Annotated in this window: 94 protein-coding genes, 1 tRNA gene, 1 pseudogene and 2 riboswitches (2 of these 98 running past the window's edge); of the genes and pseudogenes, 63 read left to right on the plus strand and 33 right to left on the minus strand. The window is 74.5% G+C overall.

All coding sequences use genetic code 11. The annotated features are described in order from the left end of the window. Window positions 1–136: the 3' end of a succinate--CoA ligase subunit alpha gene (gene sucD / locus NFS20_RS17550; RefSeq protein WP_251153100.1), read on the plus strand. 743 nt of this gene lie to the left of the window's left edge; 136 of the gene's 879 nt are visible here — the last part of the coding sequence; its start codon lies beyond the left edge, outside the window; it ends in the stop codon at window positions 134–136. A gap of 205 nt (window positions 137–341) precedes the next feature. Further along, entirely contained in the window at window positions 342–1,619 is a 1,278-nt protein-coding gene (locus NFS20_RS17555; protein ID WP_251153101.1) for a cell division protein PerM, read from the plus strand. Between the two features lie 26 nt (window positions 1,620–1,645). Here the strand turns inward: NFS20_RS17555 and NFS20_RS17560 are convergent, their stop codons facing one another. Continuing rightward, a complete protein-coding gene (locus tag NFS20_RS17560) occupies window positions 1,646–2,212 on the minus strand; it encodes a hypothetical protein (protein ID WP_251153102.1) in 567 nt (188 codons plus the stop codon). 99 nt (window positions 2,213–2,311) lie between these two features. Between NFS20_RS17560 and purN the strand changes: the two genes are divergently transcribed. Next, a complete protein-coding gene (gene purN / locus NFS20_RS17565) occupies window positions 2,312–2,953 on the plus strand; it encodes a phosphoribosylglycinamide formyltransferase (RefSeq protein ID WP_251153103.1) in 642 nt (213 codons plus the stop codon). On the opposite strand, the gene NFS20_RS17570 is transcribed toward purN, so the two are convergent. After that, on the minus strand, window positions 2,918–3,493 hold the full coding sequence (locus NFS20_RS17570) for an ArsR/SmtB family transcription factor (protein ID WP_251153104.1): 576 nt from the start codon (window positions 3,491–3,493) through the stop codon (window positions 2,918–2,920). The two genes, purN and NFS20_RS17570, sit on opposite strands and share 36 nt — an antisense overlap. A 103-nt stretch (window positions 3,494–3,596) precedes the next feature. On the opposite strand from NFS20_RS17570, the gene NFS20_RS17575 reads away from it, so the two are divergent. The 4 genes from NFS20_RS17575 (at window position 3,597) to NFS20_RS17590 (ending at window position 9,412) form a co-directional block, all read left to right on the plus strand. Next, on the plus strand, window positions 3,597–4,937 hold the full coding sequence (locus NFS20_RS17575; RefSeq protein ID WP_251153105.1) for an MFS transporter: 1,341 nt from the start codon (window positions 3,597–3,599) through the stop codon (window positions 4,935–4,937). A 4-nt stretch (window positions 4,938–4,941) separates the two neighbouring features. Continuing rightward, window positions 4,942–5,030, plus strand: a riboswitch (ZMP/ZTP riboswitch). Window positions 5,031–5,102: 72 nt separating this feature from the next. Then, window positions 5,103–6,773 (plus strand): bifunctional phosphoribosylaminoimidazolecarboxamide formyltransferase/IMP cyclohydrolase, encoded by a 1,671-nt coding sequence (gene purH, locus NFS20_RS17580; protein ID WP_251153106.1) that lies wholly within the window; start codon window positions 5,103–5,105, stop codon window positions 6,771–6,773. Between the two features lie 159 nt (window positions 6,774–6,932). Beyond that, window positions 6,933–7,844 carry an ABC transporter ATP-binding protein gene (locus NFS20_RS17585; RefSeq protein ID WP_251153107.1) on the plus strand — a complete coding sequence of 304 codons (912 nt, stop codon included), beginning with the start codon at window positions 6,933–6,935 and terminating at the stop codon, window positions 7,842–7,844. Beyond that, window positions 7,841–9,412, plus strand: a complete 1,572-nt coding sequence (locus tag NFS20_RS17590) for an ABC transporter permease (RefSeq protein WP_251153108.1) — start codon at window positions 7,841–7,843, stop codon at window positions 9,410–9,412. The genes NFS20_RS17585 and NFS20_RS17590 overlap by 4 nt, the downstream gene beginning before the upstream one ends. A gap of 5 nt (window positions 9,413–9,417) precedes the next feature. Here the strand turns inward: NFS20_RS17590 and NFS20_RS17595 are convergent, their stop codons facing one another. Next, window positions 9,418–10,785, minus strand: a complete 1,368-nt coding sequence (locus tag NFS20_RS17595; protein WP_251153109.1) for an NAD(P)/FAD-dependent oxidoreductase — start codon at window positions 10,783–10,785, stop codon at window positions 9,418–9,420. Window positions 10,786–10,839: 54 nt separating this feature from the next. On the opposite strand from NFS20_RS17595, the gene NFS20_RS17600 reads away from it, so the two are divergent. Further along, window positions 10,840–11,274 carry a DUF3017 domain-containing protein gene (locus tag NFS20_RS17600; protein ID WP_251153110.1) on the plus strand — a complete coding sequence of 145 codons (435 nt, stop codon included), beginning with the start codon at window positions 10,840–10,842 and terminating at the stop codon, window positions 11,272–11,274. 75 nt (window positions 11,275–11,349) lie between these two features. On the opposite strand, the gene NFS20_RS17605 is transcribed toward NFS20_RS17600, so the two are convergent. Next, complete coding sequence (locus NFS20_RS17605; protein ID WP_251153111.1) at window positions 11,350–12,498, minus strand: aquaporin; 1,149 nt, start codon at window positions 12,496–12,498, stop codon at window positions 11,350–11,352. 331 nt (window positions 12,499–12,829) lie between these two features. On the opposite strand from NFS20_RS17605, the gene NFS20_RS17610 reads away from it, so the two are divergent. The 6 genes from NFS20_RS17610 to pulA all read left to right on the plus strand — a co-directional run bounded on the left by NFS20_RS17610 (window position 12,830) and on the right by pulA (window position 27,209). Further along, a complete protein-coding gene (locus NFS20_RS17610) occupies window positions 12,830–13,399 on the plus strand; it encodes a class I SAM-dependent methyltransferase (RefSeq protein WP_251153112.1) in 570 nt (189 codons plus the stop codon). A gap of 293 nt (window positions 13,400–13,692) precedes the next feature. After that, a complete protein-coding gene (locus tag NFS20_RS17615) occupies window positions 13,693–14,310 on the plus strand; it encodes a hypothetical protein (RefSeq protein ID WP_251153113.1) in 618 nt (205 codons plus the stop codon). Window positions 14,311–14,450: 140 nt separating this feature from the next. Beyond that, window positions 14,451–15,668, plus strand: coding sequence for an NADP-dependent isocitrate dehydrogenase (locus NFS20_RS17620; protein WP_251153114.1), 1,218 nt, complete (start codon window positions 14,451–14,453; stop codon window positions 15,666–15,668). A 234-nt stretch (window positions 15,669–15,902) separates the two neighbouring features. Beyond that, complete coding sequence (locus NFS20_RS17625; protein ID WP_251153115.1) at window positions 15,903–16,889, plus strand: malate dehydrogenase; 987 nt, start codon at window positions 15,903–15,905, stop codon at window positions 16,887–16,889. Between the two features lie 96 nt (window positions 16,890–16,985). After that, window positions 16,986–20,582 carry an ATP-binding cassette domain-containing protein gene (locus NFS20_RS17630; RefSeq protein ID WP_251153116.1) on the plus strand — a complete coding sequence of 1,199 codons (3,597 nt, stop codon included), beginning with the start codon at window positions 16,986–16,988 and terminating at the stop codon, window positions 20,580–20,582. A gap of 453 nt (window positions 20,583–21,035) precedes the next feature. Continuing rightward, entirely contained in the window at window positions 21,036–27,209 is a 6,174-nt protein-coding gene (gene pulA, locus NFS20_RS17635; RefSeq protein WP_251153117.1) for a pullulanase-type alpha-1,6-glucosidase, read from the plus strand. Window positions 27,210–27,299: 90 nt separating this feature from the next. Here pulA and purU read toward each other — a convergent pair whose 3' ends face one another. Further along, window positions 27,300–28,178, minus strand: coding sequence for a formyltetrahydrofolate deformylase (purU, locus tag NFS20_RS17640; RefSeq protein WP_251153118.1), 879 nt, complete (start codon window positions 28,176–28,178; stop codon window positions 27,300–27,302). A 120-nt stretch (window positions 28,179–28,298) separates the two neighbouring features. On the opposite strand from purU, the gene NFS20_RS17645 reads away from it, so the two are divergent. Next, on the plus strand, window positions 28,299–28,820 hold the full coding sequence (locus NFS20_RS17645; protein ID WP_251153119.1) for a GNAT family N-acetyltransferase: 522 nt from the start codon (window positions 28,299–28,301) through the stop codon (window positions 28,818–28,820). Between the two features lie 19 nt (window positions 28,821–28,839). Here the strand turns inward: NFS20_RS17645 and NFS20_RS17650 are convergent, their stop codons facing one another. Together NFS20_RS17650 and NFS20_RS17655 are read right to left on the minus strand one after the other, a co-directional pair. Continuing rightward, the gene (locus tag NFS20_RS17650; protein WP_251153120.1) at window positions 28,840–29,631 is read right to left on the minus strand and encodes an ATP-binding cassette domain-containing protein; all 792 of its coding nucleotides are present in this window, start codon (window positions 29,629–29,631) and stop codon (window positions 28,840–28,842) included. After that, window positions 29,628–30,842 carry an ROK family transcriptional regulator gene (locus NFS20_RS17655; protein WP_285821149.1) on the minus strand — a complete coding sequence of 405 codons (1,215 nt, stop codon included), beginning with the start codon at window positions 30,840–30,842 and terminating at the stop codon, window positions 29,628–29,630. Before NFS20_RS17655 ends, NFS20_RS17650 begins: the two co-directional genes overlap by 4 nt. Before the next feature lie 259 nt (window positions 30,843–31,101). On the opposite strand from NFS20_RS17655, the gene chvE reads away from it, so the two are divergent. From chvE to NFS20_RS17690, 7 genes are all read left to right on the plus strand, one after another. Next, the gene (gene chvE, locus NFS20_RS17660; protein WP_251153122.1) at window positions 31,102–32,226 is read left to right on the plus strand and encodes a multiple monosaccharide ABC transporter substrate-binding protein; all 1,125 of its coding nucleotides are present in this window, start codon (window positions 31,102–31,104) and stop codon (window positions 32,224–32,226) included. A 98-nt stretch (window positions 32,227–32,324) separates the two neighbouring features. Next, window positions 32,325–33,890 carry a multiple monosaccharide ABC transporter ATP-binding protein gene (gene mmsA / locus NFS20_RS17665; protein ID WP_251153123.1) on the plus strand — a complete coding sequence of 522 codons (1,566 nt, stop codon included), beginning with the start codon at window positions 32,325–32,327 and terminating at the stop codon, window positions 33,888–33,890. Then, window positions 33,887–35,059, plus strand: coding sequence for a multiple monosaccharide ABC transporter permease (gene mmsB / locus NFS20_RS17670; protein WP_251153124.1), 1,173 nt, complete (start codon window positions 33,887–33,889; stop codon window positions 35,057–35,059). The genes mmsA and mmsB overlap by 4 nt, the downstream gene beginning before the upstream one ends. A gap of 101 nt (window positions 35,060–35,160) precedes the next feature. Beyond that, a riboswitch (ZMP/ZTP riboswitch) is annotated at window positions 35,161–35,267 on the plus strand. 97 nt (window positions 35,268–35,364) lie between these two features. Then, a complete protein-coding gene (glyA, locus tag NFS20_RS17675; RefSeq protein WP_251153125.1) occupies window positions 35,365–36,666 on the plus strand; it encodes a serine hydroxymethyltransferase in 1,302 nt (433 codons plus the stop codon). Between the two features lie 146 nt (window positions 36,667–36,812). Then, window positions 36,813–37,694 (plus strand): bifunctional methylenetetrahydrofolate dehydrogenase/methenyltetrahydrofolate cyclohydrolase, encoded by an 882-nt coding sequence (locus tag NFS20_RS17680; RefSeq protein WP_251153126.1) that lies wholly within the window; start codon window positions 36,813–36,815, stop codon window positions 37,692–37,694. A 22-nt stretch (window positions 37,695–37,716) separates the two neighbouring features. After that, window positions 37,717–39,033: an MFS transporter gene (locus tag NFS20_RS17685; RefSeq protein WP_251153127.1), complete on the plus strand. Its 1,317-nt coding sequence runs from the start codon at window positions 37,717–37,719 to the stop codon at window positions 39,031–39,033. Between the two features lie 89 nt (window positions 39,034–39,122). Further along, window positions 39,123–39,926, plus strand: coding sequence for an exodeoxyribonuclease III (locus NFS20_RS17690; protein WP_251153128.1), 804 nt, complete (start codon window positions 39,123–39,125; stop codon window positions 39,924–39,926). Between the two features lie 123 nt (window positions 39,927–40,049). On the opposite strand, the gene galK is transcribed toward NFS20_RS17690, so the two are convergent. The 7 genes and pseudogenes from galK to NFS20_RS17725 all read right to left on the minus strand — a co-directional run bounded on the left by galK (window position 40,050) and on the right by NFS20_RS17725 (window position 48,128). Further along, window positions 40,050–41,279: a galactokinase gene (gene galK, locus NFS20_RS17695; protein ID WP_251153348.1), complete on the minus strand. Its 1,230-nt coding sequence runs from the start codon at window positions 41,277–41,279 to the stop codon at window positions 40,050–40,052. 69 nt (window positions 41,280–41,348) lie between these two features. Further along, window positions 41,349–42,551, minus strand: a pseudogene (gene galT, locus NFS20_RS17700) (galactose-1-phosphate uridylyltransferase); the annotation flags it as partial. 59 nt (window positions 42,552–42,610) lie between these two features. Further along, window positions 42,611–43,384: a DeoR/GlpR family DNA-binding transcription regulator gene (locus NFS20_RS17705; RefSeq protein WP_251153129.1), complete on the minus strand. Its 774-nt coding sequence runs from the start codon at window positions 43,382–43,384 to the stop codon at window positions 42,611–42,613. 85 nt (window positions 43,385–43,469) lie between these two features. Next, on the minus strand, window positions 43,470–44,672 hold the full coding sequence (locus NFS20_RS17710) for an ABC transporter permease (protein WP_251153130.1): 1,203 nt from the start codon (window positions 44,670–44,672) through the stop codon (window positions 43,470–43,472). Continuing rightward, window positions 44,669–45,556 (minus strand): ABC transporter ATP-binding protein, encoded by an 888-nt coding sequence (locus NFS20_RS17715; protein ID WP_251153131.1) that lies wholly within the window; start codon window positions 45,554–45,556, stop codon window positions 44,669–44,671. The genes NFS20_RS17710 and NFS20_RS17715 overlap by 4 nt, the downstream gene beginning before the upstream one ends. Next, a complete protein-coding gene (locus NFS20_RS17720; protein WP_251153132.1) occupies window positions 45,553–46,572 on the minus strand; it encodes a permuted SH3 domain-containing protein in 1,020 nt (339 codons plus the stop codon). The genes NFS20_RS17715 and NFS20_RS17720 overlap by 4 nt, the downstream gene beginning before the upstream one ends. Before the next feature lie 404 nt (window positions 46,573–46,976). Then, entirely contained in the window at window positions 46,977–48,128 is a 1,152-nt protein-coding gene (locus NFS20_RS17725; RefSeq protein ID WP_251153133.1) for an Mrp/NBP35 family ATP-binding protein, read from the minus strand. Window positions 48,129–48,250: 122 nt separating this feature from the next. Here NFS20_RS17725 and NFS20_RS17730 point away from each other — a divergent pair, with 122 nt between their 5' ends. Continuing rightward, the gene (locus NFS20_RS17730) at window positions 48,251–49,048 is read left to right on the plus strand and encodes a maleylpyruvate isomerase N-terminal domain-containing protein (protein ID WP_251153134.1); all 798 of its coding nucleotides are present in this window, start codon (window positions 48,251–48,253) and stop codon (window positions 49,046–49,048) included. A 25-nt stretch (window positions 49,049–49,073) separates the two neighbouring features. On the opposite strand, the gene NFS20_RS17735 is transcribed toward NFS20_RS17730, so the two are convergent. Together NFS20_RS17735 and NFS20_RS17740 are read right to left on the minus strand one after the other, a co-directional pair. After that, the gene (locus tag NFS20_RS17735) at window positions 49,074–49,589 is read right to left on the minus strand and encodes a DUF1003 domain-containing protein (RefSeq protein ID WP_251153135.1); all 516 of its coding nucleotides are present in this window, start codon (window positions 49,587–49,589) and stop codon (window positions 49,074–49,076) included. Continuing rightward, window positions 49,582–50,907, minus strand: a complete 1,326-nt coding sequence (locus tag NFS20_RS17740) for a magnesium transporter MgtE N-terminal domain-containing protein (RefSeq protein ID WP_251153136.1) — start codon at window positions 50,905–50,907, stop codon at window positions 49,582–49,584. Before NFS20_RS17740 ends, NFS20_RS17735 begins: the two co-directional genes overlap by 8 nt. 121 nt (window positions 50,908–51,028) lie before the next feature. Here NFS20_RS17740 and NFS20_RS17745 point away from each other — a divergent pair, with 121 nt between their 5' ends. Then, complete coding sequence (locus NFS20_RS17745) at window positions 51,029–51,832, plus strand: general stress protein (RefSeq protein ID WP_251153137.1); 804 nt, start codon at window positions 51,029–51,031, stop codon at window positions 51,830–51,832. Window positions 51,833–51,865: 33 nt separating this feature from the next. On the opposite strand, the gene NFS20_RS17750 is transcribed toward NFS20_RS17745, so the two are convergent. Beyond that, window positions 51,866–53,530: an aminopeptidase P family protein gene (locus tag NFS20_RS17750; RefSeq protein ID WP_251153138.1), complete on the minus strand. Its 1,665-nt coding sequence runs from the start codon at window positions 53,528–53,530 to the stop codon at window positions 51,866–51,868. Further along, complete coding sequence (locus NFS20_RS17755; RefSeq protein WP_251153139.1) at window positions 53,502–54,407, minus strand: alpha/beta fold hydrolase; 906 nt, start codon at window positions 54,405–54,407, stop codon at window positions 53,502–53,504. Before NFS20_RS17755 ends, NFS20_RS17750 begins: the two co-directional genes overlap by 29 nt. Before the next feature lie 140 nt (window positions 54,408–54,547). Here NFS20_RS17755 and NFS20_RS17760 point away from each other — a divergent pair, with 140 nt between their 5' ends. From NFS20_RS17760 to NFS20_RS17775, 4 genes are all read left to right on the plus strand, one after another. After that, window positions 54,548–55,387 carry a PHP domain-containing protein gene (locus NFS20_RS17760; protein ID WP_251153140.1) on the plus strand — a complete coding sequence of 280 codons (840 nt, stop codon included), beginning with the start codon at window positions 54,548–54,550 and terminating at the stop codon, window positions 55,385–55,387. Between the two features lie 43 nt (window positions 55,388–55,430). Next, window positions 55,431–56,063, plus strand: a complete 633-nt coding sequence (locus NFS20_RS17765) for a MarC family protein (RefSeq protein ID WP_251153141.1) — start codon at window positions 55,431–55,433, stop codon at window positions 56,061–56,063. Window positions 56,064–56,150: 87 nt separating this feature from the next. Beyond that, window positions 56,151–56,852 (plus strand): FadR/GntR family transcriptional regulator, encoded by a 702-nt coding sequence (locus tag NFS20_RS17770; protein WP_251153142.1) that lies wholly within the window; start codon window positions 56,151–56,153, stop codon window positions 56,850–56,852. Beyond that, window positions 56,849–58,039 (plus strand): CynX/NimT family MFS transporter, encoded by a 1,191-nt coding sequence (locus tag NFS20_RS17775; protein WP_251153143.1) that lies wholly within the window; start codon window positions 56,849–56,851, stop codon window positions 58,037–58,039. The genes NFS20_RS17770 and NFS20_RS17775 overlap by 4 nt, the downstream gene beginning before the upstream one ends. A gap of 153 nt (window positions 58,040–58,192) precedes the next feature. Here the strand turns inward: NFS20_RS17775 and NFS20_RS17780 are convergent, their stop codons facing one another. Then, window positions 58,193–59,896 carry a DEAD/DEAH box helicase gene (locus tag NFS20_RS17780; RefSeq protein WP_502800832.1) on the minus strand — a complete coding sequence of 568 codons (1,704 nt, stop codon included), beginning with the start codon at window positions 59,894–59,896 and terminating at the stop codon, window positions 58,193–58,195. 315 nt (window positions 59,897–60,211) lie between these two features. On the opposite strand from NFS20_RS17780, the gene NFS20_RS17785 reads away from it, so the two are divergent. Next, on the plus strand, window positions 60,212–60,910 hold the full coding sequence (locus NFS20_RS17785; RefSeq protein ID WP_251153144.1) for a ferritin-like fold-containing protein: 699 nt from the start codon (window positions 60,212–60,214) through the stop codon (window positions 60,908–60,910). Between the two features lie 96 nt (window positions 60,911–61,006). On the opposite strand, the gene NFS20_RS17790 is transcribed toward NFS20_RS17785, so the two are convergent. Continuing rightward, complete coding sequence (locus NFS20_RS17790; RefSeq protein WP_251153145.1) at window positions 61,007–61,231, minus strand: DUF3107 domain-containing protein; 225 nt, start codon at window positions 61,229–61,231, stop codon at window positions 61,007–61,009. Window positions 61,232–61,321: 90 nt separating this feature from the next. Further along, window positions 61,322–62,020: a TetR/AcrR family transcriptional regulator gene (locus tag NFS20_RS17795; RefSeq protein ID WP_251153146.1), complete on the minus strand. Its 699-nt coding sequence runs from the start codon at window positions 62,018–62,020 to the stop codon at window positions 61,322–61,324. A gap of 67 nt (window positions 62,021–62,087) precedes the next feature. Between NFS20_RS17795 and NFS20_RS17800 the strand changes: the two genes are divergently transcribed. The 3 genes from NFS20_RS17800 to NFS20_RS17810 all read left to right on the plus strand — a co-directional run bounded on the left by NFS20_RS17800 (window position 62,088) and on the right by NFS20_RS17810 (window position 70,237). After that, entirely contained in the window at window positions 62,088–63,167 is a 1,080-nt protein-coding gene (locus NFS20_RS17800) for a DUF3152 domain-containing protein (protein ID WP_251153147.1), read from the plus strand. A 72-nt stretch (window positions 63,168–63,239) separates the two neighbouring features. After that, window positions 63,240–66,644, plus strand: coding sequence for an ATP-dependent helicase (locus NFS20_RS17805; protein WP_251153148.1), 3,405 nt, complete (start codon window positions 63,240–63,242; stop codon window positions 66,642–66,644). Then, window positions 66,641–70,237, plus strand: coding sequence for an ATP-dependent helicase (locus NFS20_RS17810; protein WP_251153149.1), 3,597 nt, complete (start codon window positions 66,641–66,643; stop codon window positions 70,235–70,237). Before NFS20_RS17805 ends, NFS20_RS17810 begins: the two co-directional genes overlap by 4 nt. 44 nt (window positions 70,238–70,281) lie before the next feature. Here the strand turns inward: NFS20_RS17810 and NFS20_RS17815 are convergent, their stop codons facing one another. Continuing rightward, complete coding sequence (locus NFS20_RS17815) at window positions 70,282–71,205, minus strand: phosphotransferase (RefSeq protein WP_251153150.1); 924 nt, start codon at window positions 71,203–71,205, stop codon at window positions 70,282–70,284. 110 nt (window positions 71,206–71,315) lie between these two features. Here NFS20_RS17815 and NFS20_RS17820 point away from each other — a divergent pair, with 110 nt between their 5' ends. Then, on the plus strand, window positions 71,316–72,395 hold the full coding sequence (locus NFS20_RS17820) for an NAD(+) diphosphatase (protein WP_251153151.1): 1,080 nt from the start codon (window positions 71,316–71,318) through the stop codon (window positions 72,393–72,395). 264 nt (window positions 72,396–72,659) lie between these two features. Here the strand turns inward: NFS20_RS17820 and NFS20_RS17825 are convergent, their stop codons facing one another. Beyond that, entirely contained in the window at window positions 72,660–72,926 is a 267-nt protein-coding gene (locus NFS20_RS17825; protein ID WP_251153152.1) for a mycoredoxin, read from the minus strand. A 196-nt stretch (window positions 72,927–73,122) separates the two neighbouring features. On the opposite strand from NFS20_RS17825, the gene NFS20_RS17830 reads away from it, so the two are divergent. The 3 genes from NFS20_RS17830 (at window position 73,123) to NFS20_RS17840 (ending at window position 76,133) form a co-directional block, all read left to right on the plus strand. Then, a complete protein-coding gene (locus NFS20_RS17830) occupies window positions 73,123–75,192 on the plus strand; it encodes an ATP-dependent helicase (protein ID WP_285821150.1) in 2,070 nt (689 codons plus the stop codon). Between the two features lie 190 nt (window positions 75,193–75,382). Further along, complete coding sequence (locus NFS20_RS17835; RefSeq protein WP_251153153.1) at window positions 75,383–75,535, plus strand: hypothetical protein; 153 nt, start codon at window positions 75,383–75,385, stop codon at window positions 75,533–75,535. A gap of 178 nt (window positions 75,536–75,713) precedes the next feature. Further along, window positions 75,714–76,133: a WhiB family transcriptional regulator gene (locus tag NFS20_RS17840; RefSeq protein ID WP_285821151.1), complete on the plus strand. Its 420-nt coding sequence runs from the start codon at window positions 75,714–75,716 to the stop codon at window positions 76,131–76,133. Here the strand turns inward: NFS20_RS17840 and NFS20_RS17845 are convergent. After that, window positions 76,113–77,207, minus strand: a complete 1,095-nt coding sequence (locus NFS20_RS17845; RefSeq protein ID WP_251153154.1) for a ThiF family adenylyltransferase — start codon at window positions 77,205–77,207, stop codon at window positions 76,113–76,115. The two genes, NFS20_RS17840 and NFS20_RS17845, sit on opposite strands and share 21 nt — an antisense overlap. A 277-nt stretch (window positions 77,208–77,484) precedes the next feature. Between NFS20_RS17845 and NFS20_RS17850 the strand changes: the two genes are divergently transcribed. Continuing rightward, on the plus strand, window positions 77,485–78,060 hold the full coding sequence (locus NFS20_RS17850) for a YgjP-like metallopeptidase domain-containing protein (RefSeq protein WP_251153155.1): 576 nt from the start codon (window positions 77,485–77,487) through the stop codon (window positions 78,058–78,060). A gap of 126 nt (window positions 78,061–78,186) precedes the next feature. Next, window positions 78,187–79,182 (plus strand): IS481 family transposase, encoded by a 996-nt coding sequence (locus tag NFS20_RS17855; RefSeq protein WP_251151265.1) that lies wholly within the window; start codon window positions 78,187–78,189, stop codon window positions 79,180–79,182. Here the strand turns inward: NFS20_RS17855 and NFS20_RS17860 are convergent. Then, window positions 79,179–80,714: a zinc-dependent metalloprotease gene (locus NFS20_RS17860; protein WP_251153156.1), complete on the minus strand. Its 1,536-nt coding sequence runs from the start codon at window positions 80,712–80,714 to the stop codon at window positions 79,179–79,181. The two genes, NFS20_RS17855 and NFS20_RS17860, sit on opposite strands and share 4 nt — an antisense overlap. Before the next feature lie 69 nt (window positions 80,715–80,783). Between NFS20_RS17860 and NFS20_RS17865 the strand changes: the two genes are divergently transcribed. Both NFS20_RS17865 and NFS20_RS17870 read left to right on the plus strand, forming a co-directional pair. Further along, window positions 80,784–81,854 (plus strand): Rossmann-fold NAD(P)-binding domain-containing protein, encoded by a 1,071-nt coding sequence (locus NFS20_RS17865; protein ID WP_251153157.1) that lies wholly within the window; start codon window positions 80,784–80,786, stop codon window positions 81,852–81,854. A gap of 97 nt (window positions 81,855–81,951) precedes the next feature. Then, window positions 81,952–83,058 carry a YlbL family protein gene (locus NFS20_RS17870; protein ID WP_251153158.1) on the plus strand — a complete coding sequence of 369 codons (1,107 nt, stop codon included), beginning with the start codon at window positions 81,952–81,954 and terminating at the stop codon, window positions 83,056–83,058. Window positions 83,059–83,103: 45 nt separating this feature from the next. On the opposite strand, the gene NFS20_RS17875 is transcribed toward NFS20_RS17870, so the two are convergent. Further along, on the minus strand, window positions 83,104–83,679 hold the full coding sequence (locus tag NFS20_RS17875; protein WP_251153159.1) for a PPA1309 family protein: 576 nt from the start codon (window positions 83,677–83,679) through the stop codon (window positions 83,104–83,106). 135 nt (window positions 83,680–83,814) lie between these two features. On the opposite strand from NFS20_RS17875, the gene NFS20_RS17880 reads away from it, so the two are divergent. The 12 genes from NFS20_RS17880 to NFS20_RS17935 all read left to right on the plus strand — a co-directional run bounded on the left by NFS20_RS17880 (window position 83,815) and on the right by NFS20_RS17935 (window position 96,678). Then, on the plus strand, window positions 83,815–86,868 hold the full coding sequence (locus NFS20_RS17880) for a UPF0182 family membrane protein (protein ID WP_251153160.1): 3,054 nt from the start codon (window positions 83,815–83,817) through the stop codon (window positions 86,866–86,868). 85 nt (window positions 86,869–86,953) lie between these two features. Then, the gene (locus tag NFS20_RS17885; RefSeq protein WP_251153161.1) at window positions 86,954–88,030 is read left to right on the plus strand and encodes an aldose 1-epimerase; all 1,077 of its coding nucleotides are present in this window, start codon (window positions 86,954–86,956) and stop codon (window positions 88,028–88,030) included. A 63-nt stretch (window positions 88,031–88,093) separates the two neighbouring features. Further along, a tRNA-Met gene (locus NFS20_RS17890) sits at window positions 88,094–88,167 on the plus strand. Between the two features lie 267 nt (window positions 88,168–88,434). Beyond that, window positions 88,435–89,325 carry an ABC transporter substrate-binding protein gene (locus NFS20_RS17895; protein ID WP_251153162.1) on the plus strand — a complete coding sequence of 297 codons (891 nt, stop codon included), beginning with the start codon at window positions 88,435–88,437 and terminating at the stop codon, window positions 89,323–89,325. Between the two features lie 7 nt (window positions 89,326–89,332). After that, the gene (locus tag NFS20_RS17900) at window positions 89,333–90,292 is read left to right on the plus strand and encodes an amino acid ABC transporter permease (RefSeq protein ID WP_251153163.1); all 960 of its coding nucleotides are present in this window, start codon (window positions 89,333–89,335) and stop codon (window positions 90,290–90,292) included. Then, entirely contained in the window at window positions 90,289–91,077 is a 789-nt protein-coding gene (locus NFS20_RS17905) for an amino acid ABC transporter ATP-binding protein (protein ID WP_251153164.1), read from the plus strand. The genes NFS20_RS17900 and NFS20_RS17905 overlap by 4 nt, the downstream gene beginning before the upstream one ends. Before the next feature lie 277 nt (window positions 91,078–91,354). Then, entirely contained in the window at window positions 91,355–91,897 is a 543-nt protein-coding gene (locus tag NFS20_RS17910; RefSeq protein ID WP_251153165.1) for a hemerythrin domain-containing protein, read from the plus strand. 114 nt (window positions 91,898–92,011) lie between these two features. Continuing rightward, on the plus strand, window positions 92,012–93,976 hold the full coding sequence (locus tag NFS20_RS17915) for a thioredoxin domain-containing protein (RefSeq protein ID WP_251153166.1): 1,965 nt from the start codon (window positions 92,012–92,014) through the stop codon (window positions 93,974–93,976). 149 nt (window positions 93,977–94,125) lie between these two features. After that, window positions 94,126–94,605, plus strand: coding sequence for a dsRBD fold-containing protein (locus NFS20_RS17920; RefSeq protein WP_251153167.1), 480 nt, complete (start codon window positions 94,126–94,128; stop codon window positions 94,603–94,605). Beyond that, window positions 94,602–94,871, plus strand: a complete 270-nt coding sequence (locus NFS20_RS17925) for an acylphosphatase (RefSeq protein WP_251153168.1) — start codon at window positions 94,602–94,604, stop codon at window positions 94,869–94,871. The genes NFS20_RS17920 and NFS20_RS17925 overlap by 4 nt, the downstream gene beginning before the upstream one ends. Before the next feature lie 83 nt (window positions 94,872–94,954). Continuing rightward, window positions 94,955–96,085, plus strand: coding sequence for a T6SS phospholipase effector Tle1-like catalytic domain-containing protein (locus NFS20_RS17930; RefSeq protein ID WP_251153169.1), 1,131 nt, complete (start codon window positions 94,955–94,957; stop codon window positions 96,083–96,085). A gap of 47 nt (window positions 96,086–96,132) precedes the next feature. Continuing rightward, window positions 96,133–96,678, plus strand: a complete 546-nt coding sequence (locus NFS20_RS17935) for a DsbA family protein (protein WP_251153170.1) — start codon at window positions 96,133–96,135, stop codon at window positions 96,676–96,678. Between the two features lie 307 nt (window positions 96,679–96,985). Here the strand turns inward: NFS20_RS17935 and nhaA are convergent, their stop codons facing one another. Then, window positions 96,986–98,404 carry a Na+/H+ antiporter NhaA gene (gene nhaA / locus NFS20_RS17940; RefSeq protein WP_251153171.1) on the minus strand — a complete coding sequence of 473 codons (1,419 nt, stop codon included), beginning with the start codon at window positions 98,402–98,404 and terminating at the stop codon, window positions 96,986–96,988. A gap of 505 nt (window positions 98,405–98,909) precedes the next feature. On the opposite strand from nhaA, the gene NFS20_RS17945 reads away from it, so the two are divergent. The 4 genes from NFS20_RS17945 to NFS20_RS17960 all read left to right on the plus strand — a co-directional run bounded on the left by NFS20_RS17945 (window position 98,910) and on the right by NFS20_RS17960 (window position 102,727). Next, on the plus strand, window positions 98,910–99,335 hold the full coding sequence (locus tag NFS20_RS17945; protein ID WP_463106371.1) for a nucleoside deaminase: 426 nt from the start codon (window positions 98,910–98,912) through the stop codon (window positions 99,333–99,335). Between the two features lie 100 nt (window positions 99,336–99,435). Further along, window positions 99,436–100,881: an NCS2 family permease gene (locus NFS20_RS17950; protein ID WP_251153352.1), complete on the plus strand. Its 1,446-nt coding sequence runs from the start codon at window positions 99,436–99,438 to the stop codon at window positions 100,879–100,881. Between the two features lie 80 nt (window positions 100,882–100,961). After that, a complete protein-coding gene (locus tag NFS20_RS17955) occupies window positions 100,962–102,266 on the plus strand; it encodes a molybdopterin molybdotransferase MoeA (protein WP_251153173.1) in 1,305 nt (434 codons plus the stop codon). Beyond that, on the plus strand, window positions 102,263–102,727 hold the full coding sequence (locus NFS20_RS17960; RefSeq protein ID WP_251153174.1) for a molybdenum cofactor biosynthesis protein MoaE: 465 nt from the start codon (window positions 102,263–102,265) through the stop codon (window positions 102,725–102,727). The genes NFS20_RS17955 and NFS20_RS17960 overlap by 4 nt, the downstream gene beginning before the upstream one ends. Window positions 102,728–102,739: 12 nt before the next feature. Here NFS20_RS17960 and NFS20_RS17965 read toward each other — a convergent pair whose 3' ends face one another. Together NFS20_RS17965 and moaA are read right to left on the minus strand one after the other, a co-directional pair. Next, window positions 102,740–102,988 (minus strand): hypothetical protein, encoded by a 249-nt coding sequence (locus NFS20_RS17965; RefSeq protein ID WP_251153175.1) that lies wholly within the window; start codon window positions 102,986–102,988, stop codon window positions 102,740–102,742. 107 nt (window positions 102,989–103,095) lie between these two features. Beyond that, entirely contained in the window at window positions 103,096–104,208 is a 1,113-nt protein-coding gene (gene moaA, locus NFS20_RS17970; protein ID WP_251153176.1) for a GTP 3',8-cyclase MoaA, read from the minus strand. A 225-nt stretch (window positions 104,209–104,433) separates the two neighbouring features. Here moaA and NFS20_RS17975 point away from each other — a divergent pair, with 225 nt between their 5' ends. From NFS20_RS17975 to NFS20_RS17985, 3 genes are read left to right on the plus strand one after another with little or no spacing between them, the layout of a single operon-like run. Further along, complete coding sequence (locus NFS20_RS17975; protein ID WP_251153177.1) at window positions 104,434–105,798, plus strand: XdhC family protein; 1,365 nt, start codon at window positions 104,434–104,436, stop codon at window positions 105,796–105,798. Beyond that, window positions 105,798–106,727, plus strand: a complete 930-nt coding sequence (locus tag NFS20_RS17980) for an FAD binding domain-containing protein (protein ID WP_251153178.1) — start codon at window positions 105,798–105,800, stop codon at window positions 106,725–106,727. Before NFS20_RS17975 ends, NFS20_RS17980 begins: the two co-directional genes overlap by 1 nt. After that, window positions 106,724–109,681 carry a molybdopterin-dependent oxidoreductase gene (locus NFS20_RS17985; protein WP_251153179.1) on the plus strand — a complete coding sequence of 986 codons (2,958 nt, stop codon included), beginning with the start codon at window positions 106,724–106,726 and terminating at the stop codon, window positions 109,679–109,681. Before NFS20_RS17980 ends, NFS20_RS17985 begins: the two co-directional genes overlap by 4 nt. 22 nt (window positions 109,682–109,703) lie before the next feature. Here the strand turns inward: NFS20_RS17985 and NFS20_RS17990 are convergent, their stop codons facing one another. Then, entirely contained in the window at window positions 109,704–110,375 is a 672-nt protein-coding gene (locus NFS20_RS17990; RefSeq protein ID WP_251153180.1) for a nucleotidyltransferase family protein, read from the minus strand. Further along, a complete protein-coding gene (locus tag NFS20_RS17995) occupies window positions 110,372–110,788 on the minus strand; it encodes a winged helix-turn-helix transcriptional regulator (protein ID WP_251153181.1) in 417 nt (138 codons plus the stop codon). Before NFS20_RS17995 ends, NFS20_RS17990 begins: the two co-directional genes overlap by 4 nt. A gap of 171 nt (window positions 110,789–110,959) precedes the next feature. On the opposite strand from NFS20_RS17995, the gene NFS20_RS18000 reads away from it, so the two are divergent. After that, the gene (locus NFS20_RS18000; RefSeq protein ID WP_251153182.1) at window positions 110,960–111,844 is read left to right on the plus strand and encodes an NAD(P)H-binding protein; all 885 of its coding nucleotides are present in this window, start codon (window positions 110,960–110,962) and stop codon (window positions 111,842–111,844) included. Between the two features lie 88 nt (window positions 111,845–111,932). Beyond that, window positions 111,933–112,943 (plus strand): VOC family protein, encoded by a 1,011-nt coding sequence (locus NFS20_RS18005; RefSeq protein ID WP_502800833.1) that lies wholly within the window; start codon window positions 111,933–111,935, stop codon window positions 112,941–112,943. Window positions 112,944–112,950: 7 nt separating this feature from the next. Here the strand turns inward: NFS20_RS18005 and NFS20_RS18010 are convergent, their stop codons facing one another. Continuing rightward, entirely contained in the window at window positions 112,951–113,334 is a 384-nt protein-coding gene (locus NFS20_RS18010) for a universal stress protein (RefSeq protein WP_251153183.1), read from the minus strand. Between the two features lie 45 nt (window positions 113,335–113,379). After that, window positions 113,380–114,234 carry an IclR family transcriptional regulator gene (locus NFS20_RS18015; protein WP_251153184.1) on the minus strand — a complete coding sequence of 285 codons (855 nt, stop codon included), beginning with the start codon at window positions 114,232–114,234 and terminating at the stop codon, window positions 113,380–113,382. 70 nt (window positions 114,235–114,304) lie between these two features. Between NFS20_RS18015 and eda the strand changes: the two genes are divergently transcribed. Together eda and NFS20_RS18025 are read left to right on the plus strand one after the other, a co-directional pair. After that, window positions 114,305–114,967 (plus strand): bifunctional 4-hydroxy-2-oxoglutarate aldolase/2-dehydro-3-deoxy-phosphogluconate aldolase, encoded by a 663-nt coding sequence (gene eda / locus NFS20_RS18020; protein WP_251153185.1) that lies wholly within the window; start codon window positions 114,305–114,307, stop codon window positions 114,965–114,967. A 2-nt stretch (window positions 114,968–114,969) separates the two neighbouring features. After that, a protein-coding gene (locus tag NFS20_RS18025; RefSeq protein WP_251153186.1) for a sugar kinase crosses the window boundary here: on the plus strand, window positions 114,970–115,343 show its 5' end (the start). It continues 772 nt past the right edge of the window; only the first 374 of its 1,146 coding nucleotides appear in the window; the start codon lies at window positions 114,970–114,972; its stop codon lies off the right edge, out of view.

The raw sequence follows: 115,343 nt of genomic DNA on the forward strand, positions 1-115,343 counted from the left end.
GGGCCACGCGGGCGCCATCGTGTCCGGCTCGTCCGGCACCGCGCAGGCGAAGAAGGAGGCCCTCGAGGCCGCCGGCGTCAAGGTCGGCAAGACGCCGTCCGAGACCGCCGCGCTCATGCGCGAGATCCTCTCCTGACCCGCGGGGCGCGCTGCGCCCCGACGGTCCACGACGCCCCGCCTCCGCTCGCCGGAGGCGGGGCGTCGTCGTGCCGGGCTCGACCTGCGTGCGGCGTGGGTGCTCCCGCGCTCGAGCAGCGCGGGGGGCCGACGACCCGGCGGGTACGCTGGCGCGCCGGGCCGGTTCACCCGATGCACGCGCCCGATCGACGACGATGAGGACCATGAGCACCACCAGCACGACCGGGAGCCGCCCGCGCACCGTGGAGGGCACCGCGCCCCCCGTGCCGGTCGCTCCGCGCCGCGCGGCCTCCGGGGTCGTCGCGGCGCTCCAGGCCCTCGTCCTGTCGCTCCTCGTGGTCGTCCTTCCCGGGCTGGCAGCCTTCGTCGCCGCGTCGACCGGGACGCCGTCGGACGGCTGGGGCCAGTCCGTGACCGTCGCCGCGGGCCTGTGGCTGCTCGGGCACGGCGTGCCGCTCGTCGCGAGCGGAGCGACCGTCACCCTCGTCCCGCTGGGGATCACCGCGCTCGCGCTCTTCTGCTGCTTCGCCTCGGCCCGACGCTCCGCGCACACGACCCTCTCCGCGTGGGTCGCGGGAACGGTGACCTACGGGGTCGCGACGCTCGGCGTCGCGCTGATCGCCGGGACCACCCCGGTGTGGGGCCTGCCCGTGGCGCTCGTCGGGGGCGCGCTCGTCGGAGGCGTCGGTCTGGGGGCCGGGATGCTCGTGCGCCCCGACGCCCCGTTCGTCGCAGACCTCGCACACCGGGCCGACGCGTGGCTCCCGCCGACGGTCCGGCTCGGGCTGCGCGGAGGGCTGCTCGGGGTGAGCCTCCTCGTCGGGGTCTCGGCGATCGTCGTCGGCGCCTGGGTGGTCGCCGGTCGGGCGACGTCGGGCGACATCGTCACGGGGCTCGCCCCGGGCCCGGTCGGTGGCGTCGTCCTGGCGGTGGCGCAGCTCGCGGTGCTCCCGAACCTCGTGCTGTGGGCGGCCGCCTGGCTCGTCGGGCCGGGCTTCGAGGTGGGGGAGGGCAGCACCTTCGCGGCGTCCGGTTCGGAACCGGGTGCGCTTCCCGCGATCCCGCTGCTCGGCGCGCTGCCCGGGGACGACTGGACCAATGCGCTGACGGCCTGGCTCCCCGCGGTGGTCGTCGTGCTCGGGGTCGTGGCCGGCGTCTTCGTCGCGAGCCGCCTGCCGGAGGTCGCGGGCGACCGGGACGGTGAGGTCCGCTGGTCGGACGTCGCGCTCGCGGCCGGCGGCGTCGCGGCGGCGGCCGGTCTGCTGCTCGGGGTCGCGGCCTGGCTGGGCAGCGGCGCGGTCGGGCCGGGGCGGTTCGCCGTTGTCGGGACGGACGGCCTCCTCGTGGGCCTGCTCGCCGCGGCCGAGATCGGCGGGGGTGCGGCGCTCGCGCTCGTGTGGGCGCGCCTCGACCCGCTCGGGCGTCGTCACGCGGAGCGGGACGAGGACGCCGAGGACGCGGTGCTCGGCTCCGGCGCCTGAGCCCGCGGCCCGCGCCGGGGCGCGCGTCAGGGTTGCGGGACGAGCCCGTTCACCTGGCTCTGGATCCCCTGGATCCGGGCCGTCTCGCACCGCTCCTCCGCCGCGACCGTGATCGCCCCGTCGAGGCACCGCTGGTGCTCCATCGCCACGTCCCACGTCACGAGGACCGCGAGGAGCTGGAACGTCAGAAGGACCGCGAGCCCGACGCCGATCGCCAGCGCGGGCACGAGCGCACCCCGCACGCGGGCCCGCCACGCGGCGACGAGGGCTCGCACGCCGCCGACGACCGCCGCGACGGCGACCGCGAGGCTGGCCATCTGCCAGGGGAAGGGCAGCGCGCTCAGGACGATGACCAGCAGGAGGAGCAGCCCGAAGTGCAGGACGCGTCGTGTGGCGAGGCGCGCGGTCTCGGGGTCGACGGGTTCCGGCTCGGGCGTCGGCCGTGGCGGGGGTGTCGGTCCCTGTGGCGGCAGGGGCGGCGGGGTCTCGCGGTCGGGCCGCGGCGGGCCCGATCCGGGAGCCGATGGCGGCGGGTCGCCGGGTCCGGGACGCGGCGGGGCGTCCGGGCGGGGCGGGGCGTACGGGTTGCCCAAGGCGACTCCTCGGTTGCGTGCGTGCTCGGGGTACATTCTCTCCCATCGGGCGGGCGGGTCGCGGACCCTTCGCGCCCGGCCGCCGACCCAGGGAGCACAGTGCAGACGCCGTCCGGCCACCTCGTCGAGTCCTCGTCCGCGGCGCGCGTCGTCGTCCTCGTCTCGGGGGCGGGCAGCAACCTCGCCGCGATCCTCGCGGCCCACGAGGACCCCGCCTACGGCGCGCGCGTCGTCGGCGTCGTCTCGGACAAGCCCGCCGCGGGTGGTCTCGACCTCGCGCGCGACGCCGGGGTCGCGGCAGTCGTGGTCGAGCCGGGCGACTTCCCGGACCGTGCCGCGTGGGACGAGGGCGTCGTGCAGGCGGTCGACGTGTTCCGCCCGGACCTCGTCGTGCTGGCCGGCTTCATGCGCATCCTCGGCCCCGCGTTCGTCGGTCGTTTCGCCGGCCGCACGGTCAACACCCACCCGGCGCTGCTGCCGTCCTTCCCGGGCGCGCACGGCGTGCGCGACGCGCTGGCCTACGGCGTGAAGGTCACGGGGTGCACCGTGCACGTCGTCGACGACGGCGTGGACACCGGGCCGATCATCGCCCAGGTGGCCGTCCCGGTGGAGGACGACGACGACGAGGCGAGCCTGCACGAGCGCATCAAGATCGCCGAGCGCGCGCTCCTCGTGGAGACCGTGGGCCGCGTGGCGCGCGAGGGCCTACGGGTCGACGGCCGCCGCGTCGTCCTCGGCTAGCGCCTGCGGCGCGAGGACCGCGAGCAGCTGGTACGTCTCGCGCCGGGCTCGCGGCGCGGCGCGCGCCGCCTCGAGCGACCGTTCCGACCAGCGCTCGAGCACGTCCTGGAGCTCGGTGACCAACGCGGCCGCCTGCTCGTCGTCGAGCAGGAACGTGCTCAGGGCCAGGATCCGGTCGTCGCGCGACTCGCCGGAGGCGTTCGCCCGGCGGAACGTCTCCTCGGCCCACCGGAGGGCGGGGACCACGACGTCGCGCATCGCCGCCGGCGTACCGGGCTCGACCGCGTAGCTCTTCGCGACGTTGGTCCAGACCCGGTCCCGACGGTCGCGCGCGTGCTCCGGCGCCTCGACGATCATCCCGGCCTTCGCCAGGACGCGGAGGTGGAAGCTCACCGCGTTGGCGGGCTCGTCCGTCGCGCGGGCGAGGTCGGCGGCACGGGCGTGGCCGAGTGCGGCGAGCTCGATGAGGATCCGCTGCCGCAAGGGGTGGGCGATCGCCCGCAGCGCGGCGGGGTCCTGGACGCGGAAGGTCTCGAGCACACGACGAGGCTAGCAATGCTCCTCCCGAGGGCAACCGTCGGTGCGCAAGAGCAAGCGCGCAAGAGTCATTGCGCAATAAGCGCTGCGCACCTACTGTCCTGCCATGACCACGAGCCAGGACCCGGGCCTCCGGGAGACACTTCCCCTGCCGACCGACCGCGCCGACGCCGCGCCCGTCGCCGACGCCCCCTCGCCCGCGCGCCTGCTCCGCAACCGGTCGTACATGCTCCTCATGACGGGGCTCACCGCCGAGACGCTCGGGGCGGGGGTCGCGCTGTTCGCCGTGCCGCTCGTCGCGTACGGGCTCACGGGCTCGGTGGTCCAGGCGGGCGTGGTCGCCGCCGTCGGGCAGGTCGGCGCGCTCCTCGCGACCCTGCCCGCCGGCGTGGTCGCCGACCGGGTGGATCGCCGTCGGCTCGTGGTCGCGGCGGCAGGCGTGGGGACGCTGCTGTGGACGACGGTGGCGGTCGCGGCCGGGCTCGGTGCGCTCACCACCTGGCACCTCGCGGCCGCCCTCTTCGGGGCGTCCGTGGTCGGCGCGCTCGTCGACCCGGCGACGAGCGGTGCGTTCCGCTCGGTCGTCCCCGTTCCCCAGCTGCCGACCGCGCTCGCCGCGGCGCAGGGGAGGGACGCCGCGGCGGGCCTCCTCGCCGGCCCGCTCGGCGGCGTGCTCTACGCGGTGTCGCACGCGATCCCGCTCGCCGCGGCAGCCGTGGGGCACCTCGCCACCGCCGTGTGCACGTGGCTCGTGCGCGAACCGCTGAACGGTGACGTCGCCGAGGCGCGCGCGACCCGTCCGGTGGCGGCGCTGCGCGAAGGGCTGCTCTTCGTCTGGTCGGTGCCGCTCTTCCGCGCCCTGCTCGGTCTGTTCGTCGTCGTCAACGTCGCGTTCGGCGGTCTCATGATCGGCATCAACCTCGAGCTCGTGCGCACGGGCACGACGCCGGTCCTCATCGGTCTCGTCGACCTCGCCGTCGGGCTCGGGGTGCTCGTCGGCGCCGTGCTGGCCCCGCGCCTCGTGGGGCGGTTCCGCGCGGGAGCGCTCGTCGTCGTCGCGCTCGGGGTGCTCGCGACCGGTGCCGTGGCGATGGCCCTGCTGCAGTCGTACGTCGCCTATCTCGTCGTCCTCCCGCCCGCGGTCCTGCTCGTCCCCGCCGTGAACGCGGGTCTGTCCGGCTACGCCGCGGCGATCACGCCGGCCCAGATGCAGGGCCGCCTCGCGTCCGTCCTGGGCCTCACCGGCCTCGCAGCAGGCCCGCTCGTCCCGCTCGTCGGGAGCGGGCTGCTCGCGCGGTACGGGATCGGGACGGCGCTCGCGGTGCTCGCCGGTCTCCTCGTCGTGACCGTCGCCGGCCTCAGCACCTCGCGCTCGCTGTGGCGCGTGGGCACACCCGACACGTGGGCGGACGACGCCCGCGCGCTCGCCGAGGCGGCGCCCCGGTAGACTCGGCGGCGGCCGCGACTGGCGAGGGTGGGAACGACCACCGGGGAGCGGCCGGAACTACCTGCTGGTGCGTCGACCGCCTGGGCGCCTGGGTTCTGCCACTCGGCACCGGTACCGCACCCGCGGGACCGACGCACCGACCGCGACCCAGAGGAGCCCCTCGTCATGTCCGCACCCTCGGCCCCCGACGTCCAGCTCGCCGACGACGCACAGCGCCCCGTGCGCCGCGCGCTCCTGAGCGTCTACGACAAGACCGGGCTCGCCGAGCTCGCCACCGCGCTGCACGCCGCGGGCGTCGAGCTCGTCTCCACCGGCTCGACCGCCGCCACGATCGCCGCGGAGGGCATCCCCGTCACGCGGGTCGAGGACCTCACCGGCTTCCCCGAGTGCCTCGAGGGGCGCGTCAAGACGCTGCACCCGCGCGTGCACGCCGGCATCCTCGCCGACTCGCGCAAGCAGGACCACATGCAACAGCTTGCCCAGCTCGACATCTCCCCGTTCGAGCTCGTCGTCGTCAACCTCTACCCGTTCGCCGCGACCGTCGCGTCGGGCGCAGGCCCGGACGAGGTCGTCGAGCAGATCGACATCGGCGGACCGTCCATGGTCCGCGCCGCGGCGAAGAACCACCCGAGCGTCGCCGTCGTCGTCGAGCCGGCCGCCTACGACGCCGTGATCGACGCCGTCCGCGCCGGCGGCTTCACCTACGCGCAGCGCAAGGCGCTCGCGGCCGCCGCCTTCGTGCACACGGCGACCTACGACGTCGCCGTCGCGTCCTGGATGGGCAACGTCGTCGCGCCCACCGACGAGCTCGTGCAGGCGGACGGTGCGACGGTCTCCAGCGGCTTCCCGGCCTGGATCGGCGGGACGTGGGACCGGTCCGACGTGCTGCGCTACGGCGAGAACCCGCACCAGCGCGCGGCGCTCTACACGACCGGGCACGGCCCGGCCGGGCTCGCGCAGGCGACGCAGCTCCACGGCAAGGCCATGAGCTACAACAACTACGTCGACGCCGACGCCGCCTGGCGCGCGGCGCACGACCACGCCGAGCCGGCCGTCGCGATCATCAAGCACGCGAACCCGTGCGGCATCGCGGTGGGCACCGACGTCGCGGACGCGCACGCCAAGGCGCACGCGACCGACCCCGTGTCGGCGTACGGGGGCGTCGTCGCGGCCAACCGCGTCGTGACCCGCGCCGCGGCGGAGCAGATCGCCCCGGTGTTCACCGAGGTCGTCGTCGCGCCCGGCTTCGAGCCCGACGCGCTCGAGGTGCTGCAGGCGAAGAAGAACCTCCGGCTCCTCGTGGTCGACGGCGCGCCCTCCGCCACGGTCGAGACGCGCCCGATCAGCGGTGGTCTCCTCGTGCAGGGCGTCGACCGCGTCGACGCGGTCGTCACCGACGCCGACGGCACGGTCACCGGCGGTGACGACCCGCAGCACTGGACCCTCGTCACCGGCGCCGCCGCGGACGAGGCGACGCTCGCCGACCTCGCCTTCGCGTGGCGCGCGGTGCGCGCCGCGAAGTCCAACGCGATCCTCCTCGCCGCCGACGGCGCCGCCGTGGGCGTCGGGATGGGGCAGGTCAACCGCGTGGACTCGTGCCGCCTCGCGGTCGAGCGGGCCAACACCCTCGCGGACGGTCAGGAGCGGGCGCGCGGTGCCGTCGCGGCGTCGGACGCGTTCTTCCCGTTCGCTGATGGCCTGCAGATCCTGCTCGACGCCGGGGTCCGCGCCGTCGTCGCGCCCGGAGGCTCGATCCGCGACGCCGAGGTGATCGAGGCCGCGACCGCGGCCGGCGCGACGGTGTACTTCACGGGCACGCGCCACTTCGCGCACTGAGCCGCGTCGAACCGACCCCTCCCGGCTGCGCGTGGTGCGCCGTCGGGACGGGGCGGTCGACCGGCGTCGGCCGTCGCGAGCCGACAGGACAGCGCCCTCCGGATGGCGGAGACTGCGGTGCATCTGCCACCCGGCTGCCGGTCGACCGCAGGAGGAGCGATGGAGGACCGTGTCGTCGACGTCCGAGGGCTCGAGAAGACGTTCGGGAGGTTCCGCGCGCTCGACGGGCTCGACCTGACGCTCGAGCGTGGCGAGGTGCGAGGGTTCCTCGGTCCGAACGGGGCGGGGAAGTCCACGACGATCCGCATCCTGCTCGGCATGGTCCGGCGCAGCGGGGGCCACGTCGAGCTCTTCGGCCGTGACCCGTGGCGCGACGCGGTGCCGCTGCACCGTCGCCTGACGTACGTGCCCGGCGACGTCGCGCTCTGGCCGGGACTGACCGGCGGCCAGTGCGTCGACGTCCTCGGCGCCTCGGGCGCCCCGCTCGACGAGGCGCGACGTGCGGAGCTCGTCGAGCGGTTCGACCTCGACCCGTCGAAGCGCGTGCGCGACTACTCGAAGGGCAACCGCCAGAAGGTCGCCCTCGTCGCCGCGTTCGCCGCCCGCGCCGACCTCCTCGTGCTCGACGAGCCGACGTCGGGCCTCGACCCGCTCATGGAGGAGGTCTTCCGCGAGTGCGTCGCCGAGCGTGCCGCCGACGGGGCGACGGTCCTGCTGTCGAGCCACATCCTCAGCGAGGTCGAGGCGCTGTGCCGCACGGTGACGATCATCCGGCACGGACGCACCGTGCGGGCCGGCACCGTCGCGGAGCTGCGCCGGCTCGCGCGGACCACCGTGCACGCCGTCACCCGGGGCGCGGCACCCGATCTCGCCGGCGTGGACGTCGCCGACCTCGTCGTCACCCCGGCCGGTGACGGCCTCGCCGGTGACGACGTTCGGTTCACGGTCGACCCCGACGTGCTCGACGCGGCGCTGCGCCCGCTCGTCGGGCACGGGCTGGCGTCGCTCACCGTTCGGCCCCCGAGCCTGGACGAGCTCTTCCTCAGCGAGTACGACGGGCAGAGCGCGTGAACCGCTCCGGCGTCACCACGATGCTGCGCCTGCAGCTGCGCACCGGCCGGGTGGCCCTCGTCGCGTGGGTCCTCGGTCTCCTGGCCACCTACGTCGCCACGGTCGCCGCGATCGACGCCACCTACGGCACGCCGGAACAGCTCGCGACGTACGGCGCGACCGTCGGGGCCGACCCGACGATGGCCGCGATCAACGGCACCCCGTACGGCGCCGACACGCTCGGCGGGGTCGTCGCGAACGAGTTCGGCTTCGTCGCCGCGATCGCCGTGCCGCTCATGGGGCTGATGCTCGTCGCGCGCTCCACGCGCCGCGAGGAGGAGGTCGGTCGCCTCGAGCTCGTCCGGTCGCGCGCCGTGGGCGCCCGCGCGCCGTGGGCGGCAGCGCTCGTCGTCGCGGGCGCGGCCCTCGTCCTGGTCGGCGCCGGAGTGACGCTGACGCTCGTCGCCCACGACGTCGACCTGGCCGACGCCGCGCTCTACGGCGCGTCCCTGACGGGCCTCGGACTGGTCTTCGCGGGCGTGGCCACGCTCGCCGGCCAGCTCCTGCGCCGGTCCGCCGGCGTCCTCGGGGCGGGCATCGGCGTGCTTGGCGCCGCCTACGTGCTGCGGGCGGTGGGGGACGTCGAGGGGAACGGGTGGAAGTGGCTGTCGCCGCTCGCGTGGCAGCAGGAGACGCGCCCCTTCGCCGACTCGCGCGTGTGGCCGCTCGCGCTCGCCCTGGGCGTCGCGGTCGCGCTCGCGGGAGCGGGGCTCGCCCTCGTCGGACGGCGCGACCTCGGCAGCGCGGTCGTCGCGAGCCGGCCCGGTCCCGCTCGCGCGAGCGCGTCCGGTCGCGGCCAGCTCGGCATGTCCGTGCGCCTGCACGGCCCGAGCCTGGCCGCCTGGGCCGTCGGTGCCGCCGGTGTGGGCGCGGTCTTCGGCGCGTTCACCGACGACGTGGACGACGTGATCGCGAGCAACCCCGACCTGGAGGTGCTCCTCGGGGGGTCCGGCACCGACCCGACGTCCTGGTACGTCGCCTACTGCCTCGTCCTGACCCTCGTCATGGCGATGGGCGCCGGGGCGCAGGTGGTCGGCCGAGCCCGGGGCGAGGAGACGGCGGGCCGGCTCGAGCCGCTGCTGGCCCGTGCGGTCCGGCGCGGCCGCTGGCTCGGCGCGCACGCGGCGTCGGCACTCCTCGGGGCGGGGCTCGTCGCGCTCGCCGGCGGGCTCGGCCTCGCCCTGACCGCGTCAGGCGCGAGCGGCGACGCCGGGGGCACGATGACGGCGACGGTCACCTACCTCCCGGCGGTGCTCGCCGTCCCCGCTCTCGGCCTCGCGCTGGTCGGGATCGCGCCCCGGGCCACCGCCGCGCTCTGGGCGGCGCTCGCGTACGTCGCCGTCGTCGAGATGCTCGGCGAGACGCTCCGCCTGCCGGACTGGGCGCTGGACCTCTCGCCGCTGCACGCGATCGGCCGCCTGCCCACCGAGGCCGCGTCCGGTCGGGCGGTCGCCGTGGTCGCGGGCGTCGTGGTGCTGCTGCTGGTGATCGCCGTCGCGGGCTTCCGCCGTCGTGACGTCCCGCGCTGAACCGGTCAGGGCGCTGCGGGGACGAGGTCCCGCCACCGTACGGTCGGGTCCACGGCCTGCTCGATCACGAGCTCCGGCCGCGGCGTGCGCGTGAAGAGGCGGCGGACCGCGCCGACGTCGCGCGGCGAGTCGACGAGCAGCACGGCGCGGACCCGTCGCACGGCTCGTCCCGCTCGACGGGTCCCGTCGTCCGTCCGGTGGGTCGTCGTGCTGTCGCCCGGCTCGACGTAGACGGCGGCCCACGCCCCCCTGCCCGTCGCCCCGCCGGTCGGGTCTCCGCGCAGGACGACCTCGTCCGTCGGGGAAGGGTTCCCGAAGAGCGCCAGGTCGTGACCGAGCTGCTGGGAGAAGACGTAGGGCGGGTGCGGCGGCGCACCGTCCGGGTCCAGACCCAAGATCGCGCGAGCCGTGGGCTCCGGGTCGTGGAGCGCAGCGGACCAGTGACCGCCAGGCACCGGCCCGAGGACGGGGTGGTCGCGCGTCGCGCAGTCGCCGAGCGCCCACAGCCCCGGCACGTCGTGGACGGCGCCCGTCGCGTCGACGGGGACCGCGCCGCGCGCGTCCAGCGGGACGACGCCGTCGAGCCACGCCGTCGCGGGGCGCGCACCGACGGCGGCGAGGACGACGTCCGCCGCCACGTGCGCGCCGTCGGCGAGCCGGACGCCGTCGGGACCGACCTCGACGACCGGCAGCCCCGTCACGAGGCGCGCACCCGCGGGGGCGTACCAGCGCGCGAGGTGCGCACCGACGGTGGGACCGAGCTGCCGCTCGAGCGGCGTGGAGCCGGCCTCGACGACCGTCACGTCGGCGCCCGCCCCGGCGGCCACCCCGGCGATCTCGGCACCGATCCAGCCGGCGCCGACGATCGCCAGCCGCAGCCCGGGTGCGACGCGCTCGCGGAGCGCCGCCGCGTCGGCCGCGGTGTGCAGCACGCTGGCGGCCTCCCAGCCGAGCGGCCGGACCGGCGCGGCACCGACCGCGAGCACCACCGCGTCGGCGCGCACGACGTCGCCCGACCGGGTGGTGACCGCGAAGGCGCGATCGCCGCCGTCGGGCGGTGCCAGGCGGACCGCGGGGTCGGCGAGCCGCAGGTCGTCCACCAGGGCTCCGACGTCGATCCCCAGGTCATCGCTCAACCAGGCGGGCGCGGGACGGGTCAGGAGCTCCTTGGACAACGGCGGCCGGTCGTACGGCGGCACGCCCTCGGCGCCGAGCAGGGTGAGCGCGCCGTCGATACCCAGCTCCCGGAGCGCAGCGACCGTGCGGGCCCCGGCCAGCCCGGCACCGACCACGACGACGGACGACGGGACGGACGTCGCGGCACCCCGGGGCGCGGGCGACGTCGAGGGGGCAGGGCGCGCGGGGGACGGCATGAACGCCACGCTAGGCCACGGCGGTAGGCTTCCGGACGTGGAACGGGCACGAGCGTGAGCGACGTCACCGCGCGCGGCGCGGCGACCCACCGTCCCCGCGCGACCATCGTCCCGTCGTGGCACCACGTGCACGACGACGGGCAGCCGTCCGCCGACGGACCGACGCCCGATCGGGGCCGGGACGAGGCGTCCACGGGGGACACCGTTCCGGAGCCGCCCGCGAGCCTCGCGCCGTCGCGGCAGCCCGCGATGTGGCTCGTGCTCCTCGGAGTCGGTCTCGCCACCGCCGTCGCCCTGCTCGTCGACGCGCGGGTCGCGAGCCTGGTCCTGTCCGGCGTCCTCGCCGTCGCCGGGGTGTGCAGGGCGGTCATCCCCGGCCCGGGCCCCGTGGGGATCACGGTCCGGTCGCGCGGTCTCGACACGTTCTTCTTCCTCGCACCCGCGGTGGTCATCGCGTTCCTCGCGTTCGCCCCGGGCGTGAAGCCCTGACGGAGGCATGACCCCCGACGCACGCGGGGCCCGGTCCGTCGGAACGGACCGGGCCCCGCGTCGTCGTGCCGTGGTTCAGACCTTCGGTGCCTGCGTGTCGTCGTCGCCTTCGGCAGCGGGACGGTCGGTCCGCGGGGCCTCGACGACCTCGGAGGACTCGACCGGCTCGGGTGCGACTGCCGCAGGTGCGGCGGTCACCGGCTCGGAGGAGGTCGGGACGGTCGTCGCCGCGTCGTCGGCGGTGGCCGTCGCGGTGGCGCCGGTCGTCGCCGCGGCACCGGCCGTCGGTCCGGTGGAGACGGCGACGGGCTCCTCGACGTCGAGCTCCTCGGTCGTCACGAGCTGGTCCTCGCCGAGGAGGTCGTCCTGCGCCGGCGCGAACGCGAAGGCGCGGTAGAACAGGCCGGCGATCGCCGCGCCGAGGAGCGGGGCGACCCAGAACAGCCAGAGCTGGCTCAGCGCCCAGTCGCCGCCGAACACGGCCGAGACGGTCGAGCGAGCAGGGTTGAGCGAGGCGTTGGTGAACGGCGCCGCGACGAGGAGGAGCGCCGCGAGGGCGAGCCCGATAGCGATCGGGGCGATCGTGCTGCGCGTGCGGTTGTCCGTGACGCCGAGGATGACGCCGACCAGCACGGCCGTCGCGACGACCTCCACGAGCAGGGCGGCCGCGAGGCCGACCGTCACCTCGACGCCGGCCGCCGCGAACGTGGACGTCAGCGGGGAGTGCGCGTCGAAGCCGTTGGCGGTCGTGCGGAACAGGGCCGCCGTCGTCGCCTCGTCGATCAGGGTGTTCTGCTGCAGCACGTCGAGCGACGACCGCGGGATCGTCGCGAGGAGCACGAGCCCGGCGAGCACGGCACCGACGACCTGGGCGAGCCAGTAGGGGAGCACGTCGCGCCACGCGGTCCGGCCGCCGATCGCGGCGCCGAGCGTCACGGCCGGGTTGAAGTGCCCGCCCGAGACGTGACCGACCGCGGCGATCGCGGCGAGCAGCGCGACGCCGCCCGCGAACGCGACGGAGAGCACGAGGTTGCCGTTGAAGAACCGGGCCCACATCGCCACGCCGACGATCGCGAGGACGAGGAAGAACGTGCCGAAGACCTCGGCGCCGAGGCGCGCGAGGAGACCGGGCTGGACGACCGCGACGGACTCGGTCCGCTCGACGGTGACGTCCTCGACGACGGGTCCGCCCGTTGAGCCGGGAGCGGTGGTGTCCTGGGACATGATGTTCCTGTCTGTGTTCGGAGTCGGGATGACGGCACGATGCCGCGCAGATCCGGGCATCTGTGCGCATCCTGCCACCGTTCTCAGGACATCGGGTGGAGATCGGCCGTGTAGACCCTGGGAATGACGCCGCGTCTCATCACCCGGGACGATCGGTTCCGGAATCGCGTACCGCATCGACCCCGGCGGATGCACCCGGGCGACCCCGGTCAAGGATCGCTACGACGCGCCGTCGTCGCCCGGCGGGGAGCGTCGCGTCGACGACCCTGCGGGTGAGCGTCCACGTGAGCGCCAGGGCGCACGCGGGCCGCGCATGGGATTGACTTCGCTCATGAGAGCCCGGCCGCTGGAGATCACCGACCTTCTGTGGTCCTTCGACCCGAGTGGTGGGCGACGGGGCGTGGATCGATCGGTGGCTGAGGCGGATCTGCGCGACCGCGGCCAGCGGCGTGCCGCGCGGCTCGTCCGTCGGATGCCGGCGACCGGGTCACGGCTCGACCCGGTGGCGGTGGACGCGCTCGGTCTTCGTGTCCACTACGAGCTGGCGCGTCTGGGGGAGGAGCTGCAGCTGGGGCGGCGTGTGGCGGCGCTGGTCGGCTCGCTGCTCGCCGAGATCGGCCACGACTGCGGACAGCCGGTCCGAGTCGTCGACATCGGCTGCGGACTCGGCCATGTGCTCCGGTCCATCGCCATGCGCGGTGATTTGCCACGATCCGTCGAGCTGGTCGGGGTGGATCTGAACCCAGTCCTCGTCATGGAGGCCGAGCGCCTGGCACGGGCGGAAGGACTTCCGGTCCGGTTCGTGAACGGAGACGCGTTCACACCGGGCGTCGCGATCGACGACGGCGCCCGGACGGTCGTCGTGTCGACAGGCTTGCTCCACCACTTGACCTCCGACTAGCTCGCGGGCTTCTTCGCGGTCCAGGCGCGGTTGCAGGTGCTCGCCTTCGCTCACTGGGACATCGCGCCGTGCTTCTGGTCGACTCTTGGGGCGTGGGTCTTCCACCAGGCGCGGATGCGTGAACCCGTCTCGCGCCACGACGGTGTGCTGTCCGCTCGGCGTTCTCACCCTTCGGGGGCTCTGCTCACCGCCGTCCGGGCCAGTGCGCCCGGGTACCGCGTCGAGGTGCGTGAGGGTTCGCGTTGGCATCCGCGGGCGCTGGATGTGCTCAGACCGATCGTCGGGGTCAGAGCATGACCGGTGCAGTGATCGCCGCGCTCGTGTGCCTCGCGCTGCTCGACGGGGCGTTCAGCGGGTTCCGGGCCTCGCTGGGCCGCACGGGCCTGGTAGAGCATGCCGAGGAGAGTCGGAGAGGACTGCTCCGCGGAGCTGTGCTGATGGCGCTGCTCGCAGCGCCGGCGATCGCCTCGATGTTGACCGACGTGGTCCTGGGCGCCGCAACCATGGCCACGTACCGGGCGGCAGGCCTGGCGGCCATGGCCGTGCTCGGACCGTACGCGCTCATCGTTCTTCTCGCGCTGGGCGTGTACGGCGCGCTCCGGTGGGAGCTCAAGTACCTCGCCTCAGCACTCGTTCTCGGACCGTTCACCCTGATCCGGCCCGCTGTCGTGCTGGCTGCGGCGATCGTCGCGATCGTCCGCACGCACGAGATCGCCGCGACGGTCTCGATCACTCTCGCGGCAGCAGCCGTCGTGCTCGTAGAACCGATCCTCAACCGTCGCCATGAGAGGCGGAGTCGTGCTGCCGGCCGTCTCTCTGGCTCGTGGAAGAGGCTCCAGCGACGTCAGAGTCACGCGCCCGTCGCCCAGGCAGTCGGGCGCCCGCGAGGAGCGGCTGACAAAGTATCTTGACGTCGAGAAGTCGAGTACGCTGGACGGCGGTCAGCAAACGCCCTCGCGTGCGACGGACAACCGACCGACGGCCCGACAGGCCCGTCAGGTGGCCGTCCGGTCCGGGGGCACCAGTCCCCGACAGTTGGAGCGATCTGCGCATGGGCAAGATCAAGGTCGTCAACCCGGTCGTCGAGCTCGACGGCGACGAGATGACGCGCATCATCTGGCAGTTCATCAAGGACCGCCTCATCCACCCCTACCTCGACGTCGACCTCAAGTACTTCGACCTGTCGATCCAGAACCGCGACGCCACCGACGACCAGGTGACGATCGACGCGGCGAACGCGATCAAGCAGTACAACGTCGGCGTCAAGTGCGCGACCATCACGCCCGACGAGGCGCGCGTCGAGGAGTTCGGCCTCAAGAAGATGTGGGTCTCCCCGAACGGGACCATCCGCAACATCCTCGGCGGCGTCGTCTTCCGCGAGCCGATCATCATCTCCAACATCCCGCGCCTCGTGCCGGGCTGGAACAAGCCGATCATCATCGGCCGTCACGCCCACGGCGACCAGTACAAGTCGACGAACTTCAAGGTCCCGGGCCCCGGCAAGATCACGATGACGTTCGAGCCGGCCGACGGCTCCGAGCCGCAGAAGTTCGACGTCGTGACCATGCCCGAGGAGGGCGGCGTCGCGATGGGCATGTACAACTTCAACGAGTCGATCCGCGACTTCGCGCGCGCCTCGTTCGCGTACGGCCTCCAGCGCAACTACCCCGTGTACCTCTCCACGAAGAACACGATCCTCAAGGCCTACGACGGCCAGTTCAAGGACCTGTTCCAGGAGGTCTTCGACGCCGAGTTCGCCGAGCAGTTCGCCGCGGCCGGGCTCACCTACGAGCACCGCCTCATCGACGACATGGTCGCCTCGGCCATGAAGTGGGAGGGCGGCTACGTCTGGGCCTGCAAGAACTACGACGGCGACGTCCAGTCCGACACCGTCGCGCAGGGCTTCGGCTCGCTCGGCCTCATGACCTCCGTCCTCATGACCCCCGACGGCCAGACCGTCGAGGCCGAGGCCGCGCACGGCACGGTGACGCGTCACTACCGCCAGCACCAGCAGGGCAAGCCGACGTCGACCAACCCGATCGCGTCGATCTTCGCCTGGACCCGCGGCCTCATGCACCGCGGCAAGCTCGACGGCACCCCCGAGGTCACCGAGTTCGCGCAGACCCTCGAGGACGTCGTCGTCAAGACGGTCGAGTCCGGCCAGATGACGAAGGACCTCGCGCTCCTCGTCGGCCCGGACCAGGCGTGGCTCACCACCGAGGACTTCCTCGCCGCGCTCGACGAGAACCTCAAGGCGCGCCTGGGCTGACCCGCCCTGCACGCGTCTCGACGGCGACGCTCCCTTCCGGGGAGCGTCGCCGTTCGTCGTCCTGGTCGCCTTTCGCGGGGCCCTCCTTCTCTCCGGCCCCGCTCCCGGTCCCGTCACCTCGCCCGGACCACGGTGGGGCCCCGGCCTCCCAGGTCGACCCGGCGCCGTCGACCGACGCCCAGGGCGACGACGCGTGCGGCGACCTGCGCACGGGCGTTGTGGGAGAGTGAGCGCATGACTTCCCCCGTGAACGTGACGGTGACCGGCGCGGCCGGTCAGATCGGTTACGCGCTGCTGTTCCGCATCGCGTCGGGCCAGTTGCTCGGCCCCGACACCCCCGTGCGCCTGCGTCTCCTGGAGATCCCGCAGGGGGTCAAGGCGGCCGAGGGCACCGCGATGGAGCTCGACGACTGCGCGTTCCCGCTGCTCGCCGGGATCGACATCTTCGACGACCCGACGGCGGCCTTCGAGGGCACGAACGTGGCGCTGCTCGTGGGTGCGCGCCCGCGCGGGCCGGGCATGGAGCGCGGCGACCTGCTCGAGGCGAACGGCGGGATCTTCAAGCCGCAGGGCCAGGCGATCAACGCGGGCGCGGCGGACGACGTGCGCGTGCTCGTCGTCGGGAACCCGGCGAACACCAACGCGCTCATCGCGGCGTCGAACGCGCCCGACGTGCCGAAGGACCGCTTCACCGCGATGACGCGGCTCGACCACAACCGCGCGCTGACGCAGGTCGCGAAGAAGGCGGGCGTGCCCGTCTCGGAGGTCCGCAAGGTCACCATCTGGGGCAACCACTCCGCGACGCAGTACCCGGACCTGTTCCACGCCGACGTCGCAGGGACGCCCGGTGGGGAGCTCGCCACGGACCAGGGCTGGCTCGAGCAGGAGTTCATCCCGACGGTCGCCAAGCGCGGTGCGGCGATCATCGACGCGCGCGGTGCGTCGTCGGCCGCGTCGGCGGCGAACGCGGCGATCGACCACGTCCACGACTGGGTGCTCGGCACGCCCGAGGGCGACTGGACGAGCGCCGGCGTGGTCTCGGACGGCTCGTACGGCGTCCCGACCGGTCTGATCTCGTCCTTCCCCGTGGTCTCGCGCGGCGGGGCGTGGGAGATCGTGCAGGGCCTGGAGATCTCCGACTTCTCGCGGGGTCGCATCGACGCGTCGGTCGCGGAGCTCGAGGAGGAGCGGCAGGCCGTCTCGGAGCTCGGGCTGGTCTGACACGCGGAGCGTCCCGCGACGCCGGGGGTCCACGCGGCCCCCGGCGGCGTAATTCCCTGCGCCGGTGTCGTACCCGCACCGTAGGGTCGACGGGCCATGATCGACGCACCCGCCCCCACCGGCCACCCGACGGACCCCGGCGAGAGCGCGACGCCGCCTCGCGAGACGCTCGACCCTGCCCGGGTGCTGGGCTGGCGGCGGCTGCGCGGGCCCCAGGCCGTCGTCGCGCTGGTCGCGCTCGCCCTGGGTGCGGTCGGGGCCGCTCTGGGCACCGTCGTGGCGGGGTGGATCGCCGAGGACCCGGCCACCGCGACGCTGCAGCTGCTCGCGGCGTGCATCGTCGGTGCCGCCCTGCTCGACACGGCCGGACAGGTCGTGTGGGCCGGCGTCGTCGACCGTGCGGAGGGGACGCTGCGGGGGGACCTGCTCACCGCGGCGCTGCACCAGCCGCTGGACACCCTCACCGAGCAGGCCGTGGGCGAGGTGCTGGACCGGGTCGACGACGACACGCACGCCGTCGGGACACTGGTGCGACGGCAGCTCTGGGGCGCCGGTCGCACGCTCGTCGGCGTGGTCCCCATGTGGGTCGTCGCCGGCCTGACCTGGTGGCCCGCCTGGCTCCTCTTCCCACTGCTCGGGCTGCTCGCCTGGCTGCTCGTGCGGCCGATGCTGGGAGAGATCTCCCGCCGCAAGGTGATCGAGGAGGCCGCCTGGACGGACCAGGCCGCGGCGTTCGAGGAGGCCGTCGCCGCGCGCGACGACCTGCGGACCAGCCTGGGCCAGTCGTTCGCGGTCCGCCGGCTCGCCGGGCTCTCCGCCGCCGTGCACCGGACGTTCGAGGCCGTGCTGTCGGTCGAGTCGCGCATGGTCCGCCGCGCCGGACTCGTGCTGGCGTCGTTGCTGGCCGGGACCGCCGTGGCCGGCGCGGCGCTCGCCGTGGACGGCGACCTGGCCGTCGACCAGCTGGTCACCCTGTTCCTCGTCACGGCGATGTTCGTCGGGCAGACGGACAACCTCGTGCACCACCTCCCGGACATCCAGGAAGGTCTCGGGGCGCTCACGCGGATCCGGCAGATGCTCGCGGTCCCGCCGGAGCCGACGGGCGGACGCGACGTGCCCGAGGGGCCGGTCGGCATCGAGCTGCGCGACCTGCACTTCTCCTACGCCGAGGGCACGTTCGCGCTCGACGGCGTGAGCGTGCGTGTTCCGGCCGGGGAGACGGTCGCGCTGGTCGGCCGCACGGGGTCGGGCAAGTCGACGCTCGCGTCGCTCCTCTCCCGGGCCGTCGAGCCGCCGCGCGGCTCCGTGCTCGTCGGTGGCGCGGACGTCCGCGACCTCGACCTGCAGGCGCTGCGCGCCGCGGTCGGCGTGGTCACCCAGCGCACCGAGATCCTCGCGGGCACGCTCGCGGAGAACATCGCGCTCTTCGCGGACGTGCCGCGCGACGACGTCGAGGCCGCGGTGCGCGAGCTCCGGCTCGACGACTGGGTCGCCGGTCTGCCCGACGGGCTCGACACGCTGCTGGGACCGGGCGGCACGTCGCTCTCCGCGGGGGAGGAGCAGCTCGTCGCCTTCGCCCGGCTCCTGGTGCGCGACGTGCAGGTGGTCGTGCTCGACGAGGCGACGGCGCGCATGGACCCGCTGACCGAGGCGCGGGTCGTCGCCGCGTCCGAGCGCCTGCTCGCCGCGCGCACGGGCGTCCTCGTCGCGCACCGGCTGTCCACCATCGAGCGTGCGGGGCTCGTCGTGGTGCTCGACCACGGCCGCGTCGTCCAGCAGGGCACGCGGGCCGAGCTCGCGCAGGTCCGGGGCCCGTACCGCACCCTGCTGGAGGCGAGCGTCGCCCAGGCGGGGCCCGGTGAGCACCCCCTCGACGGCGTGCCTGGCGAGCAGGTCGTGGCGGCCGACGCGTCGACGACGAGCGGTCCCGGGGCGGGTGGGGCGGCGGCGCCGTCGGAGTCCGTCGGCGGACGGCGACGTCGCGGGACGCCCCCCGAGCTCCGCGATCCCGGGGACGGACCGAGCCTCGCGCGCGGCATCCTCCACGCCCTGTTCGTCCGGCCGGCGTGGGGTGTGGTCGGTGCGGTGCTGTTCCTCGTGGCGAGCCTCTTCTCGGCACAGGGCGCGATCACGGGATTCCTCTGGGGACGTGCGGTCCAGGGGCTCGACGACGGCTTCCCCGTCGCGCTGCTCGTGCCGTTCGCGGTCCTCCTCGTCGTCGCCCCGCTGTGCCTCGCGCGGGCCGTGTACGTCTACCCGCGCTGGTGGATCGAGGTGCTGCTCCGGGTGCGCCTGGCCGTCATGTCCGGCCAGACGCGACAGCACCGGCTCCCGGCGTCCCCGCCGGGCGAGGTCGTCGCGCGCGCGATGGACGCCGACCGCTTCGCCCGGTACGCCGACCGGTGGGTGGATCTCGTCAACGGCCTCCTCATCGCGGGCGTCACCGCGCTCCTCAGCGGCTCGTGGCTCGCCGGCGCGGTCCTCCTGGCCGTGATGGTCGTGTCGGCGACGGCCTCGGCGCTCGGGCGGCCGATCGCCGGCCGGTCGGCGACGCGGTCGTCGGCCGCGCGCGCCCGGTTCGGGCGGGCGCTGGTCTCCGCGCTCGACTCGGCGCGCACCGTCAAGCTCGCCGCCCGCACGCCGCAGGTGCACGCCCACCTGCGCGACGTCGACGCGGGCCGGGTCCGTGCCGCGGTCTTCGAGCACCGGGTCCAGGCGGCGCTCGACGGCGTGCCCCTGGTCATGATCCAGCTCGGTGTCGTCGCGGCGTGGGGAGGGCTCCTCACGGGCACGTGGGACCTCGCCACTGCTCTGCTGGTCGCCAACGCCGTCAACGGGTTCGGCTGGTTCGGCGTCGTCGCCGGCGCCGTCGTGACCGAGGCCCCGGGGACGCGCTCGTGGCAGCAGGTGACGAGCCGGTTCGCGGCGGGGGCCGACCTCATGGACCTGCCGCCGGGCGTCGACCTGCTCACCGGCGCCGCACCCTCGCCCGCGCCGGGGCCCCGGCAGGCGCTGCAGCGGCTCGACCTCGCCGGCATGACGGCCCTGCACGACGACGGCACGATCGGCGTCCAGGACGTCGACCTGTCGGTGCGCCGCGGTGAGCTGGTGCTGCTCCTGGGCCAGGTCGGGTCCGGCAAGTCGAGCCTGCTCTCCTCCCTCGCCGGGCTCATGGAGCACACCGGCGCGATCCGGTGGAACGGCACCGACGTCGTCGACGCCCAGACCTTCCTGCGTCCCGGCCAGGTCGCGCACGTCGCGCAGGTGCCGCGCGTGCTCTCGGGGACGTTCGCCGACAACGTCCGGCTCGGTCACGAGCGCGACGTGCACGGGCCTGTCGCCGCAGCACGCCTGGAGCAGGACGTCGTGGAGGCCGGCGGCCACGAGGCGCTCGTGGGGCACCGCGGCGTCCGGCTGTCGGGCGGGCAGGTGCAGCGCCTCGCGCTCGCACGTGCGCTCGCCACGGAGACCGAGCTCCTCCTCGCGGACGACGTCTCGAGCGCGCTCGACGCCGCGACGGAGATCGAGCTGTGGACGTCGCTGCGCGAGCGCGGCACCACGGTGATCGGTGCGACGTCCAAGCGGGCAGCGCTCGCGCGGGCGGACCGTGTCGTGGTGCTCGAGGACGGCGTGGTCGCCGACGTCGGACCGTGGAGCGACCTCGCGGCGCGGTGGGGGCACCTCGCGGGCTGACGCTCTCGAGCGTCGACGAGTTCGCGGGGGTGGGCGAGTCCGCGGAGGGTGGGGCGAGTCGTCGCGGGTCTACCATCCGCCGCTCGTCCCTCGCGGCTCCCGCCAGACCCGCCACGACCCGCGACGACTCGCCCCACCCTCCGCTCCAGGGCGGCCGCGGCTCTTCGCCAGACCCGCCACGACCCGCGACGACTCACCCCACCCTCCGCTCCAGGGCGGCCGCGGCTCTTCGCCAGACCCGCCACGACCCGCGACGACTCACCCCACCCTCCGCTCGTGCTGCGGTCGGTGGCGTGCAGACTCTTGCTGCAACTTTCTGCAAGCAGTACAGTCGGGCCAGCCGTACGCTGAGAAGCGCCTGGCCCGGCCGACGTCGTCCGCTGCTGGTCCCGTCGTCCGTCCGTGCTCCTCGCGTGGCTTCCGCACGAATCTCTTCGGACGAGGGAGTCCTCCATGACCTCCACGCCGCGTCGGCGCTCAGCGTCGTCGACCGCGTCATCCCACCACTCCCGGTCTCGCGCGTCCCGCGCGACGGCGTCGGTCACCGCGCTCGCGCTGGCCACCTCGACGTTCGCCGGGCTCACCGTCGCCGCGCTGGCCGCTCCTGCGGCCGGCGCCGACCGCACTGCCGCCCTCGTGGGCGACCTCCAGTCCGAGCTCGGCTGCGCGGCCGACTGGGATCCCGCGTGCGCCGCGACCGAGCTCTCCCCGACCGAGACGCCCGGCGTCTGGTCGGCCGAGTTCGACGTCCCCGCCGGTACGTGGCAGTACAAGGTCGCCATGAACGACGCCTGGGACGAGGCCTACGGGCGCGACGGTGGCCAGGACGACGCCCCGCTCGTGCTCGGGGGCGACACGCGCGTGCGCGTGACGTTCGACGACGCGACCCAGCGCATCGCGCTCACACCCCTCGGTCTCGCGGGGGAGTACGACGACGCGCAGGACGCCGCGCTCGTGGTCCCGCCGGTGCGCCAGCCCGGGTCCGACGAGCGCTTCTACTTCGTCATGACCGACCGGTTCGCCAACGGCGACCCGTCGAACGACACCGCGGGACTCGGCGACGACCCGCTGACGTCCGGGTTCGACCCCACCGACAAGGGCTTCTACCAGGGCGGCGACATCGCGGGTCTGCGACAGAACCTGGACTACGTCGAGGGGCTCGGCACGACGGCGATCTGGCTCACGCCGTCGTTCAAGAACCAGCCCGTCCAGGGCACCGGGGCCGACGCGTCGGCCGGGTACCACGGCTACTGGATCACCGACTTCACGCAGATCGACCCGCACCTCGGCACCAACGCCGAGCTCGAGGCGCTCATCGACGAGGCGCACGACCGCGGGATCAAGGTCTACTTCGACATCATCACCAACCACACCGCCGACGTCGTCGACTACGAGGAGAAGCAGTACTCGTACGTCGACCAGGCGACGTCGCCGTATCGCGACGCGTCGGGGACGGTGTTCGACCCGGCGACGTACGCGGGCACCGACGGCTTCCCGGAGCTCGACCCGGCGACGTCGTTCCCGTACACGCCGTTCGTGCCCACGGGCAAGGAGGAGCTCAAGGTCCCGTCGTGGCTCAACGACCCGACGCTCTACCACAACCGCGGGAACTCGACGTGGACGGGGGAGTCGGTCACGTACGGCGACTTCGACGGCCTGGACGACCTCATGACCGAGCACCCGACGGTCGTCGACGGCTTCGTCGACGTCTACCAGGACTGGGTCGACCTCGGTATCGACGGATTCCGCATCGACACCGTCAAGCACGTGAACTTCGAGTTCTGGGAGACGTGGACCACCGAGGTCCTCGACTACGCGCACGCGCAGGGCAAGGACGACTTCTTCATGTTCGGCGAGGTGTACGACGCCGACGCGGCGAAGCTGTCGCCGTACGTGCGGCGCACCGACATGAGCTCGACCCTCGACTTCACGTTCCAGTCCGCGGCGACGAGCTTCGCGAGCGGCAACAGCGCCAAGGGTCTCGCGTCGCTGTTCGCGAGCGACGACATGTACACGACGCCCGACTCGTCGGCGAGCGCGCTCCCGACGTTCCTCGGCAACCACGACATGGGCCGTGTCGGGTACATGCTCGCGTCGACGGACGACCCGCTCGCGCGCGACGAGCTCGCGCACGAGCTCATGTACCTCACGCGCGGCCAGCCGGTCGTGTACTACGGCGACGAGCAGGGCTTCGCGGGCACGGGCGGCGACAAGGACGCACGCCAGACCCTCTTCGCGACCCAGGTCGCCGAGTACGCCGACCAGCCGCTCGTCACGGGCGAGCAGGCGGGCAGCGTCGACCGCTACGGCACCGACGCGCCGCTCTACGAGCACATCGCGTCGCTCGCCGCGCTGCGCGAGAGCCACCCGGCGCTCGCGACGGGTGCCCAGGTCGAGCGCCACGTCACGAACGGCGCGGGGGTCTACGCCTTCAGCCGTGTCGACCGCGAGGAGAAGATCGAGCACCTCGTCGCGCTGAACAACGCGTCGGACGAGCGCGAGGCGACGTTCACGACCCTCACGCCGGGCGCCTCGTACGAGGTGCTGCACGGCGACGGCGAGCCAGTCACCGCGGACGCCGAGGGCACGGTGACGCTCGCCGTCCCGGCGACGTCCGCCGTCGTGCTCGTGGCCGACCGCCAGGTCGGCGCCGACTCGTCCGGCGAGATCGCCGTGACGGTCCCGGCGGCGGGAGCCGCGCTGAGCGGCGTGGCACCGGTCGGCGCGACCGTGGACGCCGACGCGTGGTCCGAGACGTCGTTCGCGTGGCGTGAGGTCGGAACCCAGGAGTGGACACCGCTCGGGACGGCCGAGGACACGACGCCGCGCGTCTTCCACGACGTGACCGACCTGCCCGACGGCACGCTCGTCGAGTACCGCGCCGTGACGTCCGACGCCGACGGCGACCGTGCCGCCGCGTCGACGTTCGCGAGCGTCGGCGTGGACGTGAGCGGGACGGTCTCCGAGGAGCCCGAGCCCGAGATCGACCTCGTGACCGTCCCCGGGAGCCACAACTCCGAGATGGGCTGCGCCGGCGACTGGGCGCCGGGCTGCGAGGCCGCGCAGCTCACGAAGCGTCCCGACGGCGTGTACGCGGGCACGTTCGACGTCCCTGCGGGCACCTACGAGTACAAGGTCGCGATCAACGGGTCGTGGACCGTGAACTACGGGGTCGGCGGCGTGGCGGGCGGCGGCAACGCGACGTACACGACCGAGGGCGGACCGGTGACGTTCTACTGGGACCCGGTGAGCAAGGACTTCTCGAGCACCGCCCAGGGGCCGGTCGTCACGCTCGCGGGGTCGTTCCAGGACCAGGTCGGCTGCCCGGGCACGTGGGCACCCGACTGCCTCGCGACGTGGCTCAAGGACCCCGAGGGCGACGGGACGTACACGTGGTCCACGGACGACCTCGCCGCGGGCGCGTACGAGGGCAAGATCGCCCACGGGCTGAGCTGGGCCGAGAACTACGGCGTCGGCGGGGCCCCGGGCGGGGCGAACTACCAGTTCTCCGTCGGCGACGGCGAGACGGTGACCTTCACCTACGACCTCGAGACGCACGTGCTCGAGATCGGCGTCGAGAACCCGCCCCTGCCGGGCACCGGTCAGCAGGCCGCGCACTGGGTCCGCGAGGACGTCGTCGCATGGCCGGGCGACCTCGGCACGGGTGACGCGTACACCCTGTGGACCGCGCCCGAGGGCGGGCTGACCGTCGCGGACGGCGCGGTCGACGCGCCGGAGGGCGCGACGTCGTACACCCTCGAGGCCGACGCGGGCGGCCTGCACGAGGACGTGGCGGCCGACTTCCCGGCGCTCGCGGCGTACACCGCGCTGCGCGTGACGGACGCGGACGGCGAGCCGGTCTCGCGAGACGCCGTCGAGGCGGCGCTCCGCGGTCAGCTCCTCGTGACCCGCACCGACGGCGAGACGCTCACGGCGGCGACCGGGGTGCAGATCCCGGGCGTGGTCGACGACCTGTTCGCCGAGGACGCGGCCGACCGCGAGCTCGGGCTCACGTGGCACGCCAACGGGAAGTGGGCGTCGTTCGCGCTCTGGGCGCCGACGGCGCAGGGCGTCTCGCTCCTCGCCTGGCCCGCGGGGACCTCGCTCGACGACGAGCCCGAGCGGTTCGCGACCACGCGCCAGTCCGACGGCACGTGGACGCTCGACGGCAAGGAGGCGGCCAAGAAGCTCGATGATGGCCCAGGAGGCGCGGCCGTCGGCTGGAAGGGTGCCCGCTACCTCTACGAGGTGCAGGTCTACGTCCCGAGCACCGGCGAGTTCGAGACCAACGTCGTGACCGACCCGTACTCGGTCGGCCTGACGCTCGACTCCACGCACTCGGTGGCCGTCGACCTGGACGATCCGGCGTTCCGCCCGTCCCTGTGGGAGGGCACGCCCGCCCCGGTGGTGGAGCGGCCCGTGGACCAGACGATCTACGAGCTGCACGTGCGCGACTTCTCGATCGCGGACGAGACCGTCCCGGCGGAGGAGCGCGGGACCTACCTCGCGTTCGCCCAGGAGGAGTCGGACGGCATGACGCACCTGCGCGAGCTCGCGGACGCGGGCCTCACGACGGTGCACCTGCTGCCGACGTTCGACATCGCCTCGATCCCCGAGGACCGCGCGGACCAGGCCACGACGGGCGACCTCAGCGGCTTCGCGCCCGACTCGTCCGAGCAGCAGGCCGCGGTCGCGGCGGTGCAGGGCCAGGACGGCTTCAACTGGGGCTACGACCCGTGGCACTTCTCGGCCCCCGAGGGGTCGTACGCGGTGGACGCCGACGGCGGTGCGCGCGTCGCGGAGTTCCGCACCATGGTCGGCGGACTGCACGACGCGGGCCTCCAGGTCGTGCTCGACCAGGTGTTCAACCACACCGCGGCGAGCGGTCAGGACGAGAAGTCCGTGCTCGACAAGGTCGTGCCGGGCTACTACCACCGGCTCAACCCGACCTCGGGTGCGGTCGAGACGAGCACGTGCTGCCAGAACGTCGCCACGGAGCACGCGATGGCCGGCAGGCTCATGGTCGACTCGGTCGTCACGTGGGCGCGCGACTACAAGGTCGACGGGTTCCGCTTCGACCTCATGGGCCACCACTCGAAGCAGAACATGCTCGACGTCCGTGCTGCCCTCGACGGGCTGACGCTCGCCGAGGACGGCGTCGACGGCGAGTCGGTCTACCTGTACGGCGAGGGCTGGGACTTCGGCGAGGTCGCGGGGAACGCGCTGTTCGAGCAGGCCACGCAGGGCCAGCTCGGTGGCACCGGCATCGGGACGTTCTCCGACCGCCTGCGCGACGCGGTGCACGGCGGGTCGCCCGTCGACGGAGCATCGACCTTCACGCAGGGCTTCGGCACCGGTCTCGCCACCGACCCCAACGGGCAGCCTGCCCGGGCGGGAGAGCCCGGCACGGTCAACGACGGCTCCGAGGACGAGTACGCCGACCTCGGTCACCAGACCGACCTCGTGCGCCTCGGCCTGGCCGGCAACCTGCGCGACTTCACGTTCGTCACCTCGACGGGCGAGGAGCAGCGGGGTGACGAGATCGACTACCGCGGTGCGCCGGCGGGCTACGCCGACTCGCCCGAGGAGGTCGTCACCTACGTCGACGCGCACGACAACGAGACGCTCTTCGACCTGCTCACGCTCAAGCTGCCGGCGGACACGCCGATGGACGAGCGCGTCCGGATGAACGCCGTCTCGCTCGCGACCGCGGCACTGTCGCAGACGCCGTCGTTCTGGCACGCCGGCACGGACCTGCTGCGCTCGAAGTCGCTCGACCGCAACAGCTACGACTCGGGCGACTGGTTCAACGCGATCGACTGGTCCGGCCAGGACAACGGGTTCGGCAAGGGCCTGCCGATGGCGGCCGACAACGAGGACAAGTGGCCGCTCATGGCACCGCTCCTCGCGGACCCGGCGCTCAAGCCGTCGCCGGAGGACATCGCGACCGCCTCGGCGCAGGCGCAGGACCTGCTGAGGCTGCGGCACTCGACCGAGCTGTTCCGTCTCGGCGACGCCGACGCGATCCGCGAGAAGGTCACGTTCCCCGACGCGGGCACCGGCCAGGAGCCCGGCGTGATCGTCATGGCGGTCGACGACCTCGTGGGCGACGACGTCGACCCGGCGCTCGACGGCCTGCTCGCCGTGTTCAACGCCTCGCCCGAGCCGGCCACGTACACGGTCGGGGCGCTCGCCGGCCGCGACTACGTGCTCTCGCCCGTCCAGCAGGAGGGGAGCGACGCCGTCGTGCGGGAGACGACGTGGGACGCGGAGACCGGGACCGTCACCGTGCCGGCCCGGACGGTCGCCGTGCTCGTCGACCCGCAGACGGCGGACGGTCTGCCCGTCACGGTCGAGGCCACGGGACGCTGCCTCGCCGGGAAGGCGTACGTCGCGGTCCGCGCGACGAACGACGGTGCCGTTCCGGTGGACGTCACGCTCCGCACGCCGTTCGGCGCGAAGTCCTTCGCGGACGTCGCACCGGGGAAGAACGCGTACCAGTCGTTCGCCACGCGCGCGACGGCGCTCGAGGCGGGCGAGGCGACGGTCACCGCGACGGCTACGGTCGACGGCGAGGAGGTCACCTCGACGTCCGACGTCCCGTACGAGGGGCTCTCCTGCTCCTGACGGCGAGCAGAGCCCCGGTCGCGCGGGGGAGGACGCCGGTCGTGGACCGGCGTCGTCTCCCGCACGGCCGGGGCTCTCGCGCGAGCGGGGTCAGCGGAAGACGACGGTGCGGTGCCCGTCGAGCAGCACGCGGTGCTCGGCGTGCCAGCGCACCGCGCGCGCGAGCGTCTGCCGCTCGACGTCCTCGCCGATCGCGACGAGGTCCTCCACGCGGCGCGAGTGGTCCACGCGCGCGACGTCCTGCTCGATGATCGGCCCCTCGTCGAGGTCGCCCGTGACGTAGTGCGAGGTGGCGCCGATGAGCTTGACCCCGCGGTCGTGCGCCTGCGCGTAGGGGCGCGCGCCCTTGAAGCTCGGCAGGAACGAGTGGTGGATGTTGATGATCCTGCCGGGCATCTCGCGGCACAGGTCGTCGGAGAGGATCTGCATGTAGCGCGCGAGCACCACGAGCTCGACGTCGAGCTCCGCCACGAGCGCGCGCAGGCGCGACTCCGCGTCGGCCTTGGTCTCGCGCGTCACGGGCACGTGGTGGAACGGCTTGCCGTAGAACGTCGCGATGTCCTGCAGGTCCGTGTGGTTCCCGACGACGCCCACGACCTCGATCGGCATCGCCTGCGACCGCTCGCGGTACAGCAGGTCGACGAGGCAGTGCGGAGCCTTCGACACCATGAGGAGCGTGCGGACGCGTCGGCCGACGACGTCGAGCTCCCACGCCATGCCGAACCGCTCGACCACCGGGGCGAGCGCGTCCGTGAGGGCGTCGCGCGGGACCGCGGCCTCCACCTGGACGCGCATGAAGAACAGGCCCGACAGCGGGTCGCCGAACTGCTGCGACTCGGTGATGTTGCCCCCGAGCCCGGCGAGCGCCCCGGCGACGGCGTGCACGATCCCCGGACCGTCGGGGCACGAGAGGGTGAGGACCCAGTGCGTGGGGTCGGTGGTCGCGGGCCGAGGTGCTGTCGTGGACACCTTCCAGAGGGTAGTCGCGCCGTCGGGCGCAGGCCGCCGTGGTCGCCCCCGTGGACCTCGCGGGCGGACATCACCCGGACACGGGCCGTGCGAGGCGCCCACGTCTGACACGATGAACCCATGAACGACGCGCAGATCACCACCCGCCTCGTCACCGACGCCGAGGCCGGTGAGCTCCTGACCCTGCGCCGGGCGGCGTTCGTCACCGAGGCGCAGCTGTACGGCGACCCGAACATCCCGCCGCTGACCCAGACCCTGCACGAGCTGCGCGACGACCTCGCGCGCGAGGACGTCGTGACGATCGGGGCATGGCTCGACCACCGCCTCGTCGGGTCGGTCCGCGTCGAGATCGAGGAGAGCCGGGCGACGCTCGGGCGCCTCGCCGTCGCCCCGGACATGCAGGGCCGCGGCATCGGCACGCAGATGCTCTTCGAGGTGCTCCCGTACCTGCCCGAGCAGACGACGGAGATCTGGGTCTTCACCGGCAAGGACTCGAAGCAGAACCTCGCGATGTACACGAAGCACGGGTACGAGGAGCAGTACGACAAGGCCGCGGGCGACCTCACGTACACCTACCTGCGCCGCATCCTCGGCGCGGCCGAGGTGCGCGACGACGCCGCCCAGGAGCAGCAGGGCGCCTGACGGGCACCGCCACGTCGCCTCAGCGCCGGACGGTGCCCTGCGCGGGTCGGGGCGGGGTCGCGCCGGCGACCGTCGTCGCGCCGGTGACCGCCGCGATGATCTCCTCGTAGCTCGCGCCCTGCCCGGAGAAGCTCCCGTTGTTCCGCCCGTGCCGCAGGACCTCCACGCGGTCCGCGACGGCGCGCACGTCGGTCATGTTGTGGCTGATGAGGATCACGGCGTGCCCCATGTCCCGCAGCCGCAGGATGTGGCTGAGGACCTCGGCCGACTGCGCGACCGAGAGCGCGGCGGTGGGCTCGTCGAGCACCACGACGCGGGGCTCGCCGAGCAGCGTGCGCGCGATGGCGACGCTCTGCCGCTGCCCGCCGGAGAGCGCCGAGACGGGGACCCGGACCGAGGGGACGCGCGCGTTGAGGTCGGCGAGCACGCGGCGCGCGGTCTCCTCCATGGTCGCCTCGTCGAGATGACGACCCCGCCGCAGCTCGCGGCCCAGGTAGAGGTTCGAGACGACGTCGAGGTTGTCGCACAGCGCGAGGTCCTGGAAGACGGTCGCGATGCCGAGCGCGTGCGCGGCGACCGGGCTGGGGATGGTCACGGGCACGCCGTCGGACTCGATCATCCCGGCGTCGGGGGTCAGGACCCCGGCCACGATCTTGGCGAGCGTCGACTTGCCGGCGCCGTTGTCGCCGACGAGCGCCACGACCTCGTGGCGGTGGATCTCGAGCTCGACGCCGGTGAGCGCCTGCACGGCGCCGAACGACTTGTCGATCCCGTGCAGGGCGAGCGCGGGGATGCGGGGAGTGGCGGTCACGTCGGTTCACCTTCGATGGACGGGACGGGGGCGACCGCGAGGCCGTCGGTGGCCATGTCGGTCGCGCCGAGCGCGAGGGCGAGGGCTCCGAGGATCTCGGCGCGGGGGCCCAGCTCGGACGCGAGCACCTCGACGGGAGCGATGGTGTTGGGCACCAGATGGCGACGCAGCGACTCGCGGAACGGGGCGAGGAGCACGTCCCCGGTCTCTGCGAGCTCCCCGCCGACGACGATCGCCCGCGGGTTCAGCGTCGTCGCGAGGGCGGCGACGACCGACCCCACCCGGTCGCCGGCGTCGGCGACGACGCGTCGGCAGCCGGGGTCGCCGTCGAGCGCCCCCTGCACGAGGTCGCGCAGCGTCAGCTCGCCGTGGCTCGTGCGCACGAGCGCGAGCAGGGCGGCGGAACCGACGACGGTCTCGAGGCAGCCGCGGTTGCCGCAGCGGCAGATCGGGCCGGTGGGGTCGACCTGGACGTGCCCGATCTCGCCCGCGGTTCCCGCGTAGCCGCGGTGCAGGCGCCCGCCGAGGACGATGCCCGCTCCGGTGCCGTGGGAGACGCGGACGAAGATCGAGTCGCGGTGGCTGCGGGTCGCGCCGAGCTCGTGCTCCGCGAGCGCGGCGAGGTTGGCGTCGTTGTCGACGACGACCGGCCGGGCGAGGCGCTTGGCGAGCACCTGACCCACGTGGATCCCGTCCCAGCCCCGGAGCACGCCGGGCACCGAGATCATGCCCGTGTCCTCGTCGACCGGGGCGGGGAGCGCGACACCGACGCTGAGGAGCTCGTCCACGCCCGCGCCGACGCGCTCCAGGAGCTCGACGACGAGGAGTGCGGCCCGGTCGAGGCCGGTGTCGACGCGGTGGTCGACGGGGAGCGGCATCCGTTGCTCGGCGAGGATCTCGCGCGTCGGGTCGCCGAGCGCCACGGTGAGGTGGCGCTGCCCGAACTGCACCGCGCCGACGACGCCGAGCCGTCGCGCGAGCGTGACCATCTGGGCGCGCCGCCCCGACCGGGACGCCGGGTGGGTCTCCACGACCCCGGCGCCGGTGAGCTCCTTGACGATCGTCGAGACGGTCGCCGTGGAGAGGCCGGTCGCCTCGGCGAGCTCGACCTGGGTGAGCCCGCCGTAGCGCCGGACGGCATCCACGATCCGGTGTCGGTTCGCTTCTCGGAGGGAGGTCTGCGAACCGGGGGTGGACCGGTCGCTGTTCACAGGCCGCAGGCTACACCGTCCGAAGTCCGCGTCGAGGCGGTGACAGGCGGTGACGGCCCGCCTATGAGCATGAGTTCGACCTTCGAACACAAAATGGTTACGACGCGTTGGGAGCGCTTGACCATCGAACTCAGCCAGGGCTACGTTCCGTGGCGTGCCGCGTGGGAGCGCGACCGCCCGACGACGGGCGGCGCTCGACCACGGCCCGTCGTGCCGCCCGGTTCGGGAGGCACGACCTTCGACGACGAAAGGGAAGACGATGACGTCCGTGCGCAGAAAGGTCGCCGCGATCGCGGGGACAGCCCTCCTCCTCGGCTCCATCGCCGCGTGCAGCTCCGAGCGCGCCAGCGACTCCGGTGACGGCGAGACGGCTGCCGACTCCGGCGACACCCTCGTCGGCATCGCGATGCCGACGCGCAGCCTCGAGCGCTGGAACAACGACGGCGAGCACCTCGAGGGCCTCCTCCAGGACGCCGGCTTCGAGACGACGCTCCAGTACGCCGACAACAAGGTCGACCAGCAGATCACCCAGCTCCAGAACATGATCAACCAGGGCGCGGACGTGCTCGTCATCGCGTCGATCGACGGCACCGCGCTCGGCCCGGTCCTGGACCAGGCGGCCGAGAACGACGTCCCGGTCATCGCGTACGACCGCCTCATCAACGGCTCCGAGCACGTCGACTACTACGCGACGTTCGACAACGAGCTCGTCGGGACGCTGCAGGGCGAGTTCATCGTCGAGCAGCTCGACCTCGAGGGCGGTGCGGGTCCGTTCAACCTCGAGCCGTTCGCCGGGTCGCCGGACGACAACAACGCCAAGTTCTTCTTCAAGGGGGCGTGGGACGTCCTCGCGCCGTACGTCGAGTCGGGCCAGCTCGTCGTCCCGTCGGGCAAGTCGCCGGCGACGGTCGACGACTGGGACTCCATCGGCATCCAGGGCTGGGAGTCGGCCAAGGCCCAGTCCGAGATGGAGAACCGGCTCAACTCGTTCTACACGGACAAGAAGGTCGACGTCGTCCTGTCGCCCAACGACTCGCTCGCCCTGGGGATCGAGCAGGCCCTCGAGGGTGCCTCGTACACCGAGGCCGACTGGCCGATCGTCACGGGCCAGGACGCCGACGAGGCGAACGTCATGAACATGCTCGCCGGCAAGCAGTCGATGACCGTGTGGAAGGACACGCGGACGCTCGGCGACCAGGTCGCGACGATGGTCGAGCAGATCGTCGCGGGCGACGAGGTCGAGGTCAACGACACGGAGACGTACGACAACGGCGTCAAGGTCGTGCCGTCGTACCTCCTCGAGCCGCAGGTCGTGACGGCCGACACCGTCGAGAGCGCGCTCGTCGAGTCCGGCTTCTACACCGCCGAGCAGCTCGGGCTCTGAGGCCGCGCCCGGGGTGCGCGCACCCCGGACCGGTCCGCCCGACCCGACCGCGGGGCGCCGTCGACCGACGGCGCCCCGCGCACGAGACAGGAGCAAGGATGGTCCTCGAGAACGTGCTCGAGACGCACAACATCCTCGAGATGCACGCGATCACCAAGGAGTTCCCGGGCGTCAAGGCGCTGCAGGACGTGAACCTCGAGGTGCGGCGCGGCGAGGTGCACGCGATCTGCGGCGAGAACGGCGCCGGCAAGTCGACGCTCATGAAGGTCCTCTCGGGCGTCTACGCCCACGGCTCGTACGACGGCGAGATCCTCCTCGACGGCCAGCCGTGCGCCTTCCGGGGCATCCGCGACAGCGAGTCGCGCGGCGTCGTCATCATCCACCAGGAGCTCGCGCTCGTCCCGTACCTGTCGATCGCGGAGAACATCTTCCTCGGCAACGAGAAGGCGACCGGCGGCGTGGTCGACTGGAACCGGACCTCCGCCGAGGCGGCCCAGCTCCTCGCGCGCGTCGGCCTGGACGAGAACCCGGCGACGCTCGCGATGGACATCGGGGTCGGGAAGCAGCAGCTCGTCGAGATCGCGAAAGCCCTGTCGAAGCGCGTGGACCTGCTCATCCTCGACGAGCCGACCGCCGCGCTGAACGACGAGGACAGCGCCCACCTGCTCGGTCTCATCGAGCAGTTCCGCGAGAACGGCATCACCTCGATCATCATCTCCCACAAGCTCAACGAGATCGAGGCGATCGCCGACCGCGTGACGATCCTTCGCGACGGTCGCACGATCGAGACGCTCGACCTGCACGGAGACGAGCCCGTCACCGAGGACCGCATCATCCGGGGGATGGTCGGTCGCTCGCTCGAGAGCCGCTTCCCCGAGCGGACCCCGTCGATCGGCGCCGAGGTCCTGCGCATCGAGGACTGGAGCGTGCACCACCCCGTGGACACGGAGCGCCTCGTCGTCGACAACGCGAACCTCACGGTGCACGCCGGGGAGATCGTCGGCCTCGCGGGGCTCATGGGCGCCGGGCGCACCGAGCTCGCGATGAGCGTGTTCGGCCACGCGTACGGCACGCGGATCTCCGGACGCGTCTACAAGGACGGCGTCCCCGTGCGCACCCGGACCGTCGCCGAGGCGATCTCGCACGGCCTCGCCTACGCGACCGAGGACCGCAAGCGCTACGGGCTCAACCTCATCCAGACGATCCGCGAGAACATCTCCGCGTCCGCGCTCGGCAAGGTCGCCCGCTGGGGCGTCGTGCAGCGCGAGGAGGAGGCGACGGTCGCCGAGGAGTACCGCCGCGACTTCGGGATCAAGGCCCCGACGGTCGAGTCCCTCGCCGGCAAGCTCTCCGGCGGCAACCAGCAGAAGGTCGTCCTCGGCAAGTGGGTCTTCTCCGACCCGGACGTCCTCATCCTCGACGAGCCCACGCGCGGCATCGACGTCGGCGCGAAGTACGAGATCTACGCGATCGTCAACGCGCTCGCCGACGCCGGGAAGGCCGTGCTCGTCATCTCGTCGGAGCTGCCCGAGCTCATCGGGGTCTGCGACCGCATCTACACCATGAGCCAGGGACGCATCACGGGAGAGGTCCCGCGCGCCGAGGCCACACAGGAGAAGCTCATGCACCACATGACCATGGACAAGGGGGCCACAGCCCGATGAACGTCGTCAGGGAGTACCTCGGCCGCAACGTCCGCCAGTACGGCATCGTCGCGGCCCTGCTCGTCATCGTCCTGCTCTTCCAGGTGCTCACCGACGGGCGCCTGCTCTACCCCAACAACGTGGCGAGCCTCGTCCAGCAGAACGCGTACGTCATGGTCCTCGCGATCGGCATGGTCATGGTGATCGTCGCCGGTCACATCGACCTCTCGGTCGGGTCGGTCGTCGCGTTCGTCGGCGGCCTGTGCGCGATCATGATGACGCAGTGGGAGCTGCCGTGGCTCGTCGCGGTGCTCCTGTCCCTCGTGGTCGGTGCGCTCGTCGGCATGTGGCAGGGCTTCTGGGTCGCGTACGTCGGGATCCCCGCCTTCATCGTCACGCTCGCGGGCATGCTCGTGTTCCGCGGGCTCGCGATCGTCCTCGTCGGGACGACCGTCGCCGGCCTGCCCGAGGGGTTCAAGGCCATCAGCAACGGGTCCGTCCCGAACTGGTTCGGGTTCGTCGGCGACCTCGACGTCGTGACGCTCGGGATCGGGGCCATCGGCATCGCGGCGTTCGCCGTCTCCCAGTGGCGCTCGCGGACGTCGCTGCGCAAGCACGGTCTGTCGGTCGAACCGATGTCCGCGTTCGTCATCAAGGTCGTCGTCGCCGCCGCGCTCATCGGCGTCGTGACGTACTGGCTCGCGCTGAGCGCGGGCGGCACGCCGATCGTCCTGCTCATCGTCGGCGCGCTGATCATCGCGTACTCGTTCGTCCTCAACCGCAGCGTCTTCGGACGGCACGTCTACGCCATCGGCGGCAACCGTCACGCGGCCGTCCTCTCGGGCGTGAGCTCGCGTCATGTCGACTTCGGCATCTTCGTCAACATGGGCGTGCTGGCCGCGGTCGCCGCGGTCATCACGACGTCGCGCGCCGGGGCCGGCGTCGCCGCGGCGGGCATGAACTACGAGCTCGACGCGATCGCCGCGTGCTTCATCGGCGGCACCGCGGTGACGGGCGGCGTCGGCCGCATCTCGGGCGCGATGATCGGCGCGCTGATCATGGGCGTGCTCAACATGGGCCTGTCCATCATGGCCGTCGACGCGGCGTGGCAGCAGGCCATCAAGGGCCTCGTGCTGCTCGCCGCGGTCGCGTTCGACCTCGTGAGCAAGCGCCGCGCGTCGCTGCGCTGACCGCACGGCCCGCCGGGCGCCGTCGGACACCCACCGGTGCCCGACGGCGCCCGGACGCGTCCCCGGACGACCTGCCCGGGGCGTGCGGAGTGGGTTAGGATCGTGCGCGTCGCGACTGGCGCACCCTGCCGTTCGAGCGGGGATGGTGGATCACCACCGGGGAGCGGCACGCTGTGCAGACGACGGGTCGTTCGCCTGGGCCCCGGGTCACCCCTTGGTGGGTGCGTACCCGGTTGCGGACCGGATGCCACCGACCGACAAGCATCTCCACCGAGACACCGCTGCCCAGACCGCGAGGAGACGCCATGAGCGCCCAGCCCGTTGACCGCCCGTCGCAGACCGTCCTGAACACCCCGCTCGCCGAGCTCGACCCGGAGATCGCCGCGGTACTCGACGGCGAGCTCGCGCGCCAGCGCGACACGCTCGAGATGATCGCGTCGGAGAACTTCGTCCCGCGCGCCGTCCTGCAGGCGCAGGGCTCGGTCCTCACCAACAAGTACGCCGAGGGCTACCCCGGCCGCCGCTACTACGGTGGCTGCGAGCAGGTCGACGTCGCCGAGAACCTCGCGATCGCCCGCGCCAAGGCCCTCTTCGGTGCCGAGCACGCCAACGTCCAGCCGCACTCCGGTGCCACCGCGAACGCGGCCGTGCTGCACGCCCTCATCAACAAGGGCGACAAGATCCTCGGCCTCGAGCTCGCCCACGGCGGCCACCTCACGCACGGCATGAAGATCAACTTCTCCGGCAAGCTGTACGACGTCGCGGCGTACGGCGTGGACCCGCAGTCGTACCGCATCGAGATGGACGAGGTGCGCAAGCAGGCGCTCGAGACGCGCCCCGACGTCATCATCGGCGGCTGGTCCGCCTACCCCCGTCACCTCGACTTCGCGGCCTTCCGCGAGATCGCGGACGAGGTCGGCGCGAAGCTCTGGGTCGACATGGCGCACTTCGCGGGCCTCGTCGCCGCGGGCCTGCACCCGTCCCCGGTGCCGTTCGCGGACGTCGTGTCCTCCACCGTGCACAAGACCATCGGCGGCCCGCGCTCCGGCTTCATCCTGAGCAAGGAGGAGTACGCCAAGAAGATCGACTCCGCCGTGTTCCCGGGCCAGCAGGGCGGCCCGCTCATGCACGTCGTCGCCGCCAAGGCCGTGTCGTTCAAGATCGCCGCGTCCGACGACTTCAAGGACCGCCAGGAGCGCACGCTGCGCGGCGCGAGCATCATCGCCGACCGCCTCGCCCAGGCCGACGTCGCCGAGGCCGGCGTGTCCGTCCTCACCGGCGGCACCGACGTCCACCTCGTGCTCGTCGACCTGCGTCACAGCGCGCTCGACGGCCAGCAGGCCGAGGACCTCCTGCACGAGGTCGGCATCACCGTGAACCGCAACGCCGTGCCGTTCGACCCGCGCCCGCCGCGCGTCACGTCCGGCCTGCGCATCGGCACGCCCGCGCTCGCCACGCGCGGCTTCGGCGACGCCGAGTTCACGGAGGTCGCGGAGATCATCGCGACGGCGCTGCGCGAGGGTTCCGCGGCCGACGTCGAGGGCCTGCGTCGCCGCGTCGAGGCGCTCACCGCGGACTTCCCGCTGTACCCGGACCTGCAGCAGTAGTCCTTCGTCCGTGGCAGTCCGTCCGACGGGCGGGTCGTCGACCCGCCCGTCGGACGAACCCGCGCGAGGCCCTGCGTCACGCAGGCCGCCGCAGACCACCCGTCCTGCCAACGTCATCCCGCCGCACGCCACCCGGAGGCCCGAGCATGACCGCACAGATCCTCGACGGCAAGGCCACCGCCGCCACCATCAAGTCCGAGCTCCGGTCGCGCGTCGCCGCGCTGCGTGACCGCGGGGTCGTCCCCGGGCTGGGGACGATCCTCGTCGGCGAGGACCCCGGGTCCGTGTCCTACGTCGCGGGCAAGCACCGCGACTGCGCCGAGGTCGGCATCGAGTCGATCCGCGAGGACCTGCCCGCCGACGCGACGCAGGCCGACGTCGAGGCAGCGATCGACCGCCTCAACGCCAGCCCGGCGTGCACCGGCTACATCGTCCAGCTGCCGCTGCCGCGCGGCGTCGACACGAACGCGGTGCTCGAGCGGATCGACCCCGACAAGGACGCCGACGGCCTGCACCCCACCAACCTCGGCCGCCTCGTGCTGCGCGTCAACGAGGCCGTGACCTCGCCCTTGCCGTGCACGCCCGCCGGGATCATCGAGCTCGTGCGCCGGCACGGCATCGAGCTCGCGGGCAAGGACGTCGTGGTCGTCGGGCGCGGCACCACCGTCGGCCGCTCGATCGGCCTGCTCCTGACGCGCCGGGAGATCAACGCGACCGTGACCCTCACGCACACCGGGACGCGCGACGTCGTCGCCCACCTGCAGGGTGCCGACGTCATCATCGCGGCCGCCGGCGTCGCGGGCTTCGTCAAGCCCGCGCACGTCAAGCGGGGCGCCGTCGTGCTCGACGTCGGCGTGAGCCGCGTCGTCGAGCCCGAGACAGGCAAGGCCCGCCTGCGCGGCGACGTCGACCCCGGCGTCGCCGAGGTCGCGGGCTGGCTCTCGCCCAACCCGGGCGGCGTCGGCCCGATGACGCGCGCCATGCTGCTCGCCAACGTCGTCGACACCGCGGAGCGCTCCTTCGCCTGACGCGGGGCGCTAGGGTGCGCCCATGAGCAGCGCCGTCGCGGCCCCGGCCCGCCGCACCCGGGTCGCCGTCACCGCCGCGTACGCGGTCCAGGGCGGGGGGTTCGCCGTCGTCCTCACGAGCATCCCCGGGTACAAGGACCGCCTCGGGATGGGGGACGACGTCGTCACGCTCGTCGTGCTCGGCGTGTGCGTGTGCGCCGGGCTGGGCAGCGCCCTGTCGGGGACGGTGTCCGCCCGTCGTGGGTCGCGCGTCGCCGTGGTGGGCGGCCTCCTGCTCGCGGCGCTGGGCATCGCGGGCGCCGGCGCGGCGCCCACGTGGCCGCTCTTCTTCGCCGCGCTCGCGGCGTACGGCGTCGCGCTCGGCACGGTCGACGCGGCGATGAACATGCAGGGCATCGACGTCGAGCGGGCCTACGGGCGCAGTCTGCTCGCGTCGTTCTACGCGGCCAACGCCGCGGGCGGCGTGCTCGGGGCTCTCGCCGTGTCCGGTGCGGCGCTCGTCGGGCTGGGGCAGCCGGTCGCGCTGCCGCTCGTCGCGGCCGTCGTCGCCGTGGCGGCAGTCGTCCTCTCGTCACGTCTGGTGGGCGAGCGTGGACGGGCGCCCGACGGCGCACCCGGGGCAGCGCGGACACCGGCGCCCGACGCCCCGCAGGGCGAGCACGACGCGGCAGCGCCGGGTGCGCGCGTGGCCGCCGGGACGATCGCGCTGCTCGGGGTCGCGATGGTCGCGTTCCCCGTCGCCGACTCGGCGATCTCCAGCTGGAGCGCTACGTTCCTGCGCGACGTGCTCGCGGCGAGCGCCGTCGTCGCACCGCTCGGGTACGCCGCCTACCAGGCGACCCTCATCGTGTCGCGGCTCACCGGGGACCGGCTCGTCGAGCGGCTGGGTCGCGTGCGGGTCGTGCGGTGGGGCGGCGCGCTGGGCGCGCTGGGCTTCCTCGCGGTCGCCGCGGCGCCGGGCTGGCCCGTGGCGGTGCTCGGACTCGCGGTGACGGGGCTCGGGCTGGGCGTCGTCGCGCCGCTCGCGTTCTCGGCCGCAGGTGATCGTGCGCGCGAGGCGGTCGCGGCGGCACGGGGGACAGGGACGGGCTCTCCGGCGGCGGCGGCCGACGGCACCGTGGAGTCCGTGACGGACCGCGCCGTCGCGCGGCTCAACGTGTTCACCTACGTCGGTGCCGTGCTCGGCGGGGTGCTCACGGGAGTCTTCGCGACGGCGGACCAGCTGCGCGCAGGGTTCGCGGTCCTCGCGGTGCTCGCCGCGGTGTCCGCGGTCCTCGCCGGCCGGTTCCGTCCGGTGGCCGCGGCCGCCGACGTGAGCGGGGCCACGGTCGCGCGCTGACCGCGCCGTGGGCGGTCCGTGATGGGATGTCCCGGTGCCTCGCGGCCGTCGTGATCGCGTGCGCTCCGCCATCGAGGAAGGACCTCCGCTTGCTCACCGTCGCCACCGCCAACGTCAACGGGATCCGCGCCGCCGTCCGGCGGGGCATGGACGCCTGGATCGACACCCGGACCCCCGACGTGCTCCTCCTGCAGGAGGTGCGTGCCCCCGACTCCGTCGTCCACGAGCTCCTCGAGGGCTGGCACGTCGCGCACCAGGCGTGCGACCTCAAGGGCCGTGCCGGGGTGGCCGTCGCCTCGCGGCTCCCCGTGCACGCGGTGCGCGTCGGGCTCGGCGCGGACGGGCCCGAGGCGCCCGTCGACACCGGCCGCTGGGTCGAGGCCGACCTCGACCTTCCCGACGGGTCGACGCTGACCGTCGTCAGCGCCTACATCCACTCAGGCACGGTGTCGCAGCCCGAGACGATGACGCAGAAGTACGCCTACCTCGAGCGGGTCACGACGCGCCTGCGCGAGCTCGCCGCCGACGGGCGTCGCGCCGTCCTCGCGGGCGACCTCAACATCGCCCACCGCAACGCCGACATCAAGAACTGGAAGGGCAACCTGAAGAGCGCGGGCTTCCTCCCCGAGGAGCGCGCGTACGTCGACACGTGGCTCGACGAGATCGGACTCGTCGACCTCGGGCGCGCGCACGGCGGCGAGGGCCCCGGTCCGTTCACCTGGTGGTCGTGGCGCGGCCGTGCGTTCGACAACGACTCCGGCTGGCGCATCGACTACCAGCTCGCGACGCCCGCGCTCGCCGAGCGCGCGGTCAAGGTCGAGGTCGACCGTGCGGCGTCGCACGAGGAGCGCTGGAGCGACCACGCGCCGCTCGTCGTCACGTACGACCTCTGACCTCCGTGCTCTGACTGCGCGATGGCACCAGGCGCTCAGGGCTCTCCGGGGCGGCCGCCCCTCCGGCCCTGAGCGCCCTCTGCGCGCACTCGCCGATGCGCGCCCACGGCCCGGCCCGTTCGCTCAGCCGACGGCGTCCGCCGGTGCCGAGGGGACGGCGAGGAGGAAGCCGGGGGCGCCGAAGCCCTCGCGCTCGAACGCGGCGCGCACGGCGTCGGCGACGGCCTCGGCACGGTCGGCCGCGACGAGCGCGATCGCCGAGCCACCGAATCCGCCGCCGGTCATCCGGGCGCCCAGGGCGCCGGCGACGCGTGCGGCCTCGACGGCGACGTCGAGCTCGACGCTCGACACCTCGTAGTCGTCGCGCAGCGACGCGTGCGACGCGTTCATGAGCGGCCCGATCTCGCCGACGCGGCCGTCCTGCAGGAGCGCGACGAGGTCGCGGACGCGGCCGATCTCGGTGACGACGTGGCGCACCCGGCGGCGGGAGACGTCGTCCGGCAGCTTGTCGAGCGCGACGTCGAGCGCGCCCGCGGGGTCGTCGGACGCCGCCGCGGCGTCGGCGAGCTCGCGGAGCGAGGCGAGCCCCAGGCTCTGCGCCGCCGCCTCGCAGGTGTCGCGCCGCTGGGCGTACTGCCCGTCGACGAGCTGGTGCTCGGCGCGCGTGTCCATGACGAGCACGGCCAGGCCTGCGGCCTCGAGGTCGAACGGTTCCTGCTCCGCGGACTGCGCGGGGTCGAGCCCGGGGCGGCAGTCGAGGAGGAGGGCGTGCCCGACCTGGGCGCGCAACGACGCGGACTGGTCCATGCCTCCGGTCGGCGCCCCGGCGATCTCGTTCTCGGCGCGGATGCACGCCGTCGCGAGGGTCGCACGGCCGGCGTCGGACGCCGCGAGGCCCAGCCCCGCGACGTCGTCGAGCGCGACGGCCACCGCGCACTCGAGCGCGGCCGACGACGACAGCCCGGCGCCGAACGGCACGCACGAGTCGACCGCGGCGTCGAACCCGGGGACCGCCGCGGGGTCCGCTCCGGTGGCGGCGAGGTGCTCGCGCAGCGCCCAGGCGACGCCGGCGACGTACGCGCCCCAGCCGGCGACCGCGCCGGGCGTGACGTCGTCGAGAGGCATCTCCCAGACCTCGCCGGGAGCCTGCGCGGAGGCGAGCCGCACCACGCCGTCGGTGCGCGGGCGCAGCGCGACGTACGTGCGGTGCGGCAGCGCGATGGGCAGGCACAGGCCGGCGTTGTAGTCCGTGTGCTCGCCGATGAGGTTGACCCGGCCGGGCGCGCTCCACACGCGCAGGCCGTCGCCGTCGTCGCTCCCGCCGTCGCCCGTGCCGAACGCCTCGGTGAACACCGTGCGGGCACGGGCGGCGCCCGCAGCCTCGTCCCAGGCGGGGACCCAGCCGCGCGCGGTGCCCGCGGGGGCGAGCTCCTGCAGGCGCGCGGCGACCCGCTCGGGGGTCGTGTCGCTGATCCACGCGCCCATGCCGGACTCGGAGCCCGCCAGGTACTTGAGCTTGCCGGGGGCGCGCAGCACCGAGAAGACCTGCAGGTGCAGGCGCGTGAGCGTGACCTCGTCGGTGCCGCCGTCGGCGACCGACCGTCCCTCGTGCGCCGGAGCCTGGTGCCAGGCGGCGATGTACGGGAGGGGGATGGGGTCGCCGTCGGCGGTCTCGAAGAACCGGTCGAGCCGCCGGAGGAGCTCGAGGTAGGTGGCCGCGAGGTCGTCGCGCTCGGCGTCGGTCAGCGCGGGCAGGTCGGGCACGTCGCGGCGCGGCGCGAGGTGCACCTCGACGGGCCACTTCGCCGCGTACGGCACGTACGCGACCCAGTGCTCCGTCTCGAGGACCACGCGGCGCCCGTCGGCGAGCTCGGAGTCGAGGACATCGCGCAGCAGGTTGCGGCCCGTGCGCTCGTGGTGGGCGCGTGCCTGGGTGAGCAGGGCGCGCGTGCGCGGGGTGACGTACGGGTACCCGTAGATCTGTCCGTGCGGGTGGTGCAGCGTGACGCCGATCTCCTGGCCGCGGTTCTCGAAGCAGAAGACCTGCTCGACGCCGGGGACCTGCCCGAGCGCGGCCGTGCGGTCGGCCCACGCGTCGATGATCGTGCGGACGCGCTGCGGGGGGAGGGCTCCGAAGGACGTGTGGTGGTCGCTCGAGAAGCACACCACCTCGCACCGGCCGGCCGCCGGGCCGTGGACCTGCAGGGGCGCGTCCTGGACGCGCTCGTCGCCGATGCCGGGGACGCGCTGGAGCGAGGGGAAGCGGTTCTCGAACACCGCGACGTCGTAGTCCGTGTCGGGGATCTCGCCGTCCGAGTAGGCGCTGCCGGGCCGCGCGGGGCACAGCGGGCACGAGTCCGCGGCCGGGAGGAACGTGCGGTTCATGCGGTGCGCCGCCATCGGGATCCAGTCGCCCGTCAGCGGGTCGAGGCGCATCTCCGGGCCCGAGTACGGGTGAGCCACGCCGTCCGGTCCCGGGACCGGGGCGAACCGGTCGGGCAGCGGGCGCGGGTCGTCGAGGCGGCGCGTGCGCTCGCCCGAGACGTACTCGGGCGAGTCGTCGAAGTAGACGAGGTCGCGGCCGTCGGCGAGGTGCGTCGCGGTGCGTCGCAGGTGCTGGTTCATGGGTGCGAGGACTTCCGTCGGTGGGGAGGGTTCTGGGATGCCGGGTGCGGGCACCGGGCTCAGGCGAGGACGAGCTGCTCGACGAGGTCGCGCACCCGGTCCTGCTCACCGGCGGGGAGCGCGGAGTCGGTGACGAGCACGTCGACGTCCGCGAACGACGCGAAGACGCGCAGCCCGGTGGTGTGCCACTTCGTGTGGTCGGCGAGGACGACGGTGCGTCCTGCCGCGTCGATGAGCGCGCGGTTGGTCGCCGCCTCGTCGAGGTTCGGCGTGGTGAGACCGACGTCCGGGTCGATGCCGTGGGTGCCGAGGAACGTCTGGTCGACGCGGAGCCCGGCGAGGGCGGCCTCGGCGAGCGGCCCGACGAGCGCGTCCGACGGCGTGCGCGACCCCCCGGTGAGGATCGTCTCCAGCCGGGGGTCGCCGGCGCGGTGCAGCGTCTCGGCGACGGGCAGCGAGTTCGTGACGACGGTGAGCGGGCGCAGCGCGGGCGAGGCGGCGATCTGCGCGGCGAGCAGGTGGGTCGTGGTGCCCGCGCTCAGGGCGATGGACGACCCGGGCACGACGAGGCGGGCGGCCGCCTCGGCGATCGCCTGCTTCTCGTCCGCCTCACGGGTCCGCTTCGCCGCGAACCCGGGTTCGTGCGAGGTGGTGTGCGGCGCCACCGCGCCCCCGTGCACCTTGCGGACCAGGCCCTGGTCCGCCAGCTCGAGGAGGTCCCGCCGGATCGTCATGTCCGAGACGCCGAGGTCCCGGGTCAGGTCGCCGATCCGGACGGCACCGCTCGCGCGGACCTCCGCGAGGATCCGTTCGTGGCGCTGTGAGGCGAGCATGTTGACAGTATTGTCCAGCCGGCTGGATAAATCCAACACGATCCAACATGTTTGAACACCGAAGGGTGGCCGACAGCGAGAGCTCTCAGTAGCGGATCGCGTCGATCACCTTGACCCGGACCGCCACGAGCGCCGGGACCAGCCCGGCGACCGCCCCGACGGCGGCCGCGGCGAGCAGCCCGGTGACCGCGGCCGACACGGGGAAGGCGGGTCGGTCCTGGACGGCGGAGCCCATGAGCTGGTCGATCGGCACGTTGTGGAGCGCCACGACGGCGACGCTCACGCCGACCACGCCCGCGACGAGGGTCGCGACGACGCTCTCCATGAGCACGGAGAAGAACACGCGCCCGGAGCTCGCGCCGAAGCTGCGGCGGATCCCGATCTCGCGGATGCGGTAGCGCACGGTGACGAGGCCGATGTTCACGAGCCCGAGGCCGCCGAGAAGGAGCGCGATCGCGCTCACGCCGATCACCACCCAGCGGATCGCACCGTCGACGACGTCGTAGGCGGGGGAGTCCATGCGGTAGACGTCGACCTGCGTCCCCGGGATCGCGGCGGCGACGTCGCGCCGGATCGCGTCCGTGAGCGGGTCGGCGAGGTCGGGCGGGACCCACAGCTCGAGCGACGGCGGTCCGCTCGTCATGAGGGACTCGGGCGTCGCCCACCGTGCCTGGGCGCTGACCAGCACGTAGGCCTCGGGCTGCATGCCGGGCCAGGGGTCCGGGTAGGAGCCGACGACGGTGGCCACCACCGGGTTGGCGCCGCCGATGGTGACGGTGGGGTGGTCGGCGACGCGGACGCCGCCCATCGCGTCGAGGAAGGTCTGGTTCACGACGAGCGCGGGAGACAGGCGGTCCGCGTCCGCGTCGGTGAGCCACCGGCCCGACTCCACCTCGAAACGGTGCATGAGGGCCCACCCGGGCTCGACGCCGTTGGTCCACACCTCCAGCGAGCCCTCGGGGAACCGCATGGTGGCCGGGCTCGTCGTGCGCAGCGACGTGTGCTCGACCTGGTAGCGCTCGACGATCTCGTCGAACACGGCGGCGTACTCGTCGGGAGAGGGCTGCTCGGCGCCCAGGGGCCAGGCGGAGACGTTCAGCGAGGCAGGGCGACCGCCGTCGCGCTCGGTGGTCTCGGCGGACACCTGCCGCAGCATCGCGCCCGCCGCGGAGATCGTCGTGATCGCGCACACGGCGACGGCGACGCCGACGAGGGCGAGCAGCACGCGCAGCCTGTGGACCCGCAGCTCCTCCCAGGCCTCGATGACGGCGCCCACGAGACCGGTCATGCGGCGTCCCCCGCGCGGACGCCGGAGCTCTCGACGAGCAGGGGGCGGGCGACGTGCTCGGCCTGGTCGTCGTCGTCGGTGCGGTCGACCGTCGGATCGCCGATCGAGGCGTCGCCGACCGACGGGCCGGCCTCAAGGCTGCGCGTCGCGCCCTCGGACAGGGCTGCGAGCGCCCCGAGCGACCCGGCGCTGCGGGCGCTGATCGCGATGGGGGTGAGCACGCCGTCGGCGAGGCGGAACTGGCGGGAGGCACGTGAGGCGACCGCGAGGTCGTGCGTGATGGTGACGAGCGCGGAGCCGTTCTCCCGGGCGATCGTGTCGAGCAGGTCCATGACCTCGGTGCCCGTGTCGACGTCGAGCGCTCCCGTCGGCTCGTCGGCGAGGATGACGCGGGGGACGCGGACCAGCGCGCGCGCGATGGCGACGCGCTGCTGCTCGCCGCCCGAGAGCTTCTCCGGGCGGGTGTCGAGCCGGTCGCCCAGCCCGACGCGCTCGAGCATCTCCGCCGCCAGGGTGCGTCGGCGCCAGAACTGGCGACCGCGTGCGTAGAGCAGCGGCGCGACCACGTTCTCGAGGGCCGTGCGGCCCTGCAGCAGGTTGAACTGCTGGAACACGAAGCCGAAGTCGGCGCCGCGCCGCCGCGCCCGGGCGCGCCCGGACGACCGACCGACCGGGGCGCCGTCGAGCAGCAGCTCGCCCTCGGTCGGGGAGTCGAGGAGGCCGAGGAGGTTGAGCAGCGTGGACTTGCCGGTGCCGGACCGGCCGACGATCGACACGTGCTCCCCGGCGTCGACCGTGAGGTCCACGCCCCGCAGGATCTCCAGGACCCGGTCGTCGGGCAGCCGGACGGAGCGCGTCACCCCGTGCAGCTCGAGGAGGCTCATCCGACGAAGACCTCGCCGGTCGCGCCGCCCTCGACGGGGGCGACGTCCTGGCCCGGGACGAACTCGAGGACCTCGTCGCCCTCGGCGAGTCCCTCGACGATCTGGACCTGCGCACCGTCGGTGAGGCCGAGCGTGACCGGCCGCTCCTCGGGCTCACCCTCCTCGCCGAGGACCCACACCTTGCCCTGCTCGACCCTCCCGAGGACCGCGGTCACCGGGAGCACGAGGGCGCCCTCCGCCGCTCCGGCGGTGATCTCCAGCTGAGCGGCGAGCCCGGCGAACACCGTCACGTCGCCGGGGACCGCGCACGTGACCGACGCGGATCCCCCCGCCGAGGCCGGGTCGGCTGCAGGGTCCTCCGCCTCGCCCGACGCCGTGGCGGCCGCGCCCATGCGCAGTCCCGTGCACGTGAAGGGTGCCGGCCCGCCGGTCACGGTGACGGTCGCCTCGGTCGGGATCTGCAGGAGGCGGAACTGCTGGTCGGCCAGGAGCGAACCGGTGGCGGACAGCGTCCCGGGGGAGATCGTGGCGAAGTCGTCGCCGACCGCGACCTCCTGGTCCACGAGGGCCGTGAAGGTCGCGACGGTGCCGGCTGTCGTGGCGGGGACGGTCTCGCGCGTGACCTTCGGCCTGCGCTCGGTGACGGTGACCTCGCCCGTCTCGGGATCGGTCTTCGTGAAGGGCTCCTGGGGCTCCGTGAGCGTCACCTCGAGCAGGGCAGCGCCGGCGGCCACGACGTCGCCGGGCTTCGCGTGCACCGCGGTGACCGTCCCGCGCTGCGTCACCTTCTGGGTGGTCGCGGGGTCGGCGACGATCTGCCCCGTGACGGTGACGGTGTTGACGATGTCTCCCGTCGCGACGGCGACCTGCGGCTCGACGAGCTGCGCGGAGGGCGTCGCCGGGTCCGGCGGGGGTTCGGGCGCCGACCGGAACGCGATGACGGCGAGCGAGACGGCGATGACTCCCCACACCACGAGGCGCAGGGCGGGGAAGACGAACCGGCGGGTGATACCCACGAGCGGGCTCCTGTGAGGACGGGACGGCCAGTGACGGCGGAACGGGCGGGGCGCCGACGATGGCGGCCCGGCCCGAGGCTAGGGCGGTCCGAGGACCGCCGTCCTCATCCCTCGGGAGGAGATTCGTCGGGCTCGCGTGCGCCCCGGGTCATGTGCGCGCAACGTCGCGCCGTGTCGACGGCCCGGGCGGGAGCGATCCCATGCCGTCACCGGGGCGGCGTCCGCGGGCGTCGTCGCGTCCAGCAGGCAGGGTCCCGGTGCACGTCTCAGACGTGCGGTCGGCGACGGCACGGTCGACCCCCTCTTTCCGGCCCCGAGGGGCCGCCCCCTGGCGAATTGGGGGAGAGGCTATACCATCCCGTGGCGCGCCGACCAGGGCGTCCTGTCCGGCGCCCGGGACGGGGTCAGACGACGGAGACCCCGAGGCGACGACCCGCGAGGCCGCGCGGACGTCGGGCCAGGCTGCGGGCGACGTCGGCCAGAGCGACCGCCGCCGCGGAACCGGGGTCGGAGAGCACGACGGGCGTGCCGCCGTCGCCCGCCTCGCGCAGCGACACGTCGAGCGGGACCTGGCCGAGCAGCGGGACGTCGGAGCCCACTGCGCGCGACAGGTTCCGCGCCACGCGCTCGCCGCCGCCGGACCCGAAGAGCTCGAGCCGCGAACCGTCCGGCTGCTCGAGCCACGACATGTTCTCGACGACGCCGACGACGCCCTGCTGCGTCTGCGTGGCCACCGAGCCGGCCCGCTCGGCGACCTCCGCCGCCGCGACCTGCGGCGTCGTCACCACGACGATCTCGCTGCCCGGCAGGAGCTGCGCGACGGAGATCGCGATGTCGCCCGTGCCGGGCGGGAGGTCGAGCAGGAGGACGTCGAGGTCGCCCCAGTACACGTCCGCGAGGAACTGCTGGAGAGCGCGGTGCAGCATCGGCCCGCGCCACACGACCGGCTGTCCGGCGGGCACGAACATGCCGATCGAGACGACCTTGACGCCGTGCGCGACGGGCGGCAGGAGCATCGAGTCGACGCGCGTGGGCTGGCGGTCGACCCCGAGCATGCGCGGGATCGAGAAGCCGTAGATGTCGGCGTCGACGACGCCGACGGACAGCCCGTCCGCGGCGAGCGCGACGGCGAGGTTGGCGGTCACGGACGACTTGCCGACGCCGCCCTTGCCCGACGCGATCGCGTACACCTTCGTCAGCGAGTCGGGCTGCGCGAACGGGATCACCGGCTCGCCGACGCCGCCGCGGAGCATCGTGCGCAGCTCGGTGCGCTGCTCGGCGCTCATGACCCCCAGGTCGACGCGCACGTCCGCGACCCCGTCCACCGCACGGACGGCGGCGTCCACGTCGCGCACGAGGGTGTCGCGCATCGGGCACGTCGCGACGGTGAGGTCCACACCGACGGTGACGAGCGTCCCGAGCCCGTCGCGCTCCTCGGTGTCGACCGAGCGGACCATCCCGAGGTCCGTGACGGGACGGCGGATCTCCGGGTCGAGGACGGTCGCGAGGGCGGCGCGGACCGCGTCCTCGAGCGGTGCTGCGGGAGCGTCGGGCATGGGTCCATCGTAGGTCGGTGCCGGGCGGCGCCAGGGCCAGGGTGACGAGCCGGGGACGGAGGTCCTGCCGCGGGCGGCGGCCCTGGGGCGTGGGCGGGGGCGGGCCGTACTACGGTGCACGGATGGACGCCCTCGCCTCCTTGGTGCGTGACAGCGAGCTGTTCGGCGACGCCGCACGGAGCGCGGCACCCGACGCCCGGGTCCCGTCGTGCCCCGAGTGGGTGGGTGCGGACCTCATGTACCACCTGGCCGAGGTGCAGGACTTCTGGTCGCGCGTCGTCGGCCAGGCCCCCGGCGAGGGGCTCGACGGCGACGAGGTGCCGCCGCTCGCGCGCCCGGAGTCGGACGCCGAGCTGCCGGCCCTGCTGCAGCGCTCCACGAGCCGGCTCGTCGCGGCGCTGCGGGGGCGAGACCCGGACGAGCCGTGCTGGTCGTGGCACGACGAGGGGCGCCGTGTCGGCTGGGTGCTGCGCCGCCAGGCGCACGAGGCGCTGATCCACCGGGCCGATGCCGAGCTCACCGCGGGCCGCGACGTCACGCCGGCCGACCCTGCCGTCGCTGCGGACGGCGTCGACGAGGTCCTCGCCGTCATGGTCGACGGCGTCCCGGGCTGGGGCGTCTTCACGCCCGACGGCGCGACTGTCTCCGTGGTCGTCGACGGACCCGGGGAGACGCCGCGGAGCTGGGAGCTGGCGTTCGGGCGGTTCACGGGGACGGGGCCGGAGTCGGGCACCGCCTACGACCTCGACACGGCCCAGCTCGTCGACCTCCCGGGCTCCACCACGACCCAGGTCGCCGGGCCGGCGTGGGCGCTCGACCTGTGGCTCTGGGGCCGCGGCAGCGCCGAGGGGCTCACCGTCGCCGGCGACCGGGCGCTCGTGGACCGGCTGCGCCGCGTCGCCGCGGAGGGCACGCGGTAGGCCGTCGTCGCGCCGGGGCGAGCCGTCAGTCGCGGGGCACGCCCTCCTCGTCGGCGGCCGGCCGCGCCGACTTCTCCTCGAGCTCCTCGAGGAGGTTGCGGATCTCGGACCGCACGAAGTCGCGCGTGGCGACCTCGCTCAGCGCGATGCGCAGCGCGGCCATCTCGCGGGCCAGGTACTCGGTGTCGGCGAGGTTGCGCTCGGCGCGCTGGCGGTCCTGCTCGGCGGTGACGCGGTCGCGGTCGTCCTGACGGTTCTGCGCGAGCAGGATGAGCGGGGCGGCGTAGGAGGCCTGGAGCGAGAGCATGAGCGTCAGGGCCGTGAAGCCGAACTCGGCGGAGTCGAAGCGCAGCCCCTCGGGTCCCCAGGAGTTCCAGACGATCCACAGGACGCAGAAGATCGTCAGGTAGATGAGGAAGCGCGGCGTGCCGAGGAACCGCGCGATGCCCTCGGTCGCCCGGCCCACGGCGTCCTGGTCCATGCGGTTGCGGGGCAGGAGCGTGCGCCGTGCCGCCTTCGGCGTGTCGAGACGGTCAGCCACGGGGGACCTCCGTCCGGGCGCGGGGCGCCGTGCCGGGTCGCGGGTCCTCGGGCCTGTGCTCGACCTCGATCTCGTCGGTCTCGCGCCAGTCCTCGGGGAGCATGTGGTCGAGCACGTCGTCGACGCTGATCGCGCCGAGGAGCCGCTTCTCGGAGTCGAGCACGGGGACGCACAGCAGGTCGTACGTCGCGAGGATGCGCGTCACGCGACCGAGCGGCGCGTCGGGCGCGATCCCCTCGACGTCCGTGTCGAGCACCGACCCGACGGCGGCGTGCGGGGGCTCGCGCAGCAGCCGCTGGAAGTGGGCGACGCCGAGGAACCGGCCTGTGGGCGTCTCGAGCGGTGGCCGTGCCACGAACACCATGGACGCGAGGGCTGGCGCGAGGTCCTTGCGACGGATCTGCGCGAGCGCGGTCGCGATCGTCGTCTCGGGCCCCAGCACGACCGGCTCGGTCGTCATGAGACCGCCCGCGGTGTCCTCCGCGTACGCGAGCAGGCGCCGCACGTCGCGCGCCTCGTCCGGCTCCATGAGCTCGAGCAGCTGGGCGGCCTGCGCCTCGGGCAGCTCGTGCAGGAGGTCGGCGGCGTCGTCGGGCTGCATGGCCTCGAGCACGTCCGCGGCGCGGCCCGTGTCCAGGCCCGAGAGGATCGCCACCTGGTCGTCCTCGGGGAGCTCCTCGAGGACGTCGGCGAGGCGCTCGTTGTCGAGCGCGCCCGCGACCTCGAGGCGCCTCGTGTCGCCGAGGTCGTGGATGACGTCCGCGAGGTCGGCGGGCTTGAGGTCGTCGTACGCGGCGAGGAGCATCGCGGCGCCCTGGGCGGCTCCGGTGCGCCCCGCGAGCCCGGTCACCGCCTCCGTGTCGACGACGACGGCGTCGCCTCGTCGCCGCAGGCGCAGCGTGCCCTTGTGCTCGCCGGACCGGCGGACGTAGAGCTTCGCGACGAGCCAGTCGCCCGTCCGCTGCCGCTCGATCGCGAGGTCTTCGACGGTGCCCGTGCCCGAGCCGTCGACGAACTCGACGCTCCGCTCGAGGAGCTCGCTCAGCGCGAGCGTCTCCATGGCGCGCTGCTCGAAGCGGCGCATGTTGACGAGCCCCGTGGAGATGACCTGGCCCCCGTCGATGCTCGTGACCCGCGTGAGCGGCAGGAACACGCGGCGCCGGCCGGGCACCTCGACGACGAGGCCGACGGCCCGGGGCAGCCCTTTCGGCCGCAGGAGCACGACGACGTCGCGCACCCGCCCGACCTGGTCGCCGATCGGGTCGAACACGCTGGTCCCTGCAAGACGCGCGACGAAGACGGTGGTGGCTGCACTCACGCGGCAAGCGTACGCAGGTGCCGGTCCGGGCGCGCCGGAAGGCCGGCCGCGGTCCGTGCGCGCGCGCCGAGCGGCCCGGCACGCCGTAGCGCTGCGCCGACGAGTAGGACAGACTGGGCGAATGAGCATGACGCGCCCGAACGTCAACCCCCGAGTGCCCACCCTGCCGCGCGGCGAGGAGATCGCGTCCTACGCGACGTACCTCGAGGCCCAGAAGGCCGTCGACTACCTGTCGGACAACAAGTTCGCCGTCGAGGTCGTGACGATCGTCGGGACCGACCTGCGCATGGTCGAGCGCGTCACCGGACGGCTCACCTACGGTCGCGTGGCGCTCGCGGGTGCGGCGTCGGGGGCGTGGTTCGGCCTGTTCGTGGGCCTTCTGCTCTTCATGTTCTCCGGCTCGGGCGGCTACGTGCTCACCGGCATCGCGATCGGTGCCGGCTTCGGCCTGCTCTTCTCCGTGCTGTCGTACGCGCTGACCCAGGGCAAGCGCGACTTCACGTCGCAGAGCCAGATCGTCGCGTCGGCGTACGCCGTCCTGTGCGCCACGGAGCGTGCGGGGGACGCGCGCCAGCTCCTGGCCCGGATGCCCGAGGGCGGCGGGGTCCGCGCGCCCGCCGCTCCCGCGAACCCGACGTGGGGCACGCCGGCCGGACCGCCGCAGCACCAGGCCCCGGTGCCGCCCCCGGCCGGACAGGCCCAGCCGCCGGCCGGACCGGCCCAGCACCCGGCACCGCAGCCGGGCACGGGGCAGGGTGCGCCGACGCCGCCCCCGGCCCGGACGCCCGACCCGCGCTGGACCACGCCCTCGGGCGAGCCGCGCTACGGGGCCATGCGCCCGACGTCGGGCACGACGGACGCGCCGGACCAGGCCGCCCCGCAGAACCCGGCCGAGCGGCCCGCCGACCCGACGCCCCCGGCCTGACGCGCGGCGTCGGGCGCACCCACGGCGCCGGGCTCAGGCGCGCAGGGACGCCATCCAGGCCTCGACGTCCTCGGGGCGGCGCGGGAGCGCGGCCGACAGGTTCTCGTTGCCGTCGGCCGTGACGAGCACGTCGTCCTCGATGCGCACGCCGATGCCGCGGTACTCCTCGGGCACGGCGAGGTCGTCCGCCTTGAAGTAGAGGCCGGGCTCGATGGTGAAGACCATGCCCGGCTCGAGGATCCCGTCGAGGTACAGCTCGCGGCGCGCCTGCGCGCAGTCGTGCACGTCCAGGCCGAGGTGGTGCGACGTGCCGTGCACCATCCAGCGCCGGTGCTGCTGACCCTCCGGGGACAACGACTCCTCGGCGCTCACCGGGAGCAGACCCCACTCCTCGAGGCGCGCGGCGACGACCTCCATCGCCGCGGCGTGCACGTCGCGGAACCGTGCGCCCGGCACCGCGACGGCGAACGCGGCGTCGGCGGCGTCGAGCACCGCCTGGTAGACGCGGCGCTGCACGTCCGTGTACTCGCCGTCCACGGGCAGCGTGCGGGTCACGTCGGCGGTGTAGAGAGAGTCGACCTCGACGCCCGCGTCGAGCAGCACGAGCTCGCCCGGGCGCACGACGCCGTCGTTGCGGATCCAGTGCAGCGTCGTCGCGTGCTCGCCCGCGGCGGCGATCGTCTCGTAGCCGACCGCGTTGCCCTCGAGGCGCGCGTGACCGTCGAACGTCGTCTCGATGACGCGCTCGCCGCGGCGGTGGCCCAGCGTGCGCGGCAGGGTGCGCACGACCTCCTCGAACCCGGCGATCGTCGCGGCGACGGCCGCGCGCATCTGCTCGACCTCGTGCGCGTCCTTGACCAGGCGCAGCTCGGAGACGGCCTCGACGAGCGCGGCGTCGGAGCGCCGGTAGGCGGCCTCGGCGCGCGCGAGCCACTCCGCCTCCGTGCGCTGCTCCTGCGCCTCCGCGACGGACTGCTCGGCCGAGTCCTCGGCCCCGGCCTCCGCGCGGATCGCCTCGACGAGCGCCTCGATCGCCTCGTCGGCTCCGGTCACGACGAGCAGGACCGTCCCGTCGGGCCCGACGTCCTTCGCGAGCGCGTCGCGCAGGTCGTCGACGTGGTTCGCCTCGATCCCCGTGAGCGTCGTGACGTCGTCGAGCGACGGGCGCGCGCCGACCCAGAACTCGCCGTAGCGCGCGTCGGCGTAGAACTCCTCGGTGTCGCGCGCCGCGAGCGGCCGCACGTAGAGGACGGCGTGATGGGCGCTGCGCGCTCCGTCCGGACCCGCCGGGTCCCCGGTGCCCGGCTCGACGGGGTGCAGGACGAGCACCGCGTCGGGCTCCTGGTCCCAGCCCGTGCCGGTGAGGTGGGCGAACGCCGAGTGCGGTCGGAACCGGTAGTCGGTGTCGTTCGAGCGGACCTTGAGCGGACCGGCGGGGATCACGAGGCGGGCGCCGGGGAAGCGCGCGGAGAGCGCCGCGCGGCGGGCGGCGGCGAACGGCGCGGCGGACGACGGCTCGACGTCGAGCGCGGCACGCGGCGCCCAGCCGCTCGTGATGAACGCCTTGAACGCGGCGGAGTCGGGGCGCTGCGAGCGGTTGCTCCCGCGCGCCGACACGTCCTGGGTCTCGGCCGGGCTCGCAGGATCGACGACGGCGGGGGCGGTGGTCTCAGGGGTGACGGGGGTGGCGTCGGTCATGCCCCAGTGTCGCCCCGCGCGGCCGGCCGAAGCCGGCGACCGCGCCGGCCAGCACGCGGTTGCCGGCCTCCGGCGCCTCGCTGTTGACGTCGTGGCCGGCCCGCGGCACGACGACGAGCGCGGCGTCCGCGGCCGCGGCGAGGTAGCGCTGCTCGTCGAGGCGCAGGTGGTCGCGCGCACCGTTGACCAGCCACACGGGCACCTCGACGTCGCGCACGTGCGCGAGCCACGAGCGCCCGGCGAGCTGGGTCAGCGCGTCGGTGACGATGCCCCAGCCCGGCCGGTGCACGGCGGGATCGGGTGCGCCGTCGGCCCAGCGCACGGCGTACGACGCCACGGACCCACCGGGCGCCGACCGACCGGCCCGTGTCATGGACGACCACGCGGACGTGCTGGTGCGGGCCGCCCACCGCGCGCCGCGGCCGACGGTGCCGCCGCCCGCGACGACGAGCCGCGCGACGTCCCGGAAGAGGGCGACGGGCTTGCCCTTGGGGTCGGACGTGCAGCCCGCGGCGACGACGCCCGCGAGGTTCGCGGGGCGGCGTGCCGCCCACGCGAGGGACGTGTACCCGCCGAGCGAGAGCCCGACGAGCGTCACACGACGGTCCGGGCCGAACGACGCGGCGGCCTCGTCGATGACCTCGAACGAGCGCTCGAGCGTGAAGCGCTCGCGGGCGCGCGCGCCGTGCGCGGGCAGGTCGACCGCGACGGCGTCGTGGCCGAGCGACCGGACGTGCTCGACCTGACCGTCCCAGATCGCTCCCGAGGTCCGCAGCCCGTGGACGAAGACGACCGCGGGCGCACCGGTCCGGTCGTCGCTCGGGGCGTCGTCCGTGGCGGGAAGGAGGACGGCGCGGGGCGTGGCTGTGGTGGTCATCGTTCCCGACCCTCGCACCTCTACCTGGGACGGCCGTGGGCGGGCTCCGGGCCCCGCGTGAACATCGTGTGCGGGTCCCGTGCCGTACGCCCGGGCGCCGCCGGGCCCGGCAGGGCGACGCCCTCACTATCCTGGGGTCCGTGCGCATCGACCTCCACACCCACTCGACGGCGTCCGACGGCACGGACGCGCCGGGGGCGGTCGTCGAGGCGGCCGCCGTGGCCGGGCTCGACGTCGTCGCGCTCACGGACCACGACACGACCGCCGGCTGGGCGCAGGCGACCGACGCGGCCCTGCGCACCGGCGTCGCGCTCGTGCGCGGCGCGGAGATCTCCGCGCGCTCGGGCGGGATCAGCGTCCACGTCCTGTCCTACCTGCACGACCCGGCGCACGCGGCGCTGCTCGACGAGCTCGAGCGCACGCGCGACGCGCGCACGAGCCGCGCCCGCCGGATGGTCGACCTGCTCGGCGAGGACTACCCGATCACGTGGGAGGATGTGCTCGCGCAGACCGCCGAGGGCACGACGATCGGGCGACCGCACATCGCGGACGCGCTCGTCGCGGCCGGGCACGTGACCGACCGCTCCGCGGCGTTCGCGACGATCCTCGCGCCCGGCACGCCGTACTACGTGCCGCACTACGCCCCGAGCGCGGCCGCCGCCGTGCGCGGAGTCCGTGCGGCCGGAGGTGTCCCCGTCTTCGCCCACCCGGGCGCCGACGGGCGTGGCCGGGTCGTGGCGGACGTCGTGATCGAGGAGATGGCCGCGGCGGGGCTCGCGGGGCTCGAGGTGCACCACCGCGACCACGACGAGCGTCAGCGCACCCGGCTCGACGACGTCGCCCGCACCCTGGGCCTGTTCGTCACCGGGTCGAGCGACTACCACGGGGCCGGCAAACCGAACCGGCTCGGGGAGAACACGACGGCACCGACCGTGCTGGAGCAGATCGAGGAGCTGGGACAGTTGGACGTGATCCGGTGAGCCGCCGGGCAGGCGTGGCGAGGCGTGACCGGGTGGTCGGACGATGAGCGACTGGTTCGACGTCCGGCTCTTCACCGAGGTCTTCGTCACCCTCTTCGTCATCATGGACCCGCCGGGCACCGTCCCGGTCTTCCTCGGCCTGACGAGCGCGATGGGCGCGAAGCAGCGCAACCAGGCGGCACGTACCGCGATCCTCGTGGCGTTCGGCGTCATCGTGGCGTTCGCGGCGTTCGGCCAGCAGATCCTCAGCTACATGCACATCTCGCTGCCGGCGCTGCAGACGGCGGGCGGCCTCCTGCTCCTCCTCGTCGCGATGGAGCTCCTCACCGGCAAGATGGAGGAGCCGCAGCCCTCGGGCAACAAGGGGGTCAACGTCGCGCTCGTGCCGCTCGGCACGCCGCTGCTCGCGGGGCCCGGCGCGATCGTCGCGACGATGGTGTTCGTGCAGCGGGCCGGGGAGCGGGGCGGCGGTGTGGCGGAGTGGATCGCGATCGTGGCGGGCGTCGTCGCGGTGCACGTGTGCCTGTGGCTCTCGATGCGCTTCGCGAACGTCATCAACCGCGTGCTCGGCGACTCGGGGACGATCCTCGTCACGCGCATCGCCGGGCTGCTCCTGGCGGCGATCGCCGTCCAGCTCGTGGCGGACGCCGTCACGCAGTTCGTCCAGACCGCCTGAGCGGCGCCGGCGGCGCCGCCGGCGCCTGCCGCCGACGAGGCCGGCCGTACTCCGTGGCGGCTAAACATGGGATGTTAGGTTGTCTCGGTGAGCGACCCCATCGTCCCGCCGCGCAAGGTGTCCGACCTGGTCCTCGAACGCCTGTCGGGCCTCGTCGAGCGGGGCGAGTGGGCCGTTGGGACACGCATCCCGCCCGAGCCCGAGCTCGTCGCGCGGCTCGGCGTCGGGCGCAACACGGTCCGCGAGGCGGTGCGGGCCCTCGAGCACGCCGGGATCCTCGAGCCCCGGCGCGGCGACGGGACGTACGTGCGCGCGGCGAGCGGCCTCGACGCCGCGCTCGCGCGCCGCGCCCGGACCGCGGACGCGCTCGACGTGCTCGAGGTGCGCGGCGTCCTGGAGCGCGGGGCCGCGCGGGCCGCCGCCGCGCGGCACGATCCCGAGGTCCTCGACCGGCTCGACGCCGCGCTCGCCGCCCAGCTCCGGGCGCGGGACGGCGCCGCGGACGACGAGTTCCAGGCGGCCGACGTCGCGTTCCACGCCGAGGTCGTGCGCGCCGCGGGCAACCCGCTCCTCGCCGACCTCTACGACGGTCTCGACCACGCCCTCGTGCGGACCCTCGCCACGGGCGCGCAGCGGCGCCACCACCGCGACCTCCCCGGCCACGAGGAGGTCGTCGCCGCGATCCGCGCGGGCGACCCCGACGCGGCCGAGCGGGCCGTCTCCGCGACCATCGACGCGGTGCGCGCGCAGCTCGTCGCCGCGGGAGCGCCCGCGGACGGTGCCGCGTGAGCGGGATCCGTCGTCCGCTCGGCGTCGCGGCCGTCGTGGCGATGCTTCTCGCGGCGCTCAACCTGCGCCCCGCGGTGGTCGCGGTCTCGCCGCTGCTCGGCGAGATCCGCGCCGACACGGGGCTGAGCGCCTCCGCGGCGGGGTTGCTCACGGCGCTGCCCGTCCTGTGCTTCGGGCTCCTCGCTCCGGTCGCGCCGGTGCTCGCGCGGCGCTGGGGGCTCGAGCGCGCGCTCCTCGCCGCCCTCGTGGTGCTCGCCGTGGGCTTCGCCGTCCGCCTCGTCCCGACCACGTGGGGGCTGTTCGCCGGCACGCTCGTCGTCGGCGGTGCGATCGGGGTCGGCAACGTGCTGCTCCCGGCGCTCGTCAAGCGCGACTTCGCCGACCGCGTCGGGCTCATGACCGGCCTCTACTCGATGTCGCTCTCCGGCGGCGCCGCGCTCGCCGCGGGCCTCACGCTCCCTGTCGCGAACGCCGCAGGCCTCGACTGGCGCGGCGCGCTCGCGACGTGGGGTGTCCTGGCCGTCGTCGGGGCGCTCGTGTGGGTGCCGCGCGCGCTGCACGCCACCGGCCCCGCACCGACGGGATTCCGGAGCGGCGGGACACGTCCGGCCGGGCGCGGCTCGGTCTGGCGCAGCCCTCTCGCGTGGGCCGTGACCGCCGTCATGGGCACGCAGTCCCTGTCGTTCTACGCGACGAACGCGTGGCTGCCCGAGGTCTTCGTGTCGCTCGGCCGGACCCCGGAGGCCGGGGGATGGCTGCTCGCGCTGTGCAACCTGGTGGGGATCGCCGGCTCGTTCGCGACGCCCCTGCTGGCCGGACGGATGCGTCGTCAGCGCGGCATCGGCGTCGCCCTCGTCGTGCTGGTGGGCACGGGCCTGACCGGGCTCGTCGTCGCGCCGTCGGCTGCCGTGCTGTGGGTCGTGCTCCTGGGACTGGGCCAGGGCGGGGGGATCAGCCTCGCCCTCACGCTCATGGCGCTGCGCGCCCACGACGCCGCGCACACCTCGGAGCTGTCCGGGATGGCGCAGAGCGCCGGGTACGTGCTCGGCGCGTGCGGCCCGATCGGCGTCGGCCTCGTGCACGACGCGAGCGGGGCCTGGACGCTCCCGCTCCTCCTGCTCGTCGGCGTCGCCGTCGCGCAGGGGATCGCGGTCTGGTTCGCGGGCCGCGACGCGCACGTGCGCTGAACCGGCCGTCGTCGGCCGGACGCGCCCAGGCGCGCCGCCGTCCGCAGCGCGCGGTGCGGCGGACGACCCGGGCAGCTGGACCCGCGACGCGACGAGCCCCGACCCGCTGCCCCGGCCGAGAGGTCGGGGAGCGAGCCGGGGCGCGGGCGCGTGCTACTCGGCGGCGGGAGCGCCGCCCTGCTCGGAGCGCTCGACCGGCTGGCCGCCGCGCGTGCGGCGGCGGCTGCGGGACCGACGACGGCGCTCGCCGCCCTCGGCCGACCCACCGGGCGTCTCGCCCGCGGTCGTGGCGCGCTCGTCCGCGGTGCGCTCGCCCGGGCCTCCGGCCTCGCCGCCCTGGCGGCGACCGGAGTCGCCGCCGCGGCCGCCGTCACGTCCCTGCTCGCGTCCGTGCTCACGGCCACCTCGACCGCCCTGCCCGCGCCCGTCGCGGCCGGACCGGTCGCCGCCTCCCTGACCTCCCCGGGCGGGGCGCGCCGGGGTGTGGCGCTTGCCGGTCTCGCCGAGGTCCTCGAGCTCCTCGGCGTCGAGGCCCGCGAGGGTGCGCTGCTCCTTCGGGAGGCGCCCCTTCGTGCCCTCAGGGATCGACAGGTCCGTGTAGAGGTGCGGCGATGTCGAGTACGTCTCGACGGGCTCCGGGATACCGAGGCCGAGCGCCTTGTCGATGAGACCCCAGCGCGGCATGTCGTCCCAGTCGACGAAGGTCACCGCGGTGCCCGTGTTGCCCGCGCGGCCGGTGCGGCCGGTGCGGTGCAGGTACGTCTTCTCGTCCTCGGGGCACTGGTAGTTCACGACGTGCGTGACGTCCTCGACGTCGATGCCGCGGGCGGCGACGTCGGTCGCGACGAGCACGTCGATCTTGCCGTTGCGGAACGCGCGCAGCGCCTGCTCGCGCGCGCCCTGGCCGAGGTCGCCGTGGATCGCGCCGGAGGCGAAGCCGCGCTCCGCGAGGTCGTCCGCGACCTTGGCCGCCGTGCGCTTGGTGCGCGCGAAGACGATCGTCCGCCCGCGCCCTTGCGCCTGCAGGATCCGCGCGAGGACCTCGACCTTGTCGAGCGCGTGCGCCCGGTAGACGACCTGGGCGATGTTCTTGACGGTCTGGCGACCGTCGTCGTCCGCCTCGATCGCGCGGATGTGCGTCGGCTGCTTCATGTAGCGGCGGGCCATCGAGACGACCGCGCCCGGCATGGTCGCCGAGAAGAGCATGGTGTGGCGCTGCGCGGGGGTCCGCGCCAGGAGCTTCTCGACGTCGGGCAGGAACCCGAGGTCCAGCATCTCGTCGGCCTCGTCGAGCACGACGGTGTTGGCCCGCGTGAGGTTGAGGTGCCCCTGGTTCATGAGGTCGATCATGCGGCCGGGCGTCCCGACCACGACCTCGACGCCGCGCTGCAGCGCCTCGACCTGCGGCTCGTACGCGCGCCCGCCGTACACCTGCAGGACGCGCACGCTGCGCAGGCGCGACGCCGTCTCGAGGTCCTTGGCGACCTGGACGGCGAGCTCGCGCGTCGGGACGACGACGAGCGCCTGCGGCTTGCCGGGGGAGGGGAGCGCGTCGAAGCCGGGCTCGCCCGGCGCGACGACGCGGTGCAGGAGCGGCACCCCGAAGCCGAGGGTCTTGCCGGTCCCGGTCTTGGCCTGCCCGATGATGTCGTGGCCCGACATCGCGACGGGCAGCGTCATCGCCTGGATGGGGAAGGGGTGGGTGATGCCCGCGTCGGCGAGCGCCGTGACGATCTCCGGGCGGACGCCGAAGTCGGCGAAGGACGTGTTGTCGGACTGCACGCTCGCGGCGACGGCGCGCGCGTCGGCGCTCACGTCGGGGGTGGCGTCCGTGGTGGTCGCGTCTGTGGTGGTCACTGGTGCCTCTGTCTCTTCCGGCGCGCGCGACCGCTTCGTCGGGGAGCGTCGGGAACCGGCTCCTCCGCCGGGTGACCCGGACGTGGTCGTACGCGCTTCGTGGCCGGCAGCCGATCGTGGAATTCGTGGCGCGGGTCCGCGGGAGCGGACCCGTACCGCCGTCGTCGCACGAGGACGGGCGTCGCCCTTCGTGCCGGCCGGGGCCGGGACGGGCGCGTGAGGTCAGGACGACCGGGCAACCGATGTACCCGCCCATGGTATCGGACAGCCGCCCCGCGGCGCTCCGGCACCGGCGACCGCCACTATCCTGGCGGGATGATCGACGTCGACCAGCCCACCGGACCGACGACCGGCGCGTCCCAGGACGCGCTCGAGCTCCTCGGGCTCGTCGCCTACACCGAGCTCTCGAGCTTCGGCCGGCTCGCCGGCGACGCGGCGCACGCCCCGACCCTGCGCCAGCGCCAGGCGCTGTCGCGCATGGCCGCCGAGCTGCTCGAGCGGCAGGAGTCCGTGCTGGGCCGCGTCGCGGAGCTCGGGGGCGACCCGGAGACGTGCATGGCGTCGTTCGACGGCCTGTTCGACGACTTCGACGAGCGCACGCGCCCGAGCACGTGGTGGGAGGGCATCCTCAAGGGCTACGTCGGCCAGGGGGTCGCGGACGACTTCTGCCTCCTCGCCGCGGGAGGCCTCGACGACCGCTCGCGGGACGTCGTCGTGGGCTCGCTCACGCAGGGCGCCCGGGCGGACCGCTCGGCGTCCGTCATCGCGGAGGCCGCGACGGCGGACCCGGTGCTCGCGGCCCGGCTCGCCCTGTGGGGCCGCCGCATCGTCGGGGAGGCGCTGGGCGTCGTCGGTGTCGTGCTCGCGCGCCACCCCGCGCTCGACCGCCTCGTCGCCGAGGTGAACCGCGAGGAGGCGGCCGCGTCGCCGACCGCGACGACGCAGTCCTGGGTCTTCTCACGGCTCACCGCGGAGCACACCCGCCGCATGGACCGGCTCGGGCTCGCCGCCTGACCCGCCACCGCGCGCCGTGCCCGGACGCAGGACGGCCCGGGCGCCTCCCGCGGACGGGGACGACCGGGCCGCTCACGCTGCTCGCGGGCGGTGAGGTCAGAGCGACCCGAAGCCCACCCGGCGCTGCTCCTCCGTGCCGATCTCGACGTATCCCAGGGACACGGTCGGGACGATCACGCGGCGCCCCCGGGAGTCCGTGAGCTCCAGCGCGGGCGCTCCGCCCAGGGCGTCCGAGACCGCCTTCGCGACGTCCTCCGCGGACAGGTCGGTGTCGACGACGAGCTCACGGGCCAGGTTCTGCACACCGATGGTGACTTCCACGTGTTCTCCTCACAGCGGCCGCGCGCACGCGGCTGGTCGACGGCAGGCCGCCGATGGGTGACCCACCGGCGACAACGCGAACGATAGTAGTCAGATTCCCTCGGGCCGTGTGCGGCGCAGCATCCCGTGCACGCCGCGCCACACGAGGCGCGGGACGAGGCGCGTGACGTCGTCGGCGCTCGCCGCGCCGTCGGCCCGCACCGCCTCGGTCGCGGCCGCACGGCCCACGGCCGTGCAGGTGCGCGCGACGACGAGCGCCTCCGGCGGGTCGAGCTCGGTGATGCGGACGAGCACGTCCGCGAAGGCCTGGGAGATGTGCGCGTCCGGCGCGAGCACGCGCGCGCGCACCACCGGGTCGCGCATGACGTCGGACTCGAACAGCAGCGCGGACGAGCGGCCGGCGGTGTGCGCGTACGCCACGTAGGCCCGCACGATGCCCTCGATCACGGCGAGCCCGTCGACCGCGAGGGCGTCCGCGTCGCCGGGAGCGTTCCCGGGCGCGGCGTCGCGGAACGGGTCGAGCGTCGTGTGCACGGCCCGGACGAGCCGGTCGCCCTGCTCGTCGACGATCGCGAGGTACAGGTCGAGCTTGGACGGGAAGTGCCGGTACAGCACCGGCTTGCCGACGCCTGCGCGGTCGGCGATGTCGTCCATCGAGATGTGGTGGTAGCCGTGGGTCGCGAAGAGGTCCTCGCCGATCGACAGGAGCTGGGCGTGCCGCTGCGTCCGGGGCATGCGCGTGCGCGCCGCGGGGAGGGCCCCGCCCTTGCGTCCCGGACCACCCGTCATGGGCCCGAGGATACGGGCGAACCGCGAGCGGTCGACCCGGGGCGACGAGGAGTGGGACGATGGCCGCGTGCCCGACCCCGACGCCTCGACCGACCCCCAGCCCCCTGTCGTGGACGGCGGTGCGGCCGACGCCCCGGTGGTGCGTCACCCCGACCGCGTGCGCGGCCGTCGTCCGCGCCCGGTCGTCGCGGTCCTCGCGTGCCTCGGCGTGGGTTTCGGCGCGGGCGTGGCGACGGCGGAGGTGTGGGACGTGCCCGGTGGGCCGGTCCCGACGGCTTCGGCGCCCGTGGTGAGCGCGGCCCTGGCAGGGGACGGCACCGGTCAGGTCCCCGACCGCGCGCCGGACGCGGTGAGCCGTTCGGAGGAGGCGCGGGCCGTGCTCGGCACGCCCGACGCACCTGGTGCGACGGACGCGCCCGGCCCGGTGACCCTGCCGACGCCGCCGCCTCCCGGGACGCTCGCCCCGCTCGCCCCGCTCGCGCCCCTCGCCTCCTCCCCGACCCCGCCGGTCCGGGTGCCCGCCGCACCGGAGGTCCCGCCGACGCCCGCCGCGCTCGTGCCGACCCCGCCGCCGGACCCCGTCCCGGAGCCCGGCTCGGGCCTCACGGGGAAGAAGGTCGTCGCCGACCTCGGCGGGACGTTGGTCGTCGTCCCGGGCGAGGTCCCGGCACCGGGACCGGGCACGGTCCGGTCCGTGCGCGTCGAGGCCGAGCTCGGCCTGCCGCTCGACGGTGACGTCCTCGCCGAGGCGGTGCTGGCGACGCTCAACGACCCGCGCGGCTGGGGCGCGACGGACCGCGTGACGTTCTCCCGCACGGCCGCCGACGACGCGTCGATCCGGGTCGTGCTCGCGAGCCCGGCGACGACCGACCGGCTCTGCGCCCCGCTGCAGACCGAGGGCCGGTACTCGTGCGGCAACTCGGTGACGGGCGTCGCGGTGCTCAACTTCGAGCGCTGGGTCCAGGGCGCTCCGGACTTCGGCGACGACGTCGCGACCTACCGCCAGTACCTCGTGAACCACGAGGTCGGCCACGTGCTGGGCCACGGGCACGAGCCGTGCCCGGCGCCGGGCGCCGTCGCCCCGGTCATGGTGCAGCAGTCGATCTCGACCGAGGGCTGCGTGCCGAACGGCTGGCCCTCGCCGTAGCGTGCGCGCGGGCACGAGGCTCGCCGGCCCAGGACCGCTCCGGGTGTCGGTGGCTCGTGATGGGATCTCGTCGTGCTCCGGACCAGCGCGCAGCCCCGCCGACCCCGCCTCGTCGCGTCCGACCTCGGCCTCGACGCCGCTCCCGTCGTCCTCGACGACTCCCAGCGCGCGGCGGTCGCGGCCGCGTCCGGACCCGGGGCGACGCTGGTCGTCGGGGGACCGGGGACGGGCAAGACGCTCGTCGCGCAGGAGGTCGTGCTCGCCGCGCTCGACCAGGGCGTCGCGCCCGAGCGGGTGCTCCTCCTCGCGGCGTCCCGCAGGGCCGCGGCGTCCGTGCGGGACCGGCTGTCCGAGCGGGCACGGCGCACCGTGGGAGCACCGATGGTCCGTACGGCGGCGTCAACCGCGTTCGCGGTCCTTCGGGAGCGCGCGGCCGCGCTCGGCGAGCCGACGCCCACGCTGGTCTCGGGACCGGAGCAGGACCTCGTTCTGGCCGAGCTCCTCGACGGTCACGTCGCGGGCGAGGGCGCTCCGCTCGAGCTGCCGGACGGCCTGCCCGAGGAGGTGCTCGGTCTGCGTGGCCTGCGCCAGGAGCTGCGCGACCTGCTCATGCGCGCGGCGGAGCGCGGCCTCACGCCGGCGGACCTGGGCGAGCTCGGGCGCCGGCACGAGCGTCCCGAGTGGGTGCTCGGGGCGCAGCTCTACGCCGAGTACCTCGACGTCACGGCGCTGCGTGGGGGGACGCCGGACGTCGGCGCTCGGCTCGACCCGGCCGTCGTCGTCGACGAGGCGGCCGAGGCCCTGCGCGCGTGGGACGACGAGGTGCCGGACGCACCGCGACCGGGGTGGGACCTCGTCGTCGTCGACGACTACCAGGAGGCCACGGTCGCGACCGCCCGACTCCTGCACGTGCTGCACGAGGACGGCGCGCGCCTCGTCCTGCTCGCCGACCCCGACTCCGCGGTGCAGGGCTTCCGCGGTGCGAGCCCCGGCCTCGTCGGGCGCGCGTCCGCCCCGCTGCGTGGTGGAGCGGGGACGCGGGGCGAGCTCGGGGCGCGCGTCGCCGTCCTCGGGACGGCCTGGCGGCAGCCGGACGCGCTGCGCGCGGTGACGCGCCGGGTCGCGGCCCAGGTCGGGACCCTCTCCGGGGCGGTGCACCGCGGTGCGGCGCCGCGGCCCGGGGCCGACGCAGGCCCGGCCCCAGCCCCGGGTGCGCCGGCCGGCCGGCCTGCCGTCGAGGTCGCCGTGCTCTCCGGTGCCGCGCAGGAGGCGGCGTACGTCGCGCGCGAGCTGCGCGCCGAGCACCTGCTCCACGGGACACCGTGGGGCCGCATGGCGGTCGTGGCGCGGACCGGTGGTCGGCTCGCGGCGCTGCGCCGAGAGCTCGTCGCCGCCTCGGTCCCGGTCACGCTGCTCGGCTCGGACGTGCCGCTGCGCGACGAGCCGGCGGTCGCCCCGCTGCTCGCCGCGGTGCGCGCGTGCGTCGCCCCGGCGGACGACGCCGTGCCGGAGCTCGACCCGGCGACCGCGTCGCTCCTGCTCACCTCGCCGCTCGGCAGCCTGGACGTCGTCTCGTTGCGCCGTCTGCGCCGTGCCCTGCGCGCCGAGGAGCTCGCCGGGGGAGGGGGGCGGACGTCCGACGCCCTGCTCGTGGAGGTCCTCGAGGACCCGGCCCGCGCCGCGACCCTCCCCCCGACCGTCCGCCGCGGTCCGGTCGCGGTGGCGCGGGCCCTCGCCGCGGGGCGTGCCGCCGCGGGAGAGCCCGGGGCGAGCGCGCAGACCGTGCTGTGGTCCGTGTGGGCGGCGACGGGGCTCGCGGAGCGCTGGCGCTCCGCGGCCCTCGACGGTGGTCCGGCCGGTGCGCGCGCGGACCGGGACCTCGACGCCGTGCTCGCGCTCTTCCGTGCGGCGGAGACGTTCGTCGACCGCATGCCGGGCGCTCCCGTCGCCGCGTTCGTCGAGTACCTGGCGTCCCAGGACCTCCCCGCCGACTCCCTCGCCGCGCGGGCGAGCGGGACGGACTCCGTCGCGGCGCTGACCCCGGCGGGCGCGGCGGGCGGGGAGTGGGACGTCGTCGTGGTCGCCGGCGTGCAGGACGGCGTGTGGCCCGACCTGCGGCTGCGTGACTCGCTGCTCGGGTCGCAGGCACTGGTCGAGCTCCTCGCGGGACGGTCCGACGACGCCCGCGGCGTCGGACCGCAGGCGCGCGCGCAGGTGCTCGCCGACGAGCTCCGGGCGTTCGTCGTCGCGACGTCGCGCGCGTCGCGGCGCCTCGTCGTCACCGCGGTCGAGGACAGCGAGGACGCGCCGTCGGTGTTCTGCGACCTCGTCGTCCCGCCGTCCGAGCCCGGCGACGATCCCGGCGACGGACCCGACGACGACCCGGACGGCAGCGGTGCGGGCGGTGGGTCGCACCCTCGCACGCCCGGTGGCCGCGCCGCCGTCGACGGCGCGCGCCGCCGCGTGCAGGTGGGTGCGCCGCTCGACCTGCGGGGCGTCGTCGCGGCCGCCCGGGCGGTGCTCGTCGCGGACGAGGCGGCGTCCGGTCCCGCGGAGCCCGGCCCCGGCCTCCTCTCCGGGCGCACCTCCGACGCGCGGCCCGAGGCGGAGGCCGCCGCGACGCTGCTCGCCGACCTCGTCGCGGTCGGCGTGCCGGAGGCGCGGCCCGAGAGCTGGTACGGCGTGGCGGGCGTGTCGAGCACCGCCCCGCTGCGGGCCGACGACGAGACGGTCACCGTGTCGCCGTCGAAGGTCGAGACCGTCACGACGTGCGCACTGCGCTGGTCGCTCGAGGCAGCCGGTGGCACGGCACCGGACGCCGCGCACCAGAACCTCGGCACGCTCGTCCACTCGATCGCCGAGACGTCGCCCTCGGGATCCCTCGCCGACCTGCGGGCCGAGCTCGACCGCCGCTGGCCCGAGCTCGCGCTCCCCGACGGCTGGCCGTCGCGGCAGCTGCGGCGGCGCGCCGACCGCATGGTCGTCAAGCTCGCCGCCTATCTCGCGGAGGCGGGCGAGCCGCTCCTCGTCGAGCCGACGTTCGACGTGACGGTCGGCAGGGCGCACCTGCGCGGCACGATCGACCGGGTCGAGGACGCCGGGGAGGGGAAGGTGCGCGTCGTCGACCTCAAGACGGGGCGCCGCACCGCGACGAAGGCCGAGGGCGCGGAGCACCCCCAGCTGGGTGCGTACCAGCTGGCCGTCGAGGCGGGGGCGCTCGACCTCCCGGACGGCACGCGCAGCGCGGGGGCGCAGCTCGTCTACGTCGGCAGCACGCACGTCGGCCCGGCGGTCGTCGCGCAGCCGGCGCTCGACCCGGAGCCCGACGGCTCGAGCTGGGCGCGCGACGTGGTCGAGGGCGCGGCCGACGCGATGGCGTCCGCGACGTTCACGGCACGGCAGAACGGGCTGTGCGAGATGTGCCCGGTCCGCCGGTCGTGCCCGGTGCAGCCCGAGGGCAGGAAGGTGGTGGCATGAGCAGCGAGCTCTTCGAGCTCCCGGAGGAGTCGCGCCCCCGCGTCAGGCTCGTCGGCGGGGCGCCCACCGGCGACGCGCAGGACGGGAGCGTCGCGTCGAGGACGGCCGTGCAGGCGATCTCCGCGACCGAGATCGCGGACCTGCTCGGACGACCGCGGCCGACGCCCGAGCAGGTCGAGGTCATCGAGGCACCGCTCGAGCCGGCGCTGGTGGTCGCGGGCGCCGGGTCCGGGAAGACCGAGACCATGGCGGCCCGCGTCGTGTGGCTCATCGCCAACGACCTCGTGGCGCCCGACGCGGTCCTCGGCCTCACCTTCACGCGCAAGGCCGCGGGCGAGCTCGCCGAGCGCGTCCAGACGCGCCTCGCCCAGCTCGCGCGGGCACGCGGCGGCACGACGTCGGCGCTCACACTCCTCGACCGACCGACCGTCGCGACGTACAACGCCTACGCGGCGTCGCTCGTCGCCGACCACGGGCTGCGCGTGGGCGTCGAGCCCGGTGCGCGCCTCCTCGGCGAGGCGCAGCAGTGGCAGCTCGCGTCCGAGGTCGTCGAGAGCTGGGACGACGACCTCGGTACCGACCGCGCCGTGAGCACCGTCGTCGCCGCCGTGCTCGGGCTCTCCGGCGCGCTCGGCGAGCACCTGCTCGAGCCGCACGACGCGCGCGACCGCCTCGCGGAGATCGTCGAGACGCTCGACGGGCTGCCGCTCGGCCCGCGGCAGAAGGCGCGGACCAAGGAGGTCGTCAAGCTCGTCGGGGACGTCGCCGAGCGCGTCCGGCTCCTCGACGTCGTCGCCGAGTACCGGCGCCGCAAGCGGGCCACCGACTCGCTCGACTTCGGTGACCAGGTGGCGCTCGCGGCACGGCTCGCGCGCGAGGTGCCGGTCGTCGGCACGACGGAGCGCGCGCGGTACCGCGTGGTCCTGCTGGACGAGTACCAGGACACGTCGCACGCCCAGGTGGAGCTGCTCGCGGGGCTGTTCGGCGGCGGCCACGCGGTGACGGCGGTCGGTGACCCGCACCAGTCCATCTACGGCTGGCGGGGTGCGAGCGCGGGTGGGCTCGCGCGCTTCCCGGAGAGGTTCCGCCACGCCGACGGCGGTCGCGCGGCCGTGCGCTTCCTCTCGACGTCGTGGCGCAACGACGCCGCGGTGCTCGACGCGGCGAACGTCGTCTCGGCGCCGCTGCGCGGCGCAGGCGCAGCCGGGTCGGGCTCCGCGGTGACGGTCCCGCCGCTGTCCCTGCGGCCCGGTGCCGGCGGCGGGTCGGTGACCGCGCACGTCGCCGCGACGGCGGAGGAGGAGGCGGCCGCCGTCGCCGACCTCGTCGCGGCGCGGTGGCGTCCGGCGAGCGCGCCGGGCGGCCGGGTGACGGCGGCCGTGCTGTGCCGCAAGCGCAGCCAGTTCGCGACCGTCGAGGTCGCGCTGCGTCGTCGAGGTCTGCCCGTCGAGGTCGTCGGCCTCGGCGGCCTCCTGACGACGCCGGAGGTCGTCGACGTCGTGACGCTCCTCGAGGCTGTCCACGACCCCTCGCGCGGCGACGCGCTCGTCCGTCTCCTCACCGGCCCGCGGGTCAACCTGGGCGCCGCCGACCTGCACGCGCTCGGCTCGCGCGCCGCCGACCTCGCCCGGCAGGACGGCGGTCCCGGGCGCCGACCGCGCGCCGGCGCAGGTCCCGCGCACGTCGCGGACGGGCAGGCGGGGACCGAGGGGATCGAGGGGGCGGACGGCGGGACCGCACCGGCCGTGGTCGAGGGCGACGTGGTCGACCACCGCTCGATCGTCGACGCGCTCGACGACCTTCCCGCGCCCGGGCGCGCGGCGGGTGACGGCCGCGTGCTCGGTGACGCCGCCCACGCCCGGCTCGGCGCGCTCGCCGCGACGCTGCGCTCCCTGCGCTCCCTGACCTACCTCTCGCTGCCGGAGCTCGTCGTCGAGGCGGAGCGCGCGCTGGGTCTCGACGTCGAGGCCTCGACGACGGCGGCGCTCCACGCCACCCGGCGGCTGACCGACCCCGACGCGGTGAGCGACCGCGCCCGCGAGCACCTCGACGCGTTCCGCGACGTCGCGGCGACCTTCGCGCAGACGGCCGACGTCGCGACGCTCGGCGCATTCCTCGCCTGGCTCGGCGTCGCGGCGTCGCGCGAGAACGGACTGGACCTGCCCGTGCGCGAGCCGGACCCCGACGCCGTGCAGGTCATCACCGCGCACGCCGCGAAGGGGCTGGAGTGGGACGTCGTCGCGGTGCCGGGGCTCGTCGACGGGGTGTTCCCGACGGTCGCGCAGTCGGCGTCGGGCACGCGCGCCGACAGCGGCTGGCTCACGGACGTGTCGCAGCTCCCGTACCCCCTGCGCGGTGACGCGGCCGACCTCCCGCAGTTCCGGTACGACCTCGCGACGGACACCAAGAACCTCGTCGTCCGGCGTGACGAGTTCCGCGCGGCGTCCGGCGAGCACCAGCTCGCCGAGGAGCGCCGCCTCGCCTACGTCGCGCTCACGCGCGCGCGGCGGGAGCTCTTCCTCTCGGCGTCCTGGTGGCAGACGGGATCGACGCCCCGAGCGCTGTCCCCGTTCCTCCTGGAGCTCGCCGAGGCGGGTGCCGTCGGGGCGGACGGGTGGGCGGTCGCGCCCGAGCCGGGAGCGACGAACCCGCTCGAGGGCGTCGAGGTCACCGCGACCTGGCCGGCGTCCGACGACGCCGCGCCGGGCTCGGCCCGCGCCGTCCTGCGGGCGACCGCCGAGAGGGTCGAGGAGGCGTCGCGACGCCGCGCCCGCGCAGCGGCCGGCGACCCGGCGGCAGGCGGCACGGCGAGCGGCGGCGTCTCACCGGCCGGAGCATCCGGGGCCGACGCCGACCGGATCTCGCCGGCCGACGCGCTGACCGCCGCGGAGGGCGTGCTCGTCGACGAGGACGGTCGAGACCTCGTCGGTCTCGCGCGCGTCCTGCTCGCCGAGCGGGAGGACCGCGCCGGGCGGGACGTCGCGCTGCCCGCGCACGTCTCGGCGTCGGCCCTCGTGCGGCTCGCGAGCGACCGCGACGAGTTCGCCCTGCACCTGCGCCGACCCGTGCCGAGCGAACCGACCGTGCACGCGCGGCGGGGCACGCAGTTCCACCTCTGGGCCGAGCGGTACTTCACGAGCGCGTCGCTGCTCGACGTCGAGGACCTCCCCGGCGCGGACGACACGGACCTCGACCCGGACCAGGACCTCGAGTCGCTCCAGCGCACGTTCCTCGCGTCGTCGTGGGCTGCGCGCACGCCGATCGCCGTCGAGGTCGACGTCGAGACGCCGGTGGGTGCGACGGTCCTGCGCTCGCGCATCGACGCGGTCTTCCCCGAGCTGCCCGAGCTCGCCGGGGGAGCGACGGACGCCGTCGTGGTCGTCGACTGGAAGACCGGACGGGCGCCGTCGGACCCGCAGGCGCGCCGGAACCGCGAGGTCCAGCTCGCGGTGTACCGGCTCGCGTGGTCGCGCTGGGCCGGTCTCCCGCTCGAGAAGGTGAACGCGGCGTTCTACCACGTCGGGTCCGACGAGACGGTGCGGCCCGAGCGGCTCCTCGACGAGGCGCAGATCGAGGCGCTCCTGCGGGGGTGAGACGGCCTGAGCCTTCCTGCGCGGCCGTCCTGCGACCGGCCGACTCAGTCCGAGGAGCCCTCGCGTGTCGCGTCCTCGAGGTCGGCCAGCATGTCGAGCGCGTCCGCGACGACGTCGTCCAGCCCGTGCCGCACCCCGTGCAGGAGCCAGCGGGCGAGCGCGAGCTCTCCCACGAGCAGCGCGCGGTCCGCGAGGTGCTTGTCCGTCAGCTCCGTGCGCCGCAGCTGGTACGCCTCCATGATCGAGTCGATCGCCTCCGGTGGGGCCGAGACGAGCAGCCAGGCCAGGTCGTCCGCGGGGTCGGCGACGCGCGCGTCCGACCACCCCGTCACCGCGGCCACCCGGCCGCGCGCGACGAGCACCTGGTCCGGCCCGAGGTCTCCGTGCACGACGACGGGCTGGAAGCGCCACAGCGACACGTCCTCGAGAGCGGACTCCCACCGCCGCAGGAGCGCCGGCGGTACCTGACCCGTCGCGGCGGCCTCGTCGAGCTCGGACATCCGGCGCTGCCGGTACTCCTCGGCGTCGTACCCCGGCAGCCCGGCGTCGTCGACGATCGCGCGCGGCAGCTCGTGGACGGACGCGACGACCCGACCGAGATCGGCCGCGAGGCCCGGTCCGGGCCGCAGCGACTCGACGTCGAGAGGAGCGCCCTCCACCGCGGGGTGGACGACGGCGCGCCCGCCCTCCGGCAGGACGGCGGTCCCGCTGATGTGCGGCACCGTGAACGACAGCACCCCCGACGTGACGTAGTGACGGAGCGACGCGAGGAGCTCGGACTCGGCCTCGAGCGCGGCCCCCGCCTGGAGGCTGCGCGGCGCACGCACGGTCCACCGGGCGCCGTCCGCGTCGGTGACCACCGCCGTGTCGTAGTCGCCCGGGTCGGCGACGGCCCGGGCGGACCGCGCGTCCAGGCCCGGGACGGCCGCCGTCGCGAGGGCGGCGAGGGTCAGCGGTGAACGAGGCACCCGCCCACGGTAGTCGCTCGTCGCCCGCGCGGACCTCGACCCACGCCGACCGGCGCCCGTACCGACGACAGCGGGCACGGGCGACCGCGGCGGTGGCCTACGGTCGGGGAGTGAGCACCGAGCACCCGCCGTACCGCCCTCTGCCCCAGCCGCTCGACGCGGCACCCGTCGACCGCGCGGCCCACCGGCGCACCGAGGCCGGCCTCGTCGAACGGCTCGTGAACGAGCCCGCCACGCGCGTCCTCCTCGTCCACCGCGGACGGCTCGCCACCGGGGTCGACGGCGCCCTCGCGCTGCTCCCGGGCGGCGCGGTCGTCGGTGTCCCCGCGACCCACGGCGGCGAGCGTCCCCGCTGGCTCTTCCTCGGCGAGGGCGAACCGGCGGGCGACGCAGCGGGGAGGGCAGAGCCGGGGGCGGACGCGCCGACGTCGTACCTCGCTCTCGTCCTGCCCGACGACGCCGACGCCGAGGAGGTCGACATCGAGGGGGTCGACCCCGCCGAGGCCCTCGCGGTGCTGGCCCGCACGCACACCTGGTCCGGGTTGCGCGAGCTGTCGACCCGGCTCGACGCGACGCAGGCCGCGCTCGCGACGGAGGCCGTCGCGCTCGCCGCCTGGCACGCCGCGCACGAGCGGTGCCCCCGCTGCGGCGAGCCGACGACGCTCGAGAACGCCGGTTGGACCCGTCGCTGCGTCGCGCAGGGCACCGAGCTCTACCCGCGCACGGACCCGGCCGTGATCATGGCGGTGGTCCACCGGGGCGACGGCGCCGACCGGAAGGACGGCACCGGTGACGGGGTCGACGGTGACGAGCGGCTGCTCCTCGGTCACGCGGCGCACTGGCCGGAGCGAAGGTTCTCCACGCTCGCGGGCTATGTCGAGCCCGGCGAGTCGCTCGAGAACGCGGTCCGTCGCGAGGTCCGCGAGGAGGCCGGCGTCGAGGTCGGCGAGGTGACCTATCGCGGGAGCCAGCCGTGGCCGTACCCGGCGTCGCTCATGCTCGGGTTCTTCGCGCGGGCGACCACGGCCGCCCTGCACGTCGACGGCGTCGAGCTGACCGACGCCCGGTGGTTCACGCGGGCCGAGCTCGAGCGCGACGTGCGCTCCGGAGAGGTGCTCCTGCCCGGGCGCGCGTCGATCGCGCGGGCTCTCATCGAGGACTGGTTCGGGTCCGAGCTGCCTGGCGCCTGAGATCGCGGGCGGGGACGGGGGCCTACCGCCCCGCCGTTCGACGAGCGCCGACTCCCGGCGCCTCCGTCGACCCGTCCCCGGCCGACCCGTCCACGACCCACGACCCCGGCCCGTCGGCTCACCGTCTGCACGAGGTAGCACCCGGTTGCGTGAGGTAGTACCCGGTCCTGCCAGGTAGTACCCCGGTCCGGCCACGGAGGCCCGTGGTGGCGCGGTCGGGAGCTCCGGTTCGAGGCCGGTTCGCGGGTGGGCCGGCGGGACGCGTCAGGCGGCGAGGCGCTGCTTGACCTCGGCCAGCGACGGGTTCGTGGCAGCCGTGCCGTCGGGGAAGACGACGGTGGGGACCGTGCGGTTGCCGTCGTTGACCTGCTCGACGTACGCGGCGGTCTCGGGGTGCTCCTCGATGTTCACCTCGGTGTACCCGATGCCCTCGGACTCGAGCTGCGTCTTGAGCCGGCGGCAGTAGCCGCACCAGCTCGTCGAGTACATGACGATCGAGCCGGCGTCGGGCGTGGTCGGGGCGGTGGGCATCGCAGGATCTCCTCGGGTCGACGTGCGGGACGGCGCCCCGGCAGCGGTCGCGGCCCGGGCACCTCGGGGTGAACGTCCGGCCGAGGTGCCGTTGTTCCCGGCGAGCACCGATGTCGTCACGGTGCGGGGTCCGCGCGGTCCACAGCCGGGTCGCGACGGGTGTCCCGTGTGGGCGCGGGCTGCGAGAATCGCCGTGATGTCCACGCCACCGTTCCCCTCCGCCGCCGTCTCCTCCCGTCCCGTGCTGGGCTCCGCCGACGCGATCCTCGAGGCGCTCGACCCGGACCAGCGGGACGTCGCCCTCGCGCTGAGCGGGCCGGTGTGCGTGCTGGCAGGCGCGGGCACGGGCAAGACGCGCGCGATCACGCACCGCATCGCGTACGGCGTGCGCACGGGGGCGTACACGCCGACGTCGGTCCTCGCCGTGACGTTCACGGCGCGCGCCGCGGGGGAGATGCGCACGCGCCTGCGCGAGCTCGGCGCCACGGGCGTCCAGGCGCGCACGTTCCACGCCGCCGCGCTGCGCCAGCTCGGCTACTTCTGGCCCAAGGTGGTCGGCGGCGCGCCGCCGCGCATCCTCGAGCACAAGGCGCCGGTGATCGCCGAGGCCGCGCGTCGGCTCGGCGTCGGCGTGGACCGCGTCGCGGTGCGCGACCTGTCGTCGGAGGTCGAGTGGGCCAAGGTGTCGCTCGTGACGGCCGACGACTACGTGCGGGCGACCGAGGCGATCGACCGCGACCCGCCCTCCGGCTACGACCACCAGACGGTGGCCCGTCTCATCACCGCGTACGAGGACGTCAAGACGGAGCGCTCCGTCATCGACTTCGAGGACGTGCTGCTCATGCTCGGCGACATGCTCGCCACGCAGGGGCGCGTCGCCGACGAGGTGCGGCGTCAGTACCGGCACTTCGTCGTCGACGAGTACCAGGACGTCTCGCCGCTGCAGCAGTTCGTGCTCGACCAGTGGCTCGGCGGGCGCAACGAGCTGTGCGTCGTCGGCGACCCGTCGCAGACGATCTACTCGTTCACCGGCGCGACGCCGCACCACCTGCTCACGTTCTCGCGCACGCACCCGGGCGCGCAGGTCATCCGGCTCGTGCGCGACTACCGCTCGACGCCGCAGGTCGTGCACCTCGCCAACCAGCTCCTCGCTCGCGCCGGCCGCGCGGGCGGCGCCCACCAGGCGCTCGAGCTCGTCGCCCAGCGCCCGGCGGGCCCCCCGGTGTCGTACACCGCGTACGACGACGACGAGAGCGAGGCGAAGGGCGTCGCCGAGCGCGTCGGTCGGCTGCTCGCCGCGGGCACCCGGGCGAGCGAGGTCGCCGTCCTGTACCGGACCAACGCCCAGTCGGAGGCGTTCGAGGCCGCGCTCGCGGACGCGGGCATCGGCTACCTGGTGCGTGGCGGCGAGCGGTTCTTCCAGCGCAAGGAGGTCCGGGACGCCATCGTGCTGCTGCGCGGGGCAGCGCGTTCCGCCGACCCCGACGTCGCGATGCCCGAGGCCGTCCGCGACGTCCTCGGCTCTGCGGGATGGGCGACCCAGCCCCCGGCCGCGCGGGGCGCGGCACGGGAACGGTGGGAGTCGATGCAGGCCATCGTCGCGCTCGCCGACGACGTCGCCGGGCTCGCCGTGGGGTCGGACGCCCCGGCGCCGACCGTCGCGACCTTCGTCGCCGAGCTCGACGAGCGGGCCTCCGCGCAGCACGCCCCCACGGTCGAGGGCGTGACGCTCGCGTCCCTGCACGCCGCCAAGGGGCTCGAGTGGGACGCCGTCTTCCTCGCGGGGATGAGCGAGGGGCTGATGCCCATCTCGCTCGCGGAGACCGACGAGGCGGTCGCCGAGGAACGGCGTCTCCTGTACGTCGGCATCACCCGTGCGCGCGAGCACCTCGAGGTGTCCTTCGCCCGCTCGCGCAACCCCGGCGGGCGCGCCACGCGTCGCCGAACGCGGTTCCTCGACGGGCTGTGGCCCGACGATCCCGCCGCGCCGCGCGGACGCCGGTCGCGGTCCGGCCAGCCGCGCGTCCAGCTCACCGGCGAGTACGACCGCGAGCTGTTCGACCGGTTGCGCGAGTGGCGTCTGCAGGTCGCGCAGGAGACGGACAAGCCCGCGTTCACCGTGCTCGTCGACACCACCCTGGCCGCGATCGCGGAGACGCGACCGAGCACGGTGCCGGAGCTCGCGCGCATCAACGGTCTCGGCCCCGCGAAGATCGAGCGCTACGGAGCCACGCTGCTCGAGATCGTCGCTCGCGCCAAGGCCTGAAGCGGCCCTCAGGAGGCGCTCCGCGCGCGTCCGGACGAGGGCGCTCGGCGGGCGTCGAAGAACTCGCCCGAAGAAATCTCGGAAATAAGTTGTGTCTCCTTCGTCGAGCGGCATACGCTCGTCGAGTCCTGATGGAGCGGGCTGTGCCGAGAGGCGCATCCCCGAGTGGAGAAAGGTGGTGGGAGCTGAGATGAAGAACCTGATCGCAATGACGATCCTGCTGGATTCCGTGGCCGGTTACACGGCTGCGCCGGGAGGACTCCGTCCGCGTGCGCGCACGCACGGCGGCACCTTCGTCAACCGCCCCGCTCCCGACTCCGCTCCCAGGACACGTCCGGTCTGACCGACCGGCACCTTCCAGGCCGCGGAGTCCATCTAGGACCCGCGGCCTTCGTGTTCTCCAGAGCGCGACTGCCGATGAGGATCACCGGCCTCTCCCGTCACTACTGACGGGGACCGCTGTCCCTCGGGTCCTGTGACGACGACGTTCACACCACGACAGGACATCACTGGAGGACATCGTGCGGCTCACCGCGCTGCTCGACAACATCACTGCCCAGGGCGGATCCGGCCCCTGGGCACCCCACCAACCGCTCGCCACACCGCTGGGCGAGAAGGACGCGGCCGAGTTCGACCGCCTCCTGGCCGGACTCCTGCCCTGCCGGACCAACGACCCGGAGCTCTGGTTCGCCGAGCGCGCCACCGAGGTCGAGGAGGCCAAGGCCCTGTGCCGCACGTGCCCCCTCGTCGAGGGCTGCCTCGCCGGCGCCGTCGAGCGTCGGGAGCCCTGGGGCGTCTGGGGTGGCGAGGTCTTCGTGGACGGCGTCGTCGTCGCGCGCAAGCGCGGCCGCGGCCGTCCCAGCAAGGCCGAGGTCCTCGCACGTCAGGCCGAGGAGGCTGCCCGCCTCGAGGCCGAGGCGTCAGCCTCGGCCGCGGCCTGACGTGCGGGCCGACCGGGCGAGCGGCGCCCCGTCCGGGGGCGCGCTCGTCAGCTCGCCGCAGCCGCACAGCGGGTGGCGAGACGTCTCGCGCAGCCGCGGCATCGCATCGGGAGCCGGGATCTCGAGGCATGCCGCGGCGGTGCGGGGCACCGACCCGTCGACGAAGGCCAGGACCTGGCCCGCGGCGACGGAGGCGGCGACCGCCGCGACGACCGACTCCTCGTGCTCCGGCGCGCTGACGTCGCGCAGCTGCTGAGCGACCTGCGGCCAGCACGGATCGATCTCCGCCCGGTGCAGGTCGACGCACCGCAGGCAGGGGTCCAGGCCCGGCCGCACGAAGGGGCCCACGAGGACGTCGGCCTCCCGCACGACCACCGACAGGTGTGCGACCCCGTCACCCACGAGCTCCCGGACACGCCCGGGATCGGCCGCGCGGTGCTCGATCACGACGACGAGGTCCGGCGGCCCGGAGCCCCCCGCTGCGCCCGACGACGGTGCGCACCGGGTGCGGACGTCCGGCGAGATCTCGCCGAGCAGACGGGTCAGCGCGACGTCGCGCCGCGCCCCGACGTCGCGCATCCGGTACCCGCCGAGGCCGACGTCCGTCACCAGCACGGGCGACGTGTCGTGCAGGGTCACGGTCCCCACCCCGGCCGTCGTGAGCGTCGTCGCGAGCGTCGCGCCGACCCGGCCGAGCCCGACGACTGCGACCGTCGCCCGCGCGCGCCCCGCGAGCACGCGGTGGGCGTCCCCGTCCGGGAGCAGCGCACCGAGCACCCCCGCCTCCGCCTCACCGCCGCCAGGGGCCGGGGACACCGCCGTCGACGACGGCGGCGGCACGAGGAGACGGGCGTCCCTCAGCAGGCGCAGGAGCGTCGTGCGCCGCGCGGCCGACAGTCCCGACGCGTCGGTGCGTGCCGGCCTGGTGCCGGTCATGGCGTGCATCCACGTCTCCTCCGCCGCGTCGAGGCCGACGAACCGGACCGCCCAGCGCGGGTCGGTCCCGAACTGCAGCTCGCCCGGCGCGCGCCGGAGCACGTGCGTGGCCGGGCGCAGCCTCTGACGTGACGGCACGGGTCCTCCTGGGTCGTCGGGGCCGGCCCGGACGGGGCCGGACGACCAGCAGCGTCGCACGGGTGGACGCGCCCGCCCCGGTTGTCCACAGGTCGACCCGGCGGAACAGCACGGGCGGCGCCCCCGACGGTGACGCCCGAACCCTGTCGATCGGCTGGTGAACCCTTGACCGCGGCCCGGTCGAAGCACGACGCCTTGCCGTGCTGCCGCCCGCCAGCACGCGAGCGTCTCGGCGTGGGCCCTGCCCTTTCATGGCGAGAACCACTACGGTCTTGGCGTGGTCCGAGATTCGGTCGTGGAGGTCCGGCGCAGCCGCCGGCGCAAGAGCACCGTGAGCGCGTACCGCGACGGCGAGCGGACGATCGTCGCGATCCCCGCCCGGTTCACGCGCGAGCAGGAGCGCGAGTGGGTGCAGCGCATGCTCGACCGCCTCGCCGACTCCGAACGCCGACGCCGCCCGTCGGACGACGAGCTCGAACGCCGCGCGGCCGAGCTCTCGGCGAAGTACCTCGAGGGCCGTGCGAGGCCCGCGAGCGTGCGGTGGGCCGGGAACCAGGACCGACGCTGGGGGTCGTGCACCCTCATCGACGGGTCGATCCGCATCTCCACGCGCGTGCGGGGCATGCCCGGATGGGTCCTCGACTACGTGCTCCTGCACGAGCTCGCGCACCTGCTGCACGCCGGGCACGGGCCCGGCTTCTGGAAGCTCCTCGAGAGCTACCCGCGGACCGAGAGGGCGCGCGGGTTCCTCGAGGGGGTCTCCTTCGCCCGTGACGCCACGGATCCCGGAGCGGTCGACGACGGACCGGACGAGCTCGCCGTCGACCGCGCCCCCCGCGGTCCCGTCGGCTAGGTGTGATGTCCAGGGAGGTTGTCCGGATCCCGTGATGACGACACGGGGGCGGGTTACCGGATGACGAAGGCCTCCGGTTGTGAAGTGGAGCTGTCGAGGAACCACTTCCACCCGCCGGAGGCCTTCGTGTCACACGCTAACGCCCTGCTCACCCCGAGAACACGACTGCGGCTGGCGCGGCTGGTCGTCGAGTCCGGCTGGACCTACACGGCCGCGGCGAAGATGTTCATGGTCTCGGCCCGCACCGCGAGGAAGTGGGCCGAGCGATATCGCACCGAGGGCGTGGCCGGGATGGCCGATCGCAGTTCGCGCCCGCACCACAGCCCGACCCGCACCCCGCAACATCTGGTCAAGCAGGTCGTGCGGCTGCGGTGGCGACACCGGTTGGGACCGGTCCAGATAGCCGGGCGCCTGCACATGCCCGCCTCCACGGTCCATGCGGTGCTGGTGCGGTGCCGGATCAACCGGCTCACCCGGATCGATCGGGTCACCGGCGAACCATTGCGCCGCTACGAGCATGACCATCCCGGCTCACTGATCCATGTCGACGTCACCAAGTTCGGCAATATCCCCGACGGGGGCGGGTGGCGCTACGTCGGGCGGCAACAGGGCTACCGGAACCAAGCAGCAACCGCTCTACGCACAGGCCGCACGGCCAAGGGCAACCCGAGCATCGGCACCGCCTACCTGCACACCGTGATCGACGACCACTCCCGACTCGCCTACGCCGAGATCCGGTCCGACGAGAAGGGCGCAACCGCGGTCGACGTGCTCGAACGCGCCGTGACCTGGTTCGCCGCACGCGGGGTGCACGTCGAGCAGGTGCTGTCCGACAACGGGTCGGCCTACCGCTCCCACGCCTGGCGCGACGCCTGCACAAGGCTGGGGATCAAGCACAAGCGAACCCGGCCCTACCGCCCGCAGACCAACGGCAAGATCGAACGCTTCCACCGCACGCTCGCCGACGGGTGGGCCTACGCCCGCTTCTACGCCTCAGAGACCGAACGCCGCGCCGCGCTACCCGGATGGCTCCACTTCTACAATCACCACAGGCTCCACAGCGCGATCGGCAACCAGCCACCGGTCAGCCGGCTGACCAACCTCCCTGGACATCACAGCTAGGCCGGGCCGCCGGGCCCCGGCGTGCCCGGCGCGTCGTCCGTCCGCCCGTCGTCCTCGCGCGTCCCGTCACCCCGCCCGTCGTCACCGGTCGGGTTCTCGCCGGCCGTGCGGAAGATCTCCTCGAGTGCCTTGTCGACGTCCGCCTCCTCGGCGCGTGCCGCGTCCCGACGGCCGGCGTACCCGGCCGGGTCGTCGAGGTCCGTCGCGTCGGGCAGCAGGTCCGGGTGGTCCCACACGCCGTCGCGCGCGGCGGCTCCCGACTGCGTGGCGATGAGCGCCCAGAGCGCGGCCGCGTCGCGCGACCGACGCGGGCGCAGCTCGAGCCCGACGAGCGTCGAGAAGGTGTGCTCCGCCGGTCCGCCCGCGGCACGGCGTCGGCGCAGCATCTCGCGCAGCGGTACGGCGTGCGGGAGGTGCGGCAGGGCGGCGGTCGCGGTGACCTCGTCGACCCAGCCCTCGACGAGCGCGAGCGTCGTCTCGAGCCGCAGGAGCGTCGCCTGCTGCTCCGGGGTGTTCTGGAGCCCGAACACGCCGCCGGACAGCGCGCGCTGGAGCGCGCCGGTGTCGGTGAGGTCGACGTCGGCGAGCTGGGACTCGAGCGCCTCGAGGTCGATCGTGATGCCGCGCGCGTAGGCGTCGACGAGACCGCGCAGGTGCCCCCGCAGCCAGGACACGTGCGTGAAGAGCCGTGCGTGCGCCGCCTCGCGGAGCGCGAGGAAGAGGCGCACCTCCTCGGCCGGCGCGTCCAGACCCTCGGAGAACGCCGTGACGTTGGTGGGCAGCAGCACCGTGGCGGGCCGGTCGAGCAGCGGCAGGCCGACGTCCGTCGCGCCGAAGACCTCGCGCGAGAGCGTGCCCGCGGCCTGCCCGACCTGCATCCCGAAGACCGCGGAGCCGAGCCGCTGCATGAGGGCGGCGGGGTCGCTGCCGATCCCGCCCGCGGGCATGCCCGGCAGCTGGAACCCGATCGCGGGGGGTGCGTCGTCCTGGATCCCGAGCTGGTCGCCGAGCTGGTCGCGCAGGACGGTCGAGAGCGCGTCGGCGACCGAGGACGCGACGGGTGCGACGAGCTCGTTCCACGCGGGCAGGGTCTGCTCGACCCACTCGGAACGGCTCCACGCGTGGCTGCGGCCGCCGGCCGGGGGGAGGTCCGTCACGGCGTCGAGCCACAGCTCGGCGACCGAGAGCGCCTGCGTCACCTCGCGCTCCTGCGCGCCCGTGACCGACGGGTCGCCCTCGGCGACCGCGACCTGCCGCGCGACGTCGTGCGAGACGTCCGTGTTCACCGGCCCGTCCGTCGGCGTCGAGAGCAGGCGCTGGACCTGCGCGAGGACGTGCTGGAAGAGCTGGGGGTCCGCCGCGGCGCCGCCGCCCGCGGAGAGCGCCGCGGGGTCGAAGCCGCGGGCGCGCAGCTCGCGCAGCGCCTCGTCGGCGCCCGGGCCGAGCATCGAGCGGAGCAGCTCCTCGAAGCCGCTGTCCGGCCCGTCCTGGTCGTCGGGCCCGGGCGTGCGGTCGGGGGGCAGGCTGCTCATGAGGACTCCTCGGGGTAGCGTCGGGAATCACCGTAACCACGATCGAGCGCCGAGAACGGGGGCAGGCCCATGTCCGAGGGCGGGGTTCGCTCACGGCGCAGCGACCCGGCGTCCGCGAAGGACACGGCGGCGGTCCCGTCGGGGGCGCGTGACGTCGCCGTCATCGGGGAGGGGCAGGTCGCGCGGGCCGTCCGGGAAGGGCTGGGAGCCGAGCCGGGGACGCCGGCCACCGACGGTCCGCAGCGACCGTGGGCCGACCAGGTGCGTCGCGTCGTGCTCGTGCTGCCCGCGGGCGAGTTCGGACCCGCCCGTCCGCGCGGGGAGCCCGGCCTGTGCGCCCGCGACCGCCTCGTCGCCGAGGCGCGGTGGGTCGGGGAGTCCGCGCGCGCCCACGGGATCGAGCACGTCGTCGCGGTGACGTCGGCGGCCGTCCACGGCGCGGCTCCTGGGCGTGCGGTCGTCGACGACGACGAGCCGCCGGACCCGGGGGCTGCGGGCGTCGCGGGCGACCTCGTCGCCGCCGAGGACGCCCTGCGCGAGGCGCTCGGTCCCGTCCCGCTGGCCGTCGTCCGGCCCGCCCTCGTGGTCGGCCCGGGGATCGACACGATCCTCACGCGGCACTTCGAGGCGCCTCGCCTGCTCACGGTGCGCGGGGGAGACCGCACCTGGCAGCTCCTGCACGTCGAGGACCTCGTGAGCGCGGTGCGCGTCGTCCTGGACGCCGGGCTCGTGGGCGGGCTCACCGCCGGTGCCCTGCGCGACGGTCGTCCGGACGAGCTCGACGCGGAGACGGTCGCGACGGTCGCCGGGATGCGGACCGTCCAGCTCCCCGCGGTGACGGCCTTCGGTGCCGCGGAGCGGCTGCACCGCGTCGGTGTGCTGCCCTCGCCGGCGAGCGACCTCGCGTTCGTCGTGTACCCGTGGACGGTGTCCGCGGCGCGCCTGCACGACGCCGGGTGGTCGCCCGCGTGGTCGAGCGCGGCGGCGCTCGAGGTGCTCCTCGACCAGGTGCGGGGCCGTCTCGGCGTGGGCGGGCGCCGGTTCGGCGGGCGCGACGCCGCGGCGCTCGGCGCGGCGGGGGCCGCGGTCGCCGTCCTGGGGACCGCGGCGGTGTGGCGACAGGCGCGTGCCCGGCGCTGACCGTGTGCGCTCGGGGACGGGCCGCCTCGGGAGGCGCGTCGGTGGCGTCGGACCTGACCGGCGGGGAAATCCCAGGATCCTCGGGGATGATGTCCCGGTGAGCGACACGCCCTCCTTCGACGACCTCCTCACCGAGGACGACGCCCCGCCCCCCGTGACCCGCCGGTCCCTGACGTTCGGCATCTCCCTGCTCGCCACGACGCTCCTCGTCGCGGGCCTCGCCGTGCTGCCGGCGCCGTACGCGGTGCGCTCGCCCGGGCCGACGGAGGACACCCTCGGCGAGCAGGGCGGGAACCCGCTCATCTCCATCACGGGCGCGGAGACGTTCGACTCGACGGGCGAGCTGCGGCTGACGACGGTCTCCGTCGCGGGCGGGCCCGGCTACCCGGTGAACCTCGCCCAGGTCGTGCAGGGCTGGTTCGACGGGTCGCGCTCGGTCCGGCCGGTCGAGGAGGTCTTCCCGCCCGACCGCACGAAGGAGGAGACGGAGGAGCAGGGGCAGGCCGAGATGATCTCCTCGCAGGAGAACGCGACCGTCGCCGCGCTCACGGAGCTCGGCTACGACGTGCCCGCCACCCTGACGGTGCAGGGCGCGAGCCCCGGGACGGGCGCCGAGGGCGTCGTGGAGCCCGGCGACGTGATCGTCTCGCTGGACGGCGACCCGGTCCCGACGTACCAGGACCTCATCGACGGGCTCGCGGCCGTCACGCCCGGCGACGACGTGACCCTCGGCGTCGTGCGCGACGGAGAGGATACCGACCTCACGGTGACGACGAGCGACGGCGGCGACACGGCGCTGCTCGGCGTGTTCATCGACCCGGCGTTCGACTTCCCGGTCGACGTGACCATCCAGATCGACGACATCGGCGGGCCGAGCGCCGGGACGATGTTCGCGCTCGGGATCGTCGACCAGCTCACCCCGGAGGACGAGGCGAACGGCGTGTCGATCGCCGGGACCGGGACCATGAGCGTCGAGGGCGACGTGGGTCCCATCGGCGGCATCCAGCAGAAGCTCTACGGCGCGCTGCGCGACGGCTCGACGTGGTTCCTCGCACCGCAGGCGAACTGCCCCGAGGTCGTGGGGAACGTCCCGGAGGGCCTGCGCGTCGCGGCCGTCTCGACGCTCGCCGACGCGCGCGAGGCGATGACGGCGATCGGCGCGGGGGAGGGCGACTCGCTCCCGACGTGCGAGGCGCGCGGCTGACCGCGGTCGCCCTGCGTCCCTCCCCGGGCGTCCGGGCGCCTGCCGTCACTCGAGCGTCGCGTACAGCGCGGTGACGAGCCCGGGCACGAGGTCCGGTCCGGACGCGACGTCCGCCGCGGCGTCGTGCGCGCGGGACCGCACCGCGCACCAGGCCGGGCCGTCGCGGAGCACGCCGACGGCGAGGCGGACGTCCTGGCGGTCCGGGTGGCTCGCCAGGTAGTCGAGGGCGGCGTCCGGGTCGTCCGGGACGCCCTCCTCCGCAGACGGCGGGAGGACCACCCGTTCGACCACGAGCGCCGTGCCGTCCACCGACGACGGCCACGCGACGCGCCCCAGCGCCTCCTCCAGGTCTCCGTCCACGGCGAAGCCCTCCTGCTCGACCGAGAGCAGGTGGTGCGGGTCCGTCGTCGCCGCCTCGACGACGTCGGCGGGGAGCCGCTGCGCCAGCGACGGGTCCTCGGCCAGGGCGCGCGCGGTGCTGACCAGGGCGAACAGACGTGGTGGGCCGTCCCACCCGGCGTCGGCGGCGTGGGTCTCGACCTCGTGCACGGCGAGCGCCAGGGAGCGCTGGGGGGCCGGGAGACCGGGGCTGGCGGGGATGCTGTCGTCGGCGCTGGGCATGTCCCCATCGTCGCAGAGCGACGTGGCTGCCGGTCGTGGGAACCTTGGGGGAGGTGCGGGCGTTGACCCCGGTGGGCGCGTCCTGCCGACCGCCCGCCGCACGTCCGAGTCACGACGCAAAGAGGTATACCCACCGTGTCTTTCGCCGCAGCGCCCCGCCGGCCGTCCTCCGGGGCGCGGCCCGCCCGGCGCCGGAGCCCGATCGGGATAGCGATCGCCGTCGTCGGCGTGCTCGTCGTCCTGCTGCTCCTGCTCGCCCAGTTCTGGACCGAGGTCCTGTGGTTCACCCAGCTCGACTACGAGCGCGTGCTGTGGACCCAGTGGGGAACGCGCATCGCGCTGTTCGTCGGGGGCTTCCTCGTGATGGGAGGCCTCGTCTTCCTGTCCTTCTCGCTCGCGTACCGGAACCGGCCGATCTACGCGCCCTCCACGCCGGAGCAGGCGACCCTCGACCAGTACCGCGAGGCGGTGGAGCCGCTGCGCAAGGTCGTGATGATCGTCGCGCCGGCGCTCGTCGGGTTCTTCGCGGGCGCCGCGGCGGCGTCGCAGTGGCAGACGGTGCTGCTCGCGCTCAACTCCGTGCCGTTCGGTGAGACCGACCCGCAGTGGGGCATCGACCTCGCGTTCTACCTCTTCACGCTGCCGGCGGTCCGCTTCGTCGTGAGCTTCCTCATGGCGGTCGTGATCATCTCGGGGATCGCCGCGCTCGCGACGCACTACCTCTACGGAGGCCTGCGCGTCGGGGGCGGCGCCGACTCCGGCCCCCGCACGACGACGGCCGCGCGCGTCCAGCTCTCCGTCACCGCGGCGATCCTCATGGTGCTCATCGGCGCCAACTACTGGCTCGACCGGTACTCGATCCTCACGTCGGGCGGCGCGAAGTTCGACGGTGCCTCCTACGCCGACGTGCACGCCGTCATCCCGTCGAAGGCGATCCTCACCGTGGTCGCACTCTTCGTCGCGGCGCTCTTCGTGGTCACCGCGGTGCGGGGGAACTGGCGTCTGCCGGCCATCGGCGTCGGGCTCATGGTGGTCTCGGCGATCGCGATCGGCGGCATCTACCCCTCGGTCGTCCAGCGCTTCCAGGTCACCCCGAACGCGGCGGAGTTCGAGGAGGAGTACATCCAGCGCAACATCGACTCGACCCAGGCCGCCTACGGCATCGACGACGTGCAGACGGAGGCGTACAACGCCAAGACGGAGGCGGAGGCCGGCGCCCTGCGCGAGGACGCCGACACCACGGCGTCCATCCGCCTGCTCGACCCGGAGATCGTCAGCCCGTCGTTCAGCCAGCTGCAGCAGAACAAGCAGTACTACCAGTTCTCCCGCTCGCTGTCGGTCGACCGCTACACGATCGAGGACGAGAGCCGTGACACCGTCATCGCCGTGCGCGAGCTGAACCAGGACGGGCTCGGCGCGGACCAGCGCAACTGGGTCAACGACCACACCGTCTACACCCACGGGTTCGGTGTCGTCGCGGCGTACGGGAACCAGATCTCGCCCGACGGGCGGCCTGCGTTCTACGAGGGGTCCATCCCGTCGACGGGCGCCTTCACGGACGCGGGCGGCTACGAGCCGCGCATCTACTTCTCGCCCGAGGCGCCCCAGTACTCGATCGTCGGGGCGCCCGAGGGCACGGAGCCGTGGGAGCTGGACTACCCGGTCGACGACGACACCGGCCAGGTGAACAACACGTTCCCGACGCAGGACCTCGCCGGCGGTCCCGAGGTGGGCACGTTCCTGAACAAGGTGCTCTACGCGCTGAAGTTCGGTTCCGAGCAGATCCTGTTCTCCGACCGCGTGACCGAGGACTCGCAGATCCTCTATGACCGCAGCCCGCGCGACCGCGTCGCGAAGGTCGCGCCGTACCTCACGCTCGACGGCCGCGTGTACCCGGCGGTGGTCGACGGACGGGTCAAGTGGATCGTCGACGGCTACACGACCTCGAACGGCTACCCGTACTCGACCTCGGAGTCCCTCGAGGAGTCGACGGCGGACTCGCTCGTCGCCGCGAACTCCGTCGAGGCGCTGGCACCGCAGCAGGTGAACTACATCCGCAACTCGGTCAAGGCGACGGTCGACGCGTACGACGGGTCGGTCGACCTCTACGCGTGGGACGCCGAGGACCCCGTCCTCCAGGCGTGGACGAACGTCTTCCCGTCGACCGTCAAGCCGATCTCCGAGATCTCCGGCGAGCTCATGAGCCACCTGCGCTACCCCGAGGACCTCTTCAAGGTGCAGCGCACGCTGCTCGCGAGCTACCACGTGGACGACGCACGACAGTTCTTCTCCGGGCAGGACTTCTGGCAGAGCCCGCCCGACCCGACGGCGAGCGGGAACGTCGCGCCCCTGCAGCCGCCGTACTACCTCACGCTGCAGATGCCGAGCCAGGAGGCACCGACCTTCTCACTCATGTCCACGTTCATCCCGGGCGGTGACAGCGACCGGAACATCCTGACGGGGTTCCTCGCCGTGGACGCCGAACCAGGGAACGTCGACGGCGAACGGGCGGAGGACTTCGGCACGCTGCGCCTCCTCGAGCTGCCGCGCAACGCGACGGTCCCCGGCCCTGGCCAGGTGCAGAACAACTTCGACTCGAACCCGACGGTGTCGCAGGAGCTCAACCTGCTGCGTCAGGGCGACTCGAGCGTGATCAACGGGAACCTGCTCACGCTCCCCGTGGGTGGCGGTCTGCTCTACGTCCAGCCGGTCTACGTGCAGTCCACGCAGGGCACGCAGTTCCCTCTGCTGCGCAAGGTGCTCGTGTCCTTCGGTGACGAGGTCGGGTTCGCCGACACGCTCGACGAGGCGCTGGACCAGGTGTTCGGCGGCGACTCGGGCGCGAACGCGGGCGACGCGGAAGGCGGCGTCGAGACCGAGGTCCCCGACCAGCCGGCCGACGGCGAGACGGCGGATCCCGGTGCGCCCGACCCGGGCACGGAGGAGCCGGACGCGGAGGATCCGGCCGAGACGCCGGCCCCGCCGTCCGGTGGTGAGGTCAACGGCGAGGCGCGGGCCCAGCTCGACCAGGCCCTGGCCGCTGCCCAGCAGGCCATCGAGGACGGCCAGACGGCGCTCGCCGAGGGCGACTTCGCAGGCTATGGCGAGGCGCAGGAGCGGCTGCAGCAGGCGCTGGAGTCGGCCCTCGCGGCGGAGCAGGAGCTCGACGCGGCGCCGTCGGGCGGCTGACCCCGGCACGAGCCGGACGGGCGGGACCACCACGGTGGTCCCGCCCGTTTGTCTTTTGGGCCCCGGGGCGCGAGGATCGCTGCTCGTGACCCTCTCTGCAACGGCTTGCAGCAACGATTTCAACGGTGCCACCACGGGCGACCCGCAGAGTCCCGTCGCGCACCCGCTCGCGGGCCTCGCCGAGGTGGAGCGGCTCACGCACCCGTCGGGCGCCGAGCTCGTCGTCGCGTCGCACGGAGGCGCTGTCCTCCGGTGGCGGGCGCCCTGGCGTCGGCCGGACGGCACCATCGGCGTCGAGGACCTCGTCGACGGCTTCGCCGACGCCCACGAGCTCGCGACGTACGACGCGTCCCGGTCCGCACTCATGGCACCCTTCGTCAACCGTCTGGCAGGGGGCGCGTACGTCTTCGACGGGGTCGCCCACGCGATGGCGCCGGTCGTCGCGGGAGAGCCGGTGCCCATGCACGGTTTCGTCCGGGCGCTCGACTGGGTCGTCGTCTCGCGGACCGAGGCCGCGCGTGCCGAGGACGAGTCGGTCGTCGTGCTCGGCACCCGCGTGGGGACCGAGGACGTCGCCGGCTACCCCTTCGCCGTCGCCTTCGAGGTCGAGTACGGCATCGGCCCGGCGGGCCTGCGCGTCGAGCTCCGCGCCACGAACACCGGTCAGCAGGACGCCCCGGTGGCCCTCGGCTGGCACCCGTACCTCCGAGTCCCCGGTCATGCGCGCATCGACTCCCTCGAGCTCAGCGTCCCGGCCGCGCGCGCGGTCGTCACGGACCCGGGGCTCGTCCCGCTGCCCGGTGCCGCGGCCTTCGCGGAGATCGACGGCGTCGGGCCCCTGGTGCTCGCGGGCGCGAGGCTGGACCACGCCTTCGCCGGGCTGCGCCCGGACGTCGACGGGCGGGCGCGTACCGTCGTGCGCGACCCCAGGACGGGACGGGGCCTCGCTCTGTGGCAGCGCGGCGGGCTGGTCCACGTGTACACGGGCGACGGGCTCGCCCGCCGCGGGCGCGCGGCGCTCGCGGTCGAACCCGTGAGCACGCTGACGAACGCGTTCAACCGTGCCGACTGCGAGCCGGACGTGCGCCTCGCCCCGGGCGAGACGCGCCGGTTCGAGGCCGGGGTCGAGCTGCTCGGGCAGCAGGTCGGCGACCCGGCGTGACGCAGGTCTCGCCGACCCGATTTGGCCCGTCCGGCGGTGTGTGCGTAGAGTAGTGATCACCGACGCGGGGTGGAGCAGCTCGGTAGCTCGCTGGGCTCATAACCCAGAGGTCGCAGGTTCAAATCCTGCCCCCGCTACACAGGATGTCGCAGGACATCGAGAAGGCCCGGACCCACTCAGTGGGTCCGGGCCTTCTGCCATGCTCGGGGCGGAGAGGCCTGACGGGCGGATCGGAACAGGTCACCGTGAGGTCGAGCGGTGCACCGCGACGGTCCCAGGGTGCTCCCGGTGACGAGCCACACAGCGCCGGTGGGCAGGACGGGAAGCCACGGCGTGGTGGCCGGCGTTATCGTCAGTGGCCGGCGCCCACGACTCCCGCGGCGCCCGACATCCGGAAGGTCACCATGCGCCGTCTGCGTCCCCGTACCCGTCCCGCCGCCCTCACCGCTGTCACGGTCGCGGTCGCCGCGCTGACCCTCGCGGCCTGTTCGTCCGGCGGCACGGACGGAGGCGACGCCGCGACGACCGATGGCGCCGCGCCGTCGGGCGACGCCGCCTGCGAGGCCGGCGCGCTGCCGACGCTCACGGACGGCGTCCTGACCGTCGGGGCGGGCGAGCCCTACCTGCCCTGGTACGTGGGAGAGCCCGAGTCGGGCGAGGGGTTCGAGTCCGCGCTGATCTACGCGGTCGCGGACCGTCTCGGCTACGCCGCCGAGGACGTGCAGTGGGAGACCGTGACGTTCGAGCAGATCGTCAGCCCGGCCGTGAAGCCGTTCGACGTCGCCGCGTACCAGACGTCGATCACCGACGAGCGCCGGCAGGCCGTCGACTTCTCGAGCCCGTACCTCACGACCCGGCAGGGCGTCATCGTCATGGAGGACGGCCCGTACGCGGACGCGACGAGCCTCGCCGACCTCGATGGCGCGCGCATCGGGGTGACGGCAGCGCAGACCAGCCTCACGCTGTCCGAGGCCGCGTTCGGCGAGGACGCGGACATCTCGCCGTACAGCGCCGCGGGGGACGGCATGCAGGCGCTGCAGTCCGGGACGATCGACGCGATGGTCATGGACGTCGACCAGGGCATGGCCGCGTCCACCGAGTACTTCCCCGACTCCGTGGTCATCGGCACGCTCCCGGACGAGGGCGTCGTCGAGCAGTACGGCCTCGTGCTCGACGTCGGCTCCCCGCTCACCGACTGCGTGTCGCAGGCGGTCGACGCGCTCGAGGAGGACGGCACGCTCGCCGAGCTGCGCACGACGTGGCTGAAGTCGGACGACGTCCCCGTCCTCGAGTGAGCGCGACGTGACCGAGCCCGACGGCGCCCCCTCGCCCGGGCGCGAGCACGCACGCGGCGAGCGGGTCGCCGACGTGCCCGACGACGCCCGGTCGCCGGCGGACTCCTGGTCGCCCTCCCCGCTAGCCCTCGACCGCGCCGCGTTCCGGCGCACGCAGCGGCGGCGCTCGGCGCTCGTCGCGCTGGTCAGCACCGTGGTCGTCGTCGCGACGGTCGTGCTCGTCGTGGTCAACGCACCCGGCTTCGAACGGGCCCGGACGGCGTTCTTCGACCCGGCGACGGCGTGGGAGTCGTTGCCCGCGATCCTCGAAGGCCTGTGGCTCAACCTGCGCGTGTGGGTCGCCGCGGGGGTGATCGGGACGCTCCTGGGTCTGGCGCTGGCGATCGCGCGCACGAGCCGCATCCCGGCGCTGTTCCCGCTGCGGGCCGTCGCGATCGGCTACGTCGACCTCTTCCGCGGCGTGCCGCTCCTGCTCGTCCTGCTCCTCGTCGGGTTCGGGCTGCCCGCGCTGCGCCTGCCGTGGCTGCCGTCGTCGGGTGCGTTCCTCGGGGCGCTCGCGATCGTGCTCACCTACACCGCGTACATCGCGGAGGTGTTCCGCGCGGGCATCGAGTCGGTGCACCCGTCCCAGGTGGCCGCAGCGCGGTCGCTCGGTCTGACGCGCGTGCAGACGACGCGGCGCGTCGTGCTGCCCCAGGCGCTGCGCAACGTCACCGCGCCGCTCGCGAACAACCTCGTCGCCCTGCAGAAGGACTCGGGGCTCATCTCGGTGCTCGGCGCCGTCGACGCGATCCGCGCCGCCCAGATCGCGACGACGGGCAGCTACAACTTCACGCCGTACGTCGTCGCCGGCGTGCTCTTCTTCCTCGTGTCGTTCCCGCTGACGCGGGCCGTCGACGCCTACCAGTCACGTCGCGGCTGGGGTCGCTCGATCGCGACCGTGAGCGGGGCGGGGGACATCCGATGAGCCACCTGCTCTCCCTGCGGGGCGTGCGCAAGACCTACCCGGCGCCGTCGCGCGGCACCGGACGCGACCGCCGTCCGCCGGAGCCTCCCGCGGGACCGCGCGTCGTGCTCGACGGCATCGACCTCGACGTCGACCGGCATCGCTGCGTCGTGCTGGTCGGGGCGTCGGGCTCGGGGAAATCCACGCTGCTGCGCGTGGTCAACCTGCTCGACGACGTCGACGACGGCGAGATCCTGCTCGACGGGCAGGACGTCGCCGACCCGCGGCTCGACGCGAACGCCGTGCGCGCCCGCATGGGCATGGTGTTCCAGGCGTACAACCTCTTCCCGCACATGCGCGTGCTCGACAACGTGACCCTCGCGTCGCGTCTCGTGCATCGGCGGTCGAAGGAGGACGCCGAGGTGGCGGCGGTCGCGATGCTGCGCCGCGTGGGCCTCGGGCACAAGGCCACCGCGTACCCCGACCAGCTCTCCGGCGGCGAGCAGCAGCGCGCGGCGATCGCGCGCGCCCTGGTCAACGAACCCGAGCTGCTGCTGCTCGACGAGGTGACGTCGGCGCTCGACCCCGAGCTCGTCGGCGAGGTGCTCGACCTCCTCGCCGACCTGCGCGCGGAAGGCCGGACGATGCTCGTCGCGACGCACGAGATGGGCTTCGCCCGCCGCGTCGCCGACGAGGTCTGCTTCCTGCACGACGGTCGCGTGCACGAGCGGGGCACGCCCGAGCAGGTGCTCGGTGACCCGCAGCGCACGCGGACGCAGGAGTTCCTGCGCCGCCTGACCTCCTGACCATCGTCCTGGGGGCGCCGAACACGACCTGAAGGTCGCCAGCGGCGCGTTGACGACGCTCAGGTCGTGCTCGGCCGTCCGTGAGGTCGTGGTCGGCACGCGGCGGTCCCTGCTCGACGGCGTCGTGGCGGGCCGGTAGGGTTCCCCCCAGCGTCGCGTGCCGGTGACGGACTGCGTCAGGCATGGAGGCGTCGAACCCGGAAGGGGGTGCCCGTGCGCCACGTACGGACCCTTTCCTCGTTCCTCACCCGTGGGTGAGGGCGAGAAGACCAGGCTGGTGGCCTGGTACGACGAGATGAAGACCGTGCACCGCCGGCTGCGACGAGCGCTCGACCTGGTGCGGGAGACCGCTGACGAGGAGAACCTCGTCGACGAGCCGCTGGCGGACGGAGCGGACGGCGACCCCGGACGCCCGGGACCGCGCACGCCGCACGACGACGCGCACGCGGAGCTGCTCGTGTACTGCCGCGGGTTCTGCACGGCGTTGACCCGGCACCACACGAGCGAGGACACGACGCTCTTCCCGGAGCTCGAACGCCGTCATCCGGAGCTCGGCGCCACCCTGCGCGCGCTGCGCCAGGACCACAGCATGATCGCGTACCTGGTCGCCGACCTCGAGCAGACGCTGGACCGCGTCGCACGCCCGACGGGCGACGCGGCACGCGACCAGGGGGCGAGCCGCGAGGCGGTCCTGCGCCACCTCGACGGCGTCGGCGCGATCATGGAGTCGCACTTCCGGTACGAGGAGAAGGAGCTCGGGGGAGTGCTCGCCGCGCTCGACCTCGACGCGGACCGCGAGGGGGTGCTCGGCCCGTTCTGACCGACCGTCGACGGTCGGCCGACGCAGGTCGTCAGGGCCGTGGGTCACCCCGGTGACCTGTGGCCCTGACACCTCCGCGGTCGCGGGTGGGGTGCGGGCTGCGAGAGTGGAGCCATGGTCAACCGCCTCGCCGACGCCGTCAGCCCGTACCTGCGCCAGCACGCCGACAACCCGGTCGACTGGTACCCGTGGGGCGCGGAGGCGTTCGCCGAGGCGCGGCGTCGCGACGTGCCGGTCATGGTCTCGGTCGGGTACGCGACGTGCCACTGGTGCCACGTCATGGCGCGCGAGAGCTTCTCCGACGTCACGATCGGCGAGGCGCTGCGCGAGCGGTTCGTCGCCGTCAAGGTCGACCGCGAGGAGCACCCCGACGTCGACGCGAGCCTCATGGCCGCCGCGAGCGCCTTCACGCAGCAGCTCGGGTGGCCGCTCACGGTCTTCACCTCGCCCGACGGCGCGCCGTTCTACGCCGGGACGTACTGGCCCCCGGTCCCCGTCCAGGGCAGGCCGGCGTTCCGTGACGTGCTCGACGCCGTCGCGCAGGCCTGGGAGCAGCGGCGGGACCAGGTGCTGGAGACGGGCGAGACGATCCGCGACGCGCTGCGGGAGGCCGCGGGCGGCACGGCGGCACAGGGTGAGGGACGCAGTGCGGGGCACGGCGGGCCGGACGGCTCGGTGCCGCCCCTCGCCGACCTGCCGGCCGTGGCCACCCAGGTCCTCGACCGGCTCGAGGCGGCCCAGGACCGGCTCCACGGCGGGTTCGGCGGCGCGCCGAAGTTCCCCGTCGTGCCGGCGCTCGAGCTCCTGCTCGACGTCGCGGCGTCGTCGGTCGTCGACCCGGCCGACGCGGAACGGGCGCTCGCCCTCGCGGGCAGCACGCTCGACGCCCTGGCGGCGAGCCCGCTGCGCGACGTCGACGGCGGCTTCTTCCGGTACGCCACCCGGCCCGACTGGTCGGAACCGCACTACGAGCGGATGCTCTACGACAACGCGCAGCTCCTCTCCGCGTACACGACGCTCGCCGTGCTGCGCCGCTCCCGCGGGCACGGCCCCGCGAACCCGGACCCCGCCACCGACCCGGGTGCGGGGGCCGCGGAGGCCGCGACCGGCGTCGGGCGCTTCCTGCTGCGGACGCTGCGGCTGCCCGGGGGCGCGTTCGCGAGCGCCCAGGACTCGGAGTCGACGATCGACGGGCGACGCGTCGAGGGCGGGTGGTACCTGCTCGACCCCGCGGGGCGCGCCGCCCACGAGCCGCCGCCCCTGGACGCGAAGGTCCTCACCGGGTGGAACGGCCTCGCGATCGAGGCGCTCGCGCGTGCCGGGCACCACCTCGGCGTCCCCGCGTTCACGGACGCCGCGCGGGCCGCCGTGGACCACCTGCTGGACACCCACGTCCGCGGCGACGGCTCGCTCGTCCGGGCGTCGGTCGACGGCAGGGCCTCGGACGCCGTCGCGACCCTCGAGGACCACGGTGCGCTGGCGACCGCGCTCCTCACGCTCGGCGGGCTCACGGGCGAGGTCCGGTACGTCCGCGACGGGCTGCGGCTCGTCTCCGCGACCGTGTCCGACGGCGCCCGGCTCAGCGCGCCGGGAGGCGTCGACGCGGTGCTCGCGGACCTGGGCCTCGACGCGGGCGCCGCGGCCGACCCGAGCGAGGGCGCGGTCCCGTCCGGCCCGACGTCGGCCGCACGGGCGGCGCTGCTGGCCCACCGCCTGACGGACGAGCCGCGGCTCGTCGACGCGGTCCGATCCCAGGTCGCGGCGGCACCCGGCGCGGAGACACGGCCGCTCGCGACCGCCGGGCTGCTGCGTCTCGCGGTGGTGCTCGCCGAGCCCGCCCACCAGCTCGTCGTCGTGGCCGACCGGTCGCGGGGGGAGGGCTTCCTCGACGCCGCGCGGTCCTGGTACCGACCGGGCGCCGTCGTCCTGTCGGCGACCCCCGACGACGCCCGCGCGCTCGCGGACGACGGCGTGGTCGCGCTCGCCGACCGCCCGCCGGGCGCGTACCTCTGCGCCGACTTCGTCTGCCGCCTCCCTGCCCGCGACCCGGACTCCCTGCGGGCGCAGCTCGAGGTCTGAGCACCCGAGGACGGCGGGCTCGGTCGCTGCACGGCGGCCGTCCGGCCGACGCAGGTGCAGCCCTGCCGGTCCGGTCGCATGATGGGAGGACGAACCCCGACCGCACCGGCGCGGCACCGGGCGCGGCCGGGACGGCCGGAGGAGGAGTCATGAAGGCATCGGTCGGAGACAGGATCGTGACCGCCTCGGGGGTCGTGGGCGGTGCGGTGCGGGACGGCGTGGTGGTCGAGCTGCGGCACGACGACGGCACCCCGCCCTACCTGGTCGAGTGGACGGACACGGGCGAGCGCACGCTCGTGTACCCGGGGTCGGACAGCTACGTCGAGCACGTCCCGGGCGCGGAGAACGGCGGTGGGGGCACGGACACCACGAAGGTGTGGCGCGTCCAGGTGAGCCTCGTCGAGTCCGAGGGGCGCACGACCGCGGAGGCGGTCCTCGTCGCCGACTCGCCCGAGCACCTGCGCACCGTGGGGCGTGCGCGTCGCGACCCGCACGACACCGACGTCCCCCTCATCGGCGACGAGATCGCCGTGGGGCGGGCGCTCCGGCGGCTCGCGGACCGCCTGCTCGACGACGCGGAGTCGGACATCGAGTCGTCCACCGGCGCACCCGCGCACGTCCACCTGTGACGGGCGAGCCGCCGAGGACGGTGCCGGACCGGGCGAGCGGGCTGCGCGCCGTCGTGCACGGTCACGTGCAGGGCGTCGGCTTCCGCTGGGCGACGCGGCAGCGGCTCGGCGCGCTCGGGCTCGACGGGGCGGCGACCAACCTGCCCGACGGCACGGTCGAGGTCGTGGCGGCGGGTCCGCCCACCGCGCTCGAGGAGCTCGTGGGCTGGCTCCGCGACGGTCCGACGCCCGGCCGGGTCACGGGCGTCGACGTCTCGCGCAGCTGAGTCCGCGGCGTATCACGTCGGCTGCGCGGGTCCTCCCTCCAGGCGGATCCCGGCGACGACGCCGGGCGGGCGCGGGAGGGGTCATGAAGCGGCTGGTGCTGTGCTGCGACGGCACGTGGAACTCGCCGGTGAACGCGAGCGTGTCGAACATCGAGAAGATCGCGCGGTCGGTCCGGACGGGCATCGGTCCGGACGGCGTGCAGCAGATGGTGTTCTCCATCGAGGGCGTCGGGGCGCAGGGCTACCTCGTCGACCGCCTCCTGGGCGGCGCGTTCGGGTACGGGCTGACGCGCAACGTCGTGGCGGGGTACCGCCACCTCGCGCTCAACTACGAGCCGGGCGACGAGATCTACGTGTTCGGCTTCAGCCGCGGCGCGTACACGGCGCGCAGCATCGTCGGGATGGTCGCCACGGTGGGCCTGCTCACGCAGGACGCGCTCGCGCGCGACCACCTGTGCGACGCGGAGCGCATCTACCGCCTCCAGGACCCGGAGCGGCGTCGGGAGCTCGCCGCGACCTTCCGCGCCGAGCACTGCCACGAGCACGTCCCGGTCGCGTTCCTCGGGGTGTTCGACACCGTCGGTGCGCTCGGCGTGCCCGGTCTCTCGCGCCGCCGCAGCCGGTTCCACGACCTCCGCCTCTCGACCGCCGTCGAGCAGGCGCGCCAGGCGCTCGCGATCGACGACCGCCGCATCACCTACGAGCCGTGCCTGTGGGAGGTGCCCGTGTCGATGGCCGAGCGGGTCAAGCAGGTCTGGTTCCCCGGCGCGCACAGCGACGTCGGGGGCGGGGCCCCGGCGCGCGCCCTCTCGGACTCCGCGCTCCTGTGGATGGTGGGCGAGGCGATCGCCCGCGGGCTGTCGTTCGACGAGGACCGGCTCTTCGCCCAGCTCCGGCACGAGGACACGCTCGTGTGCCGGTTCCGGCCGGGTCTGCTCTTCGGCACGATCAACCTCGTCAAGCGGCTGCGCCACCGGCCACGGTTCCAGGGCACCCTCCGCGTCCTGGGCGGCGTCCCGGTCGCCCCGGACCACGTCGACGCCGTGTACCTCGCGCAGACGGCCGAGCAGCTCACCGCCGACCCGTCGACCCCCTACGCCCGCCACGCGCGCAACGTCACCTGGTGGCGCGACGACGTGGGGGACGCGTTCGTGCAGCGGGTGGAGCCCGTGCCCGGGGCGGCGCTCGAGAGCCGACCGCTCGTGCTCGGCTGACGCCCCCTCGCGGCGCGGAGGGACGGCTCCCGTGCCATCCTGGGCCGGTGAGCGAGCAGCCCTCCGTCCCCGTCGACGCCGACCGCCTCGTCCCCTCCGACGCCCACGTGCTGGGCGATCCCGACGCCCCCGTGACGATCGTCGAGTTCGGCGACATGGAGTGCCCCTACTGCCGCGACGCGGCACCCGTCCTGCGCGACGTCGTCGCGTCGTCGGGCGGGCGGGTGCGGCTCGTGTTCCGCCACTTCCCGCTGTTCGAGCTCCACCCGCACGCTCTCACCGCGGCCCTCGCGGTCGAGGCCGCCGGCGCGGCGGGGCGGTTCTGGGAGATGCACGAGGCGCTGTACGAGCACCAGGACCACCTCGACGACGCCGGTCTCGCGGAGCGCGCCGGCGAGCTCGGCCTCTCGGCGGAGTCGGTGGTCGGCGACGAGGTGCAGCAGCACGCCGACGCGGTGCGGCGCGACTACGCCGACGCCCTCGCGCTCGGGGTCCAGGGCACGCCGACCCTCTTCGTGAACGGCGAGCGCTACCGCGGCCGGGTGACCGCCGAGGGCCTCGAGGCCGCGATCACCGCAGCCGTCGCGAGGTAGTAGCGGGTCGCGCGAGGCAGTACCGCGGCAACGCGAGGTAGTACAGCGGTCATGGTGACCACAGACCAGGGTGAGGCGATACCAGGAGGGGTGGGTGGGGGCGCCGCGTCGTGGTGGGTCTGGCGGGAGCCGCGAGGAACGAGCGGCGGATGGTAGACGGGGCGCCCCCACACACCCCGACACCCCAGGGCGACCACGCGCCGTCGGGCACGACCGCGGTACTACCTCGCGCGACCGCGGTACTACCTCGCGTTGCCGGGTTACTACTTCGCGTTGCCGCGAGCCTGCTTCGTGTGACCGGAGGGTTCTACCCCGCCGGAGCGGCGCTGCGCCAGGGGAGCGGCGGGAGGTCCGACGGCGGGCCGTCGGCACCCGGGGAGCACAGCGGCCACCGCTCGCCGAACAGTCGCAGCGCGACCGACCCGAGCACCGCCGCGACGAGCGAGCCCGCGAGGATCCCGATCTTCGCCTGCTCGATCAGCGTCTCGTCGTCGAACGCGAGCTCGGCGATGAACAGCGAGATCGTGAACCCGATGCCCGCGAGGATCGAGCCGCCGAGCAGGTGCGAGAACCGGACCCGGCCCGGCAGGTCGCCGAGGCCGAACCGCAGGGCGAGCGCGGACGCGCCGAAGATGCCGATCGCGTTGCCCGCGACGAGCGCGACGGCCACCCCGATCGTCACCGGGGACGTCGCCGCGACGCGCAGCGACTCGGCGTCGAGCCTGACGCCGGCGTTCGCGAGGCCGAACAGGGGCACGACGAGGTAGGCGCTCCAGGGGTGCAGCACGCGCTGCAGCTGCTCGCTCGTCGGGACGGCCGCCCGCGCGGCGAGCTCGGTGAGGTGCTCGCGCTCCGCCGTCGTCTCCTGGGCGAGCCGTTTGGCGTACTTCGGGACGACGGCGACGTCGTCGGGCCGGGCCGAGCGCGAGGGCACGAGGAGCCCGACGAGCACGCCCGCGAGCGTCGCGTGCACGCCCGACGTGTAGACGGCGCCCCACAGCGCGATCCCGACGACCACGTAGGGCGCGAGCCGCCACACGCCGAGCCAGCGCAGCACGAGGATCGCGCCGACGAGCACCGCGGCGATCACGAGGCCCGGCATCCACACCGCGTCGGTGTAGAACACGGCCATCACGGTGATCGCGCCGATGTCGTCGACGACGGCGAGCGTGAGGAGGAACAGCCGCAGCTGGTCCGGGCAGCGCGGTCCGAACAGCGCGAGGATCCCGACGAGGAACGCGGTGTCGGTCGACATGACGATGCCCCAGCCGTGCTGCGCGGGGGAGCCGGCGTTGAACGCGACGTAGATGAGCGCCGGCACGGCGAGGCCGCCGAGGGCCCCGAGCGCCGGGACGGCGACCGTACGGCGGTTGCGCAGCTCGCCGCTCGTCACCTCGCGGTTGATCTCGAGCCCGATGACGAGGAAGAAGATCGCCATCGCGGCGTCGTTCACCCAGTGGTGCAGGTCCATCTCGAACGACCACGGGCCGATCGTCCAGCCGGCCGTCGCGTGCCAGAGGTCCTCGTACGCCGACGCCCACGCCGAGTTCGCCCACACGAGCGCGATCACCGTCGCCGCGAGCAGGAGCACCGCGCCGCCCGCCTCGGTGGCGAGGAAGGACCGCAGCGACGGCGCGAGCGGCCGGAGCTGGATGCGCAGCGGCGGTCCCGGACGCGCCGGGGTCTGGACGATCGGGAACGACGACGGCGGGGCGGGCTCGGTCACGTGGCCTCCGGACGGCTCGGCACGGGCACAGGGGCGCCGGACGGCGGTCACGGCGTGCAGCGTTCCAACTCTCGCGGCCCGCCGATCCTTCCGCAACGTTCGGCCGGCACCAGACCTCCGGGCCGCGGCGGGCACGGCCGGCCCGCAGGCGTGACGTCCGCATCGTGGAAAAGTTCTTCCGAAACTCTTGTGGTCTGGGTCACGCGCTGCTAGCGTCGTGCGTGCCAACGGCGGGCCCGGGCCGAGCGGACAGCTCGGTGGTCGACAACGTTCGATCCGACACCGGAGACCATCAACCAGGCGGAAGAGAACGACAACTCGCCTGCAGCGGCCCGCCGGCCGACCCGGACTCGACGACGAGACCGGCTTCCCCGGACGGACCCACGGACCGCTGCCCGAACCGTGGAGACTCACCATGGAATCTCTTGCCGTGGACGCAGCACACCCCCGTACGGCGGCGCCCGTCGCCAACCCCCGCTACCTCGACCGGGCGGTCGCGCTCGCCGTGGACTCCGTCGCGCGCGCCGGCGGCCCGTTCGGCGCGATCGTCGTGACCGCCGACGGACGCGTGGTCGAGGGCAACAACCGGGTCACCCAGGACAACGACCCGACCGCCCACGCCGAGGTCACCGCGATCCGGCGTGCGTGCGCCGAGATCGGTTCCTTCGACCTGTCCGGCGCGACCCTCTACTCGAGCTGCGAGCCGTGCCCGATGTGCCTCGCGTCGGCCCTGTGGGCTCGTGTCGACGCCGTCTACTTCGCCGCCGACCGCCACGACGCCGCGAGCGCCGGGTTCGACGACGCGGTGTTCTACGACTTCTTCGCGGCGGACCCGGCGGACCGGGTCATGCGCGTGGTCCACACGCGCACGCCCGACGCGGTCGCCCCGTTCGACGCGTGGCGCGTCCTCGAGTCCCGGATCGAGTACTGACCGGCCCCGGCCGGCCAGCACCGCCCCACGGAAAGGACACGACGACGTGACCCTCCTCGGCACCCGGCGGAAGACCGCCGACGACGACACCCGGGGCCCCCTGCGCCCCGGTCGCGGCACCTCGAGCCGCCTCGACCGCTACTTCCACATCAGTGCCCGCGGCTCGACCACCGGCCGCGAGGTCCGCGGCGGCCTCGTGACGTTCTTCGCGATGGCGTACATCGTCATCCTCAACCCCCTCATCCTCGGCGGCACGAGCGCCGAGAACGCCCCGGTCGACGTCGCGGGCGGCTGGCTCGCGACGGCGCAGGTCGGCGCGATGACCGGCCTCGCGGCCGGTGTCCTGACGATCCTCTTCGGTCTCGTGGCGAACCTCCCGTTCGCGCTGGCGGCCGGCCTGGGCATCAACTCGTTCCTCGCGGTCGCGGTGATCGGCGACGTCACGTGGCCCGAGGCGATGGGCCTCGTCCTCATCAACGGGCTCCTCATCGTGCTGCTCGCCGTGACGGGCGCGCGGTCGGCGATCTTCAACGCCGTGCCGCGCCAGCTCAAGGCCGCGATCACGGTCGGCATCGGCCTGTTCATCGCGTTCATCGGGTTCGTCGACTCGGGCTTCGTCACCCGCACGCCGGGTGGCCCCCCGGTCCAGCTCGGCGACGGCGGCTCGATCACGACCGTCCCGACGCTGGTGTTCGTCGTCGGCCTGCTCGTCATGGGGGTCCTCGTCGCCCGCAAGGTCAAGGGCGGGCTGCTCATCGGCCTGGTCGCGACGACCGTCCTGGCGATCGTCGTCGAGGCCGTCCTCCGGCTCGGGCCCGCCTCGGACGACAACCCGGGCGGGTGGCACCTCACCGTGCCCGAGCTGCCGGGCTCGCTGGTCTCGGTCCCGGATCTGAGCCTGCTCGGCCAGTTCTCGTTCGGCGCGTTCGACCGCATCGGTGCGCTCGCGGCGACGATGCTCGTGTTCACGCTGTTCTTCACGAACTTCTTCGACGCCATGGGCACGATGACGGGCCTCGCCAAGCAGGGCGGGCTCGCCGACGCGGACGGCAACTTCCCGCGCATCAAGTCGGCGCTCGTCGTCGAGGGCGTGGGCGCGGTCGTCGGCGGGGCGACGTCGTCGTCGTCGAACACGGTGTTCGTGGACTCCGCCGCGGGCGTCGGCGAGGGAGCCCGCACGGGCCTCGCCTCGGTCGTGACGGGCGGGCTGTTCCTCGTCGCGATGTTCCTCACGCCGCTCACCGCGGTGGTCCCGATGGAGGTCGCGAGCGCGGTCCTCGTCGTCGTCGGCGCGATGATGATGCGCGAGATCAAGGAGATCGACTTCACCGACTTCTCCGTCGCCCTGCCGGTCTTCCTCACGGTCGTCACCATGCCGCTCACGTACTCGATCGCGAACGGCATCGGCATCGGGTTCGTCACGTGGGTCCTGCTGCGCACCGCGTGCGGCAAGGCGCGCGAGGTGCACCCGCTGCTGTGGGTGGTCGCCGCGGGCTTTCTCGTGTACTTCGTGCGCGGACCGCTCACCGCGGTCGTGGGAGGCTGAGCACAGGACGACGGACCGCGCGACGGGCCGCCCTCGCGGGTGGCCCGTCGTCGCGCGGTCGGGGAACGACGGAGGTGACCATGGGCGACCGGGTGAGCGTGGAACGGCACCGCGCGGACGTCGCGGAGCTGCTGGCGCCCCTCGTGGACGGTGCCCGACGCCGCGCGCGCACCGAGCAGGTCGACCTCGCCGACGCGCTCGGCCGGGTCCTCGCGGAAGACCTCGTGGCGCCCGTCCCGGTCCCGCTCTTCCGGAACTCGCAGATGGACGGGTACGCGGTGCGGGCCGTCGACGTCGCGGGTGCGGGGGCCGAGGTCCCGGTCCGGCTCCCGGTCGGCGCGGAGATCCCCGCGGCTCCCGGCACGCCCGCCGCCCTGGCACCCGGGACCGCGGCGCGCATCATGACGGGCGCTCCCGTGCCCGACGGCGCGGACGCCGTCGTCCCGGTCGAGGACACCGGGGCGGGCAGCTTCGCCGCGGAGCCCGCGGCCCGGTCCGGCGCGCCGGGCGGGACCGTCGCCGTCGACGTCCTGGTGCCCCGGCAGGCCGGGGAGTTCGTGCGCGAGGCGGGCAGCGACGTCGCCGCGGGCGACGTGCTGCTCGCCGACGGGACGCTCCTCGCACCGCACCACCTCGCCGCCGCGGCGGCGTGCGGCGTGGGGCAGGTGCGCGTCGTCGCGCGGCCACGGGTGGCGATCCTGTCGACGGGCTCCGAGATCGTCGGCCCGGGGGAGCGGCCCGGACCCGGGCAGGTGTTCGACGCGAACGGCGCGGCGCTCGGCGCGGCGGTGCGGCGCGCGGGAGGCGTCGTCACGCTCACGGCGCGCTGCGGCGACGACGCCGGGGCGTTCGCCGCCGTGCTCGCCGACGCCGCGGCGGGCGCGGACCTCGTCATCACGTCGGGCGGTGTGAGCCAGGGGGCGTACGAGGTGGTCAAGGACGTGCTCGGCCCGACGCAGACTCCCGGAAGGACGCCCGGCAGCCCGGCTGTCGAGTTCCGGTCGGTCGCGATGCAGCCCGGCGGCCCGCAGGGCCTCGGCCGGTTCGGCCCCGGCCCCGGGACGCCCGTGCTCACCTTCCCCGGCAACCCCGTGAGCGCCCAGGTGTCGTTCGTCGTCTTCCTGCGCGAGGTCCTCGAGCGGGCGGCCGGCCTGCCGGGGGAGCGGCGCGTCCGTCGAGCGCGCGTGCTCGACGCCGGGACGTCACCTGCCGGGAAGCGTCAGCTCCTGCGGGGGGCGAGCGGTCCCGACGGTTCGGTGCGCGTCGTCGGCGGCCCGGGGTCGCACCTCGTCGCGTCGATGGCGCGCGCGGACGTCCTCGTCGACGTGCCCGCCGACGTGACAGGGTGGGACGCCGGGACCGAGCTGGAGGTGTGGGAGCTGTGAGCGCTGGTGAGGCAGTGGGCAGCGGCGACGCGGCGCGTGCGGGTGACGCGGTGAGCCGCGTGACGACGGACGTCCTGGACGCCGCCGTGTCGCACGCGGTGGAGGACGCCGTCGGCGGGCCGGAGTGCGGCGCGGTGGTGACGTTCCGCGGCGTGGTGCGCGACGTCGACGACGACCGCGGCGTGACCGGGCTCGACTACGAGGCGCACCCCGACGCGACGGCCGTTCTGCGGCGGTGCGTCGACGCCGTCGCGGCCGAGACGGGCCTGCGGGTGGCCGCGGTGCACCGGTACGGGACGCTCGTCGTGGGGGACGTCGCGCTCGTCGCGGCGGCGGCCGCGGGCCACCGCCGCGAGGCGTTCGAGGCGTGCTCGCTGCTCGTGGAGCGGATCAAGGCCGAGGTGCCGATCTGGAAGCGGCAGCACTTCACCGACGGCGTGTCGGAGTGGGTCGGCCTCTGAGGGCTCGCAGGCTCAGCGGGGTGCGCGGCCGTTGTCGAGCAGCATGCCGACGCCCAGACCCACGGCGGCACCGAGGACCAGGCCGAACCAGCTGAGCACGACGGTCCCGACGATCGCGCCGATCGCGACGCCGAGCACGCTCTTCGTCCCGGTCTTCCACGGCTCGGTGCGCTGGTCGTCGCGGTAGATCGGCAGCGCGGACGTGCTGTTGTCGGGGGTCTCGACGGTGGGCAGGGCGGGGGCGGAGGAGGTCGTCGTCACGTCCCTATGATAGGGTCCGCGCCGCGCGCTGACTTGGGAGAACGCGGCGACGTGACCCGGTTCACCCCGTGACGTGCGGCACCTTCACGACGCACGCGCTCGCGGGGTCAGCCGCCGATCGCGCCCATGCTGCGCGCGGTCGGCGCGAACGCGTCCCTCGCCACGGGGGTGTCGCTGCCGTGCGCGAGCGGCTTCGCCCACATCGCGCCCTGCCAGGCGCGCGCGATCGCGTCGTCGCGCTCGTCCTCCGTGAGGGCGTCGGAGCGCAGGATCGCGCGCAGGTCGGTCTCGTCGTCGCCGAACAGGCACGAGCGGACGGTGCCCTCCGCGGTGAGGCGCGTGCGGTCGCAGTCGCCGCAGAACGACCGGGTGACCGACGCGATGATCCCGACGGTCTGCGGCCCACCGTCCACGAGCCATTCCTCGGCCGGTGCCGACGGGTCGTCGCGGCCGACCTCGAGGAGGTCGAAGCGCTCGCCCAGCACCGCGAGCAGGTCCTCGGCGGAGACGAGGTCGTCGCGGGTCCAGCGCCCGTCGGCGTCGAGCGGCATCTGCTCGATGAAGCGCAGGTGGCACCCGTGGTCGACGGCCCAGGCGAGCAGGTCGGCGGCGCCCGCGAGGGTCTCGGGCATGAGCACGGCGTTGAGCTTGACGGGGGCGAGGCCGGCGGCGAGCGCGCCCCGGACGCCGGCGAGGACGTCGGGCAGGCGGTCGCGGCGCGTGAGCCGCGCGAAGTCGTCGCGGTCGACGGAGTCGAGCGAGATGTTCACGCGGTCGAGCCCCGCGGCGACGAGCTCGCCGACGCGCTTGTCCAGCCCGATGGCGTTCGTCGTCATGGAGATCGACACGTCGGGGGCGGCGGCGCGGGAGAGGCGCAGGATCTCGGCGAGGTCCCGGCGCACGAGGGGCTCGCCGCCCGTGAACCGGACGTCGGTGATCCCGAGGCGGCCGACGGCGACCCGCACGAGCCGGGCGATCTCCTCGGGGGTGAGCAGGTCCTCGCGCGCGATGGCCGGTAGGCCCTCCGCGGGCATGCAGTAGGTGCAGCGCAGCGTGCACTTCTCGGTGATCGAGATGCGCAGGTCGCGCGCGACCCGGCCGTAGCGGTCGACGAGAGCCTCCGTGCCGGGGCGATCGTCGGGCAGGTCCGAGGCGCGCGTGGGCGCGTGCCCGCGCGCTGGTCCACGGAGCTGGGGCATCCCGAGAGCGACCGCCGTCATGGCTCGATCGTAGACAGGTCCCGTGACGTGCGGCACGCCGCGTGCTAGCGTGAGATTCGCTGAACGGAAGATGGGTTCCGTCCAGCGGAAGTCTGACGGCGGATTCAAGCCCTGTGTTTCCGGCGCGTCACAGCCGACGCGCCCCTGGACACGCAGGGGACTCACCGCAAGGGTTCACTGGAAGGACGCCGGCAGTGCCGGCACCCTGGCGGAAGCGAGACCACGATGCTCCACATCGTCGACCGGCTCTCCCCGTGGCTCGGCCCGGGGCAGCTCCCCTTCGCCGTCGCGACGGTCGTCGCGGCGTCCGGCTCCGTGCCGCGACCCGTCGGCACGGCGATGGCCGTGCGCGCCGACGGCGCCGTCGTGGGCAGCCTCTCGGGCGGCTGCGTCGAGGCCGCGGTGCACGCCGCCGCGCTCGACGCCATCGCGGCCGGTGCCTGCCACCGCGAGACCTTCGGCTACAGCGACGACGACGCGTTCGCCGTCGGGCTGAGCTGCGGCGGCACCCTCGACGTGCACGTCCAGCCCGTCTTCCCCGACGACGACGCCGCGCGGGCGCTCCGGGCGCTCGCGGCCGACGCCGGCCCCGCAGCCCTCGTGCGGCGGATCGACGGTGGCCGGCCCACCGCCGTCCTGCTCGACGCGGGCACGGCGGGCACGGCGGGCACGGCAGGCGCAGCGGACGGGCCGGCGGTCGCCGCCGCGCTGCACGGGCTCGTCGGGGCCGGTGCCGTGGACGCGGCCGCCGCGCAGGTCGTCGCGGTGCTGCGCGCAGGGGGCACCGCGACGGTGCGCGCCGCCCACGCCGGCCCGGACCCGGGTCCGGAGACGGGCGTGGTCCCGGGCGCGGACCCGGATGCGGACGCGGAGGACGACGGCCGCCTCGCGGGGACGAGCGTCCCTGCCTGCGACGACGCGGCCGAGCCCGTGACGCTGCTCGTCGAGACCCGCCTCCCGGCGCCGCGATTCCTCGTGTTCGGCGCGAACGACTTCGCCGCGGCGCTCGTGCGCGGCGTGCGCCTGCTCGGCTACCGGGTCACGCTCGTCGACGCGCGCGAGGTGTTCGCCGACCCCCGCCGGTTCCCGGAGGCGGACGAGGTCGTCGTCGAGTGGCCCGACCGGTACCTCGCGGACGAGGCGGGTGCGGGACGTCTCGACCACCGCACCGGCGTCGCGGTGCTCACGCACGACGCGAAGTTCGACGTGCCGCTCCTGCGGCTCGCGCTCGACCTGCCGGTCGCCTACGTCGGCGCCATGGGCTCCCGACGGTCGCACGAGCAGCGCGTGCGCGCGCTGCGGGCCGAGGGTGTCTCCGACGCCGCGCTCGCCCGGCTGCGGTCGCCCATCGGTCTCGACCTCGGCGCGGTCACGCCGGACGAGGTCGCCGTCTCCGTCACGGCCGAGATCGTCGCCGCACGGCACGGCCGGGCCGGCGTCGTGCCCCTGAGCCAGAGCCGGGGCCCGCTGCACGCGGACCCGCCGCACGCGGACCCGCCGCACGCGGACCCGCCGCACGCCGTCGACCCACGCCCTGTCCCGGGTCCACCGGGCGCACCGCGGCGCACCGCACCCGAGGAGGCCTCCTGATGGACCTGAGCACCGTCACCGACCTCGTCCCGACCACCGACCCCGCCGAGTGGCGCGAGGGCGACGCGTGGCTCGCGGGCGGGACCGTCCTGTTCTCCTACGGGAGCCAGACGCTGCGGCGCCTGCTCGACGTCACGTCGGCGGGCTGGCCGTCGCTCACCGCGACCGAGGACGGGCTCGAGATCGCCGCGACGTGCACTGTCGCGGAGCTCTACGCGTTCGAGGGCTCGGCGGCCGCCGTCCCGGTGCGCGGCCGGTGGAGCGCGCTCGACCTGTTCCGCCCGTGCTGCGACGCCTTCGTCGCGTCGTTCAAGATCTGGAACACGTCGACGGTCGGCGGCAACGTCTGCACGTCGCTCCCCGCGGGTCCGATGATCTCGCTCACCGCGGCGCTCGACGGCGTGGCGGAGGTCTGGGGGCCGGGCGGCGCACGCCGCGCGCAGCCCGTCGCGGAGCTCGTCACGGGCGACATGCGCAACACGCTCGCCCCGGGCGAGCTGCTCCGGTCGATCCGCGTCCCGGACCGTGCGCTGCGCTCGCGGACGGCCTTCCGGCGCCTTTCTCTGTCCAACCTCGGGCGCTCCGGGGTCCTGCTGATCGGCCGGGTCGACCCACCGACGGGGGAAGGCAGCACGGGGCCCGACGGCGCCGGCGAGCTCGTGCTCACCGTGACCGCCGCGACGCGGCGCCCCGTGCAGCTGCGCTTTCCTCCCGGGGCGCACCCCTCGGCCGCGGACCTGACCGCCGCGCTCGATGCTGCGGCGGCCGACGGTGCCGACGGGGCAGCGGGTGGCGAGAGCATCTGGCACGACGACGTCCACGGCCATCCCGCGTGGCGTCGAGACATGACCTACCGGCTCGCCGAGGAGATCCGCGCCGAGCTCGTCGCGCCCCTCGACGGCGCCGGCACGGACGGAGGACCCCGATGAGCGACCCGACCACGCCGACCTCGCCGCCGGCCGCGACGTCGACCGCGACGTCGACCGCGACGTCGACCCACGCCACGCGGCCCGATCGCTCCGGGCGCGTCACCGTCGACGGCCGCACGGTGACGACCGAGCCGCGCGCGGGCCAGTGCCTGCGCACGTTCCTGCGCGAGCAGGGCGCGCTCGGCGTGAAGAAGGGCTGCGACGGCGGCGACTGCGGCGCGTGCACGGTGCACGTCGACGGCGTCCCCGTGCACTCGTGCGTCTACCCCGCGCGGCGCGCCGCCGGGCGCGACGTGACGACGATCGCCGGCCTCGCCGCGGCGAGCGGCGTGCCCGAGGGGGAGCTGCACCCGGTGCAGCAGCAGTTCCTCGACGCGCAGGGCTTCCAGTGCGGGTTCTGCACTGCGGGCATGATCATGACCGCCGCGACGTTCGACGACGACCAGCGCGAGGACCTGCCGCGCAACCTGAAGGGCAACCTGTGCCGCTGCACGGGGTACCGGGCGATCGCCGACGCCGTGCTCGGCGGCGGCGCGTGCGGGCGGGAGCACCCGGCCGGCGCCGCACCCTGCGACCCCGCGCACGACGGCCCGCGCCCGGACCCGGGTACTCCCTCGCGTGACCCGGGTACTCCCTCGGCGTTCGGGACGGACGTGCCGGCTCCTGCCGGGCGGGGCGTGGTCACGGGGGCCGTGCGGTACACGCTCGACGTCGACCCGGCCACCTACCCGGGGCTGCTGCACCTGAAGCTCGTGCGCTCGCCGCACGCGCACGCGCGCGTCCTCGCGATCGACACGACCGCGGCGCTCGCCGTCCCGGGCGTCGTCGCCGTGCTCACGCACGAGGACGCCCCGGCGGCCCGGTTCTCGACCGCGCAGCACGAGCTGTTCACCGACGACCCCGACGACACGAGGATCCTCGACGACGTCGTGCGGTTCGTCGGGCAGCGCGTCGCCGCCGTCGTCGCCGAGACCGTGGCCGCCGCCGAGGAGGGTGTGCGCAGGGTGCGGGTCACGTACGAGGTGCTGCCCGCCGTCGTCGACCCCGAGGAGGCGATGGCGCCGGGTGCGCCGCTCGTCCACCCGGACCTCGACGCGACGCAGGCCCGCGTCTCGCGCCCGGAGGCGAACGTCGTCGCCGAGGTGCACAGCGAGCTCGGTGACGTGGAGCGCGGGCTCGCGGAGGCCGACGTCGTGCACGAGGCCACGTACCGCACCCAGCGCGTCCAGCACGCCGCGCTCGAGACGCACTGCTCCGTCGCGTCGCTCGACGACGACGGCCGCCTCGTCGTGCGGTCCTCCACCCAGGTGCCGTTCCTCGCGCGCCGCCATCTCGCGCGCGTCCTCGACCTCGACCCCGAGCGGGTCCGGGTCTACTGCGAGCGCGTCGGCGGCGGGTTCGGCGGCAAGCAGGAGGTCCTGACCGAGGACGTCACGGCCCTCGCCACGCTGCGCCTCGGGCGCCCGGTGCAGCTCGAGCTCACGCGCACGGAGCAGTTCGTGGGCACGACGACGCGGCACCCGTTCCGCGTCCGGGTGCGGGCCGGCGCGCGCCGGGACGGGACGCTCACCGCGCTGCACCTCGACGTGCTGACCAACACGGGCGCGTACGGCAACCACGGCCCCGGCGTCATGTTCCACGGGTGCGGCGAGTCGCTCGCGGTCTACCGGTGCGACAACAAGAAGGTCGACGCCCACAGCGTCTACACGAACACCGTCCCGGCGGGCGCGTTCCGCGGCTACGGGCTCTCGCAGATGGTGTTCGCGGTCGAGTCGGCGGTGGACGAGCTCGCGCGGCAGCTCGACCTCGACCCGCTCGAGATGCGGCGTCGCAACGTCGTCCTCGAGGGCGAGCCGATGCTCTCGACGCACCCGACGCCCGAGGAGGACGTCCACCACGGCAGCTACGGGCTCGACCAGTGCATCGAGCTCGTCGACGACGCCCTGCGCCGCGGGCGCGAGCGCGACGACCGCGCGCTCGGCGCCGAGTGGGGCGTCGGCGAGGGCACGGCCCTGTCGATGATCGACACCGTCCCGCCGCGCGGGCACTTCTCCCACGCGCGCGTGCGGCTGCGTGCCGACGGCGTCGTGGAGGCCGAGGTCGGCACGGCCGAGTTCGGCAACGGCACCACGACGGTGCACGCGCAGCTCGTCGCGTCGGCGCTGGGCCAGGACGCGTCGGCGGTGGTGGTGCGCCAGTCCGACACCGACCTCGTCGAGCACGACACCGGTGCCTTCGGGTCGACCGGCACGGTCGTCGCGGGCAAGGCGTCGCTCGCCGCCGCGCAGGACCTCGCCGAGACGGTCCTCAAGGTGGCGGCCGCCCTGCCCGGCGCCCTGTCCGACGGCGGTGTCCCGGATCCCGCCGACTGCCGGCTCGTCCCCGGCGCGGTCGACTGCGCCGGGAGGATCGTCCCGCTCGCCGACGTGGCGCAGGCCGCGACCGAGGCCGGGATCGAGCTCGTCGCCGAAGGGCGCTGGGGCGGCACGCCGCGCTCGGTCGCGTTCAACGTCCACGGGTTCCGCGTCGCCGTGCACCACGGAACCGGAGAGATCCGGATCCTGCAGTCCGTCCAGGCCGCCGACGCCGGCGAGGTCGTCAACCCGCGCCAGTGCCGCGGCCAGATCGAGGGCGGTGTCGCGCAGGCGCTCGGTGCCGCGCTGTACGAGGACGTCGTGGTGGACGAGACCGGGAAGGTCACGACCGACATCTTTCGGCAGTACCACCTGCCCACCTTCGCGGACGTGCCGCGCAGCGAGGTCTACTTCGCGCGCACGAGCGACTCGATCGGGCCGATGGGCGCGAAGTCCATGAGCGAGAGCCCGTTCAACCCCGTCGCCCCCGCGCTCGCCAACGCGATCCGCGCGGCGACGGGTGTGCGGTTCACGGAGCTGCCGCTCCTGCGGGACCGGGTGTACCTCGGGATGAAGGCGGCGGGCGTCCGGGCCGGATGATCGCGGGTCGGGTGCGCTGCGCTCAGGCCAGGAGGTCGAGGTCGGCCTCGGTGTCGAGGTCGCGGCCGTCGCCCGGGTGGTCGACGACGTCGATCAGGTCCGCGTGCGCGCGCAGGAAGGCGCGGGCGCCGTGGTCGCCGTGCGCGCTCGCGGCGGCCGGGGCGGCGAGCGACGCGTCGAGCACGAGGGGGTGCGCCCAGCGGGGGTTCCCGCGCGCGTCGCCGTGGGAGAGCGCGGCGGCGTCCTGCCCGACGGCGCCCGTCCAGCGCGAGGCGACCACGCGCCCGGGGCGGTGCGCGGCGAGGAGCCGAGCGACGTCGTCGGGCCGCACGCCCGGCTGGTCCACGTGCGCGACGACGACGCGAGCGGCGTCGTCGGCGAGCGCCGTGGCGACGCCCCGGCGCAGCGAGGACGCCATGCCGGACTCCCAGTCGTCGTTGACGACCACGCGCACGGCGGGACGGTCGAGCGCGGCCTCGGCGCGCACCCGGTCCGCGCCCGCTCCGAGGACGACCACGACGACGTCGCACCCGCCCTCCGCGAGCACCCCGGCGACGTGCTCGACCAGCGGGCGGCCGTGGTGGGGGAGCAGCGCCTTGGGTCCCCGCCCGAGCCGCGTCCCGGCGCCCGCCGCGAGCAGCACGCCGACGGTCGGCCGGGCGCGCGGCGAGAGGTCCGGAGCGGTGGAGGTCACGCGCCGTCGCGGCGGGCGTCGTACGCGCGCTGCGACGCGGACACCTCGCCGACGGCGCCCTCGAGCACGTCGATGAGGGCGGAGAGTCTGTCGGCCACGCGGACACCGAGCTCCGTGAGCGAGTACTCGACGTGCGGGGGGATGGTCGCGCGCACCTCGCGCACGACGATGCCGTCCCGCTCGAGCCCCTGCAGCGTCTGGGCGAGCATCTTCTCGCTCACGCCGTCGATCCGGCGACGCAGCGCGTTGAAGCGCACGGCGCCGTCGCGCAGGCCGGCGACCGTGAGGACGCCCCAGCGGCCGGTCACCGACTCCAGCACGTGCCGGGAGGTGCAGCCGCGCTGGAACACGTCGGCGACCATCTCGTCGGTCGGGCCGGCGTCGCGCGCGCTGAGTTCCGTCACGTCCGTCACGCAGCCAGGATAGGCGGCTCCTCCCGGTAGCACACTGTGAGATACGTCGCACGCTCTTTCGGTTGGCACTGTCGAAAAGTCAGTGCATCCTCGTCGGGAGGCGCTGCGAGGCGCCTGCGAACCGTCGCCGGACGGTCGCACGACCCGCCCTGCTCTCGAAGGAGCCCTCTCATGACCATCGCCGTCACCGGAACCAGCGGCCACCTCGGCCGTCTCGTCGTCGAGTCCCTGCTCGCCCGGGGCGCGGCTGCGGCCGACGTCGTCGCGCTCGCCCGCACCACGGGCGCGGTCGTCGACCTCGCGGACCGCGGCGTGGTCGTGCGCGAGGCCGACTACGGCCGCCCGGAGACGTTGGCCGCCGCGCTCGCCGGTGTCGACGTCCTCGTCCTCGTGTCGGGCTCCGAGGTGGGACGCCGGGTCGAGCAGCACGGGAACGTCGTCGACGCGGCCCGGGCCGCCGGCGTGTCGCGCGTAATCTACACCAGCGCGCCGCACGCCACGACGTCGGCACTCGTCCTCGCGCCCGAGCACAAGGCGACCGAGGAGCTCCTCGCGGCCTCGGGGCTGTCGACCACGGTCCTGCGCAACAACTGGTACACCGAGAACTACGCGCCCGACGTCCTGCGCGCGCGGGAGACGGGCGAGATCGTCGCGAGCACCGGCGCCGGGCGGGTCGCGAGCGCGAGCCGGGCCGACTACGCGGAGGCCGCGGCCGTCGTCGCGCTCGCCGCGCAGCAGGACGGCGCGCACGACGGCGCCGTCTACGAGCTCACGGGCGACGTGGCGTGGTCCTTCGACGAGCTCGCCGCGGCCGCCGCCGACGTCGTGGGCCGTCCGGTCGCGTTCCGGGGCGTCACGCCGGAGGAGCACCTCGCGATCCTCGCGGGCGCCGGGCTGGACGAGGGGACCGCGGGCTTCGTCGTCGCGCTCGACGGCAACATCCGCGACGGGCTGCTCGGCGACGCCACGGGCGACCTCGCAGGACTCCTGGGCCGCCCGACGACGCCGCTCGTCGACGGCTTGCGTGCTGCTGTCGACGACGTCGTCACGGCCTGACCGCGGCGGCGCGCCCGGCTGTGGTTAAATAGTTGAAGAAACAACTAACAGCCGCGCCCGTGGCGCGCCGATCCTCCCGGAGGGACCCATGACCTCGCAGGCCGACCCCGGCCCCACCGTCCAGCGACTCGCCCGCCCGGGCGCCCCGCGGCCCGTCGTCGACCTGCTCGCGGCCGCCACCCGCATGGACGCGGTCACCCTCCACGTGCGCGACCTCGACCTCATGACGCGCTACTACCGCGACGCGCTCTCCCTCGCGGTGCTCCCCACCCCGGACACGCTCGCCCTGCCCGACGGCGCCCGGCTCGCCGAGACCGTCGTGCTCGGCCGGGGGGCGACGCCGCTCGTCGTGCTGCACCGCACTCCCGGCCTGCCGGTGCCGGGCCGCCGTGAGGCGGGTCTGTTCCACACCGCCGTCCTGTTCGACGACGAACCGGGCCTCGCGCACGCGCTCGCCTCCGTCGCGACGACCGCGCCGAGCACGTTCGTCGGCAGCGCGGACCACCTCGTGTCCCAGGCGTTCTACTTCACGGACCCCGAGGGCAACGGCGTCGAGCTCTACGCCGACCGCCCGCGCGACGCCTGGGGCTGGGACGAGAACGGTGTGCGGATGGACACGATCCACCTGGACCCGAACGCGTTCCTGGCCGACCACCTCAGCGACGCGTCCCGGGAGCTGCTGTCGGGGCCTCGTGCGGAGGCGGGCGAGCGGTCGCCCGGGACCGGCGGAGCGGGCGGCGCAGGCGGAGCGGTGGTGGGGCACGTGCACCTGCAGGTGGGCGACGTGCCGACCGCGCGGTCCTTCTACGTCGACGCGCTCGGCTTCGAGGAGACCGCGAACGTCCCGGGGGCGCTGTTCGTCTCGGCCGGCGGGTACCACCACCACATGGCGATGAACACGTGGAACAGCCGTGGGGCAGGACCGCGCGCGTCCTCGCTCGGGCTCGGCAAGGTGTCGATCACGGTGCCCGGTGCGGACGACGTCGGCGCGCTGCGCGAGCGGCTCGCGCGGGCGGCGGTCGCGACCGAGGACGACGGCGCGGTCCTGCGCTTCGAGGACCCGTGGCGGAACTTCGTCGAGGTGCGCGCCGACCGCTGAGCCGGCGTCAGTGCCGGGCCTTGATCACCAGGACGGGGGCGGGGGAGTCGAGGAGCACGCGCTGCGTCGTGCTGCCGAGGAGGAACTTGCCGACGGGCGAGCGCTTGCGGGCACCGATGACGACGAGCTCGGGGTGCGTCCGCTCGGCCTCCTCGACGATCGCGTCGGCCGGGTCGACGTGCTCGGACCGGTAGGTCACCTCCGGTCGCTCGATGCCGGCGGGCAGCGCGTCGAGCTGGTGCGCGAGGCCCGCGGGGACCCCGGCCTCCGGGTCCTGCGGGGTGAGGACGAGGACCGCGAGCGGCGCGCCGCGTCGCTCGGCCTCGGCGATCGCGGCGTGCAGGGCGGCCTCGCCCTGCGGGGAGTCGTTGTACGCCACGAGGACGGTCATCGCCGGGCCTTTCCGTGCTGCCGATCGGACTGCGGTTGAACTCTCTCACACGCCGGGCGTGGCTGCCGTCCGGCGCTCGCCCCGCTGCCCGTCGCGGCTCGCGGCGTCGTGCAGGCCGAGCGGCACGGTGAGCGGCGGAGGGAGCAGCGGAGGGAGCACGCGAGCCAGCACGTCCTCGATCTCTCGGCGCCGCCGCACCCCGAGGCGCTCGGACGGCGCGGTCACGCTGATCGCGGCGACGGGGCGTCCCGCGTCGAGCACGGGGACCGCGACGCAGCTGATCCCCGGCTCGTTCTCCTCGTCCTCGCGCGCGAAGCCGTGCTCGCGCGTGCGCTCGCAGAGGGACCGCAGGTCCGCGGTCGTGACCTGGCCGTCGGGAGCGGCCGCGGCGTACCAGGCGAGGCGGTCGTCGTCGAGCGTGCGGTACGCGAGGAGCGCGCGTCCCAGGGCGGTCGTGGCCGCGGGTCGACGCCGGCCGACGGCAGACCACACCCGGACGGCGCGGGCGGGCTCGACCTTGTCGAGGTAGACGATCTCGGTCCCGGCGAGCGTCCCGAGGTGCACCAGCTCGTCCGTGGACTGGCACACCGCGACCAGCGCGGGGTGCAGGAGCGCGGGCAGGTTCTCCTCCCCGAGGTAGACGGTCGCGAGCGCGGTCGCCGCAGGGCCGAGCCGGTAGCTGCCCGTCGACTCGTCCTGCTCGGCGTAGCCACGGTGGCGCAGGGCGGCGAGCGTGCGGTGCAGCGAGGTCTTGTTGAGCCCGAGCCCGAGCGCGAGCGTGCCCAGCGCGAGGCCCGAGGGGCCGGCGGCTGCGAGCGCCTCGAGCGCGGCGAGCGCCTTGTCGACGCTCCCGAGCGGGCTCGCCGCGGTGCCCGACGCCGCGGGCCCGGCTTCCGTCATCGTGGTGCCTTCCTCTAGAGTGCGTTCCGCAGTGAACAACAGGCGTTCACCATAGCGAAACGGAGTGAGGATGTCAGCCGACACCAGCGTCCTGGAGCAGATCGAGCGGGCGCGCGTCGTCCCCGTCGTCGTGGTCGACGACGCGCGCGACGGCCTGGGCGTCGCCGCCGCCCTGCGCGACGGCGGCCTGCCGGTCGCCGAGGTCACGTTCCGCACCGCCGGCGCCGCGTCGGCGATCGAGGCGATCGCGCGCGAGGTGCCCGAGGTGCTCGTGGGCGCCGGCACCGTGATCACGGCCGCCCAGGTCGACGAGGCCGTCCGGGCCGGCGCCCGGTTCCTCGTGTCGCCCGGGCTGTCCGCCGACGTCGTGCGCCGCGCCCAGGAGCACGGCGTGCCGATCCTGCCCGGGGTCGCGACGCCGTCGGACATCATCGCCGCACTGGACCTCGGCCTGACGGCCGTGAAGCTGTTCCCGGCGAACGTCGTCGGCGGACCCGCCGCCGTCAAGGCGTTCTCGGCACCGTTCCCCGGCGTGCGGTTCGTCCCCACGGGCGGCGTCAGCGCCGCCAACCTCCTCGACTACCTCTCCCTGCCGTCGGTGCTCGCCGCCGGCGGGTCGTGGATGGTCGACCGCTCGCTCGTCCGCGCGGGCGACTGGACCGAGATCACCCGTCGTACGCGCGAGGCCGTCGAGCTCGCCGCGTCGCTCAGCACCGTCACCGAAGGAGCCTGACCGTGAGCACCACCCCCAACGGGACCGACACCGGGACCTCTGCCGCCACCGCGCCGCTCACGCTCCGCCCCGCCGACGAGTGCGCCTACGACGTCGTCGCGCTCGGCGAGGTCATGCTGCGCCTCGACCCGGGCGAGCGCCGCATCAAGACCGCCCGCAGCTTCGACGCGTGGGAGGGCGGCGGCGAGTACAACGTCGCGCGCGGCCTGCGCCGCTGCTTCGGCCTGCGCGGCGCCGTCGTCACGGCGCTCGCGGACAACGAGGTCGGCCGCCTCGTCGAGGACCTCATGCTCACGGGCGGGCTCGACACGTGCAACGTCGTGTGGCGGTCCTACGACGGCATCGGCCGCACGGTGCGCAACGGCCTGAACTTCAC

Origin of the sequence: Cellulosimicrobium sp. Marseille-Q4280, assembly GCF_943181405.1 — a bacterium.
Taxonomy (GTDB): domain Bacteria; phylum Actinomycetota; class Actinomycetes; order Actinomycetales; family Cellulomonadaceae; genus Cellulosimicrobium.

Coding starts and splice junctions, on each gene's coding strand:
- NFS20_RS17715 (WP_251153131.1), bottom strand. CDS start 45,556: ATGAGCCTCCTCGAGCTGCACGGGGTGACGCGCTCCGTCCGGCTGCCC.
- NFS20_RS17875 (WP_251153159.1), bottom strand. CDS start 83,679: ATGCCCAGCGCCGACGACAGCATCCCCGCCAGCCCCGGTCTCCCGGCC.
- NFS20_RS17585 (WP_251153107.1), top strand. CDS start 6,933: ATGGAGGACCGTGTCGTCGACGTCCGAGGGCTCGAGAAGACGTTCGGG.
- NFS20_RS17625 (WP_251153115.1), top strand. CDS start 15,903: ATGACTTCCCCCGTGAACGTGACGGTGACCGGCGCGGCCGGTCAGATC.
- glyA (WP_251153125.1), top strand. CDS start 35,365: ATGAGCGCCCAGCCCGTTGACCGCCCGTCGCAGACCGTCCTGAACACC.
- moaA (WP_251153176.1), bottom strand. CDS start 104,208: ATGACGGCGGTCGCTCTCGGGATGCCCCAGCTCCGTGGACCAGCGCGC.
- NFS20_RS18015 (WP_251153184.1), bottom strand. CDS start 114,234: ATGACGGAAGCCGGGCCCGCGGCGTCGGGCACCGCGGCGAGCCCGCTC.
- NFS20_RS17765 (WP_251153141.1), top strand. CDS start 55,431: ATGAGCGACTGGTTCGACGTCCGGCTCTTCACCGAGGTCTTCGTCACC.
- NFS20_RS17575 (WP_251153105.1), top strand. CDS start 3,597: ATGACCACGAGCCAGGACCCGGGCCTCCGGGAGACACTTCCCCTGCCG.
- eda (WP_251153185.1), top strand. CDS start 114,305: ATGTCAGCCGACACCAGCGTCCTGGAGCAGATCGAGCGGGCGCGCGTC.
- NFS20_RS17975 (WP_251153177.1), top strand. CDS start 104,434: ATGCTCCACATCGTCGACCGGCTCTCCCCGTGGCTCGGCCCGGGGCAG.
- NFS20_RS17895 (WP_251153162.1), top strand. CDS start 88,435: ATGCGCCGTCTGCGTCCCCGTACCCGTCCCGCCGCCCTCACCGCTGTC.
- NFS20_RS17905 (WP_251153164.1), top strand. CDS start 90,289: ATGAGCCACCTGCTCTCCCTGCGGGGCGTGCGCAAGACCTACCCGGCG.
- NFS20_RS17920 (WP_251153167.1), top strand. CDS start 94,126: ATGAAGGCATCGGTCGGAGACAGGATCGTGACCGCCTCGGGGGTCGTG.
- NFS20_RS17825 (WP_251153152.1), bottom strand. CDS start 72,926: ATGCCCACCGCCCCGACCACGCCCGACGCCGGCTCGATCGTCATGTAC.
- NFS20_RS18005 (WP_502800833.1), top strand. CDS start 111,933: ATGACCTCGCAGGCCGACCCCGGCCCCACCGTCCAGCGACTCGCCCGC.
- NFS20_RS17955 (WP_251153173.1), top strand. CDS start 100,962: ATGGGCGACCGGGTGAGCGTGGAACGGCACCGCGCGGACGTCGCGGAG.
- NFS20_RS17915 (WP_251153166.1), top strand. CDS start 92,012: ATGGTCAACCGCCTCGCCGACGCCGTCAGCCCGTACCTGCGCCAGCAC.
- pulA (WP_251153117.1), top strand. CDS start 21,036: ATGACCTCCACGCCGCGTCGGCGCTCAGCGTCGTCGACCGCGTCATCC.
- NFS20_RS18000 (WP_251153182.1), top strand. CDS start 110,960: ATGACCATCGCCGTCACCGGAACCAGCGGCCACCTCGGCCGTCTCGTC.
- NFS20_RS17630 (WP_251153116.1), top strand. CDS start 16,986: ATGATCGACGCACCCGCCCCCACCGGCCACCCGACGGACCCCGGCGAG.
- NFS20_RS17610 (WP_251153112.1), top strand. CDS start 12,830: ATGAGAGCCCGGCCGCTGGAGATCACCGACCTTCTGTGGTCCTTCGAC.
- NFS20_RS17620 (WP_251153114.1), top strand. CDS start 14,451: ATGGGCAAGATCAAGGTCGTCAACCCGGTCGTCGAGCTCGACGGCGAC.
- NFS20_RS18010 (WP_251153183.1), bottom strand. CDS start 113,334: ATGACCGTCCTCGTGGCGTACAACGACTCCCCGCAGGGCGAGGCCGCC.
- NFS20_RS17595 (WP_251153109.1), bottom strand. CDS start 10,785: ATGCCGTCCCCCGCGCGCCCTGCCCCCTCGACGTCGCCCGCGCCCCGG.
- NFS20_RS17930 (WP_251153169.1), top strand. CDS start 94,955: ATGAAGCGGCTGGTGCTGTGCTGCGACGGCACGTGGAACTCGCCGGTG.
- NFS20_RS17835 (WP_251153153.1), top strand. CDS start 75,383: ATGAAGAACCTGATCGCAATGACGATCCTGCTGGATTCCGTGGCCGGT.
- NFS20_RS17615 (WP_251153113.1), top strand. CDS start 13,693: ATGACCGGTGCAGTGATCGCCGCGCTCGTGTGCCTCGCGCTGCTCGAC.
- NFS20_RS17680 (WP_251153126.1), top strand. CDS start 36,813: ATGACCGCACAGATCCTCGACGGCAAGGCCACCGCCGCCACCATCAAG.
- chvE (WP_251153122.1), top strand. CDS start 31,102: ATGACGTCCGTGCGCAGAAAGGTCGCCGCGATCGCGGGGACAGCCCTC.
- NFS20_RS17865 (WP_251153157.1), top strand. CDS start 80,784: ATGTCCGAGGGCGGGGTTCGCTCACGGCGCAGCGACCCGGCGTCCGCG.
- NFS20_RS17785 (WP_251153144.1), top strand. CDS start 60,212: ATGATCGACGTCGACCAGCCCACCGGACCGACGACCGGCGCGTCCCAG.
- NFS20_RS17750 (WP_251153138.1), bottom strand. CDS start 53,530: ATGACCGACGCCACCCCCGTCACCCCTGAGACCACCGCCCCCGCCGTC.
- NFS20_RS17795 (WP_251153146.1), bottom strand. CDS start 62,020: ATGACGGGTGGTCCGGGACGCAAGGGCGGGGCCCTCCCCGCGGCGCGC.
- NFS20_RS17985 (WP_251153179.1), top strand. CDS start 106,724: ATGAGCGACCCGACCACGCCGACCTCGCCGCCGGCCGCGACGTCGACC.
- NFS20_RS17685 (WP_251153127.1), top strand. CDS start 37,717: ATGAGCAGCGCCGTCGCGGCCCCGGCCCGCCGCACCCGGGTCGCCGTC.
- NFS20_RS17730 (WP_251153134.1), top strand. CDS start 48,251: ATGGACGCCCTCGCCTCCTTGGTGCGTGACAGCGAGCTGTTCGGCGAC.
- NFS20_RS17645 (WP_251153119.1), top strand. CDS start 28,299: ATGAACGACGCGCAGATCACCACCCGCCTCGTCACCGACGCCGAGGCC.
- mmsB (WP_251153124.1), top strand. CDS start 33,887: ATGAACGTCGTCAGGGAGTACCTCGGCCGCAACGTCCGCCAGTACGGC.
- NFS20_RS17755 (WP_251153139.1), bottom strand. CDS start 54,407: ATGACCACCACAGCCACGCCCCGCGCCGTCCTCCTTCCCGCCACGGAC.
- purH (WP_251153106.1), top strand. CDS start 5,103: ATGTCCGCACCCTCGGCCCCCGACGTCCAGCTCGCCGACGACGCACAG.
- NFS20_RS17710 (WP_251153130.1), bottom strand. CDS start 44,672: ATGACCGGTCTCGTGGGCGCCGTCATCGAGGCCTGGGAGGAGCTGCGG.
- NFS20_RS17705 (WP_251153129.1), bottom strand. CDS start 43,384: ATGCTCGCCTCACAGCGCCACGAACGGATCCTCGCGGAGGTCCGCGCG.
- NFS20_RS17980 (WP_251153178.1), top strand. CDS start 105,798: ATGGACCTGAGCACCGTCACCGACCTCGTCCCGACCACCGACCCCGCC.
- NFS20_RS17745 (WP_251153137.1), top strand. CDS start 51,029: ATGAGCATGACGCGCCCGAACGTCAACCCCCGAGTGCCCACCCTGCCG.
- NFS20_RS17860 (WP_251153156.1), bottom strand. CDS start 80,714: ATGAGCAGCCTGCCCCCCGACCGCACGCCCGGGCCCGACGACCAGGAC.
- NFS20_RS17555 (WP_251153101.1), top strand. CDS start 342: ATGAGCACCACCAGCACGACCGGGAGCCGCCCGCGCACCGTGGAGGGC.
- NFS20_RS17725 (WP_251153133.1), bottom strand. CDS start 48,128: ATGCCCGACGCTCCCGCAGCACCGCTCGAGGACGCGGTCCGCGCCGCC.
- mmsA (WP_251153123.1), top strand. CDS start 32,325: ATGGTCCTCGAGAACGTGCTCGAGACGCACAACATCCTCGAGATGCAC.
- NFS20_RS17605 (WP_251153111.1), bottom strand. CDS start 12,498: ATGTCCCAGGACACCACCGCTCCCGGCTCAACGGGCGGACCCGTCGTC.
- NFS20_RS17810 (WP_251153149.1), top strand. CDS start 66,641: ATGAGCAGCGAGCTCTTCGAGCTCCCGGAGGAGTCGCGCCCCCGCGTC.
- NFS20_RS17830 (WP_285821150.1), top strand. CDS start 73,123: ATGTCCACGCCACCGTTCCCCTCCGCCGCCGTCTCCTCCCGTCCCGTG.